The organism is Desulfobotulus pelophilus (genome assembly GCF_026155325.1).
Taxonomy (GTDB): Bacteria; Desulfobacterota; Desulfobacteria; order Desulfobacterales; family ASO4-4; genus Desulfobotulus; species Desulfobotulus pelophilus.
The window spans coordinates 171,962-287,304 of record NZ_JAPFPW010000002.1 but is presented as its reverse complement, the minus strand read 5'-3'; the positions used below and the strand labels follow the sequence as shown (position 1 = coordinate 287,304).

Here is a 115,343-nt window from a genome sequence, read left to right as displayed (position 1 = left end):
TTCGATTCAATTAAGGAAAGGGAAAGGCAGATCACAACAACCGTTGCGAACTGTGCGTATATCTGCCCGAGATGCCCGCTTATCTGAGAAATGGCGTAAAAGGCTGCAACCGTTGTCAAATAACCAAAAATTGTTGGCATGGTTACCCGAAGGGTGCCCCGGATGGTATTTTCCACCCTGTCTCCCCGAACGGAGCGCTCCGTATACACACTCTCTCCCACCACCACCGCATCATCCACAACGATACCCAAGGCCATAATAAAACCAAAGGTGGTAATTTCATTGATGGAAAGACCTGCAAAGGCATCTCCCATAAAATAGAAGGCCCCGACAAAAATAAAGGGAAGCCCTGCTGCTACCCAAAAAGCCACAGAAAGATTGAGAAAAAGTGCCAGCAGCACAAACACCATGGCAAAACCAGTAAGGGCATTCGTTCCCAAAAGCTGCAAACGGTCTTCGATCATATTGCTGCGATCATACCATGTGGTCAGATTCACTCCCCCAGGAAGCTTGCCGTTACCCGTCCAGCCTGCCACCACCTCAACTGCACCGGCCACGGAATCGGAAATATCATCTCCCCCTGTGGTAATCACCTGCAGGGCCATACTGTTACAACCGTTGTAACGCGAAAGAACGGCTGTATCATCGGTAAAGGTATCCCGAACCCGTGCCACATCTCCAAGAAGAACCTGTGCTCCTCCGCTGTCACGTACCAGAGGTATGGCGGCAAAGGCCTCCCTGGTATAGGCCTGTTCCGAGGCTTTCAACTGAAAATACATCATGCTGCTGCGCATGGTTGGACTGGGAATGTCTGTGGAGTACTCACGAACACGTCTCTCAACATCAGATAAAGACAAACCGTAAGCCTGCAGCTGACCTTCATCTATTTCTATGGACATCATGGGATCCAGCCACCCATAAATTCGTACCCGATTAACCTCGCTACGGGAAAGCAGCTCCGTTTTCAGGCTGTCTGCAAGATACTGCAGGGTTCTCCGGTCTGTATCTCCATACAGCTGGATCCAGAGCGCATGTTCTTCCCGCTCCGCTTTTTCGATGACCGGTCTTTCCGCATCCGCCGGGAAATTGGAAATGGCATCCACTTTCGTTTTCACATCCCTGAGCAGTACATCCAGATCATAACCGTCACGTTTTTCAATGGTGATGGTGGAACCACTGCGCGTGGACATACTGGTAACTCTTTTAATACCGGAAACACCTTCAAGCTGGTCCTCTATCTTAATCGCCAGACCTTCTTCGGACTGGCTGGCAGAGCCGCTGTCATAGGTCACAGAAATGGTCAGACTATTAGGTTCCAGACTGGGAAAAGCTTCTTTCCGCAGGCCGGTAAGCTCAAAAAGCCCAAGGACAATCACAAGCAGAAGAAGAAGATTCGCTGCCACAGGGTTGGTGGTGAACCAGGGGATCACACCGCGCAGATTCTTATTCATGTCCTTTTACCTCCACCGGATTCACCTTCATCCCCTGCACATAGCTGCTCAGGGGACGGACCAGAATCTGCTGTTCCTCCCCGGCCAGACTTTCCGGTGCGGCAATATAGATTCCCTTATCATCACTGAATATGATGTTTGAATCAAAAGACCGCAACAACTGGTCTTCTGTCACATACCAGATTTCACCATTCTGGCTCAGGGATGAGGGTGGCAGACACCAGAGATTACCCAGTTCAACACCCGGTATCACCATGTTGACAAAACTTCCCGCCAGAAGTGGTGGTTCCCTGTCCAGAGGTGCATCCACAGCCACAATCAGAGCCCGTTGCCGTGTATGGCTATTGGCATGCTGCTCCAGCCTGAGAATTCTCCCGTCCCAAGCCTCACCACTCTGAGCATGCCACACCTGAACCGGCCATAGACCACTGTTCACAACACGGCTTTCCGGCAGCATGGCCCACTCTTCTGAAGCCAGATGGATCCGGATATCAGCCCGATCCGTACTGTAAAGAACAGCAATCTGGCTACCCGACTGCAGATAACTTCCCGGGGCAATGGATCGCTCCACCACAATGGCATCAAAGGGAGCCCTGATTTCGGTCCGCTCCAGTTCCCTCCCGGCTTTAGCCAGTGCTGCCTCCGCACTGGCAACGGCGGCCAGAGCCGCTGCCAGCTGAGGGGCCCGCAGCACCAGCTCAGAATCCGGAGCTCCCTGCAGATCGGAAGAAGACCATTCTGCTTCTGCCTGCCTGCTTCTGCCTTCTTCCTCCAGCAATGCAATCCGGCTGTCCGCCAGCTCTTTCTGAGCCAGAGCTACAGCCGAGCGATACTCACTGTCCTCCACCGAAACAAGGAGCGTCCCTTTTGCCACCCTCTTGCCCGGCTCACAATCTTCACCAAGGCTCTCCACAAGACCACTGATCTCTGCTGTGAGATCCAAAGAAAACCGGGGAGATACAGCTCCATAAGCCCTTACCACAGCCCCATGGGTCCCTGCCTTTGCCCGCACAACACTCACATCGGGGTATTGCACAGGATGACTCTCAATGACCACCGGCACCCTGGCCCCTTCCCGCATGCTGTTCACAATCATCCAGGCAACAGCAATAAAAACCAAAATGGCTGCCACCGTAACCATCCACTGTAACGGAGCCTGCTTCATCGATCCACCCCCAGGCCAAGTGCCAGCCCAAGACCAATGCGGTTCACCAGACGTTCATAGACAAGACGATTCATTTCCATAGTCAGTTCATCCACTTCCTGCTGCATTTCCAGCAGCGTCAACCTGTCGCTCAAACCTGAAGAATACTCTTTTTCCCGATGGTGCAACCGGTTACGCAGGGCTGCCAGTGCGCTTTCCATATGCACAAGCTGCCGGGTAAGGGAACGCTCCACTCCTGCCGCTTCCCACACCTCATAAATGGCTGTGAGCAGGGTTTCGCGATAGGCCTCATAACTTCTCGCCTCTGTCAGCTCCGCAATTTCAACGGCTGCCCTCAGTCTCCCCCCCTGAAAAATGGGGGCCGTAAGCTGTGCTAGCAGAGACCATACCGGATCTCTCATCAAGGCAGAGCCGGGAGAAGAGGCCGCATCCTCCAGAACAGCCTGCAGGCGGATACCCGGGAGAAGGTCCTTATAGGCAACCCGAGTGCGAAGGGCATCGGCCTCAATGGCCAGATAGGCCGCTTTCAGATCCGGCCTGCGCCCCACACTCAGTTCAGGCACATCGGCCACCGGTACCAGAACAACTACTTCCTTTTCTGAAAAATCAAAGGGCTCGTCACGGTCACGGCCCAGAAGAATCGTGAGCGTTCGGGCATGCCCTGCCATTTTTTCCATGGATGCCTCCAGATCGGCATTGGCGGATGCAAGGGAGCTCCGTAGTCGATCCAGATCTTCAGCCGTGGCAATGCCGCTCCTGTAACGCTGTTCCGTGATCATCTTTCTTTTTTCCAGAGTGGATATACGTTTTTCTTCTATGATGATCCCATCAAAAGCCCCGGCCAAAGCCAGCCAGGTCTTCATCACCTCCGCCCCAAGGGTGTCCCGCGCGGCCTGATATAAAGCGGCCTGTTGAGCAGCATCTTTTTCCACAGCCAGACGGCTGTCCGCCAACCTTTGCCAAAGATCCGCCTCCCAGCTGATGGTCAGGGAACCCGTGTAGGATGTTCCATCATCCTTTTCCCTTTGCACACCATAGGCAGCACTCACCTCGGGCATACGCTCCCCGGAAGCCTGCCTGTATTCCGCCATAGAAATCTGCAGGGTAAACAGGGTCTGCTGCAGTCCTGGATTCGCATCCAGTGCCTCTGCCACAAGCTCTTTCAGAGAATCCGATCGGATCAGATCACCCAGAATGGAAGTCCGAATCTCGCCATCAAGAGATGACCAGTCAAAAAGTCCGGACAGGGCATTATCTGCCATGGGAATTGAACTTCCCGAACTTTTCATAAGGCTGCACCCAATGATCAACGGACAGATCAAACCAGACAAAACAACGATGGTACGAAACACTTGCATTCTTTCTCCCTCAGCCAGTCATCATAAAATGCTGTCCGGACAGCACCTGAAAAATCCGGCTGATCACAGTCGGATGATCCGGATATGAGGCAGGAGAGGTTAAGGGATGGTTAAATCTGTTTTTTCGTCAGGGGAGTACAGCGGGTACAATGGAAAGGGAACCAGCCAGAAACAAGGGGCCACGGAGACAAAACCCGGCCTGCTGGCTCCATCAGGGCAGATAAAATTCTAACACAGCTTAAAAACCATCCAACAACAACACCACACAGAGATCTTCATTACCAAAGCCTGTCCCAGATACCGATGGGGGTATGCCCTGCCTTAATGGTCTCTTCCTTGAAAACAAGGGTGACGGCTCCCCCCGTATCCGTTCGGAAAACCCGCACACCGGAAGCTTCCAGCCTACGGAGAACCTCCACCGAAGGATAACGGTAACGGTTTCTGACACCGCAGGAAATCAGGGCAAGGGAAGGATTCACCGCGTGCAGAAAAGAGGCCTGTGTGGATGTCCGGCTTCCATGATGCCCTACAAGGAGTACATCCGACGCCAGGGCATTTCCATGGGTTTTCGCATAATAGCTTTCCGCCCTTCTTTCCGCATCTCCCGTAAACAGCATGCTGCCATGGGGCGTTTGCATGCGGAAAACCAGGGAGTCATCATTAACACTGGAAAACCGCATGGAGCCGGGACCAAAAAATTCAAAAACCGCCCCTTTCAGCTCCAGAGGATCCTTTTCCATGGAAGGGTGCCGGATACGGGTGCCCCGTTCTCTGAAGGCCGACACAAGTTCCTGCCCCATGGTTTCCTGCAGGGCCGCCTCGGCTATCCAGAGTTCTTTTACCCGGTACCGCTCCGCCAGATAAAAAAAACCCCTCACATGATCCGCATGGGGATGGGATGCCACCAGCACATCAATGGTTCGAATCTTCTGAAAATCCAGCCATGGAGAAAGAATACTTCGGCCTGTATCCATGGAGTCCGGCCATGGGAACCCGCCACCATCCACCAGCATAACCCCTCCGCCGGGCAGCCGAATGCCTGCAGCCGAACCCTGCCCCACATCCAGTATGGTAACAACAGGGCTGTCCGGCCCCATACGGGCAAGGGTCCATCGCAGGGTATCACCTGCCAGAAGCAGTACCAGAAAAAGAGCCAGGGCCACCCGTGGCCTCTGCCATCCTTTTTTCTTATCAAAACCCAGCCAGAGAAGGAGAAACCCATACAGAATAGTCACTTCCAGCAGTGTAAGAGCACCGGGCCGCAGTACGGCAAAGGGCAAACTGGACGCACATTCAGCCAGTCCATTTCCCCATGAGGTCAGTACACCTGCCAGTTGCAGGAACCTCTCACCTGTGCGGAAAAAGAGGGATAAAAAAAGACCTGCCATGGCAAGGGGCAGGGTCAGCATCCCCATGAGCGGTACCATCACAAGATTGACGGCCATACCAATCAGGGAAACCTCCCGGAACACGTAAAGGCAGATGGGAGCTGTAAACAGGGCTGCAAAAAGAGAGGTTTTGAAAAGCCCTTTCAGCCACAGCAAGGCACTGGCATGAACATCCCTCACACCGGAAAAGGACTGGGGATAACGCTGAAAGCCCAGAATCAGACCGGCTACGGCAGTGATACTGAGAAGATAGCCCACATTTACAAGACGTTCAGGCTCCGTTGCCAGAAGAAGGGCCGCCGCCAGTATCAGGAGGCTCCATACATCCGTACGGCGACGCATCACCAGAACCCAGAGTCCGCAGGCTACCATGACCACAGCCCGTAAGGCCGAAGGAGCCCCACCGGATATCATGGCATAAGAAAGGGCCGTAACAAGGGCAGGAAAAGCGGCCACCCTTCGGGTCAGACCCCGTTCCGTAAAAAAACGAAACCACCGTAAAAAACGTTCGGTAAGCCAGAAGATACCACCGGCAAGAAGCCCCACATGAAGACCGGATATGGCCATGAGATGGGCAATACCGCTTTTTGTATACGCTTCCCGCAGGGCAGGGGTCACATGACTCCTGTCACCAATGAGCATGGCGGAAAGAACCGCCCCTGCATCCCTGTCCTGCACAGCCGACCGGATCTTTTCTCCAAGAAAAAAACGGAATCGATCCACCTTTGGGACAAGCCCTGCGGGCTCCGCATCCAGCACCTCCAGATCCCTGTATCGGCACCAGACCCGCCCCATGATGCCCCGACCATGCTGAAATCTCCGGTAATCGAACCCACCCGGATTCTCAAAATTATCAAAGGGTCTGACTTTACCTGTAAAACGAACAAGGCTTCCCGGCAGGGGAACCTCCCCTTCACCCACCAAAGTGAACACCAGCCTTCCCTCAACGGACATCATCTCGCCGGAATACCTACGGACTTCCACCTGCGTCAGGTGGGACTGCGTCCTTCCGTAGCGGGGCTTGGGCAGACCATGGATACGACCCGTTACCTCAACGGTGTCGTTTTGAACAAAAGAAACAAGGCGGCCTGCTTGCCTATCCGGTCCGTGTACCTGAAGACCGGTCAGGTGTCCCACGGCAAGCAGGCATAGAAGGGGGAGAAGGCAGGAAAAAAAGAGGGAGCGGGGGCTTCGAAAAGACAGAGCCAAAAGTGTAAGACCCGTCAGGGAAGCTATCTGTACACCAAAAGCTGGCAGGGGCCAAAATCTCGCCCAGAAAATGCCCGCTGCAAAGGCCAGCAGCAGAGGAATGGCCGGTCTTTTCCAGAATGATATGGATGAAAAACGCACAGGTTTCAACCCATGGTTACGGGTCTGCCGGTCCGAAAGAGCCTATGGCTCAGGCAGCTGAATATCCGGCATGATGACATCACCTGCCGGGGAAAAACTGCGCCAGCTTTCTTTTCACCCAGCCTTTATCCAGATGGGGGATGACGATGGGTGCAAAAGCCTTGTCTTCGTTTTTAATATGTGCCACTAGCCAGCGACTGAGCATGGTAAGCAGATCATGGGCAACATCTTCTCCCTCATCAAGACGCTTCTGGTAGCGCAAAACCTGTTCCTTGAAGCTTTCATGAAGAAGACAATGTTCCCGAAAGAGCTCATAACCAGCCTCCTTCATGAGCTTTTCCTCAAAACGGAAATGGGTGACCGTGTATTGGATCAGCTTTTCCAGCACCACCGAGGTCTTCGCGGTGTTCCCCTCTTCCACTGCCGTGGCAAGAATATTGATGTAGTCAACAATCTGCCGGTGCTGTGCATCTATTTCCGGGATATGAATTTCCAGACCTGGAACCCAGCTCCAGTAGGCCATGCTCTGATCTCCTGTTGTATCCTTTTACGGGTCTTTTCGGACATTCTGCTTTCCCAGTAATATTACCGGATACGGCGGATACGGGCTCCCAGCCGTGTAAACTTCTCTTCCATGGCCTCATAGCCCCTGTCCAGATGATAAACCCTGTGCACCACCGTTGTATTGGTGGCCACAAGACCTGCCAGAATAAGAGAGGCACTGGCCCGTAAATCCGAAGCCATGACCGGTGCGCCGGAAAGCTCCTTTACGCCCCGTATCTTGGCCGTATTCCCCGCATGCAGACTGATGGCGGCGCCCATACGCTGCAGTTCGCTAACATGGATAAAGCGGTTTTCAAAAATATTTTCCGAAATCACACTGGTTCCCTCTGCCATGCTGAGCAGTACCATGAACTGCGCCTGCATGTCCGTGGGAAACCCCGGATAGGGCTGGGTAGTTATATCCACACTTTTGATTGGAAACTGCCCCCTCACCCGGGCCCAGTCCGGCCCAGTTTCCACATGTGCACCGGTGGCCCGAAGCTTGTCTATGACAGCCCTCAGGTGATCCGGATTGCAACCACAGGCTGTCACATCTCCTCCGGTCAGTGCCCCTGCCACCAGAAAGGTCCCTGCTTCTATGCGATCCGGAATAATTTCTGTACTTACGGGTTGGAGGGAAGAAACCCCCTGAATGGCTATCTTCGATGTCCCCGCCCCTTCCACCGAGGCACCCATGGCATTGAGCACATCGGCCAGGGCAACAATTTCCGGCTCCCTTGCCGCATTTCTGAGAATGGTTTCGCCTTCGGCAAGGGCAGCGGCCATCATCAGATTCTCCGTGCCCCCCACCGTAGGCACATCAAAACAGATATCCGCTCCCTTCAGACGCGACGCTTCCGCTTCCACGTATCCATGTTCCAGACGGATACGGGCTCCCATGGCCTCAAGCCCTTTGAGATGCAGATCCACGGGCCGTGCACCAATGGCACAGCCACCGGGCAGAGAAACCCTGGCCTTACCCAGTCTGGCCACAAGGGGACCCAGTACCAAAATGGAAGCCCGCATCTTTCTTACCAGATCATAGGCGGCCTCCGTACGGTTGAGACCCGCCGCATCCACGCGGACCCGATCCTCATCCCTTGTCACGGTACAGCCCAGATCTTCCAGAAGAAGAAGAATAGAATCAATATCTCTCAGATTGGGAACACGGGAAAATCCACAGCTTCCTTCCACCAGAAGGGCCGAAGCCAGAATGGGAAGGGCTGCATTCTTGGCACCGCTGATGGGCACTTCCCCGTTCAGGCGCACACCACCTTTGATTTCTATGGTATCCATGGAATCCCTTATCAGAAACTGCCGTAACTGTGCAGTCCGGGAAGGAAGTTAACGCCAAAGTAGGTAAACATCACCGCAGCAAAACCCAGAATGGACACCCAAGCAATTTTTTTGCCCGTCCAGGAGCGCATAAGCCGGGCATGGAGCAAAACGGCATAAATAATCCAGGTGATCAGAGACCAGGTTTCCTTGGGGTCCCATGACCAGTAACTGCCCCAGGCGGAGTTAGCCCACACCGAACCGGTAATAATTCCCAGAGAAAGAAAAAGAAAACCAAACACCACCATACGATAGGTAAGGTCATCCAGTATGTCCGGGGCCGGAAGACGGCTTCTCCAGCCCCTGTCACTGCCCTCCCCCGGATGAATGAGGAACATGATACTGGTGGCAAAGGCCAGAGCAAACCCCGCATAGCCAAGAAAACAGGTAATGACATGGACTGTCAGCCAGTTGCTCTTCAAAGCAGGCACCAGCGGCCGGATCTGATCATTGATATGGGGAGACAGGGAAGCATAGGCGATGGCAAGAAAAATAAGTGGACCAAAAAAAGCCCCCACTTCCCTGCGGCCCGTTTTCCATTCCACAAACAGATAGAGGGCTGCCATGCTCAGGGAAAAGAAAACAAGGGATTCATACAGGTTGGACAAGGGAATACGTCCGATACCCATCTGATAACTTTCCGCCCAGCGCAGACAAAAGCCAACCGTATTGCCAAGCAGCCCTGTCCAGAGAAGAACCGTAGCGCCCTTACCCCAGGCGGGTTTTTGAAAGACCCAGGCCGAAAGGTACAAAAGGGCGGCGGCACCATATACAAAGGTAACAATGGAAAGAATAAGAGAACTGTTCATCGCTCTTCCTTATACTTTTAGTATGAAAATGAAATTTGAATTCACAGAATTCGAATGAGTCAGGCCTTTTTCAGGTTTTCTGCAATCCGCACAACCCGATGATTCAGGGCATGCTGACCACGGTTGGCAGTACCCGCCACCGTATACTGCACACCACCGTCTTCCCCCTTTTCCAGAAGGACAAAAAGTCTTCTGTGCGAGAGAAAAAAGGCAACCCAGCATCCCAGCAGCATGAGGGTGAAACCCAGATACACCAGCCCCACACCGGGATCTTTGCTTACCTGAAGGCCTGTAAAATAAAGGGGCTCATAATCATTTATCTCTATGGCGAAACCCCGTTCTCCCATGCGCATGCGGTCAAAACCCGGATGCCTCCGGGGCAGCACCAGAGTTTCTCGTTTGCCTTCGGCGGACTCATAGAAGCCCAGGAAGGTCGGCCCCAGCCTGTGCCCCCGCAACTGGAAATTGTCCATAAAATTCATGAGAACGATATGACCGTCCGTAAAGGGAACGGAAAAAGGCTCCCTCACCTCGCCCGTCAACAGGATGGGTTCTCCCTGTTCGGGGATCAGCTTCAGGGAAACGGAACGGGCCGCAGCCGTACCATAACTGGACTGATACATACGAACACCCTGATAGGTCAGGGGATGGTTCACCCGGATATCTTCCGTGAGAATTTCCTTTCCGCCCCTGTCCAGCAGGGTGAGGGTGGAACGGTATTTTCGGGGCGTTCCATCGGGGTAAAAACCCACATAAAAAGAATCACAACGGATGGAAAAACCCGGATCCATGGTTCCCCCACCACCCCTCAGCCTGATTTCATGGGCCGTTTCACCCTCAGGGATATTCACAAAACCGGAGAACCCGAACAGGGAGCCCACAAGGCCACCGGCAAGAAGAAGCAGTACACTCAGATGCACCACATATACCCCAAGACGGGTCCAGCGTCCGAACTCCGCATGCACCAGCCGACTGTCCCCTTCCCTCTCCACACCGGTACGAATGGCCCAGCCCCGCAGGGAATCAAGTGCCTTTTTTTCGGCTGTATCCAGATCTTCCTTCCGGATAAAAACAGCGGCATTATCCAGCTTCCGAACCCTTTCCGCACGGGGAGGACGGGCCGTTTTCCGTACCCAGCGCCATACGGCGGGCAGACGCTCAAGGCTGCAGACAATGAGATTGACGGCCAGCAGCAGAAGAAGCAGCTGAAACCACCATGAATTGTACATGTCATGTAAATACAGAAAGGAGGATATCTGTGCCCACAGCCCTTCTCCGGCCTCGGGCCGGGCACCGGGTCTCTGGGGAATGAGGGTTCCCACCACCGAGGTTGCCGCCAGCAGCAGCAGCACAATGATGGAGAGTTTTATGGATGCAAACATCATCCATACCTGCCGGATGACACCTTGTTCCTCTGTTGCTCTGTTCTTTTCCATCAGGCCCTTTCCTTAATCTTGCCGAAAAAACAGCGACATAAGGGGCTTAGGTTTGTTTGGGGACAAAATACCGCCCCGTTCATGAAAGATCTTTTTCCATTGTTCCCAGCTTATACACTCCACAGGCCCAAAGGACCTGATGTTCAGCCTGATATAACAGATCACGGGTACTTTATTCCGGCGGCAATAAGAGCTTCCGGTGAAAACCAGAAAGCTTCCGGAAGGACCGGATGACAGACAGTGGGCTGCAAAGGAAGTCCTTCACTGTGACAGGTAAGCCGAAAAACAGGGTTTGTTTTTCCAGCCCTGTCTTCCTAACAGAAGCCATGGCCTTGCGCAAGTCAGGCCGACCTATGGGTTACAAGCCATTTGACAAAAAAGGCTTGCGGCCTTAGTTTTTTCCGGATCATACAGAAATGCTACCATGCAAAATTTACATTTTTTTACAATTCCTCATGACCTATCCGGTTTTCCCATGACCTGTACCGAATCGCGGCACAGAACGGCCCTCACAAAAAGCCATGACAGGGCCTCCATCAAACTCCAACCGCCATTTTCAGGAGACATGTTTCATGATCGAAGTCAAAAGCCTCAGCAAGGACTTCAACGGCAAAAAAGCCGTGGATGCCATCTCCTTTACCGTTGAGAAGGGAGAGATACTGGGTTTTCTGGGCCCCAATGGGGCCGGAAAATCCACCACCATGCGCATGATCACAGGCTATCTGCCACCCAGTTCCGGTACGGCTGTCATTGATGGTTGTGACATTCTCCATCACCCCATAGAGGCCAGGGCCAGACTGGGCTACCTGTCGGAAACAGCCCCTGTATATCCGGAAATGACCGTACGGGAATTTTTACTTTTCTGTTCGGAAGTCAGGGGTTTTTCCGGAAAGAACCGAGGCAGAGCTGCCGATACGGCCATGGACAGATGTTTTCTGACAAGCGTGGCGAACCAACCCGCCCATACCCTTTCCAAGGGATACCGCCAGCGTGTCAGTTTTGCCCAGAGCATCCTCCATGATCCCGCCTACCTGATTCTGGATGAACCCACAGACGGGCTGGACCCCAATCAGAAACATGAAGTGAGGCAGATGATACAGGCCATGGGAGAGGCCAAGGCCATTCTCATTTCCACCCATATTCTCGATGAGGTGGAAGCCCTCTGCCCCAGAGCCCTCATCATTGCGGAAGGTCGTATTGTGGCTGATGACAGCCCGGAGAACCTTCGCCGTCAGGACCCGGATTACGGTGCCTGCACGCTCACTCTCAGCAGCCCTCCGACTGCCGCACTTCTCGAAAAACTTCGTGCCCTTGGTGAAGTGAAACAAGAAACACTACCCACGGATACAGCGTTTGCCCGGCTCCACATCCGGCCCCGGCAGTATCAGCCGGACTTTTCTTCACAGATCGAGGGAATATGCCGCCAGTCCGGAGCTTGCCTCACCGAAATTTTCATTTCACAGGGCAGGCTGGACACGATATTCCGAATGCTGACCACCCAGCAAAATGCAGCCTGAAATAAACGATAATGCCATACCGGTGCCTTACCCACTTCCCCTTCCCGGAGAAGACCGGTGGAAAGAAATCATTTCCGGATTCATCCCTTTCCGGAAACAACCTGACAACACTCCATACTGTCATACAGGGAGCATTCCATGACGCCCTCTTCCTTTCACTCCATACGCGCCGTGTTCAAACGGGAACTCATGAGTTATTTCATCACGCCCGTAGCCTATGTGTTTCTTGTTATTTTTCTCATACTGCAGGCCTTTTTTACCTTTCAGGTAAGCCGACTCTTTGAATCCGGCCAGGCAGATCTCAGACCCTTTTTCGACTGGCAGCCCTGGATTTTTCTTTTTCTCATTCCCGCTGTCTCCATGAGACTCTGGAGCGATGAACAAAGGCAGGGCACCCTGGAGCTGCTCCTTACCCTGCCCCTTTCCCTGACGGCCATCATTCTGGGAAAATTTCTGGCCGCATGGGCCTTCATCGCACTGGCCCTTTTTCTCACCTTTCCTGTGGTGCTCACGGTGCTCTATCTCGGCAGTCCGGATCTCTCTGCCATCTTCTGTGCCTATCTCGGCAGCTTCTTCATGGCCGGAGCCTTTCTCAGCGTGGGCATTTTCACATCCGCCCTCACCCGCAGTCAGGTGATCAGCTTTGTGCTGACCCTTATTTTCTGCCTGCTCTTCGTTCTTGCCGGCTATCCACCGGTCATGGATATGCTGGGGGCCAGTGCCCCCCAAAGCCTTGCCTCCTTCATTGCAGGTTTAAGTTTTTTGACCCATTTCAACACCTTTGCCATGGGCATTTTTGATCTCAGGGATCTTGTCTATTATCTATCCGTCATTGTTTTCATGCTTACGGCCAACGGCATTCTCCTCGTGAACCGCCGCTCCTGAGTATCCTTCATCCTGACAACTGAAACGCGACTATCCATTCCCTATGGATTTCCATGGAGTATGCAATGACAGACCACACAACGAAACATGCCGGTACAACCCTTCCCAAAAGCCTTGCCATGCTGGGCATCCTTTTTATCGCTCTTCTTCTCCTGAATATTCTTTTCTCAGGCGTCCGTATTCGCTGGGATGCCACCTCAGACAAAATTCATTCCCTTTCTCCGGGCACCAGAACCATCCTTGCCAAAATGGAAGAACCGGTCAGCATCCGCTACTACTTCAGCAATGATCCCCTTCAAATGCCTGTCCATTTCAGGGCCTTTGGTCGCAGAGCCGGTGATCTTCTCAAGGAATACGAAGAAAGCTCCGGAGGAAAAATCCAGCTGGAAATCATCCATCCGAAGCCCGATTCAGAGGAAGAAGACTGGGCCAGAACCTACGGCATCGAACCTCTGCCAACACCCGGCGGTGAGAACCTCTATCTGGGTCTGGTGGCCATATCCGGAAACCGGGAACAGACCATAGCCTTTATGGATCCTGCCAGAGAAACCAGCCTTGAATATGATATTACCCGCACCCTTACCCAGATCAGCCGGGCTGAAAAACCACAGGTGGGTATTCTTTCCGGCTTGAATATTTACGGAAACCACGGCATGCCCGGAATGGGCGGCAGCAACAGATGGTTTTTTCTCAAAGAAATGGAAAAAACCGTCCGTCTGCATACCCTGAACGGAGACGATGAACACCTGCCCGAAAAACTGGATCTTCTTATCCTTTTCCAGCCGGATCATCTTTCTCCCTCCATGCTCCATGCCATTGACAGCTATGTGAGCAGCGGCGGCAACCTCATGGTTTTCAACGATCCTGCGGCCGTAAGTGACCCCATGTACGGCTACGGCCCAACGGAATCTCCCCTTGCGCCGCTCTTTGAAGCATGGGGACTGGAAAAAGACGACCGGGTTGTGGTGGATTTTCACGCGGCAACCAGGCTCATGGGCCAGAATAATCAGGTGGAACATAACCCTTCATGGCTGAGTCTCGATGCCTCTGCCATGAACAGCACCCATCTCCTTACGGCCTCTCTGAATTCCCTGCTCCTGCCCATGGCAGGTACGGTGAGCCTTGGAGAAAACAGCCCGCTCACGGCAGAAGTTCTGGTTTCATCTTCGGAAAACGCCGCCCTCTTTGATCCTGTGGCTGTTCGCATGGGCGTAGAAAGTATCCGCCGATCCTTTGCGGCAGAAGGCAAATCCTATCCTCTGGCCATGATCTTTACGGGCCAGTTCCCCGTGACCTTTCCCGATGGTCCCCCTGAAGAAAAAGGGATTCAGGCCGAAAGCATCGGAGAGGGCACGGCAGAAAAAGCAGATGACAGGGAGAAAGAAGACGGCCTTGCCGACCGCAAGGCAGCTGCGGAGACAAGGGAGCTGAAACCCGCCACCCTTATCTACATAGCGGATGCCGATCTTCTCTTTGATGCCTACTACATGAACCGCCAGAACTTTCTGGGCTTTGAAATGGCAAGGATTTTCAACGACAACCTGAATTTTGTTCTCAACAGCGTGGAAATGCTCAGCGGCAGCCCGGACCTCATCCATGTACGCACAAGGGATATCACAGATCGCCCCTTCCACAGGGTAAAGGATCTGGAGCGTCAGGCCGAAACCCGCTGGCTGGCAAGGGAACAGGCCCTGCTGCAAAGGGCAGAAGAAGCCTCCCTGCGCATCCAGATGCTGGAAAACCAGAAACAGGGCGAAGATGCCCTTGTTCTCAGTGAAGAGCAGGAAGCGGAACTCCGCAGGTTCAATGAAGAAAAAATCCGCATCAATCAGGAGCTGAAGGAAGTCCGCCGCAACCTCCGCTCGGACATCGATGCTCTGGGAACCCGGCTGACCATCATCAATATGCTGGCCATTCCCCTTCTTGTAGCCGGGGCAGGCATTGTACTGGGCATTCAAAGACGGCGTAGAAGCAGGCAAGTGATGGAGTAGGATTCTCTGCATCCCCTGTCAGCGAGAATTCTGCCGTTTCCCTCTGACCCTGAGGGCATCCTTATTCACCAATGCTTGGAAGAGAGAGAGGGGTGGGAGTAATGGGGAGAAACAGACTCTGCTTTTCTCCCCTGTCCCACAGGCATAAGGCCTCATAAGACATGCCTGTTTTATGAACTCACCTGAAGAGATGTCTCCCGCACCACCGGCAGGCATCAAGAAATTTTTCATTCACCGCATCCCCATGCAGGGTCATACGAAGAAAACCCTGATTCTGAATACCTGTAAGACGATTCAGGTTAGCCGTCAGAAAACCCCGCTCTGCCAGAAGGCCATGGAGGGCATCCGCTCCAAGATCTCTGTGACGAAACATGAGCGTATTGGTATCAGACTCAAGAAACATGAAAGTCTCAAGTCCTGAATCCTGCTGTCTGATGCGGTTAAAAAAACATTTCTTACGCTCCTGATTACGGCGGCGGATCTCGTTGACATAGTCCCCATCCAGAACCGCAAGCTGAGCCATATAAAGAGAAAACCAGGAAAAAGGAAACATGGGGCGGTAGGTATTGGTGGCCTGCCTGAGTCTTTCGGAAGAAGCAGCCATATACCCTACCCTTGCACTGGGCAGGCAGTGAACCTTTGAAAAGGTACGGAGAACCATCAGATTCGGGTATGATTTAAGAAGACTGCTGGCACTCCGTACGGCATGGGGTCTGTCCGTATATTCTCCATAGGCTTCGTCCACCACCACAAGAGTTCTCGTTTCCGAGGCATGGGAAAGAAGCCTGTGAATATCATCCTGCGGAATGAACTGCCCTGTGGGATTAACGGGATTACTGAGCCATACAAGCCGGTATGTCTTTTCCTTCATCTTCCGGCAAAGACTTTCAAGGATATTTCCATCCCAGCACAGGCCCGGCATTTCCATGAAAGTAAGGGAAGCCCCCATTCTGAAGGAAACACTTTGAAAAACATCAAAATTGGGAACGGGTATGAGCACGTGGTCTCCCGGATCCAGCACAGCCCGGGCAATGTGATCGATAACAGACTCCAGACCGGCTCCGAAGACAAACCATTCCGGGGGAATGTCGTGGTGAAGCGAAAGCTGTCTTCTGAGGCGCTGATAACTGTTCTCAGGGTATTCGGTCAGGCTGCCCGTGATAAGTCCAAGAAGCTCTGGGGTTTCCAGCACATCCTGAATCAGCGGAGAAAAGCCATCGATATTTTTTCCAACGTCAAAACGATACACATTCTCAAGACCGTATTTATTTTTCAACTCCTCCACCATCGTAAGCTCATCTACGTCCCTGCTCAGATAGTCGCTGGATTCTCTGCCAAGGGCCATGCGTGTGAGACGGGAAAGGCGGGCCTCTTTGTTCATGGATACTTCCTTTTATAAAATGTCCGGGCAAACTTTTTTACCTTCAAAACGGGCGGAAGAAAACCTGAGTTCTTCCCGGATTCTCCGGACAGAAATGGAGTGGCCACTCACATGCTGCGGGAAAGAAGATAAAAACTTCTGCGGCCTGTATCGCTCATTTCCGAAACAAACTTTGTGGCATGGTAGGAGCGCCGGTTCAGATATTCCGTAAAAACCCGGCGGGTATCCTGCTGCCAATGCAGCAGCCTTTCCATCTCACTCCTTTTCATGGCCTTGAGATCTCCCGGTATTGCAAGAAGCACCGCATCGTCATGGGGCATATGTTCCGGACTTGCCAGAGGATAACGGGCCAGAGCCCAGGCTGCACTCATACGTTCCCTCTTCTCCGGCTGCCCCCCAAGCAGACAGCGCACCAGAAGCCTGTCCATGGGCATACCCGCATGCATGGAGCAGGGAACATGGTAGCAGTCTTCCATATAACGCACCCCCCTTCCACCGTGCAGCGTCAGATAGAGGTAGGCATTACGGCTTTCCATGGGATCATAGGTCCAGGCCATCTCCCGGATATTCCGGGAAAGAAGCTCCTGAACCAGAGCTCCATGGAGCAGCCCTCCCACGCTTCGGTCACGGAATTCCTCCCGTACCCCCAGCATATGTCCATAGGCCAGGCCCGGTTCCATGGTAGCCATGGCAATAGCCATACCCACCATGCGTTTTTTGACAAAAGCACCCATAACCAATCCCGTACGCACATCCTCCATGGTCCAGGCCTTCAGACTGATCGGAGAAGTCACTCCCTGATCTTCAAGCCCCCAGATAGTTTTCTGCAACTCAATGCATGCTTCCAGCTCCTCCGGTTCAGACAGTATGCGGATCTCTGTTTCCATGGCAACGACTCCTCGCTCTTTACAGCCCTGTATTTTTGAGAAGAATACAACATTTTTCCGGAACCAGTCTCTTCTGCAGGTAACCTTTTTTGAAAAACCGAAGTGCATCAGGGTTTCGGACAGATGGTATTCAATATCAGCAGCCCGTTTACTCTCATGTGAGATTCGCCATTCACCCCTGAGGTCTGTTTGACTTGCCCAAAAATCACTGTATATAGTTTGCACTATTTTCATCAGGAGCTTTTCTGCATTTAATTTTTCTCTATACTGAATATGATAAAAAGCAGAGAAGCAGGCAAGTCAACGTGATGGATTGCGCTTTGCCAGAAACCCTGAATGACAAAACGGCGGGTGGCCCATGGCGGGCATGGCATTCCCATAAAGAACAGCAGACCGCTTTTCTACGATTCACAAGGCCCCTGCCCTCCTGATTGCATCTTACCGCTCGTCTCCGTCTGACACACCGTTTGCACTTTTTATTAAGGATCACCATAGCCAGAAAAGCAGCCCCCAAACAGGAAGAACCCATAAAAAAACAGATGTGGAAAGCGGCGGACAAGCTGCATAAAAATATTGATGTGGCAGAATACAAGCACATTGTGCTGGGGCTGATCTTCCTCAAATACATCTCCGATGCCTTGATGCCCTGTATGAAAAGCTCCGGCAGGGTGAAGGCGACTATGCCGGGTCCGACCCGGATACGCCCTGATCTGCAAAGTGAATGCCTTGAAATAAAAGGATTTTAATAGCGAAAGTTGACAGATATGCGATAATGGATTCTGTTCTGGCCGAACGCTCCGGCAAATGGGCAACGATGTTGCCCAAATTCCATGGCGTATGCCCCGTATCTGCCATCCTCAGCCCGGGAAATGGACAGTCTGAACAGGAGCAAAAAAACTTGCCACGAGGTGGCAGGGTGTCCTGTAAAAACGGAATCGCTTTTCGGGTGTGAAGGAGCCATAATTGCTGGAAGAAGTTTTCTCACGGGAACTGGAAAGGGATGTACGGGATATCCGTTACCCAGACCTGATTCGGAGTCTCCGTTACAAAATTCTGTTCCAGAAGGTTTGCGGCAACCGGCAGCTTGTGGTTTGAGTTCGTGGTTGCCTTGAATTTTTTAATCTGTTTGCAGCGGAGCCCCAGCTTCCTGCGAATCCGTTTGATCCGGTGAACTCCAATATGAACATTGTGATCGGCACGATCTTTCTGCAGACATTCCGGGCCGCAGGTTTCTTCTGTTCTTTGATGAACCGCTATGATGTCGGGGGCGAGCCGTTTTTCCTCTTTATTTCGTGGAGAATCCGGTCGTTTCAGCCAGCCATATAGCCGCCGGCTGGAACCTCCAGAACCCGGCATAGCTGAGGAGCTGAATACTGCGGTCAAAATTGTCTGATTGCCGTGTACCGGGCAGCGACTCCCGAGCAAAGTACGCGGTGGCTTTTTGTAAGATATCGCGCTCCTGTTTGACTTGAGCAAGCCCTCTCGTAACACGGTCAAGTTCCTCTTCAACCTGTGTGAGAGGCCGCTACTGGCCACCAATATCGAAAAGTCCTCCGGCCTTGCCTGCTCTTACCCAATTCTGAAGGGTCGACCCAGGCAGGGAAAATTGCCGTGATGCTTCATATACTGACAGACCACCTTCGATGACCATTTTCACGGCTTCATTACCGAATTCTTTCGAATAACGACCGTTCGTTGCATTTCTTGCCATTCAGACACCTCCCTTTTAATTGAATAGTAACTTTGGTGTCCGATAATTTCAACTTACCTCACTTCATACCACACCATAAAAACGTTGATTCAGAACCCTCAGAAAAACAAATCCCGTCATCTGGAAGCACCCATTTGCGCCAACATACTTGCCACTGCCAACCTGGCTGGCACCTGGTCAATCCCGGGCTTTCCCTGTCACAGTATCCATGGAAATCCTGAATACGCGGGTCTTCGCGTGGCTGGTCGCGACATATATCAGACCATCTTCAAGGTAATCTGCCGCATATTTGCGAACAAGCCCCTCAAGGGCCAGCCGTTTTTCTCCTTCAAAGACTTCCGTAATCCCACCGAAAACAATGACGCTTTCGTACCGTGTGCTGAATTTTGACGGCAGCACTTCCGTACGGCCTACCACGCAGAGGGACACCTTGGGAACCAAGGTGAGATGATCGATTTTATGCCCTTCCGGAGCGCAATGAAAATAGATCCCATTCCCGATCACACAGAAGTTCAGGGGAACCCCATAGGGATCTCCTTTGGAGCCTGCCATGGACAAAACCCCGTATTCTGCCGTATGCAGGAGACAAAGGGCATCTGTCTCCTGCATCTGTCTGTCCGATCTTCGCATTCTGCGCATGATGCTTCCTTCTGTTCTTATTTTCCCACGGTTTCCACGCAGGATGTCCTGTAGGTTTCTTCCTTTGTTTCGACCCCGATCTTGAATCTGGTGTAGTATCCTATATGATACTCTGAAACCCCGAATGCTCGCCTGCAGGCCTGTACCGCCTCATCAGAGACCACGCAGAATTTTTTCCCCTGAGCCTCTTCATAGCCTGTCAGGACGGCCACATTGCCAAGATAGCGCTCAGAGCCAGTCTGGCAGTCATAGCATTTCACAACGACAGAGCCCACGGCTTTACAGTTTGACTCGTTGGCCTGCCCTGTTGTAGCCAGAGCGAATGGGGGAAGCACCAGAGTGACGATACAGATCAAAAGGGTACAGGCTGACCGGAACATGTGGAATTCTCCTTTTTAAAAAATTTTGGTATGGACTGAATCTCAGACATTATTTTGCAAAGCAAATGCCATGCCATTCATCAAACCCGGCAGGATACAGCCTTTCTGCCCCGCCTCTGTGCACTACGCATATTCCAGCACACGATCAGAACCGCACCCCACAGCCAGACATACCCCCTGCGTGCAAAAACCGTCGAAACATCAGGACAGAAAAGTGTTGCCTGTGTGACAAGGGCCCTGCCATGGGGTGTCAGGGTAGCCCCTGCAATCTCGCCCGTGGCCCGGACATGAGCGCCGCCGCCCGAGTTGCTGCTTCGAACGAGGGGTCGCCGAAACTCCACAGCCCGGAAAACCGCCATACCCAGATGCTTCATTTCCGCTCTGGAGCTGAAAAACCAGCCGTCATTGGAAAGCTCCACCACAAGATCGCCCCCCAGCCCCACGCCTTCCCGAACAAGCTCTGGGAAGCCGCTTTCAAAGCAGATCAGGGGCTGAACCAAAAAATCTCCCACATGGATCAGGCCGGGGTTACTGCCTCTGGATAACCAGAGCTTTAAGCCTGGCTTTTGGATCCTTTCCGGAAAAAAATACGAATAGAAGCTTGTTTCTGAAAAAGGAACCGGAATCCTTTTCCTGTAGACCGGAGTGCATTCCTTACCAGGATCCAATGCAAAAACAGCACTGTACCGGGCTTCCAGTTTTTCTTCCACAATGCTGCGATCCTCCGTCTCCAGCCTGTGGATCACGGGAGCCTCTGTTGCCGGGATCTCTTCTTTGCCATGCATCAGAGCCGGAACACGAAGATATTCTAGCTCAGCCCTGAGTCCGCTCTTTTCAAATTCTTCCGAACGGCAGTCCATGCGCGGGAGCTCTGGAAAAAGAAGGAGATCCGCATCCCGGACAAGATCCGGGTTTCGGATCAGAGCATCAAGGCAGATGGCCTCATCGGTTTTAAAATTCACAATAGTCTTACGATCCCAGCGAACGGGAACATTGGGCTGCACCGAAGCCACACGGATGATCCGCCCCACGGTTTCCCGCTCGTCTCCGTTCAGCATGGCTATGCGGCAAACCCCGTATCCCAGAACCAGAGCCAATAAAATGGAAAGGGAAATAAAACTCCGCGCAAAGTCTTTGACCTTGCGCTGCCTTATCCCGGAAAATACGTCGGCAACCAGCCCATTGGCCCAGATCAGACAGAAGCAGACAAAAAGCTCTCCGCCAAGATCCGCAATCTGGATAAATCCCGGCCAGAAGGCTGCGGCCACCGTCCATGAAACCGGAAAAAGAACGGGACGCAGATAAATCAAAAGAGTCAGAAGACTGGCGCAGAACAGTGGGCCTGCCGGAGTCCCCTTGCCGTTCATCCAGCCGCAGACCGCCCCGAACAGGGCAAAAGGACTTCCCTGATACAACCATATCCCTGCCAGCGAAAGCGAAGACTGCCAGAAAGCCAGATCCATCAGGCTTTCCATGGCATTCAGAAGCCAGAAGGTGCCGGAAGCCCAGCTCAGCGCTCCAAAGATCCAGCCCGCCATCAGCCCCTTGAAGATTCCCGTTTTCCCGTTATGGTTCAGCATATGGATAAGGGGCGCAAGCAGAACACAGGCCAGCCAGGGAGCCTTTTCCAGTGGAGAAAAGAGGCCAAGCACCAGAGCAGCCCCCGAAAGTAAAAGCCAAAAAAACCAAAGGGGGCTGTCCCCTTTAACTCCTTTAACTTCATCTGGCCACGATATGGCAGTACACATTGACGGCATTCACCTCAAGATCCCGCACCACATGGGTATCTTTGCTGCGGGTACAGAACAACTCAAGTCCGAAATTTGAGTTGTCGACTCAAGAAAAAATAAAAATTTAATTTATCAAAACGGGTCATTTTTATTGGCCAAAAGCGGATCAAAAATTTGGACCATTGACATAAGTCCGTGCAGCAAAACTTTTCCGATGAAAGAACAGACGCTCCCTCATCAGCACGCCCATCCATCCCACCTACCGGGCCGGTACGGCTTCATTTTTATAGCAAAAACCAATGGCAACCCAACAGTCTCCTCAATAATGGATTGAAACGGACTTGCTGCTGCTTTCAATTCTTATGGGGGGAAGCCAATTTTTTACAATAAATCTTTTTAACTTTTTGACAGTATCCTGCAGACTGACCGATGGAGATACCCGTATGGTAACAAGGATTAAAGAAGAAAACTTGTATGCTGAAACGGCATGGAGTTTTAGCAAAAGACAGATTCGGGGCGCAAAAAAACAACCCCTTTTTTCCACTACACCATCAAAATACTCAGACATCGCAATTTGCAATGCATCTTCTGCCATCAGGGGATCCAGACCGGCCGCCATAGCAAGCTTGCCAACGACAGTAACGGACATGCACTCAAGTGTCGCGACTCCTGGCAAGGGCCATAACAATGCAATCTGCTTTTTATGCCATACTTGAAAAGGTTTTGCGGACATGATAAAACAACCATTAATCAGCAGGGGTATTCTTCTTGTTCTCGTATCCGGTATTCTCTGGGGCACCGTGGGAATTGCAACCCAGTCCATATACCAGATATCTGATATTGATGCGCTCACAATCGGTTTTTTCCGACTTGCATTGGCATTCCCATTTGTCTATCTGTTTTCTGTGGTATGTGTGAAGAATACCCGCAAACAGATATGCTTCCGGGATCGCGCCAAGATCTCTTTGCTGGGCATCTTGCTTGCCGCCTATCAGGTGTTGTATTTCGCTGCCATAGCATATGTAGGAGTGTCAATCGCAACCGTGATCACTCTTTGCTCAGCTCCTGTCATTGTCGCCCTTGCTTCCGTTTTCTTCATGAAGGAACCATTGAGTACCAATCTATGCTTGGCGCTTTTTTTAGCACTGGCAGGTACTATCTTCATCGTCGGCATTCCTGATGTTAGCTTGTCTATCAACAGAAATACCCCTTTGGGCATGACGCTTGCGTTTGGCTCCGCACTCGGATATGCATCGGTAACCCTTCTAGGCAGATCACTCAGCAAGGACTATCACCCACTGCAAACCACTGTCATTGCCTTTGGTGTCGGAGCCACCGGGCTCCTTCCTTTTGCCTCATTATCATCTCTTGTGGTCTGCGCCCCCTCTGCGGAAAGCATCCGTCTCCTATTATATATCGGGCTCATTCCTTCAGCCTTGGGCTATACCCTCTTCTTTCTTGGCATGAAAACCGTTACTGCCTCCACGGCGTCCATACTGACCATGGTTGAGCCCCTGACGGCAAGTGTCCTTGCATGGCTTCTGCTGGATGAAAATATAAAATCATCCGGTTACTTTGGAGCCGCTCTGATGATTCTGGCAGTAGTCTCTTTGTGCGTACACAAAGAAAGCGCAGCAGGGAAGCAGACAGCCGCATCCCGATCATGAATCCCCGGCCCTGCTCCGATGACCGGAGACCATCCGCGTCTGCTTTTGGTAGGCCTTTGGGCTTACTCCATACCTCTTTTGGAAGTACTTATACAAGTGACTCTGATCGTTAAATCCCGACTGCAAGGCCGCATCCGCTATGGCTCGTCCCTGGGAAAGCAGCGCCCTTGCCTTTTCAAGGCGCAATTGAATGAGGTAGGCGTGTGGAGTAAGCCCCGTTGCTTTTTTAAAGAAACGGATGAAATAATAGGGGCTGCAATCCAGACAGGATGCGATTTCATCAAGAGAAAAATTGTCTCCCATTCGGTCATAAAAAAAATCAATGGCTTTTGTAAGTCTCCTTTTTTCTTCGTAGCGAGCCTGTGCGGGACCTGGAGTGAGGCCACCACAAAACCGAACAAGACTTGCCACCACGGCTAAAAAAGCTGTCTGCCGTTCCAGGCTGCCGGAACAATCCGTAAGCAAGGAAGACTCCAGAGATAAAAGAAGACGGATGGTGTTGCTGGATTTGTAAAAATTCGTTCTCAATTCCACGGATGTTTCTTTACAATCCAGATTTTCACGGCAGGTACTTTTCAGCTTAGCAGGGGACAGATAAAATGTTTTTAAGCTTCTGCTACCGGACTCACAAGGTTCGTTGGAGTGAATGTCGCCGGGATGAATGACACCCAAAAATCCAGGTTCAAGAAGTCTTGTTTCTCCTTTTTGAATGATCTTTTCACCACATGAGAGGTTGAGCCAGACACAGTAATTTTCATGCAAATGGCAAGGGAATCGGAAACTGGACTCATGGCAATTTAAAATTTCCAGTCCATCCACATCCTCATGTTTGAAGTAGCGAACTTTTAACACGCCCACCGTTGCTCCCCAGCCCTAATGGCATTTGAGCATCCACTGAATAAGATACTTTCTTCATAGAAAAAAACACGCTTGCGTCACCCGTTCACAAAACGCCGTTTTCCCTGTCTGTTTCCGAAAACATCTGACATTCAATTCCAAAAATCAACAAAAAAAACATCGCACCCATTGCCTGCCAAAGCCCATGGAAAATATCCCGCTGAAGCTCACCAATTCTGCCCCGCCCCCAGACAACCCGCCACGGATGTTTTCTGACCTGATATCAGAAAATATGAATCCATCCCCTTCCCTCTTTGCGACCCCTTTGCTTCCATAAAAACGAAACATAATGAAAACTTTCCAGACTGACTGAAACAATCCGGCCGACGGTGACATCTGTCTTGACACAAGGCCAAAGGAAAGATATTGGCCACCGAAGGGTAGCATCCTGGATGCATCAGTGAACCGAATGGAAGAATGAAAGGATTTTGACTGGGAAATTAAAAAAACAAAAACTGAACAAAAAACCATAAAAACATATGAAAAAGTTATAGAAAATGGGGCAGCACCCTTTTCCTTTTTCGGATCCATCTCCTCCCTTCCCGTCCATTGACCCGAAAGGGTGTCAACCGCCCCGATCACCGTTCACCCCTGTCCTGTCCCGCTCAAACCGGGCAATGACAGCGTACAGAAGCTATGACAGGAGTACTGATGTCCATTAAATTAAAAATGTGTGTAATCGGAGCCGTGTTTCTGCTGGCCATAGGCTGCCTCACCGGTGTCAGCCTCAATGAAGTTCTTTCCATCCGATCACTGTATACCAATGTGGTTCTTCGGGACGTAGGGGGAAAAATCAATGTTCTGGAAATCAACAGTGATTTGAACTACGTAAGCCGCCTGACGCGCAATATGATGCTCGGCAGCAACATCGACAGGGACCTCCAGAGCCTTGAGCGGGTCATCAAAAACATCTCGGCAAGCTATGCCGCCCTCAGACCACGCATCTCGGACAGGGATGAGATGACCATTCTGGAAAACGCGGAACGCAGCACCATGGCTTTTGTGAACTATGGACTGCAATTCTGCACGGAGCTCAAGGGGGTTCCGCCGGAAACGCGGGCCACGCTTCTTCCGGAATACCAGAAGGTGGCCACACCCCTAGCCTATGAGTCCAGGGATTACATGGCCGAACTGATTACCCTGAAGGATGAAAAGCTGGCCAATGCAACGGAGCAAATGGAATCAACCATCAGCCGGATGTTCCGGATCATTTCCGTAATCGCCCTGATCTCCACCGCCGTGGCTCTGCTCATGGTCTTCAGGGTCGGACGCAGCGTAACACGCTCCATTCATCAGGTGATGACTGTGGTGGAAACCATGGCTGACAACGATCTGACCTGTCAGGTGACCGACGGTGCCAGAGACGAGACCGGAAAGATGCTCAGGGCCACCCGCCGCATGCTGGATACGCTCCGAAGCACTCTGGGCAGCGTGGTCGGTGGCGTCGGAGCACTGGCCTCTTCCTCCAGCGAACTGACCGTGGTTTCACGTCGGATTTTTGAAGGGGCAGCGGACATGCGGGACAAATTCCACGCCATGGCCGCTGCTGCCGAAGAAATGGGTGCCAATATCTCTTCCGTGGCTGCCGCTGCGGAACAATCCTCGGCCAACATTGCCATGATTGCATCGGCGGCAGAGGAAATGAACACCACCATGGGTGAGATCGCAGCCAGCACTGGCAAGACCCGAGAGACCAGTGCCCAGACCGTTGTACGAACCCGGCGGGCTTCGGACAACATCACCAACCTGAGTCACGCCGCCATGGAAATCGGAAAGATCATCGAGACCATCAACGTCATTTCAGGGCAAACAAACCTCCTGGCCCTGAACGCAACCATCGAGGCGGCCAGAGCCGGCGATGCCGGCCGGGGGTTTGCGGTCGTTGCCAACGAGATCAAAGAGCTCGCCCAGCAAACGGCCCGTGCCACCGAAGAAATCAAGACCAATGTCCAGTCAATCCAGCAGATCACCGCTGAAACCGTCGGAGAGATCAAAGAAATCACCAATGAAATCACCAATGTGAATGAAATGATCGACGGAGTAGCCGCGGCGGTGGATCAGCAGACGCTTGTGACCCGGGAGATTGCCGACAACGTGGCCCAGGCAGCAGGCGGCCTGCATGAAGTCACCCGGAATGTGGGTCAGAGCTCCACAGTGGCCAACGAAATCGCCCAGGAGATAGCCATGATTACCGAACGGATCAGCGCGGTGTCGCAAGGCAGCGCTGAAGTAGACGCCAGCGCTGGATCCCTGCGGGGCTTATCGGAAAAACTGCAGGATTCCGTGGGTATTTTCAAAATCTGAGTGCCACTTCAGCAGCCCTTTCCCTTTCGGGGATCTGAGCCTCTCAGGTTCCCGGCCGGAAAGGCTGGGAAAGGGTTGCACCGGCAGGCCTCCGCAGGTTCCCTGCCACAAAGTTACCAGGCAGCGATTCCTGTAGAGGCAGGGCAGGACGGCATACACGCGAATCAGAACCGGGGCTGCCCTGCCTTTTTTTTCTTCTTCTCCCCCATCTTTTCAAGCCATTCTGCCTGACGCTTCCGGTATTCATCCTCTGTCTCCTCCCACCCTCTGTTTTCGGCCTTCTTTTCTTCGGATGAAGTGACAATACGGCGAACAGATGACATTTTTTTCACCATATCCACAAAAGCAGCCTTCCACCTCTCATTCCTGTCGGGGATCATGCCCACCTCCACCAGCCATTCAGTGCTTATCCATCTCCGGAGTTTCTTCCAGAAACCGTTTGATTTTCACCTCACTGAGCCACAGACCGGAAAGTACACGGTTCCTGATCCGTATGGCCGGAGCCATGGAGATGCCATCTTTCTTTACCTTCTGCCGGTTTTTCAGCATATCGATGGTGTGAAGCTCATACCCGCCACCTGCCAGCAGACGCCGGACATGTCTTTCCGCTGCCATACAACGGGGACAGAGGGGTAACTTGTAAAAAAAAACTTCCATAAACCTGCCTTTCATGGGAAAAAGTACTGTTTATTGTAAGGGATTCAAAAAATAATAGAATCCCCGCAGACAATTTTCACACGGTACGACGGTTTTACCATAAAGGAAAAGCAGGATTTATGAAAAAAGTTATTGTCACGGTTCTGGCCAACGACAGACCCGGTATCCTTGCCTCCGTATCCGAGGCTATCTTTCAGGAAGGCGGCAATCTGGATCAGGTCAGCCAGACCCTGCTGGAAACCCAGTTTGCAGGCCTTTTTATCGCCACCCTCACCCAGGAACTTTCCGTCGAGGAACTGCAGGCAAGACTCCGCAAAACCCTTTCTCCCCATGGAATGGATGTGCTGGTCAAACCGATAGGTGAACCGGACACAACAGGCGTCATCCCTTCGGAACCCTTTGTCATCACCTGCTTCGGTCCGGACAGAAAGGGCCTTGTAGCGGAAATCACAGCCATTCTGGCCAGGCACAAAGTAAATGTCACCAACCTTCGGGCCATCTTTGAGGGCGGCGATGACCCTGCCCGTAACCTCATGATTTACGAGGTGGATGTACCGGTATCCACCGATACAGCAACCCTTTCCGAAGACCTCAGAACAAGGGCCGCGGAACTCAGCCTTGTGATCAATATCCAGCATCGCAATATTTTTGAATCCATCACCCGAATGTAGGCTGTCCCCGGTACTGACTGTACCCGGGAACCAGTCCCTCCCTCCCCCTGGTCCCTCTCCCGGAGGAGAGGGGAAAAATAAAAACAAGCATTACCATTGCCGCTGTGCATGCCCCCCTCCCAGAGCGAAAGGGCAGAATATGCTGAACGCTTATCAGAAAAACACTTAATCGGAGCCAGCCCATGATTCACGACAGGGAAATCCTTACCATACTCGGCATGCTCAACAACGAGCATCTCGATGTCCGTACCGTCACCCTTGGGGTGAACCTTTTTGACTGTGTCAGCGATGATATTGACAGACTCTGTGCCAATATAGAAAAAAAGATCGGTAATCTTGCCGCCAATCTTGTACCACTGTGCAACCGTATCGGAGAAAAATACGGCATTCAGGTGGTCAACAAGCGCATCAGCGTCAGTCCCATTGCCACCATAGCCGCCCCTTTCGGCCCCAAAGGCATGGTAGCCGTAGCCCATACCCTGGACCGCGTTGCCCGCAGGGTAAACGTAGATTTTGTAGGCGGCTTTACGGCCCTTGTGGAAAAGGGTATTGCCAGAGGAGATGACGCCCTCATTGCCGCCCTGCCCCAGGCCCTTGCGGAAACCGAAAGGGTCTGCGCTTCCGTCAATGTGGCCAGCACACGGGAAGGTATCAACATGGATGCCGTCCTGCGTATGAGTCACGCCATCAAAGACGCCGCCGCACGCACCGCGGATAAAGACGGCCTTGCCTGTGCCAAACTCTGCGTCTTTGCCAATATCCCCCAGGACATTCCCTTTATGGCGGGTGCCTATCTGGGCATAGGAGAAGCAGACGCCGTCATCAATGTGGGTGTATCCGGTCCCGGGGTGGTCAAAAAAGCCATTGACCGTGCACTGGAAGCAGATCCCAACATGGATCTTGGCGACATAGCCGAATGCATCAAGCGCACCGCAGCCAAAGTGACCCGCATCGGAGAGCTCATCGGAAGGGAAGTGGCCAGCGAACTGGGAATCCCCTTTGGTGTGGTGGATCTTTCACTGGCACCCACCCCAACGGCTGGAGACAGTGTGGGAGAAATATTCCAGAGCCTTGGCCTCATCAGCATCGGCTCACCCGGCTCCACGGCAGCCCTTGCCATGCTCAATGATGCGGTCAAAAAGGGCGGTGCCTTTGCCAGCTCACACGTTGGCGGACTTTCCGGAGCCTTCATCCCCGTGAGCGAAGACCTCAACATTGCCGAAGCCGTCAGCAAAGGATTCCTTACCATAGAAAAACTGGAAGCCATGACCTCCGTATGCTCCGTGGGCCTTGACATGGTGGCCATACCCGGCGATACCAGCGTGGAAACCCTTGCAGGAATTATAGCGGATGAAATGGCCATCGGCATGATCAACGCCAAAACCACAGCCTGCCGGCTTATCCCCGTACCCGGTAAAAAAGCCGGAGATATGGCCCACTTCGGCGGACTTCTCGGTTTTGCCAACATTATCCATGTACACAATGCCACGGCAAAGGGCAGTTTTGTTACCAAGGGCGGACGCATACCCGCCCCTATCCACTCCCTGAAAAACTGACAGGCACCGGCTGCAGCTTCGGCCACCTCCCTTTTCCCGTTACCATGGTTTTTTGCCAGCGCTGAGTGCTGGCAAAAAACCTTTTTTTATGTTTCCGCGAACCATACCGGCATTTCCAGTATGGCAACCTGAAGCCGGAAAGCAGATAAGCGGGACGGCCCCCATACCAACCAGACAGGTACGCTTGATACCAAAGGAATGGACTCGGAACCAAAACGGCAGCGATACAGTGGCTACCTGTCATAGAATACCGTATCGTTTACCGAAACTCCCTTCGTGCTATGGCAACCAATCGGATACACCCGGTCTGGCGGGCTCTTGCCTTCTCAGAACGCCAGCTGAAACGGCCCTCCCCAAGTGACACTTTTCTATTCCCTTCCCCTGTGATAGAAAGAGAGCATACTTCTCGTCTCATCAGCAAAATCAGCGTGCCGGAAATTTCTGCCACTCTCTTCCTGTCCCCTTTTTCGGAAAGGAAACGCCATGCTTGAAGCCCTTGCCATCAAACTTGTTTCCGTATTTGCAGGTTTCTTATTTGAGCAGGCCCTGGCAACGGGAAACCGTATCCAGATTGACGGTGCTCCTTCATGGTATTATGAGGAGAAAAATCCCCAGTATCTTTATGTTTTTGCCTATAGGGACGGAGGGCTGGAAACCCTTGATCCCCTGAGAAGTGATCTCACAGGAGAAATGGAAAAACGCATTCAGGAAATTGTAGACGTAGTGATTTATCAAAACTTCAGAGATGTGAAGGACCCTGTGGAGCAGGAGCTGATCCGGCAATTCAGCAAGGATGACAACCTTTCCCTTTTTGTCCGCAACCACCTTCGCATGGATCGCATCATTCAGGAAGAGGCAAGGGATGCCGGATTCATGAGGCAGGCAAGGCCGGCACGGGCCTTTGGCTCGGCCATCCTGGCCAAAAAAGCCCTGCTGGATTACCAGACAGAAAGGGTGAACCGTCTGCAAAAACGCATTTCTCAGGAAAGGGCCAGAAAAGGCTTTGAGGCTCTGGACAAAACCTTTGAAGAGGATGAAATGGATGATGTGGCGAGGGAACTGGAGGCCCTTTTCCCTTAGACTGTCAGAACCTGCTCAGGCTCGCTTCAAAGATAATCCCATGCAAAAACCCGGTGTGCAGGGAACGGCTGGCGGCCTGAGAACAACGCTTCCGCCATGCCTGCCAAAGCGGGCACCCAGAAGCAAGGCACTGGGTTGCCGCCTCCGCGGGAACGACAGTCTTAGAGCAACGGACAAAAAGATTTTCTATTTGAGAGAAGTCCTTATTTTCATGGAACTTCACTCCATCCATCCATACATATTCTGTCGCGGCCTTCTTCCTTGGCTCTGTAAAGAGCCTGATCCGCCGCCTGCAGAATTTCTTCGGGTGAGCTGCCCAGAGAAGAACAGGCTATGCCAACGCTGCAGGTAACCCTGAACGTTTCTCCCTTTGCGTGAAACTCGATGGTCTTTAAGTTTCTGCGTATTTCTTCCATCAGTACCTGGGCCTTTTCAGGGCTGCATCCGGGAAGCACGGCCATGAATTCTTCACCGCCATAACGGCCGATGCTGTCACTGCGCCTCAGCCTGCGGGTAAGGAGGTGGGCCAAAGCCTTGATCACCCTGTCTCCCGTACTGTGGCCCCAGGTGTCATTCACTCGTTTAAAATGATCCAGATCCAGCATAACCACACACAGAGTAGATCCATCCCGGTTACAACGGCTCATTTCCACTTCCAGGGCTTCCTTGATACGGATATGCTTTAAAAGACCCGTAAGACTGTCTCTGGCCATGAGTTCCGCAAGACGGCGGGCACGGGACACATGGGCAGAAACCGATGCCACAAGAAAGGCATCGTCTACCGGCTTGGTTAAAAAATCATCTCCACCGCTGTTCAGGGCCCGAATCTGCTCCTCCATCTTGCTTTCTGCGGAAAGATAAAGGATGGGTATTCCCACCCACTCCTCCTCCATGCGAATAATCCCGGCCAGTTCCGTTCCGGAACAACCCGCCATATGCACATCCATCAAAAGAACCTCCGGCCGGAAGGTGGAAAGCATATCCAGTACCCTTGCCGGATCCTCTTCCCTCTGAACCTCCATGCCTGCCGCCCGGAGCACAAGGCAGAAATGCTCGGCCACCATGGGCTCATCATCTACAATCAGCACACGATAGGGTGCCCTTTCCCTTCTGCCGATCAGATGCTCCAGCCGGTCCACTACCTTGGGTACATCGAGGGGCCGGGTAAAAAACCCCTGCCCTCCGGCTCTGGACACGGCAAGACGGGTGGAAAAGTCCAGATTATCCGACAGCACAAGAAGGGGAGGAACCTCCGGAAAAAACTCTCTGATATCTTCGGCCAGCGACCTGCTGGAGTAAGAATTCTCGCTGGCCGAAAGGGAAAGCAGGATGGCATCCGGTGCTTTATGGGGAAAAAGGGAAGACGCGTCAGAAAGCCCATGGCAATGCCTCGGTGCATATCCGAAGTAGCGAAGGGAAAAAACAAGTTCCCGGCCCCTTTTTTCATGGGAATCAATGATAAGCAACTGGGGTTCCGATCCTGCAAGATCATCAGACCTCACCCCTGACGGCTTCTCCCACTGGGCAGAAGAGAGGGGATCTTCTTTCTCAGACAGGGTATCCGGTACGGACAGTCCGCGTATGGCTGCCATGATTTCGGAAAAGGGCAGACCTTTTCCAGAAACCGCACGATCCCGGATACCCTTCATCTGAAGCTCAAGGGTTCTGGCCTTCTTTCCGAGCTCCGGCATACCGAAAACACCGGCTCCGCCCGCAATTTTATGCAACTCATGGTGCAGGGTTTCCAGTGTTGGAAGAGGATCCAGACTTTCCTCCAGATTTTCAGCCACCCGAATCATATCATCCAGCTGCCGCCGCAGCCTTTCCCGGTATCCCTCCCGCAAGGTTTCCATCTGGCTTTCAAACCGCTTTTCATCCTCTTTACCTGTCATGGCAGATTATCCCAGATTTCTTTTAACTGCCCTGCAAGGGTCATGGGGTCAAAGGGCTTGGCAATGACATCCACAGCACCAAGGGCTTCATACCGGGCCACTTCATGGGTCTGTACCTTGGCGGTCATGAAAATGGCAGGAACATCCGTAAGGCCTTCCTGTTCCCTCAGCATGGCAAGGGTCGTTGGCCCGTCCAGACCAGGCATCATCACATCCAGAAGAATCAGCTGAGGTGCAAAGGCAGCCATCTTTTCTAAAGCCTCCTGACCCGAGGAAAAAACGGCCACGGAAAACCCGCCCACCAGCTCCAGGGCCATTTTGGCAACCTCCTGAATATCCTTTTCATCTTCCACATAGGCAATGCGATGCAATGTGCTCACAGATCCTCCCCTGATTTATTTGCCACCGGCAGGTAACAAAAAAAGGTAGCTCCCTTTCCCTCTTCAGACAAAAAACCGATTTCCCCTCCCATATGTGCCATAATTTCACGGCTAATGGCAAGGCCAAGCCCCGTTCCCCCTTTCTGCCTCTGATCCGTTCCATCGGCCTGAGAGAATTTTTCAAAAATCTTATCTTTGAAAGCTTCCGGGATACCAAGCCCCTCATCTTCCACAGAAACCCGGACCCGCTCCCCCTCCACGGAAAGCCTAACCCGTACACAGCCCTGAGGCGGTGAAAATTTGACTGCGTTGGAAAGCAGATTGCTCATTACCTGCTGAAAACGAAGGGCATCGGTCCAGACATACAGATTATCCTCTGTCTCCCTCTCCAGCACAAGGCGCACCCCATACTGATCGGCATAGGGCTGATTTTCTTCCATGGAACGGGCAACAAGGTGAAAAACAGCTTGAACCTTCCTGTCAAAATGCATTTCTCCGGCAATGAGCTTTTCCATGTCCAGCAGATCGTTGATGATCAGGGTTAATCGTTCCGTATTTTTACAGGCTATTTGTAACAGATTCTGCATTTTTTCCGGCACAGGTCCCAGAGCCCCCCCTGCGAGAAGCCCCAGCCCTCCCCGTATGGCGGTCAGGGGTGTACGCAGCTCATGGCTGACCGTAGACACAAAGGCATCTTTCATATTTTCCACACGTTTTCTCTCTGTGATATCCCGTACAATGCCGATAAAAAGGGTATGACTCTCCCTTTCCAGCCGGGTAACAGACAATTCCAGAGGAAAGACATCACCGCTTTTCCGCCTTCCGGATACTTCCCTGCCAATATCGATCACCCGTGGAATACCCGTTTCCCTGTAACGGGCAAGATAGCTGTCATGTTCACTGTGGTAGGGTTCCGGCATGAGCATGCGGATATTGCAACCCACCACTTCAGAGCTTTCATACCCGAATATCCGTCTGGCCGCCTTATTGACTGAATCCACCGTTCCGAAGGAATCTATGGTGATGATACCGTCCATGGCATTGTCTAAAATGGCCTGGAGATGACGGGACTTTTCTTTCAGACTTGCTTCCGCATCTTTTCGTTCCTGAATCTCATGGGAAAGAGCCTGCATATGACGGCGCAGGGCTTCATCCATATGCAAAAAACTCCGCAACAGTTCCTGAATCTCAACAGGTACCCTGCCAACAACAATGGGCTCAGGGGCCTGACCTTTCCCAAGACGCCGGGCTGCTGTATTAAGCTGTAATATTGGACCGGCAACTCTTTCTATGATGGTAAGGGCCAGCACAAAACCAGCCAAAAGAACCACACTGAGCAAAAGAAGGGTTTTCTGTCTGGCCTCCCGTATCTCTCCCATGAAATCCTTTTCCGGAATCACCACAAAAATCAGCCAGTCTATGCCCCATTCATCCTGAAGCGGGGTCAGGGAAACAAGATATGTATCACTTCCCACCCTTACGGCCGCTTTGTTCCGATCATAGCCCACCAGCCCCTCTTCCTTTTCTGAGAGAAAAGTTTCTGCCACACTGCGGGTGATGGCACAGGAGCTTTGAAAGGCAGAAACCCTTACCGGCTTCCTGCTTTCATCCAGCATACAATCCTTTTCATGGTGGGAACTGGCCACCATATGGCCCGTTTTTTCCATGATAAAGGCATGACCGTTTTTGGCTATTTTCATACTTTGAAGAAATTCATGGATATGAAAAAGAAAAAGATCCACCGCCACCACTCCAGCCAATTCTCCCCCTCCATCCCACAGGGGCCTGCTGGCGGAAATGGCCATTTCATCCGTACTAAAAAGAAAATAGATATCACTCCATACAGGCCTTCCCTCTTTCAGAGCCTTTGTGAACCAGGGCCGCACCCGGCTGTCGAATCCGGGAAAATACTGGAGCAACTCGCCCCGTCCGTCCTCTTCTGTAACGGCAAACTTCCTGAAAAACCCTGTCTCAAAATGATCCGTCGAGATAAAATAGGTAGCATCACCTGTATGCTCTCTGCCGGAGGTGGCAAGCCCCCCTCTGGTATTGCCGAAATAAATACTGCTGACCTCGGGATTTTCACGGATCTGCCCCAAAAAATGACGTTCCAGTTCTTCCTGATCCTTCTGGTTCAGGAGGCCGGTTGTCATCAGTCTGGCATTGGTTGCATTAATTCTCTGGGGATGGTCCAGAAGGTGTTCCAGATGGTCGGCAATTCTTGCAGCAATTTCTTCCTGCAGGCTGTCCACGGCTCCATGGATAATTCTGGATGCCGTAAGATGATAAAGGGGCCAGGCACCTGCCACGGCAAGAAAAGTAAGGCCAAGGATGGGAACCAGAAAAGTTGTACGCAGGGAAAATCCCTTACTTTTCATGGATCTCCTCCCCCGGAGCCAGAATAGACTTGAGAGCTTCAAGAATACGGTCATTCGCAACCTTTCCCTTGGTCAGGGCACCATGAACCCTGCCCATATCCGCATGGCTCAGCTCTGATGAGGAAAGTACCAGAACGGGCGGCGACGGCTCCATAGCATGGATGAGAGGCAGAAGCTCCCATCCGGAACCATCGGGAAGCTGAATATCCAGAATAATCAGATCATAGGAAAAGTTTTTGATTTTATGAAAGGCATCCTTCAGGTTCGGGGCCAGATCAAAACGGGCCACATCCTCACCAATGGCAGCCAGAATCTTCCCAAGATCCTCATCGTCCTCCACATGAAGTATGGAAGGTTTTTCTCCGGTTGATTTTTTGACCACTTTTCGGACGGTATCCAGCAGATGACGGGGCTCTATGGGTTTTTCCAGCCAGTCAATGGCGTTAAAAGCGCCCTTCACCGCAAGGCGTCCTTCCTCAACAGAAGCGGAAACCACAATGATGGGCAAATCCTTTGTCTCCGGACGGGAACGGATATTTTTGATAAGATCCACCCCGTTACCATCGGGCAGCATGAGATCCAGACAGATGGCCGCATACTTTCTGCTGCGGATCCTTTCCAGAGCCTCGGCAACACTCTCAGCCACATCGGCTCCATAGCCACCGTGGGTCAACAGGGCCTGCAGCATCAGTGCCGTATCCGGGTCATCTTCCACCACAAGAATCGGCAGGGAAAAAGAAAAACGGATCTCTCCCACCCCCCCGTCTGAAACAGCAGGAAGACCCTCAGAGGGCGAAGAATCAGGAAATGCTTCCAGCACACAATCCATGGGAGCACTTTTGCCATGGGCAAGGGGCAGATCAAAATAAAAAAAGGTTCCCCTGCCCTCCTCAGACACAAAATCAATGCAGCCACCCATTTTTTCCACAAGAGCTTTGGTAATGGCAAGGCCAAGGCCTGTGCCGTCCTTGCTGCGATTATCCGTGGCGTCGGACTGGCTGAATTTTTCAAATATACGGGATCTGAAATTATCCGGTATTCCCGGCCCCTGATCCTGCACACCTATGCGTACTCTTGTGTCATCGGGACAGTACATACGCAAATGAACCGAACCGCCTTCGGGAGAAAACTTGGCCGCATTGGATAAAAGGTTGGCCAGAATCTGTATGAAACGCTGAGCATCCACATTCACTCTGGCAAAAGGCAGGGGGTCTTCCAAGACATAGCGGACCTTGTATTTTTCCGCATACACCTGATTTTCCTGTACAACTCTCTGCACCAGAGGTGAAATATCCTGAACCTGAAAGTCAAAACGCATTTTATCCGCACTGAGTTTTTCCATATCCAGAAGATCATTGATCAGCATGGAAAGGCGTCGACAGTTGTTGCTGGCAATGGTCAGCATCCCCCTGGCCTTTTCGGGCACTTCCCCAAGGGCCCCGCCCATGATCAGGCCGAGAGCACCGCTGATGGCCGTAAGGGGAGTCCTCAGCTCGTGGCTGACAGTGGAAACAAACTCATTTTTAATCCGGATCGTCTGCTTCAGTTCCGTCGTATCCCGGACATTGGCCATGATGCAGGTGTCAGCCCCCTTGTGTACCAGTGTAGCACTGATCATGGCATGGATGGTGTAGCCTTCGGCATGGAGCAAGGCATACTCCCTGACCTCGTTATCCGGACTTTCCGTAATGGTGGTAAAACGCTTTTTCAGTTCCTCGCCGTCCGTATTCAGAAGATACAGCAGGGACTGGCCTTCAAGGTGCTGGGTACTGAAACCAAGAATTTCCGAAAGCCTCGGATTGGCTTCCATGATGGTGAGATTCTCCCTGTCCAGAAGAACAATACCATCGGAAGACTGAAGAAACTGACTTTTCAAAAAGTCCCTTTCTTCCCGAAGTACTGTTTCCTGCTCCTCCCGCATCGCATGCAGGCGGTTGAACGCAAGACAAATTTTTTCAATCTCATTGATCCGTACAGGAGAAAGGGGCTGGGCAGGAATCTTTCCCGTGGCCATGGCATTAATGGTTTCCGCCACCTCCTGCAGGGGGAAAAGCTCCCTGCGCAACAAAAACACAGTGACAAGGGAAGTAGCCACCATCAGGCCGACAATGAAAAAAGACATTTTGATGATCACAGGCTTCCCTGCGCCAGAGACCATGGCAGCGGGCAGGGTATGAATCACCTTCCAGCCCATTTTTTCCAGGGTGGCGGAGCCATATACCACTTCCTCTCCACGAAAATCCCTGGCCTTTCCCGAAGGGCTGCCAGACAGCACAGCATCCACCACCGTGGGAAAATCCTTTTCAGGCAGAATCTGCATGGCCAGACTATAATCCGAGGCTGTCACCACCATGCCGAGCAAAGGATCCAGCACAAAAACCGTACCCTGATGCCCGAGGGTTTCCTCGCTGATTTCCTTAAAAAGATTATCCTCTGCCAGCAGGGTGTTCCCGAACAAAAAACCGATGACACGACCTGAATCGGAAAGTACGGGAACGGTAATGGTGCTGAGGGGGACTCCCGTGGCCCTTCCAATATAAGGCCTTGTAAAAACAGGTTTTTTTGTCTTATGCGCTTGGATTACGTGGGGTCTGTCCGGGTAGGCGGTGCCAATACGGCCCGGTACAAAAATGGTTTCCGCGATGGCAACAGCCCTTTCATCGGCTACGAGGATACCACCGTTAAAGTATTCCAGCAGACGAACCCTTGTGGAAAGGAGCTTTTCAATATCGGCAACAGAAACAAGCTTTTCACCATCATGGATAAAACGGGAAAAACCCTGAAGGGTCTGACTCCGGGCCTCCAGCTCGTTTTCCATGCGTTTCACCAGCATATCCACAAGTTCCTGCTGGTGTCCCACAATACTTCTCTGGGACTCAACAAACAGCAGCCGTGAGATAAGAAGGGTGAGAATGACCATGGCTATAAAAAAACAACCGGCCGTGATCACCACTATCCGCTGGGTAAGACCACGGGCAACATGATTTCTGAATAAAACAAAACGCATGGAATACCCCATAAAAATAAAATGAAAACATCGTTTTTCCTGCATGGGAATCGGGACGGGTATAGGGTGCGGCATCTGTTTTGTATCGTATGATATGGAGTATAAGTGATTGCTCATCGGAAAGAAAGACTCTTTCACTGCTTTCCTGATGGATTCATACAGAAATGAAGAGGAAGAGACAAAGCCCGCCTTGCCTTCAGAGAGCAAAACATGGCAGTATGGCAGGGTTTTTTTCAAGTTTCAGCACTAGCTCCCAATCATACAAACAAAAAAGCCCGGAAGCCATGACATCCTTTATGCCAATTGCCATCATCGCCCAGAGCGGTACCTTTCCCGACTCACCGGATATTGCCACCTTCGGCCGTCATATTCTTAAAGGTCATGTGGCCATCCGAAAAATCCCCGAAGAACGCTGGCCGGATCAGGCCCGCTTTCTTTCGGAAAGCCATCTTCCGGACAGGACCATCAGCACCATGGCGGCACTGGCTCCCCTTCCCGAAACCCTGTCTCCTTTTCCTGAAAGCAGCATGAGAAAGGAATGGTTCACAGATCCCCTCCCAAGACTTCTTGTCCACAATACAGCAGGCCTTCTCCATAGCTGCCAGGCAAGGGAAAGCCTTAAGAAACGAACGGGGCTGATTACGGGTCTTCTCGGGCTTCCCACGGACAGCATCACCCGGCTTGCCCGCACATCCTTTAAGGGAAAATCATACTTTACGGACAATGGCACAAACCCCTGCTTCGGAGTCACGGGCAGTCCTGCCCTGATTACGGCCCGGGCTTTGCATCTTGGCGGGCCTGTCTTTACTTTGGATGCGGCCTGCGCCTCCTCCCTTGTGGCCCTCCGTCTGGCCTGTGATATCTTACGGGAAAAACGCGCGGACCTCATGCTGGCCGGTGGCATTTCCAGAGCCGACATTTCCTTTCTTCAGATCGGCTTCACCCAGCTCAAAGCCCTTTCTCCTTCGGGATACTGCCGCCCCTTTGATGAAAGGGCCGATGGCCTTGTGGTGGGGGAAGGCTGCGGACTCTTTGCCTTAAAACGACTGGAAGATGCCCTCAGACATCAGGACCCCATCTTAGGCGTCATCCGGGGCATCGGCCTTTCCAACGACATCGGCGGCAATGTGCTGGCCCCCAGATCCGAAGGACAGATCCGGGCCATGGCACAGGCCCTGTCCATGGCGGGTATGACGCCTCAGGATCTGGATGCCGTGGAATGCCATGGTACGGGCACACCCACGGGAGATCCCGTGGAAATTCTCAGCCTTAAAGAAATTTTCGGCAAGAGCAGAAAACAGGGACCCGTCCTGGCCTCGGTTAAATCCATGACCGGGCATCTGCTGACGGCCGCCGGAGCCGCTGGTCTCAGCCGCATGTTGATCTGCCTTGAAAAAGGCACTCTTCCCATCACCCCATCATTTGATAAGGCAGCCCATGGAAGCCCCCTTGAAAAAAGCTCCTTTTGCATCCTCAACTCGGCTGAGCCATGGGAGAAAAAAGGCGTAAAGCCCAGAGCCTTCGGAGTCAATGCCTTTGGATTTGGCGGTATCAACGCCCATATGATAGTGGAAGAAGCACCCACAGCACCGGAACCCGGACCCTTTATCCCTTCCTCACGCAGGAAAAGCTCCCTTGTCATCGTGGGTGCGGCACGCTACGACAAAAAAGAAGCTCCCATTCCCCCCGGCCTTTTTTCCATCCCCCCGAAAGAAAGCGAAGCCATGCTGGCGGACCACAGGGCGCTGCTCCTCTGCGTGAGAAATGCCCTTCAAAATCTGGACTGGGACCAAAGCACACGGGCAGCCACGGGTCTTACAGCTCTGGTTGATTTTGATCCTGCGGCAACGGACTTCAGCCTGAGATGGGCCTTTCCCAAAGATAAACAAGCCCTTGCCCTTCCCCCTCTGGATGCGGACCACGTTACAGGCTCCCTCACCAGCATGGCGGCCAGCCGGGTGGCCAAGATTTTCGGGCTGGGCGGGCCATGCATCACCCTCTCCGGCGATGGAAAAGCCACCATCGAAGCCCTGCACATGGCGGAGCAAAGCCTTGAACAAGGGAAAAGCAAGGCCTTTATCCTTGCCGCCTCGGATATGCGCAGCCATCCCCTGTCTTACCTTTGCCGGGGCCTTGAAGGCATGGCAGACGAGCCATTCTCCGGTGCCATCTGCCTGATTCTCCGCAAAAAAGAAGATGCCATTCAATGTGGTGAAACCATCCTTGGAGAGATCTCTCCGGAAAAATGGGAAAAAGAGATGGAAAAGGCTTCGGGGAAAAAGCCTTGGGAAAGTTCCGGCCAAGGCCTGCTCCGCATAGCGGAAGGAAACCTTCCTTCCCGCTTCCCCCGGCAGGAAACAAAGCAGGCATCACCCAATGCTCCGAAAAGTCCAGCCGCAGCTCCATCCCCTCCCGTACAGGTTTATCCTTTATGCGCCGATTCAAAAGAAGAGCTGATCCGGGCCTGCCGCCTTCTCCGTGAAGAAGTGAAAAACCTTTCCCTTCTCCCCGAGGCTTCAAGCCTTGCAGCCTGCCGGTCATCGGAAGGAGAGTTCAGGTCGGCCCTTCTGGCCTGTGATGTAAAACGGATTGGCTCCTGGTGTGCCATCCTTGAAGAGGCCATCGCCGAAGGCCGGACCCTCCTGCCTGCTGGCCGGGAAGGAGCCGCCTTCCTTGCGCCCTCCCTGCAAAAAGGCATCCGGGGAGAAGCGGCCTTTGTCTATCCGGGCTCGGGTAATCATTTCCATGGCATGGGAAAAAGCCTTGAACAGTTCTGGCCCCACATCCTAAAGGCCGATGAAGAAAGCTTTTCCAATAAAAAAGCCATCCCTCTCCTCTCCCCGGACCATAATGATGACCCCAGCCCTGCCATTTTCGCCCAGGTACGCTATGGCCGCATCATGACCCGCATTGCCGAAGAAGAAGGCTTTGCGGCCCAGGCGGTGATGGGCTATTCCCTCGGAGAAACAGCCGGATTTTTTGCCACAGGCCTCTGGGAAAACCCGGAAATCATGCAGCAGCGCCTGAAAGACTCCGATCTTTTCACCAAAGAACTTTCCGGTCCCTGCAGGGCTTTACGGAAACAATGGGGCATCGGAGATAAAGAACCCTTTTGCTGGGCCGCCGCCCTCATTCCCGTGGAAATGGAGACACTGGACAGCCAGCTCCCCGCCTATCCCAGACTGCGCCGCCTCATTGTGAACACCTTCAAAGAATGTGTGGTGGGAGGAGAAAAAAAGGACATTGAAAAACTGGCAGCGGATCTGGGCCTTGCTCCCATCTTCCTTGAAGGGGTCATTTCCGTACACTGCGATGCTTTACAACCCGCACGCAATGCCTATGAAACCCTGCACACCTTCCCCGTTCATCCACAACCCTACCGCTATTATTCCTGTGCCAGCGAAAAAGCCTTTACTCCGGATACAAAGAGCTGCTGTACGGCCATTTTAGACCAAAACCTCCGGGGCTTTCATTTTCCATCACTGGTTCTCAAAGCATGGGAGGACGGTGTGCGGATATTTGTGGAGATGGGACCATCGGACTCCTGCACCCGCATGATCCGCCGTATCTTAGGAGACCGTCCCCATCTGGCCTTCAGCCTTTCCAAAAAAGACGAGGCGGAAGTCATCAGCATTACCAGAGCCAGAGCCATCTGGCATGTGGCAGAGCCTTGGATCAAAAAAGGTGGCATGGCAGAAAACCCTTTGCATAAAATGGCCTTCAGCCAGTTTTCCTCCATACAGAAGGAGACCTGCCGCCTGCATCAAATCTACCTTGATGGCTGTGCCCAGCGCCTCCGTACTCTGGATACCCTGCTGGGAAACAAGGAAAGCGGCACGGACTGGGTTGCCCCCCCTTTACCTGCACCTCTGCCCCCTTTACCTACGGCTCCACCCCCTTCCCCTGCGGCTGCACCGCCCCCTGCCTTTGACCATGAAGCCTGCCTTGAATTTGCCATCGGCAAGGCAGAAAAGGTTCTGGGCAAAGACTTTGCTGCGGTGGACAGCTATCCTGTGCGGGTACGGCTTCCGGCCCCACCCCTGCTGCTGGTGGACCGAATCCTCTCCATTGATGCCGTAAAGGGCCGCACCGGACCCGGAACCATCGTCACGGAGCATGAAGTAAAAGAAGACGCCTGGTATCTGGACGGAGGCCGCACCCCCTTTTCCATTGCCATTGAATCCGGTCAGGCCGATCTCTTCCTCTGCGCCTACATGGGCATAGATCTTCAGGTAAAGGGCACAAGGGCCTACCGTCTTCTGGATGCGGTGGCATCCTTCCACAGAAGACTGCCAAGGCCCGGTGAAACGGTGCGCTATGAAATCGAAATCCAGCGTTTTGTGCAGCAGGGAGAAACCCACATCTTTTTCTTCCGCTTTACGGGATTCATCGGCAGGGAAAAACTCATCACCATGGAAAAGGGCTGTGCCGGATTCTTCACACCCGAAGAAATCCGTGATTCCGGAGGCGTAATCCCAAAGGAGAGATTCCCGGCCATCATGAAGGACAGGGGCATCGCCCCCGGTGCCATCCCCATCCACAGCTTTCCTGCCTCGGCCCTTTCCGAAGAAAAAATGGAAGCCCTGCGAAAAGGAGATGCTGAAAAGGCCTTTGGTCCCCTTTTCAAAGGAAAAACCATGGGAGAAAAGATCCGTCTGCCCGGCGGCATGCTGGCGCTGGTTCACCGCATGAGGGAAATGGACCCCAAGGGCGGTCATTATGGCTGCGGCCTTGCCATCGGCGAGGCGGATATCCACCCGGACGACTGGTTTCTCACCTGCCACTTTTCCGATGATCCTGTCATGCCCGGCACCCTGATGTATGAATGCTGCATGCAGACCTTACGGGTGTACGTCATGGCCACAGGATGGATACCTGAAGACAGAACCTGCTCCTGGGAGCCCCTGCCCGGTGCCGAAAGCCGCCTCAAATGCCGGGGGCCGGTAACGCCGGAAACATCGCAGGTACGCTATGAAATCCATATCCGCCAAATGGATTTTGCTCCCCAGCCCTTTGTGCTGGCCGATGCCCTCATGTACGCCGATGGCAAATGCATTGTCCGCTTTGAGGGCATGAGCCTCATGCTGGAGGGAACGGACAGGGAAGGTCTTGCCGCCATCTGGTCAGAAACAGAAGAAGAAAAACCCCTGTGGGACAAAAAAAGACTCCTTGCCTTCTGCGATGGCCGTGCGGAAGAAGCCCTAGGAAAAACCTACGCCCCCTTTGATCAGGGACGTTTTCTCGCCCGACTTCCACGGCCTCCCTATCTCACGGTGGACGCCGTAAGCCATGCCCATCTCACGCCGGGCCACATTGCGGAAAAAAGCCAGATCACCGCCATCTGGCATCCGGAAGCTGCAAACCCGGACTTCGGGCATGAAAAAAGCCATCTCCCCTATGCCCTGCTTCTGGAGGCCGCCCTGCAGCCCTGCGGTCTCATGGCAGCCTGGATGGGATGTTCCCTGAAAAGCGAAAGGGATCTTTTCTTCAGAAACCTCGGAGGAGATGCAACCATCCTTGCCCCTGTTTTCCATGGAGAAGAAATTGAAACCAAAGCCACCCTGACCCGCTACGTGAAAAACGGCGATCTGCAGATTCTCTTTTTCGAGATTGCATGCTTTCAGGGGAAAAAGCCCGTTTTACAATGCACAACCCACTTTGGTTTTTTCACCAAAGAATCCCTGTCAGATCAAAAGGGAATGGCCGCACCTCTGGGCCTTGATCTTCCGGAAAATCTGAAAGGGATGGAAGTCATCCACGATTTTGGGATAAACAGCCCCCTGCCCCATCCGGACAACAATCCGGAACAGGCCTTCCGCATGGTCCACCGCATCCTTTCCTTTGAAGAAAAGGGCGGAGCCAAAGGCCTTGGTGAAACCCTTGCTGTCATGGATATTTCCGATCAGGACTGGTATTTCCACGCCCATTTCAAGGACGACCCCGTATGCCCCGGCTCCCTCGGGCTTCAGGCGGTCTTCACCACCCTTTGCTGGACAGCCTCCCGGATACTGAAAAGGCCCATGGAGGATTTTCTTGTCACCCCCCAGAGCCACAGCTGGACCTACAGAGGCCAGATCCGGCCCGGCAGTGCGGCCATGCACTGTGTTATCAATGTGAAGGAAATTTTTAAGGATGAAAGGGAAGGGCTGAGCTGTCAGGCGGCCGTATTCTGCGACGGTCTCTGCATCTATACGGCAGAAAACTTTCAGGTACGCAGACTGGCCTTGAATGATTTTTCAAAAACTGCTGTCTGTGATAGAAAAAAGAAAGACATGCAGGCGTCTTTCAGCAACTCCCCTACCACAGAACGACAGCAGAGGACCCCATGATGATCATCACAACGGCAGACAAAATTCCCGGCATTACCAGCTATACGGTACTGGGCCTTGCGGAAGGCTCCGTGGTTTTTACCAAACATCTTGGCAGGGATATCCTGGCCATGCTGAAATCCCTCATCGGCGGTGAACTCAGAGGATACACCCAGCTTCTGGAAGAATCCCGCCGAACGGCCATGAATCGTATGATGGCTCAGGCCCAGACCATGAACGCGGACGCAGTAATCTGCGTCCGCTACGGCACATCGGCCATCATGTCTACCTCTTCGGAAGTTCTCTGTTACGGTACGGCCATCGCCTTCCGCTGACGGATCCAGATCCTGCATTGCGCAACTTCCGGCTCTGCAATAAACAATACCCTGTGGGCATAGACGCAGCTATAACCGCTTATACCTTCGTTTTTTTACATTTTTCAGAACAGGGCTGATTTTTGCCGGTGTGTTGGGACTGAAAATGGCATCATGCTCATCCGGTTCCGGTTCAGTGTGCAGCAGACCCCGAAAAAGAGAGACTCTCCATGACCCTTTATACGGATATCCCAGCTGCCGTGGGCAGGACGCCCATGGTGGACATCACCCCTCCGCAGCTGAAAGCAAAGGGAACACGCATTCTCGCCAAGCTGGAATTTTTCAACCCTTTGGGCAGTGTCAAAGACCGCATTGCAGAAGCCATGCTCACCATAGCAGCGCAGGAAGGAAAAATCGGGCCGGGGAGTCATATCATTGAACCCACCAGTGGCAATACGGGTATTGCCCTCGCGGCCATCTGTGCGGCAAGAAACTACCGGCTCACCCTTACCATGCCGGAAAGCATGAGCCTTGAACGGAAAAAGCTGCTTCGCTTTCTCGGAGCAAACCTTGTGCTTACACCCGCATCCGCCGGAATGACAGGAGCCATGGATGCTGCCAAAGAAATCCTTATAAAAAACAATCACATGTTCATGCCGGATCAGTTTGCCAACCCCGCCAACCCGGCAGCCCATGAAAAGACAACAGCCGTTGAGATGGACAGGGATCTTCATGGAAAGCTGGATGTTTTTGTGGCAGGTGTGGGGACAGGCGGCACCCTGACCGGTGTGGCCCGTTATTTCAAAAGAAAAAATCCTGATTTCCGCGCTGTCGCTGTGGAGCCTGAAGAATCTCCCGTTCTTTCCGGCGGTCAGGCAGGCTCCCACCCCATACAGGGTATTGGAGCCGGATTGATTCCCCCCATTCTGGATACCCGCCTCATGGATGACGTTATAGGCATTTCCGGTGCAGAAGCCATGGAAAAGGCCCGGTGGCTGGCCCGCACCTTCGGCATTCTCTGTGGCATATCATCCGGGGCTGCGGTAGCCGCCACCCTCCGGTTGGCCGACAGACCGGAGGGAGCCGGACGTACCTTTGCCACAGTACTTCCCAGCACAGGCGAGCGTTATCTCAGCACACCGCTCTTTGAGGGAACGGCGTAAACACAAACGCTGCACTTCCAACAAAAAGCATGCAACCCTTCTCCGGAGCAGACACCAAAGCATAAGGACCCCAAAGCTGTGACAGACCCCGGCACACTCACCCTGCCTTCTGCGGAGTTACAGGCACCCATGGATTTCTGTGAAGTATGCCCCGTATGGGAACCAAACCGTCTTCTTGTCTCGCCCCTTTACAAAGACAGTTATTTTTCCAAAGCCGGAGCCATTGCTGAAAGCTGCCATATTTTTCTGCAACAGAACCGTCTTCCCCACCGATGGCTGGAAAAGCCCGTCTTTCATATATGTGAAACGGGTTTTGGCACCGGACTGAACTTTCTTCTGACCATGGATTTCTGGCGACGATTTGCCCCATCGGGTGCCTTTCTTCACTATACGTCCATTGAAAAACACCCCATTCCCAAAGGACATCTGGCAGAAATCCATAAAGCATGGCCCTCACTCCATGGGCTTTCCCGTCTTCTTCTTGATCATTACCCGGCATGCAGTCCCGGGAAAAAACATCTTCTTTTTCCGGAACAGAGAATGGGCATGGACCTGATTCTGGCCGATGCGGCTGAGCTGGATGGATGGATGGAGGAAGAAGTTGACGCCTGGTTTCTGGATGGTTTTTCACCAGGCGTCAACCCTCAGATGTGGTCCAGGAATCTTTTCCAGACCATGGGCAAATGGACAGCCCGGGGTGGTACCTTTGCCACCTTCACGGCAGCTGGTTTTGTACGCAGAGCCTTGTCAGAGCAGGGCTTCTCCGTGGAAAAAATTCCTGGTTTCCGTTTCAAGAAAGATATGCTTCGCGGGGTTCTGAAAAGAAAAATACCGTAGAGCCTCGTTCCGTTTTTTCACAGATTTCCAACAGCATCCTGATCAGACCGTTCTCAGTCTTTTGGTTGATCCCAGAGAGCGCACCAACTCATCATACTCTCTGCTTTTCATCTTCAGCTGCTCTGCAAGCCTGTCCCGTTCCCTGATCAGGACGGACAGCCTGTTGCCTTCCGTTGCTTGCGGAGCGGGTTCACCATATCTCTGGGGGAAAATACCCGGTGAATCCGTAAAATGTGCACTACCCAGCAGCATCAGAATATTGTTCACTTCGTCGCTTCTCATCATTGGCTCCTTTTGAAAATTTGTAAAAAAACGAGGTTAAAAATTATAATAGTAAACCGTAGAACAAACATCCCGCACACCAACCATAGCAATCCATACAAAGTAACAGAAACCATGGGGGGCTTAAACCAAAACACCCGCACCAGCCCTAACAAAGGGGCAGAATGCGGACGAGGGGGGGAGGACGACGGTTCCGGGCCGGAAATAAACAATTTCCATACCAAACCAGCTCGCCCTTCAAAAAACTTTTAACCATAATATATTAAAAACAAAAAACCTGTCAAGTAAAATCTTTTAAAATTCAAGAACCCTTTTCCTCCATTCCATCCTCCCAACAGCACCCCGAACAAAGACTTTGGCTGCAGGTGATGGTCCCCTAGCCGGTACAGCTTGACCTGCGGGTCCATCCGGGTTATTTTTCTTTTCATACTTCTAACTCTGCCCCACCCCATTTCTTTCCTCTGCAGGGTATACCCGAAATCAACCAAACGATTTCTTTCCCATGTCGCTCTTTCCGCTGCAGACTGATCGCTGCCCTCCCAGCCATCTCAACCACAGGCGGTGTACCATGCACATCAGGCATTACCGCATTGAATCCACAGTCCACCAGTCAGAACGCTCCCTTATCTACAGGGCCACGGATGACAAGAAGGGGAAATCCCTTATCCTCAAACTCCTCCGTTCCCATTCTCCGGCAGATATTGCGGGCTACATGCAGGCCTACAATGTGGGACTCCATCTGGCACGGCACGGAGTATATGGCCGCTGCCGTATGGAAAAACATGGCAATCTGCTCATGCTGATTTTTGACGATACAGGTGCCATTTCTCTGGAACAGCACCTGCTTCAGCCGTTCCCCCCTGACAGCGCCCTGTCCCTTTCCATTGCCATCACAGAAGCCGTACAAAAGGTCCATCAGGCCGGGATTATCCATCGGAATATCAATCCGTCCAATCTTATCATCCATACCCATACCGGACAGGTGGCTGTTATTGATTTCAGCACAGCCAGCATACTGCCCAATGTAGAACCCTTTCCTCACCATTCCCATTCATCTGGCACAGCCGTGGCCTACATTTCTCCGGAACAGACCGGCCGCATGAACCGCAGCGTTGACTACCGTACGGACTACTATGCACTGGGCGTTACCCTCTACCAGCTGTTCAGCAACGGGCTGCCTTTTGCAAGCAAGGATCCGCTGGAACTCATCCACTGCCATATTGCCCGTAAGCCCGAAGATCTTCATATCCGATGTCCGCATATTCCCGCCGACCTTTCCCTGGTGGTCATGAAGCTGATGTCCAAAAACCCCGAAGACCGCTACCAAAGCCTGAAGGGAATTCTCTCCGACCTCCGGACATGCCGGGATCGCTGGAGGCAGAATACCGTCAGTCCGTTTACCCCGGGCCAGCGGGATATACCTGAAAAATTTCAGATATGCCAGAAACTCTATGGCCGCAGCAGGGAGGTGAGCCTGCTGGTTGCCGCTTTTGAAGAAGCCTCCTGCGGAAACAACCGCAGCGTGTTTATCGGAGGATACCCGGGATGTGGCAAAACAGCACTCGTTCGGGAAATATACAAACCCATTACGCGGTCCTGGGGCTATTTCATTCAGGGGAAATTCGATCAGCTGCAGGGCAGCACACCCTACAGTGCTCTTGCACAGGCCTTCTCCGGACTGATACGGCACTATCTGGGACTGGGTGAGGAAGCTCTTGCCATCCGTCGTCAGCATCTGGCTTCGGCCCTCGGTGCCTTCGGACAGATTATCATCGACCGGCTACCGGATCTTGCACTCATTCTCGGATCTCAGCCCCCCGTTCCTGAAGTGGGAATGAGCGAAGCCCGCAACCGTTTTCAATTTGTTTTTAAACAATTTCTCATGGCCTGCTGCGAACCAGGACGCCCCCTCACCCTGTTTCTGGATGACCTTCAGTGGGCGGACCCCTCTTCCATTGACCTGATCACGCAGATTGCATCGGATAAGGACATTCGCTATTTTTTCCTGATAGGCTCTTTCAGGGATAATGAAGTGACCCTCCCGCACCCCCTGCTTGCGGCCATGGATGAAATCCGGTCAAAAAACCCATCCTCCTTCTGCATCATGCTGGAAGCGCTGAAAAAAGAAGATCTGGGGCAAATGATCGGAGACAGCCTGCTCCGTCCGGCGGACACCGTTGGGGAGCTGACGGAACTGATTCAGGAAAAGACCGCTGGCAACCCATTTTTTGTCAATCAGTTTCTCGGCACCCTGCACGAGGAAAAAGCCTTGCGCTTCAACCCCCTGCATCAGACATGGGATTATGATCTTTCTCATATCCGCAGGATGGGAATCACATGCAATGTGGCCGATCTCATGATCGGAAAACTCAGCAGGCTCCCACGGTCCACCCGCCACCTCCTTTCCCGGGCAGCCTGCATAGGGAACAGTTTTACCATCGGAACCCTTGCCATTATCGAGCAGAGCCGACCGGAAACCATCTTCAACGGACTGATGCCGGCAACCGCTGCGGGCCTGATACAGGCACTCTCAGAACCAGAACCAGCTGAAAACAAAATGAATTCACCCATGATTATCAACCAGTACCGTTTTCTCCATGATCGGGTGCAGGAAGCAGCCTATGCCATGATACCCACGGAAGAAAAAGCAGGCATCCACCTGCAGGCAGGACGACTGATGAAAGCCAGTGATCCGGATTGCAGCAAAGATACTCTCTTTGATGTAATCCGGCATCTCAATGCGGGAGCAGGCCTGATGATGGACAACAGGGAACGGCTGAACCTCGCGGATCTCAATCTGACGGCAGCCCGGACAGCCAAAACCATCAACGCCTTTGATACGGCGCTTGCCTATGCCAAAACCGGACTTTCCCTGCTTCCGGAACAGGCATGGCTGCACCACCACAGTCTTTGGCTGGAACTCATGTTTATTCAGGCGGATTGTGAGGTCTTCCAGGGTCACTTCAGCAAAGGAGAGGCCCTCCTCTCCACCATGCTTCAGGGGGTAGACAACGAGATGGATCGCAGCCGTATTCATGAGCGTCAGCTTCAGATCCATATCACCGGCAACAGAATGGAAGAAGCACTGCTGCTCTGCTCCCGGGTTCTCAGCCAGTGGAACATAATACTCAAAACAGACCCCTCCGAAAAAGACTGGCTGAACCTTGACAGACAATTCAGACAGCTGATGGCAGACCGGGCCATACAGGATCTGACCGATCTGCCCCCCATTCAGAATGCAAGGATGGAGGCAGTGCTCAGACTTCTCATCACGACCCTGCCAGCAAGCGTCCAAACACGAAGCAGACGGCCATGGTGCATGATCTGCCTCATAACCACCGTGATGAATATTGGTCTGCAATACGGACATTCGGAACTTTCTGCCCATGCCTATGCCGCCTATTCCTGCTGCATTACAGAACAGCACCGCTATGATGAGGCCTGGCAGTTTGGCCGAATGGCCCTTGCCCTCAACCAAAAACAGGGAAACTCCGGTTTGCGGGGCAGGCTTTTCGTCTATTTCTCCATGTATACCCAGTTCTGGAAGGAGCCCTTTACCCAATGCGACCCGCTGTGGCAGGAATGCTACCAGGCCACCATTGAAGCCGGAGACCTTCTTCATGTAGCATTCCTCCTTCTGAACACATCATCCCTGCGATTTGCCCGGTCCGCCCTCCTTCCGGAGCTGTACGAGGAAGCTTCCCAGGCGATTGCCATGGCCCGGAAGACCACTTCTCAACCCATCCTTCCCATCATTCAGATGCACTTCAATCTCATCTGCAGCCTCATGGGCAAAACACGTGACCAAGACAGCCTGGATACGGAAATTCTCACGGAACAGGACTTCCTTGCCTTTATGAAAGGAGAAGACAACGCCATGGGGCTTGCCTTCTACCATACCATAAAGCTGATCCAGACATGTTACTTCAGCCGGTGGGAGCAGGCCCTTTACCATGGCAGAGCCTTTGAGGAATTCATGCTTTCCGTTCCCGGCATGGTGATCCTTGCAGAACATGGATTCTATTTTGCCCTGGCCATCGGTGCCGTTTTCCACCAGCTGGACCGGGATGAGAAAAACTATTATGAGGAACGGCTTTCCCACTACCGGGAACATAACCGCATATGGGCAGAAAACTGTCCGGAGAATTTTCTCTGCCGCCATCTCCTTCTGGAAGCAGAAAACGCCCGTCTCCAGAAACATACGGCAGAAGCACTTCGCCTGTATGCGGAAGCGGCTGCCGATGCCAGAAAAAACAAGTTCCTCAACATAGAGGCACTCAGCAATGAAAGTGCCGCCAGATTCTGGTCAGAAACAGGCTATGCCAGCTATGGAGATCTCCACTCCGGCGATGCCCTTCTCGGCTACCGGCTATGGGGAGCCGACGCCAAAGCAGCAGCACTGCAGCAACACACCCCCGGCCTCTGCGAAAACAGATTGCCCGGTAACATCTGCGACAACGACACCCGCCTCAGCAGCATTCCACTACCGGACAGCCGCATGGTGGATCTGGATGCCATACTTCGGGTTACCCGCGCCATTTCCGGTGAAATCGTGCTGGAGCGTCTGCTGCAGACCCTCATGACAGCAGTATTGGAAAGTACAGGCGCAGAATACGCCATCCTTCTGGCTCCCAGACCCGGTGGAGGTTTTGCCATAGAAGCCCGCGCCCATACCCGATGGCAGAACGAAGACAAAGTGAAGACAGGCCCGGAAATCCAGGACATCACCTCCTACCCCCTGCGCCTGGCCCAGTACGTGGCTCAGTCCGGTAACCACCTCGTTATGGATGACGCCCGCCTGGATCATGATTTTGCAGCAGACGGCTATATCCTCAGCCACCAGCCCCTTTCCGTACTTTGCCTGCCCATCCGCCGCCACTCAAAGCTTCTGGGGCTTCTCTATCTGGAAAACAACCTCACCACAGGCGCATTCCGGACCAGCCATATTTCCCTCCTGAAAACCCTGTGCTCCCAGGCTGCCATCTCCCTTGAAAATGCCAGACTGTACGAACAGGTGCAGGAATATTCCCGCACACTGGAAGAACGGGTAGCGGAACGCACGGCGCAGCTGGAGCAACTCAATCTGCGACTTCAGGAACTGGCCCATCAGGATGGACTTACGGGAGTTGCCAATCGCCGTCACTGTGACAGCTATTTGGAACGCATCTGGAACTCCCTGAAACGAAGGAAATTTCCATTAAGCGTAATCATGTGTGATGTGGATTTTTTTAAAAAATACAATGACACCTATGGCCATCAGAAAGGGGATGACTGCCTCATTGCCGTAGCCCATACCCTGCGCTCGGGAATCCACAGGCCGGAAGATTTCCTTGCCCGCTATGGAGGGGAGGAATTCATCCTGATTCTTCCGGAAACAGATGAAAAAGGTGCTGAAAAAGTGGCAGACACCATCCGCATGGCCGTGAAGAATCTGGCCATGGAGCATGCAGGCTCCCCCATCGCTGGCGTGGTTACCGTCAGTGCCGGTACGGCCACCATTATCCCATCGGACAGTTTCACGGCGGAGGATCTTGTCCGTGAGGCGGATGCAGCCCTGTACAGGGCCAAAGAAAAGGGCAGAAACTGCGTGGTCTCCGCCCCCATCCTTATTTTTTCACCCTGAATCCCGTACTCTTCCGGCTACGGCCGCTTATCCAGAAATACCACCACTTTCTGCTCCACCGCATCCGCCATGAGGGTAATCCGGGTATCCTTTGGCACAAGGGAGGAGGTTTCCAGCACGCGGATCATGTCCTGCCACTTTTCCGCACCGGGCAGAAAAGAGAGCAGGCTGTTGGGCGCATCCAGAAAAAGGGTTTCTTTGAGGTCATTGCCCTCCCCCTCCGGGAAAAGGGCCAGATAAAGCATATTCATCTCCACCAGTTCGTTCAGAAAATGTGTTCCCAGAGACACATCAGGAATAAGATTTTCCCGCATGGTCACCACTTCACAGAGTACACGCACCCGGTCAATTTCCGAAAAATGGGTTGGAATACCTAAGTCCGGGCTGCTTGTTCCCCATCGTCCCGGCCCCATGACCATGAGGTTACAATTCTCTCTGTCCGTCATTCGGTTCAGCTGTCCGATGATCCGGGCCACTTCATAGCGTTCCTTAACGGGAAGCCCGGCATACAAACTGGGAACCACGTAGATGAAACGGTCAACGGGAAGAATCCGGCTGCGGCCCACCACGGCACCTCTGGCTTCAAGAATGCGGTTTTCACGAGCTATCTCCACTTCAGGAAGGGCCACCTCATCCACACCCTCTACCTGCAGGGGACGGCACTGCAAAAGATTGATCCGGTAGGAAGCATCTTCCATGAAATTTACGGCAAATTCAATATCCACGGGATGCTCGTAGGCACGTTCCAGTTCCTGCAGCATTTCCTTCATGTCTTCCACAAAAGAAGTGGTTGTCAGCAGTTTATCAAAGGTGACAATCCAGTGTCTGGGCCCCTTACTGAGCAGACCTCCTCCCGCCAGAGAAGCCACCAGCTCCAGAGGCAGATCCCGGTTTTGGGGACCGAGTTCCGAAAAATAGCCCGACACCAGCTTGTTGGCCGCAAGATCGAGATAATCCATTCGTTTCTGGGAGTATTCACAAACCTCATCAAAGTTGGCCTCCGGCCGTCGGGACGGCACATTCAGAGCCACCACCCGGGTATAATCATCATCAGCCCTGTCCACAGCCCGTGTGCCAAGACCGAAAACCAGACGAATGACTCCGGCTTTTGGATCAATTTCCCGGTTCCATACATAGGGATTATAGGAAAATCCTACACCCGCCGCATGGGGATAAAAGGTCTTTCCCGAAGGCTGGCCCGATACCCTCATAATCAGCAGGGCCATCTGTTCATCCTTATCCAGAAGCCCCCTCTGGTTACGGTAGCAAAGAGCATTCTCGCTCATGGTGCTGGCATAGACATGGCGTATGGCATGCAAAAGCGTCTCCAGCCGGGCTTCCCGTGAGCCCTGATTCACACAGAAAACACTGTCGTATTTTCCTGCAAAGGCATTGCCGTAATTATCTTCCAGAAGGGAGCTTGACCGTACGATATAGGGCGACTCACCGAAATAATCGATGATTTTCATGAACTGTTCCATATGGTAGGGTATGAAGCCACCCTGCTTGATGCGGGTTCGGGCTTCCGCAATGTCGGCAAGGAAGGTTTCCGGCCTGCGCTGCTTCTGCCGTATCCACCAGATACCGTTTCTCACAAGAAAGGTATGAAAAACATCGGAACCCACATAAAAGGAATCGTGGGTTTCCATAAGATCCTGAAACCGACTGCCCTTCTGTCGGAGAATGGCCCGTGCCACCAGCATTCCAACAGCCTTTCCGCCAATGAAGCCGATGCCTACCATGCGGTCCCGGATGGCCAGCACATCCTCAAGGGTCATGTATTTCCGAATCAGCTCCAGCATGCGCTCGTCTCTGGAAAGCATGAGGCGGGCAAGACGAATAAACAGCTTTTCCTCCTTTTCCTTCGGGATAAGGCCGGCTCTGGATTCCGTCAGCACCCTGGGTACATCTGTAAAAATTCTGCGCCAGAAACCAATTTTCCTTTCCGCATGGAGCCCCGGCCAGCGGGCGGATGCCAGAATTTCCGCAATCAGGGCACTGCGCGTAACCGGAGGAAAGGTATTGTCATCCTCCCAGAAATGAATGGTATTCATGGCTGAAGTGGACCGGTACTGAACCTTTATGGGGCGAATGTACATGCGGTTGTTATACCGGAAGATATCCAGCAGATACTGGGTGGTAGCCGTAATGGGATCCGTTGCAAAGGCGGAATGGGCATTGCGCTGCAGGGCAAAGTAGGTCACCGTTTCCAGTTCGTACAGCCTCGGACAGGTCAGAACAAAAAAATTTCCCAGCATCTGGTCGGACTTCCATGCTCCTGCCAGTCCGGAAAGACAGTCAAACACATAGGCGGCACCGTAACCGGCTTCCTCGATAACACCATGAATCTTTGTGACAAACCGTTCAAACCCCATATGAGGGTCAAAATGATGCACTTCCGCCGGACTGTCCTCCGGAAGCAATACGGGATGGGTGGCGAAACGGAAATAGATAAGACGACGCCTCTGCTTTGCCGCCGCTTCCGTGAAAGGGATGACCAGCGCCTTATATTCATCAATACTGTCAATCTGCCAGACAATATTATCCCCGGCCATAACGCCTTTAAAAACCTGATCCAGCCCCGGAAGACCGGATGTGAAGGGAAGGGGCATGCTCAAAGCCTCCTGTTCTGGTTAAAAAGATTCACATGGATAGTGTCCCAAGAAGGATAACGGCCCATGACAGGCTGTACAGAATACTGAAAAAGTGAGAAAAGAACCACAGAAAAGCCTTTTTCCACCCGTGAATATCCCCTATCATACCGGAGCCAGCCCATGAAAAGATTTCCCGCCCTTTCATTTGCCTTCCTGCTCATTTTCTCCATCCTCCTGCTGCCTGCTCAGGCTGCTCCTGTAGATATGCAGCGGGCCTGGAAGGTTGCGGAAAACTGGCTGGACCATCAGGTGGAAAACTCGGATGACTGGTCGGACTCCGCCCATTATCCCCGCATTCATGACATGGAAACCCTTTATTACAATGAAAAGCCCGTGGCCTATAATTTTATCATCTCCCCCAGAGGCCATATCCTTGTCAGCGCCCATGACACCCTGCCACCCATCAAACTGTTCTCCCATTCCAGCACCCTGAGGCTGAACCGGACCGCGGGCATTCCTCCTTTTTTCACGGCCATGCTTCAGGAGCTTTCCCATCTGGCCGAGATGCTCGGACAGCCCCCTTCTGCCAGAGATGGTGCCGGTGCAGGTTCCTTTGCGGATCACTCTGCCAATACCCGGCTCTGGTACCAGCTGGAAAAAAGAAGAGAGCAGAATACCGCAGACGGACGGGACGGAGACCCCGGCCCATCTGCCCCTGTTTTCATCGGTCCTCTGGTAACAAGCCTCTGGGGACAAAGCTATCCATTCAATCTGGAAACTCCCCTGTGGCACGATGGCAGCCCTACCCTTGTGGGTTGTGTCGCCACCGCCACAACTCAGATCATGCACTACCACCGCTGGCCACCCATGGGACGTGACAGCATTGACTACGAGTGGAACAACGGCAACGAAACCATCACCCTCCAACAAAATTTCAGTACCCGGACCTACGACTGGCATCAAATGCCGGATGCAGCCGCCGATGTTACAACCACCCTGCAACAAAAAGCCCTGTCCATGCTGGCAGCGGACGTGGCCATGGCCTTTCAAATGGAGTTCGGCCCCACCGCTTCCATGGCCTTCACCGACGATATTCTCACCGTACTTCCCCGCTATTTCCGGTACAAAGACACCATTGAGTGGGCATACCGAGCGGAATATATGTCAGACAGCGCATGGATGAATCTCTTCCGGCAAGAAACGGAAAATGGCAGGCCCGCTATTCTAAGCATAGCCGAAGAGGTCGATGGCAAGCGCCGCTATGGCCATGCCGTGGTGGTCAGCGGCTACCGGTCCGATCCCGATCAGATCCATATTCATATGGGCTGGAATGGTCAGTACGATGGATGGTATGCCTCCAACAACATCCAATACACGGAGTCAGGCAACCCCTTATTCAACTTCAACTGGTTCAATCAGGGTATGGCCCGCAACATAGAGCCATACCGGAGCAGCATGACCAGCCCCATTCTCACCGTTCAGGCATCGGGAACGGAGAGCGTCATTATAAACTCCACACCAACGGGCTACGGCGGCACTACCCCCTATGTCATCACCCACGCACAGGAAGGCAGCACCTTCACCCTTACGGCTCCCCTCCAGTCCGGCGAATCCATTTTTCAAGGCTGGTCCGGCTGCCCTGCCCCAAACGGAAGAAACTGCACCATCACCATGGACAGCAACAGGGTGGTCACGGCCCTCTATCTCCTTCCCCTTGCTCAGGCCCTGAACAATGGTCATCTCATATGGGAAAGCCTTGGAGAGGCAGAATGGTTTGGCGATACGAGCAGCTCCGCTCAGGGAGGCAGTGCCGCTCGCAGCGGCATGCTCCGCGATAACCAGCAATCCATTCTCAGAACCGGGGTGAACGGTCCGGGGACCCTGCGCTTCAACTGGATGGTTTCATCTGAAAAAGACTATGATTTTCTGGAATTTTCCATCAATGGAGAACCAGCAGAAAGGATTTCCGGCCATAGGGACTGGGAAACCCGTTCCTTCGCCCTGCCCGGGGGTGACCATGTACTCGAGTGGACGTACAGAAAAGATGAGATCGTCAGCAGCGGTAAGGATGCCGGGTGGGTGGACCATGTACGGTACGAACCCCTCATTCCGTCGGGTTCCGGAGGAGGCTGTTTTATCCGGAGTCTGACCTCTGTTTTATTCTGAACATTTTCAGTCACAGCCAAGCTGTGCAAAACTGATACGGGCCATGTTTCTTGTCATTCTACCATGACAGAAATCCGAGCTGCTGATTATCCAGCACGATTGAGCCATGGTGTGCTTCCGGGCCGAGTCCGCAAAATCATACACATCCATATCATGCAAAACTCCATGGCAGAATACGGTAGCACCGGCATCCTTTCTTTCTGACAAGAGAATTCAGGCAGAACTTCTGCAGGATCAAAAAAACGCTTGGTTTATCCACCGGATATGGCAGCCTGTCGCCGATATCGCACATTAATAATAATTTTACAGAAAACCATTTTTAGACAAAAAATAATTAACAAAATCAATATTTTTTCACCTTTTGTCTTTTTTCAAACACTGGAGCAAACAGCAATAAACACTTAATATACAAGAAAAAAAATCATATATCGATTATAAGACCCAATAATGGGAGAAAAAATTGCTTCCGCCAGTCCCATTCCTGCAACAGGCCTGTGCAAACTCCATGATCGCACCAAAAATCGGCGCATAAACGCAACAGCCAAACAGACAGCCCACACAGCACACCGGCAACAAAACATTGAGATTCAAAGTCATTGCCAAAAAAACAAGCACAAGAAGCCATGCCGCCCACCCACCGGCTTCCGATGCATATCTGCACCATAAAGATGACCTATCCCCACTGATCATCCATAATTATCAACTTTCCCTCCCATCTTCTCCCCTTTTTCCTTCCAGGCAGTCCTGTCAACATGGAACAGCAATTGCAACAGGCAAAACCAGATCAAAAACCCATACAAGAATGGGTGTAAATAGAAAGTCACAACTCTGTGAAACCAGCGTGTAATGTGATCTGATAACAGCTTTTTACCCTGAGGAGGAAACCATGAAAAAAAAAGTCGTCTGGATTATGGCCACCATCTTCCTGCTGTCCTGCCTTCCCGGAATAGCACTGGCCCAAAGACCCGTCACCCTGAGACTGGCCCACCCCATGGCTCCGGGAAATAACGTGACCGTTGGCTATGAAAAATTCAAAGAGCTTGTAGAAGAAAAAAGTAACCGCCGGATCAGAATCCAGATCTTCGGCAACTGCCAGCTGGGCAGTGACAGGGTTACAACGGAAGCTGCACAGGCAGGAACTCTGGATATGTCTTCCAGCTCCTCACCGAACATGGCAAGCTTCTCTCCGGCTTATATGGCCATTGACCTCCCCTACATCACCGATGCGGCCTACCAGGAAAATCTTTATAAGGCCCTGGACGAAGGAGAACTGGGCCGGGCGCTGGATCGTGTTGCCGAAAGCGTGGGGTTAAAAACCATTATGTTCAGTGAATATGGATACAGAAATTTTGTATCCACCAATAAACCCCTTCGTGAAGTGGGGGATTTAAGGAATCTGAAAGTTCGCACAACGGCCTCCCCTGTAGAGGTCGCCGTTGCTCTGGAGCTTGGCATGAACCCTTCTCCCATTGCCTGGGGTGAAACCTACACAGCCCTGCAACAGGGTACTGTGGACGCCCAGGGAAATACCTTCTCCCTGCTCAACGATGCCAAACACACCGAAGTAATTCGCTATGCCATGGATTCCAGGCATAATTATTCCATGCATATTCTGCTGATGAACAAAAACCGGTGGGATCGCCTTAGCCCGGAGCAGCAGAACATTATAACGGAAGCCGCACGGGAAGCCACAGCATGGCAGAGGGCTGAAACCCTGCGACTTGAAGAGCTTGCCTGGCAGGCCTTCCGGGACAGAGGCATAGAAATTACCGAACTCAGCCCGGAGCAGCGCGCTGAACTCAAAACCAGAACCGAACCCGTCCGCCAGAAGTTTGCAAAGGAAATCCCAGCAGAACTTCTCCGGCTGATTGCTGAAACCCAGAAATAAATACCCGACATCATGATCAGGGTGTTCTCTTATGGGAGAACACCCTTTCTGCTGCCAACTTTTTACCCAAACGAGGGCGATTGCATGGAAGCTGCAAGAACAAAACAAAGCCCCCTGCACTGGATTAACGAAAACTTTGAATCCATCTTCATGGTCACCGGCCTTCTGGCCATCATTTTTTTCATTACCTGGCAGGTCTTCTACCGGTACATCCTTGTCAGTTTCATTGAGAGGGCCGGCGGTTCCGTATGGGCCGAAGAGTTATCCAGATATATCTTTATCTGGATATCCTACCTTGCCCTGAGCTTTTCCATCCGAAAACGCTCATCCATACGGGTGGATATAATTTATGACAAATTGTCCCCCAGATTTCAGGGGATCAGCTGGATAATTGTGGAGGTTCTCTTTCTCTGCCTCACTCTCACCATTGCCTGGTTCGGGTACGGCAAAATCCAGAACCTGCTGCAATTTCCGCAAAGCACTCCGGCCATGCGCATCCCCTTTCTTGTTCCCTATCTGATCCTGCCCATCGGCTTCGGCCTGATGTCCCTGCGGCTTCTCCAGTCCCTTAGCCGTCAGTTCAGAACCTGTGGAGTACAGGACAGTGTTACAGGGTTGGCCCTTACCATGGCCATCATTTCACCCTGTTTCATTTTTGGCTACATTGAGCCGATTCCCGTACTATTCGGCTATTTTATCCTGCTCTGCATTCTGGGTGTGCCCATTGCCATCAGCCTTGGGCTTTCCACCCTGGCCACCATTATCTGCGCAGACACCCTCCCCGTGGGTTACATGGCACAGATTACCTTTACTTCCATAGACAGTTTTCCCATTATGGCCATTCCGTTTTTTATTGCAGCGGGTGTTTTCATGGGAGCAGGCGGTCTTTCCGAACGCCTGCTGGCCCTTGCCGATGAAATCGTGGGTGGACTGTACGGCGGAATGGGCCTGACCTGCATTGTGACCTGCATGTTCTTCGGAGCCATCAGCGGTTCCGGTCCGGCTACGGTAGCAGCCATTGGCGCCCTCATCATTCCAGCCATGAAAGAGAGGGGTTATGACATCCACTTTTCTGCGGCACTGATTGCTGCCGCCGGATGCGTGGGCGTGATGATCCCCCCCAGCAATCCCTTTGTGGTATACGGGGTTTCCGCCCAGGTTTCCATTGGCGATCTTTTCATCAGCGGCATTGTTCCCGGCTTACTCACAGGTCTTGTATTAATGGTATACTGCTACCTTTATTCCCGTAAAAAAGGCTGGCGCGGCAGTACCAAACAACGTACACCCGCCACCTTTGCACGGGCCGCATGGGATGCCAAATGGGCACTGATGGTTCCGGTTATTGTTCTGGGAGGCATTTACGGTGGCATCATGACCCCCACGGAAGCCGCTGCCGTGGCAGCCTTTTACGGGCTTTTTATAGGGGTATGCGTGTACAGGGAAATGAGCGCAAAAGGAGTTGTCGTTGCGTGCAGGGAGGCCTGTGAAACATCGGCCATGATCATCGTACTGATTGCCATGGCTACCCTCTTTGGCAACATCATGACCATTGAGGATGTTCCCGGAAGTATTGCCAGATGGCTACTGGATCTGACAAGCAATAAACACATAATTTTATTACTTGTTATTATTCTCCTTCTCATTGTCGGCACCTTCATGGAAGCCCTTGCGGCCATAGTAATTCTCACTCCCATCCTGCTACCCATTGTAACCAGTGTCGGGGTTTCTCCCCTTCATTTCGGTGTCATCATGGTTCTTAACCTTGCCATCGGATTCATCACTCCGCCTGTGGGCGTCAATCTTTTTGTGGCCAGTGGCATTGCCAAGGTGAAGCTGGAGAAGGTGTCCGTAGCCGTACTCCCCATGCTTGTATGCATGCTCTTCATCCTTTTGCTCTGCACCTTTATCCCTGAAATACCGCTCTTTCTTGTGGGGAGCAGATAAACCATCAACATTTTAAGGGGGTTGTGCACACAATTGTGAATGTCTGACCGCAGCAGACCGGCCCCCCGTCTGGTTTCTGCACCATTCAGAGATATTCATCGTGACGGCATAACTCCCATTTTTCAAAAAGGACAGCAAGATGAAAGTGATCGATTTTCGTTTTCGCCCCAACACCCCTGAAATTATAAATGGCATTCAAAACAGCGCCATGTTCAAAGCTGCCTGCAAGGCCATCGGCTTTGATGCCAGAAAACCCCAGCCACTTGAGGAAATCATTGCGGATCTGGATGCCAGAAACGTGGAGTTGGCTGTGATCACGGGCAGGGATTGCGAAACGACCTATGGAAGCCCGGCAAACAACCCGAGTGTCCTCTCCTTTTGCAAAGCCTTTCCGGAAAAATTTGCAGGATTCTGGGGAATTGACCCACACAAAAAAATGGCTGCCGTCCGGGAAATCGACTACGCCATTCAGGAGCTGGGGATGAAGGGCATTGCCATAGACCCCTACCTTGCCCACATTCCGGCCAGCGAAGCCCGTTTTTATCCCGTTTACACCAAGTGTGCCGAACTGGATGTACCCGTCTTTGTAACCATGGCTCCTCCCCCACAGGTACCCGGAGCCATCATGGACTATGCCGATCCCAGAGACATCGACCGTGTGGCAAGGGACTTTCCCGACCTGACCCTGATCATGAGTCACGGCGGCTACCCTTTCGTGAATGAAAGCATTTTTGCCTGCATGCGCAATGCCCATGTCTACATGGATTTTTCCGAATATGAAGAGGCCCCCATGGCAAATGTTTTCATTGAAGCCATGGCTACCACCATTTCAGACAAGGTCCTTTTTGCCAGTGCCCACCCCTTTATTGAACTAAGCCATGCCCTGGCAGTCTATGAATCCTTCCCGCTGACAGACGAGGTAAGGGCCAAGGTCATGTATGAAAATGCCAGAAAGGTTCTGAAACTGGGTACAGAAACACACACCGACCATTGCGTATGCAGATAATGCACAACAGGAAATCATGCTATGAGCACAAACAACCTGACTGTTCCACTCCAGAAAAGTATTTTTATACGCATCATCTGCACGGTTCTTCTTCTGACAACCCTGATTATGACCCTCATGGGTATCTGGCAGTACCTGGATGCAGGCAGGACACTGAGAAGCGGATTGAATGTGGATGCAGACCTTGCCATCCAGCGCATGGCCCTGACCCTTCAGGATCCATTATACAGCTTTGACCTGGACCAGGCCAAAGCCATCCTCACTTCAGAAATGCAGGATCATCGCCTGCTTGCCCTGGCCCTTTCTGATTCATCCGGCAAAAAAAACCTTCTCCTCCTGGGACGTGGAACCGGGGAAGGGGTGCAAACCATAGAGGCCCTGCCGGAAGAACAGGAGTTCCTGCGTAATCTGGCAGTACGCAGGAACGATGAATCCGTTGGTCATCTGACAGTTCTCATGAATCCGGATTTTTTCCACAACAATCTCCGCAGAATTCAGATCAACACAATCACAGCCATATTATTTGTTAATACTCTGCTGTTTGCGCTCATGGCCTTGAGTCTGAAGTTGCTTATTTTCAGCCCTTTGCAAAAAATGATTCAGGCCATAAGGGATCTTGCGGAAGGTGAAGGTGATCTTACCCGCCGCATGTCGGAAGCAAAAAATGACGAACTCAGCCTGGCCGCCCGCTGGATCAACCGCTTCATCTCCCAGATTCACAGCATCATGACTCGCATACGCAGCAATGGTGACAGCCTTACATCTTCGGCTTCCGGCCTTCTGCATATTTCAGAAAAACTGGCAGAAGATGCCAAGACCTCCGAAGAACGCTCAGCAGCCGTCGCCACGGCAGCCGAACAAATGGGGCAGAATATCTACAGCGTTGCTTCTGCCATGGAAGAAACAGCCACCAACACATCCATGGTCGCGGCAGCAGCCGAACAGATGACGGCCACCATTGATGAAATATCCAACAATACGGAAACAGCCCGCCGTACAACCAGTGAAGCCGTCAGTCGTTCCGAAGCGGCATCGGAAAAAATGGAAAATCTTGGAAGTATAGCTCAGGAAATTGGAACGGTAACGGAATCCATTTCAGAAATTTCCGATCAGACCAATCTGTTAGCCCTCAACGCCACCATTGAGGCCGCCCGCGCCGGTGATGCAGGCAAAGGGTTTGCCGTTGTTGCCGCTGAAATTAAAACTCTCGCCGCCCAGACGACCGCTGCTACGAAAAACATCCGTAGCATCATCAGCTCGGCACAGAGCATCATTCACCAGGCCACGGATGAAGTAATGGCGGTAACCCGCTCCATCCAGAGCACCAGTGAAATTGTGACAATGATCGCCACGGCAGTGGAAGAACAATCTTCGGCTACGCGGGAAATATCCGCCAGCGTGCTGCAGGCTGCGGAGGGAATTCAGGAAGTCAACACAACCATGGCTTCCATGGGAGGTTTTGTAGACAACATACGGAATGAAATGAAAGGCTTAGACAAAATAAACCGGGAAATGACCGCTACCAGCAATGACGTAAATGAAAAAGCCCGATCCGTATCCGGAATGGCCGACGGGCTTCAAAAACTCATTCAACGCTTTATTCTCTGATTGTGGTTCGTATCGTTTGCAAGGAGGAATGATGAAAAAATTTTGGCTTATGGCTGTCTTCTTTTGTATGGCAGGTTTTACCATGGCGGAAGAGTATCACTTCGTTAGTATCGAGCAGCTCATCGAACAGGAAGTAGGCCGTGTTGTTCTCCCTGAAATATATAAAAAACTGGGTATGGAAGTCAGCATTACACCCATGCCGGGAAGACGGGCACAGGAGGAAGCCGTTTCCGGTGTAAAGGACGGGGAAATCATGCGGATCTATGCCTATGGAGAAGCCAATCCTTCCATGATCCGTGTTCCCACACCATACTATTACCTCGAAACCATGGCTTTCATCCGAAAAAACAGCGGAGTTGAAATCAAAAGCAGAGAAGATCTTGAGAAATATAAAAATGTCAAAGTCCGGGGCATCATCCATACCAATCAGATAACGGAAGGGCTTTCCAAAGAACATATCCATGAAGTCAACACCACTGAGCAGATGATGCAGTTTCTCCAGCACGGCCGCGCGGATGTGGCCCTTGCCAACACCGTGGACGGAATGCTGATTCTCAAAAAACTGGGCTTTGAAGACATCCTTACCGTGGACAAGCCCCTCGCCGTGCTGGATCTCTTTCATTATATCCATGAAAAAAACAAACATCTGGTCCCCCGTGTGGATGCTGTCATCAGCGAAATGAAGCAAAGTGGAGAACTGGATATTCTCATTAAAAAAGCAGAAAGCAGAATCATTCAGCAGGTACGATAAAGGCACAGCCATCCTTTTTTCTACGAAAGCCATCGCCACCCGGCGGTGGCTTTTTGTTTATGAACCACAAGGAGAAGTTGCATTTATGCACCACGCCGTTCCAGACAGAGACAAATAAGGATCCGAAAATAAACACCTGTTCTCGACAGATGACCGTATCATCCATCCTGCGCAGCCCAGCCCCGGTAATGACACGAGAACCGATGCAATTACGCAACAGGCCCTCCCGTTTTTTCCCCCCGTACAAACAGCCTGTCGCAAATACGCATCCAAACTTCCCAGCCCATTCAACCCCGCAGCAATCCAAAGCGCAATCATAGATTATAGTATTATAAATCAGATACTTATATAAAATGGCACAAAAATTGAATTAAAGAAGGCCAGTTGGAGGCAGTTATCACAAGACCAAGCCAGCCGTTTATTCATTATATAGTAATACAGAGGAGGTAGATCTATGTACGATTATGCAGGGTGTGACTGCGTATCCCCCCAGGAACAGCGTCTTCTGGAAAGCATTGAAGGCAAAGAGAATATGTTCCGCCAGACCCATCCACGTGTTTTTAAAATGCTGGAACGGTTTGATGGACAGAAACCACGTATTGATGTGGAACGTGCCCTGTATTTCACCCAGTCCATGCAGGAAACCGAGGGGCAACCCCTGCCCCTGCGCTGGGCAAAGGCACTCATGCATATTGCACGGAACATGACCGTTTATGTACAGGAAGATCAGCTGCTTCTGGGACGTGCGGGTTGTGATGGCCGCTATGGCATTTTGTATCCGGAACTGGACGGGGATTTTCTTGACATTGCCGTACGAGACCTGCCCACCCGGAGCCAGTCTCCTGCGACGATCACCGAAGAAGATGCCAAACTGGTCATTGAGAAAATTTCTCCTTACTGGAAAGGCAAAACCTACCATGAAGCATTAAGCAAGGCCTTTCCCCCCGAGGTTCACAAGCTGACCTATGACGATCCGGAAGGGCTGATTTCCCGCTTCATTGTTAATGAAACATCTTCTTTCCGCTCCTCCCTTCAGTGGGTACACGACTATGAAAAAATCCTCAAACGAGGCTTCAATGGCATCCGCAGGGAGGCGGAAGAAAAACTGGCAGCCCTTGATCCCATGAGTCCTCTGGACAATTGCGAAAAAAAACCTTTCCTTGAAGCCATTGTTATTGTCTGTGAGGCCATTGTTCTCTGGGCCAAACGCCATGGGGAACTGGCCCGTCAGATGGCGGAAAAAGAAAAGGATCCCGTCCGCCGGGCCGAACTGCGGCGCATGGCTGAGATTGCAGAACAAGTACCCGGCGAACCAGCCCGAAACTTCTACGAAGCCGTGCAAAGCCAGTGGTTCACTCAGATGTTCTCCCGTCTGGAACAAAAAACAGGTACCACCATTTCCAACGGACGCATGGATCAGTATTTCTACCCCTACTATATAAAGGATATGAACGAAGGCCGGATTACGGAAGAACAGGCCATGGAGCTGCTGGAGTGCATGTGGGTGGGAATGGCAGAGTTTATCGATATGTACATATCGCCCACGGGCGGTGCCTTCAATGAAGGATATGCCCACTGGGAGGCCGTAACCGTTGGCGGACAGACCCCGGAAGGCTATGATGCCACCAACGAACTGACCCATCTCATTCTGAAATCCAAGCGGGAATTTCCCCTTCACTACCCGGACCTTGCCGCCCGCATCCACTCCCGTTCACCGGAAAGCTACCTCTGGGATGTGGCAGAAACCATCAAAGACGGCTCCGGCTTTCCCAAAATCATCAATGACGAAGAAATTGTCCCCATTTATGTATCCAAGGGTGCCACCTTTGAAGAGGCTCTGGACTATGCCGTTTCCGGATGCACGGAAGCCCGTATGCCCAACCGCGACACCTATACCTCAGGCGGAGCCTATATCAACTTTGCCGCTGCCGTCGAAATGGTACTCCGCAATGGCCGCATGAAAAAATACGGGGATCAGGTTCTGGGTGTGGAAACCGGCGATCCCAACACCTTTGCATCCTGGGAAGAATTCTGGGAAGCTTATAAGTCCCAGCATATTCTTTTTATGAAAACTGCCTTTATTCAGCAGTATATCATCATCCATCTGCGGGCCCGTCATTTTGCCCAGCCGCTGGGATCAGCCATGCATGATCTGTGCATGAAACATTGTGTGGATTTGCATCAGGCTGAGATCCCAGAAGGAATCAACCTTGGCTACTTTGAATACATGGGGCTCGGCACGGTGGTAGATTCGCTGGCTGCTATCAAAAAGCTTGTATTTGAAGAAAAACGCCTCACCATGGGTCAGGTTCTGGATGCCATTGATGCCAATTTTGAAGGCCATGAAAACGTGCAGGCCCTGCTCCGCAGTGCCCCATGCTATGGCAACAATGACCCCTATGCCGATGCCATTGGCCGGGACATTGACCGCATCTCCGTGGAGTTTGGTAAGGCATACAGCAAAGAACTGGGTATCCACAACGATGTCCGTTATGTACCCTTCACCTCCCACGTCCCCTTCGGAAAGGTGGTTTCCGCCACGCCCAACGGACGTACGGAGTGGTTCTCCCTTTCCGACGGCTCCTCCGCCTCCCATGGTGCGGATGTCAATGGTCCCACCGCCGTGCTGCTCTCCAATTACAATACCAAGAATATGGGAATGCGCGAGCGGGCTGCCCGGATGCTGAACATCAAGTTCACACCCAAATGCGTGGAAGGTGATCAAGGTACGGAAAAGCTGGTTTCTTTCATGCGAACCCTCTGTGACCTGAAACTCTGGCACGTTCAGTTCAATGTCATCCGGAAAGAGACACTGATCGCCGCCCAGAAAGATCCGGCCAAATACAGAAACCTCATTGTACGCATCGCAGGATACAGCGCTTATTTTGTGGATCTCTCCCCAGATCTGCAAAACGACCTCATAGCGCGTACGGAACACGACAATATGTAAGGTTTTCCGTTCTGCCCTGCATCGGGCTCCGGACAGTCTGACTGTCCGGAGCCTTATTTGTTATTCAAACAAAGACACCCGGAAGGAGATATCATGAGCAGCTTTGAAGACAGAAAAGTGCAAGGCATGATTTTCAATATCCAGAAATATTCCGTACACGATGGACCGGGCATCCGCACCATTGTCTTCACCAAAGGGTGCCCGCTTCGCTGCAACTGGTGCAGTAACCCGGAATCCCAGCAATATGGCCCGGAGCTGGCCTGCAACAAAGGACGATGCCTTGGCTTTGACAAATGCCGTTACTGTCTGGATGTCTGCCCCAATGGTGCCATCACGGCGGATGAAAACAACCTCGTTCATGTGAACAGACATCTGTGTGGCGATTGTCCCCATCTTTGCGCACAGGCCTGCCCTGCCAGAAGCCTTATTGTTTACGGTGCAATGCGCCGTGTGGAAGATGTACTTTCCGTAGTGGAGCAGGATGCTGTTTTTTATACCCGCTCCGGCGGCGGCCTCACCTTATCAGGAGGGGAGCCCCTGCTGCAGCATGATTTTGCCATTGCCCTGCTGCGAGAGGCAAAAAAAAGAAGGGTTCGTACGGCCATCGAAACCTGCGGCATGATTCCATGGGAAACTCTGCATGAAGTCTCCCATCTTGTCCATGACGTGCTGTTTGATATCAAGCACATGAACAGTGAGGAACATGAACGACAGACCGGAGTGGGGAATGCCCGCATTCTGGACAACTTCAGCCGCCTTGCAGGCCTGCAGAAAGATCACCCCATTCTGGTCCGGACTCCTGTGGTACCGGACTTCAACGACAATGAAGACGCCATCAGGGCCATTGCCCAATTTCTGCTCCCCTTTAAAAACCGTGTCAGTTATGAACTTCTTCCCTACCACCGTCTGGGTACACAAAAGTACCATTTTCTTGACCGCATGCCGTCCATGGGCGAAGTGCAGCTGGACAAATCGCTCTTTTCCCGCCTGCAGGACACAGCACAAAACATACTGGGCAACCGATTCATACCTGCGGGGCAGTGACGATGATTACGCTTATTTTTTAATGCTTTATTTTCAAAGGCTGCTTTGATACTCTCTGCCCTGCTGCCCCTTGATGGTATGGGAATCATGCCGATCCCTGCCTCCGGTGGAACAGGCATCTTCTGCATGGAATTCATGCTTTCAAGCGTTACCCAACCGCATGGTAAGATAGAGATATGCAGCCCAACGCCAAAGACCTGCTGGCCAGCCACAGCCTTGATATTCTGGACGCCATTCCTGAGGGAGTCTTTATCACCAATCTCGAAGGAATTACCTTATACGTAAACCGGATGTATGAGCAGCTCACCGGCCTTTCCCGCCATCAGGTACTGGGTCGTCAGGTACGCAGTCTGGTGGAAGAAGGCGTTTTTGACCTTGCACTGAATCCGGAAGTCGTGCGCAAGGCAAAAACCGTTACCCACACCCAACGCCTCAGAAACGGTAAAATGCTTGTTCTCACGGGAACACCTGTTTTTGACGAAACGGGTGCTCTCCGTCTTGTCATCACCTTTGCCCGGGATATCACAAGGATCACCCAGCTCAACGAGCAGGTCTCCCTGCAGAAACAGCTCATTGAACAGACCAATGAACAAATGGCCTACATGGCAAGGGAACAGTCCCAGACAACCACACCCATATTTGCCAGTGAGGTCATGCATGAAACCCTGAATTTCCTGCAGACCATGGCAAAAACCGATGCCACCCTGCTGATTCTTGGTGAAACCGGCGTTGGCAAAGATGTCTTTGCCCGTTATGTTCACGGCCAGAGTCAGCGCAGTGATAAGGTAATGATGAAGGTTGACTGCGGGAGTATCTCCGAATCTCTTGTGGAATCGGAAATGTTTGGTTACATGCCAGGGGCCTTTACAGGAGCCTCCACCAAAGGAAAGGCAGGATACTTTGAACTGGCCAAGGAAAGTACGATTTTTCTTGATGAAATAGGTGAAATGCCTCTGGCCATGCAAACCCGTCTTCTTCGTGTTCTTCAGGATGGAGAAATCATGCGTATAGGCGGGAGCAGACCCGTGAAGGTGGATGCAAGAATCATAGCCGCAACCAACCGGGACCTTGCCAGCCGTATTGAAGAGGGAAAATTCAGGCAGGACCTCTTCTATCGTCTCAATGTGGCTACGGTTACCATCCCTCCCCTACGGGAACGCCAGGCAGACATCCAGCCCCTGGCCGAAGCTTTCATCAGAAAGTACAGCGCAAAGTACAATAAACGCATCGCCTTCATGGATGTAACCCTGAAAGCCATGAGTCATTATAGCTGGCCCGGGAATGTCCGTGAGCTGGAAAATTTTATCCACTCCCTTATTATCACCCATCAGGGTCCCATCATAGCTCCGGCCGATCTTCCCGTATCCATCCTTGGAAAAGAAGCCCCCAAAACGGAACCCTATTCCGATCTTCTTCAGGGAGGACGGTCTCTTAAAGAAATAATGGCGGATATTGAGTCCGACTTTCTGGATCGTGCCATCCGTTGGCACGGCTCCGTCCAGCAGGTAGCACGGATCTTCAAAGTCAACCGCAGCACCATCTTTCGAAAAATTCAAAAAAAAAATACGGATAGCGCAAAGGACAGGGCTTCGCCATGATGTAAAGGATGGACAGCTTTTTCTGCCAGACCTTACCGCTACGGCATAAAGCAACAAAGCCCGTCCCCAAAAGTCCCCTCCGAATCTGGAGGGGACCGGTCATGCATTATCGGGCTGTCGCTTTAGCCACACGACTCTTCATACGACCAGGGGATCCGGCAGCCTGTCTGACTGCCGCCGTATCCAGACTGCCGCCGGAAACCAGCGCATGGATGACGACGCTGCGCAACAGCTTTTCCTTGAATCCGACGGGCTCGTGGAGTTCCATGCGCCGGAGATAAGGCAGGACGGCTTCGGGAACGGGCTTCACCATACCCGAAAGAATACCGGCAATGGCAGGCCATTTCTTCTTTGCCAGACTCTGCTTCAGCCCCCGAAGGGATTTACCGAGAATCTGCTCCTCCGGGGTAAATTCCGAACCAAAGGGGAAAGGAGCAAAAACTCCCTGTTTCTTATATTTCGCAGCAAGGGCATTCAGACGCTCGGGCGTATTGTCCCGGAAGGCATCAGGGATCATGTAATGCGGATGGATTTTTCCCGCATCCTTTGCCTTTTTCAGGAGCCCTTCCTGAAATCTGGAATCCGTTACGGCCAGAATCCGGGCAATCACCTCCCTGTCCGATCGCCCCCTGATATCCGCAATACCGTATTCCGTAACCACCATATCCCTGAGATGCCGGGGAATGGTGGTATGTCCGTAGGAAAAGACCACATTGGAAACGGTCTTACCTCCCCTGAAGCCCGTGGATCGGAGCATCATGATCAACCGGGCGTCTTTCAGGGCATGGGCCATGGCTACAAAATTATACTGACCGCCAACGCCGGAAACAACACGACCATCTTCCAGGGCATCGGAACAGACATTTCCCAGAATGGACAGCTTCATACCCGTATTGATAAAACGGGCGTCCTTGCGCTGCAGTGCCCGGAGCTTCTCATCTCCATACAGCTGGTTCACCACATCCACACCGGTCATGGAAAACAGTTTTCGCTCATCCTTGTCCATGGTGCGCAGACTCTCATAGAAATCGTTGGAGCCAATAAAAAAACCGGCATGAAGAAGAACGCCGTTTTTCAGTGAGTCTCCACAGAGTGCAGCAGCCACTTCCTTTCTGTACGCACCATCCCGCATATCGGCCGACCACCTGTGGCCGGAAGATTCGCATATGGAAAAATCATCATACACCAGCTCTTCCCGGAACAATCCGTAATGCTGCAACAGACTGAAATCTTCCAGCGTCAGCATGGGATAAAATGGTTTTTCTCCCAGCAACAGAGCCAGTGCCTCCGGATGAACCCTTTCCGCAAGCTTTCCTTCATTAACCAGCCTCTGGACCGGTTCACTGCCATAAACCTTTCGCTTCAGGATGCCAGCATGATAGAGATACAGAAAGGCTTCCACCAGCATTTCCGTTGCGCCGTACAGCCCTTTTTCAAAAGGTGCACGGCCTCCAAGGCTATCCACCAGATCTCCGTACTGTTCATCAATTCCCGCATCAGCCAGAAGGTTCCTGTATACATCATTGTGCTCATGGCGCAGAATCAGGCTATCGGCTATGGCATCTCCCAGAGCACCGATACCGATCTGCAGGGTGCCTCCGTCACGGATCAGGCTGCTCACATGGAGGCCGATGGCATGATCCGCCGGAGCTACGGAAGCCTTGGGAACGGAAAACAGGGGCGTGTGCATAGCTTCCCCCTCCAGCACCATGTCAAAAACTTCCGGCCCGTTCACCGCATCACCGTACATGAATGGAAGATGGCGGTTCACATGGGCCACATGAACGACTTTGCGGCCTGCGGCCTTTGCCCTCTCCATATAGGCAATAACGTCACGCCCGAGGTCGGAGTTACAGGAATCACTGAACATCAACCGTCCGTTTTCCTCGCCTTTGGCTACAATATGGCAGTAGACATTGATGGCGTTGACCTCCAGATCCCGGACCACATGGGTATAATTGCTGCTGATATACTCCTGCTGGGCTTCGGGCATGTTCATGTAACTGCCCGCCTTGTAAAAAAACTCCCGGATTTTCACATTATCCGGGAGACGGCCCTGCCTGTAATCCTTCATATAATCAAAATCCGGTACACCCTTCCAGATGCGGTCCACCATGGGTTCCAGCATACGTCTCTCCAGCTCACTGGAGGGAGAGGGCTTTTCCAAAGCCAGAGCCGTGAGAATGGTAAGACTCATGTCCGGATCAGCCTTGGCGCGGGCATACAGGGCATTGGTCACATGGTGAGACTTTCCCAGAGCAAGGGGCATGCCCAGCACCACATCCCTGCCTACGGTTTCAATGATGGCATCCACACAGGCTTCCACATCGGCCATAAAGCGCGTTTCTGCTGCCATGGGCTTTCCTCCTTGAAAAAAGGTCTGGTTACAGCGCATACTCCTATTCTGACAATATAGCCCCCACTGTCAGTAAAAAGAATCCGGCATCCACCGATATCCCTACGGTTCAAAAACCCTTTTCCCCCTAGGCAAAAGACCCTGATCCAACCCCGCACAATACGCAGGAATAAGCTCCCACCTTCATTTATATGGACTTCAAAGCACAGGAAGGGCTATCTTGTTTCCATTCTATTTTTTTATACGGGAGATCCATATCATGACACCTCTCTGCTCTCCGTTCAGACAACACCGCCTCCTTCGCCTGCAGAGACAGAAACTGGAGCGCCGTATCCGCAGGCTGGAAGGCGATGCCGCCGGTCTGCGCAGGGCACAGAAAGATCTTGCCAAATCCGAGGAAACCTACCGTACCGTGTTTGCCAATACGGGGACTGCCACCATCCTCATCGAAGAAGACGCCACCATTGCCATGGTGAATGCGGAATTTGAAAGACTGTCGGGTTTCAGCCGTCATGAGGTGGAAGGCCGACAGGTCTGGACGGTTTTTGTGGAAAATGTGGAAGACCGTGAACGCATGAAACGCTATCACCACCTGCGCCGAATCAATCCTTCCGCCGCTCCCAGAACCTATGAGTGCCGACTGAAAAATAAAAACGGCGAACGGCTCATCGCCACCATGACTGTGGCCATGATTCCCGGTACCCAGCAAAGCATCGCCTCCGTTCTGGACATCACCCAACGCAGAAAAACCGAAGAAGCCCTTCGCAAATCCGAAGAAAAATTTGCCAAAGCCTTTCAGTCCACTCCCGTTGCCATGATGATTGCCACCATGTCCGAAGGCCGAATTCTGGACGTCAATGATACCTTTATTAAAATAGCCGGGTATCCAAGGCAGGCCATTATTGGCTCCCGCATACGGGATATGGATTTCTGGCCGGACACAGGGCTTTTTAAAAATCTGGCAAGGGAGCTTCTTGCCAGGGGTCAGTTTCATCAACGGGAAATTGTCTACCGAACCCATAGCGGTGACATCCGCAATGCCAATCTTTCTGCGGATATAGTTGACCTTGGTGGTGTACCCTGCATGCTCAACGCCATTCTGGATATTACGGAGCAACGCAGACTGGAAAAGGAAATTCTGCGCACAGGAGAAGAAGAACGGCGAAAAATCGGTTATGATCTCCACGACGATCTGGGCCAGCACCTTGTGGGTGTGGAGGCCATGGCGCGCCTTCTCCATAAACGGCTGACCATAGCCCAAAACCCCGCCGCTGCCCTTGCCGGAGAGATCACGGATCTCATCCGTTCCGCCACCACCAAAACCCGCGACATGGCCAAGGGCCTCTGTCCGGTAAATATGGATGCCGGAGGACTGGGGACGGCCCTTTCCCAGCTGGCAGAACAGATTGACAATGTGTTTCATGTCCGCTGCCACATGGAAGCACTGACCCGTGACATGAAAATGGATCACAATACGGCCATCAACCTCTACCGCATTGCCCAGGAAGCCATCAGTAATGCCCTGCGTCACGGCAGGGCCGAACGCATTCATATGGAGCTTTCCTGCCACGGACAGCATATCTGCCTTCGCATTCAGGACAATGGCAAGGGACTGCCCGATCCTCTGCCGGATCAGGGCATGGGACTGGGTATTATGGCCCACAGAGCCCGTCGCATCGGAGCGGAATTTGAGATCCGCAACCTTCATCCAGGAGTAGAAATCCTATGCCTCATACCGCACGCATCCTGATTGTGGATGATCATCCCGTTTTCCGTAAAGGTCTGGCCCAGCTCATCAACGAAGAAAAAGATATGGAAGTATGCGGAGAAGCAGAGGATGTGGACACCGCCCAGCAGAAGCTGGTACGTCTTGATCCGGATATGGTCATCATTGACATCACCCTCAAAGACAAAAGCGGCCTGGAACTTCTTGCCGAAGTCCAGACCGCAAGACCCGGCCTGCCAACCCTCATCATATCCATGCACGATGAATCCCTCTATGCGGAGAGAGCCTTCCGGCTGGGGGCCATGGGTTATATTATGAAAGGCGAAATGAGCGATACGGTGATACAGGCCATACGTCAGGTGCTTTCCGGCCGTATCTATGCCAGTGACACCATGGTCAGTCGCATGGTGGGCCGGTTAACCCGGAAAACCGACCCCGCAAGCCACCCCGTGGAAAGCCTTTCGGACAGGGAGCTGGAAGTGTTCCAGCTCATGGGAAAGGGGTTTCAGAGAAAAGAAATTGCCGATCTTCTGGGTATCAGTGTCAAAACCGTAGGCAGCTACAGGGAAACCATCAAAAAGAAACTGAATGTCTGCACATCCGGGGCACTGATGCGGGAAGCACTGGACTGGAGGCGGCGATTCCCGTAGAAAGGCATCGGTTAAAAAGGAAGGGATATACGGATACTGCCTCCACCAAGGGAAAAAACCTCCTCCTTCCGGTTACCAGCCAGCACCGCTTCTTCATGGGCGGCATCCATATTCCGATTCATCATGCGGGCTTCCTCCATGCCCCCCTTCATGCTGCCACCGTAAAAACCCAGGGTAACAAGGGCCAGAAAGGTACCGAGAACCGGAAGGTCCTGATCAAAAGCTTCCCATGCGGCGGCTCCCATACCAATGGTAAGGCCAAAAGCCATGGTCCCGGCCTGCTTTCTGCCGGTATAAAAATAACCGCCACCGGGAACTACCCCCAGTATACCTGCTAAAACAGGATTTTTTTTTCCATCTTCCGGCTTATCCTGCCAGGCGACCCAGAGATTTTCCGCCTGTCTGCGCTCTTCTTCCGGCAGCAGATCCCACCTTGCCGCCGCACCATGGGGATCTCCCGCCTTCAGATACTGCCCCCCCGCTATCCAGAGCCCCGTAATCCGCTCACCACTGTCTGCCGTGGTTCTCACTACATTTTCCGCCCATAACACGGCTTGGCCGGCTTCTCCCGTTTCCGCATAAAGAGAAGCCAGCAGAAGCCCGGCAAGGGATGCTTCTGCCCCCCCTTCCCGGTGAACCCTGCGCAGAAGATCCGCAGACTCCCCATGGTGGCCTTGCTGTGACAGGCAACGGGCAATGAAGATTGCGGCTGCATCCCTTTTTTCATCTTCCGGGCAGAAAAAAAGAAACCGATCCAGCCCCGAAGCCGCCAGATCCCAGAGGCCTGCCCCGTACCGGCTGATGCCATAGTCAAAAAGGGCCCTTTCTCTGCAGCCGCTTTGTTCCTCGGCATGAACATTGGATAAAACCAGAAAACAGACTCCCCAGAAAAACCAAAAGAATCTCTTCATACAAACCTGTTCTCCCACCCATAAATGCGGGGCAGACTTCGTATCATGATGTAACAGACCACAGGGCCCAGACCTTCTGCCCTACTCAATGAAAATTACCCCCGGACTTCAGACAGTGACAACCAACAATCACAAGCGTTAGAGACAGGTGCCGCTTCATGAAACCCGTAACACTTCTGCTATGGTGGTAAGCCCCTCTCCTATTTTACGAATACCATCCTTACGCAAGGTCACCATCCCTGCCCGTACGGCCGCATTCTGAATGGGGTTGGCATCGGATGTCTTTAAAACAAGCTTTTTCAGGGTGCTGTCCATCTCCATAATTTCATAAATACTCATGCGTCCCCTGTATCCTGTCTGCAGGCAGGCAGTACAGCCCACCGGCTGAAAGACCTCCCTGCTCCTCAGGCACTCGCCTTCTGGCCCGAGAGTATCGATTTCCTCCGGTAAAGGCTGATAGGGAATTTTGCATTCCGGGCAGAGAATCCGTACAAGACGCTGGGCCATGACAGCCTTTACAGCCGAAGCAATCAGGAAGGGCTCTATGCCAATATCCACAAGGCGGGTAATGGCACTGGCCGAATCATTGGTATGGAGGGTGGAAAAAACCAAATGACCGGTCAGGGCAGATTGCACGGCTATTTCTGCTGTTTCCTGATCCCTGATTTCTCCCACAAGAATGACGTCCGGATCCTGGCGGACAATGGAGCGCAGCCCTTTGGCAAAAGTCAGGCCGATTTTAGGACTCACCTGAATCTGACCGATACCGGGGATACGATATTCCACGGGATCCTCAATCGTGACAATATTCAGATCTTCCCGGTTAATCTCCGAAAGTGCCGCATAAAGGGTGGTCGTTTTACCGCTGCCCGTGGGACCGGTTACAAGAATAATCCCATTGGGCTGATGAATCAGCCGTTGAATGGTCTGGTAGGTATCCGCTGCCATACCGAAATCCGACAGGGTCAGCAGGTTGCCCGCTTTGTTGAGAAGACGCAGCACCACCCTTTCACCAAAAGCTGTGGGTACGGTGGAGATACGGACATCCACGGACTGCCCCCCGATTTTCACCTCAAGACGCCCGTCCTGAGGCAGCCGTTTTTCCGCAATATTGAGCTTGGCCATAATTTTAATACGGGAAACAAGTGGTGCCTGCATCCACTTGGCAGGACGCATAAGCTCATAGAGCATGCCATCCATACGATAACGGATCACAAAGCGGTCCTGGTAGGGCTCAATGTGAATATCCGAGGCCTTGGCTTTGACAGCTTGGGCAATAATGTGATTGACAAGCTTGATAATGGGAGCATCGTTGCTGTCATCCAGAAGATCAGCCGCTTCCTCGATCTCGCTGAGAATGGAATCTCCGGACTCCTCTTCCAGGTTCTGGGCCAGCTCTTCCGCAGAGCCTCTGGCCTCGTCATAAGCCTGATTGATGGCCGCAAGAATGCGGGCTCTGGGAGCCAGCACCGGAGACAGAGGCTCCGTTCCCAGCAGAGGACAGAGGTCTCCCGCAGCCTCAAGGGACAAGGGATCATGCATGATAACCCGGCCCTCACCCTCCATGGGAAGAAGCAGATGACGTTTTAAAAAATGAATGGGTACCTTCCGGGCAAAATCCATGGAACCCGGCTCTATTTCCAGCATCAGAGGAATATGAAAGGCCTCGGATACGGCAGCCAGAACACTTCGTTCATCCCCTGCCCGGGCCTTGATAAGCCCCTCCACAAGTCCCTCTTCACCCTCCTTCATGATAGAAAGCACAAGCTCCCGCCGACAACCAAGGGAAAGACCCAGTTTTTCCGCAACTATCTCATGCATCAAAGTCGCTCTCCCCATCCGGCGCAGAAACAGAAGGGTCGGAAGCAGGACGCTCCGACAAAGGAACCCGCTCTGATTCAGGAGTATCGGCAGAAACTTCACCGGACTCATTCTTTTCTTCTGCAGCCGCTTCTCCGCCCGGAGAGTCGGAAGGCATCACCATGGGTCGGGGCAGCTCCTTAGCTTTACGGTTTTCTTCGTACAGGGGAATAGTGGTGGGAGACAGCTCACTGATGGATTCGAGCCTGTCCTGAGTCACCCTGTTGCCATCCTCCACCGTACGGATGATATGGGGCGTAATAAAGACAAAAAGATTGGTTTTCTCCCGTTCCCGCCCCATGCTGCTGAACAGAAGCCGGAGACCCGGAATATCCCCCAGACAGGGTACCTTGTACTCGGACTCGGAAAAGCTGTCATCAATCAGCCCGCCAATGACCACCGTATTACGATCCCGGACCAGCACCGTTGTATCAATGCTCCGCTTTAAGGTTGTGGGCAGCTCATTCAGGGTTCCTGCGGTGGACAGCAGGCGCGTTACCTCCTGAAAAATATCCAGGCGTATCAGACCTTCCTTGCTGATCTGAGGCGTAATTTTCAACTGCACCCCCACATCCTTGTACTCATAATTATTATAGGCATTATCGCCCGTGGCCGATTTGATGAGGTAGGGGATATTCCGGCCCACAGTGATGCTGGCCTCCCGGTTGTCCAGGGTGGTAATCTGAGGAGTAGCGAGAATATGGGAGTTTCTGTCCGACTCATAGGCCTGTATCAGGGCCCCCAGATTGGGAAAGGTAATTTCCTGCCCACCGGATTTCAGCACAAGGGGGGCTGCGGCCACACCTATGGAAAAACCGCTGGGTAACATACCACCCTTTGCCAGCCCTATGCTGTTGCTCCAGGCGGAGTTACCGGCCGTACCGGAAAAGCCCCCTCCAAAGGCAGCGTCGGCCCCCCCTTTGGAAAAGGTATCCCCTACAGCCCACTCCGCACCCAGACCAAAGGTGCTGCTCACGCTGACCTCAACGATCAGGGCTTCAATCAGCACCATGGATCTGGGAATATCGAGTTTCTGAATCACATCTCCCAGCACAGCATGATCGCCCTGATTCGCCATGATCACGAGGCTGTTAGTGGCAGAATCCGCCGTCACGGTCACATCGGCAGATACCACAGGCTGATTGGTTCCCGTGCCACCACCGGCGGTATTCCTGCCCACCATGGCCTGCAGCACAGACGCCAGATCTTCTGCCACGGCATTTTCAAGATAGTACACATGCACACGGCCCCGTCCCTTGGGCAGGGCACTGTCCAGCTGTCTCACAAGGGGTTCCACCCGCTCCACATCCACCTTGCTGGCAAGAATTATCAGGGTATTGGTTCTTTTATCCGCCACAAATTTGACCGCATCTTCGGTTACACTGCTGCCCTCTTCCCTGCGGGTCTGCCGAAAAACGGCCTCAAGGGTACCTACAAGCTCTGCGGCATCAGCATGGGTCAGGGAAATCATCCGGATTTCACGGCCCTTGTCCCGCACGTCAATATAACGGACAATCTCAAGGATTCGGCGTATATTGGATTCTGAATCCGTAACAATCAGCATACGGCTGGAGGCATAGGATAAAAGAACACTGGTCTTGGACACAAGGGGGGCAAACAGACGTCGCAGCTCCTCCGGATCCGCATACTGCAGGGGAATGATCTGGGTAATCATGCGGTCACTCTCCCCTAGCCCTCCCTCGCCAAAGCTTGTCTGCATAGCCTTGGTCCTTGCATCCGGCTGGGTTACAACCTTGTAGACCTCACCGGAAGGAATGGCGGCAAAACCATGGACTTCCAGTACGGATTCAAAAATATCCCAGGCTTCATAAACCGTAACCGCACCCGGTGAAACAATGGTGACTTTCCCCCGGATACGGTTATCAATCACAAAGTTTTTCCCCGTGACCTCACTGATGTACTTGATGAAAACTGAAATCTCCACATCATTGAAGTCGATGTTCACATTTCGGTTCGCCCCCATCGCAGGAAGGGCTGCCAGTGCCAGCAGCAACCCCAGAATACAGGCGGTCAGAAAAGATCGGACTTCGGGAGTTCGTGTCGGGGTCAGCATCATCCGCAGGGTTCTCCATTGACGGCCATGCCGCCTCTAATTTCTAATAGTATAAGAAAGGGTCTGAGGTGTGCCTCCCCGCTCCACCTGAAGGGAAACGGTGGAAGCATTTCTCAGCTGGTCATAAAACGTCAGGGCATCATCCACGGACTGGATCTCCCGGCCATTGACGCCCTTGATCACATCTCCGTTTTCAAGACCCAGCTGCCGGAAAATGGAATCGGAACGCAGACGGTCCACCCTCAGGCCGGCGGGCTGACCATCCTCGAAATTCGGACGGATGCGTATCTGACGCATCAGCGAGTTGATATCCTGAAGGGATTCATCGATCATATCCCGTGAAACCTCATGGGAATCCTGCACTCCCGGGGAGAATCGAATGGACGGATCCACAGAGCGCTGGCCCTCCTCCGCATCCATTTCCAGTACCTCATCCTGCCCCCGCCGGGTCAGCACCACCTTCTGCCTCAGAATCAGTTTGACGGTGGCATCCTGAATGGCGTCTCCCACGCCATAGAGCTCCTGGACCTTTTTACCTGTATCCTCAATCACGGCAAAAGCCTGACCCGCGTCTTCCGAAGCAATGGTTCCCCATAGCCTGAGTCTCAGACTCGTTCGCTGCAAGGCATCCACATCAATGGCAGGCGGCTGTTCTTTTTCCGCCTGCTCCTTAATCAGGGTACCAAAAAGATTCCGTTCATAGATAAGGGCATAGGAAGCTCCATCTACCGGTGCCGCCGCCCGGCCTCTTTTCTCCGCTCCGGTAGCTTCCGGAGACAGAACCGCTGCTGTTTCTGCCGGTTCCAGAAGCTTTTCCGTGATCAGCCCGTATCCCAGAGAGACGGCAGCAAAGGCTCCGATGGGAACCATAATGATATTCCATAATACAAACAGATACCGGGCCATAGTGCCTCTAAAAACGCATACCCGCAAGGCTTACCTGCGGGCGTTCTAGGGTTCCTGCCATACGCAGAGGTATTTCCCGCTGCCCTGCAAAACGGCTGATAACAGGGCCCATACCCCCCATGGCAGTCAACTCCTGAAGAAAAACCGGATCAGGCCGAATTCCGCCTGCCAGACTCATGCGGGCGGAACCCGCGGGAAATCCGGTTATGCTTCCCTTCAGATGAAGATTTCCGAAATTTCCTGTGGCAAGAATACTGGCTACCTCAAGCTGACCATGCTCCACACGACTTTCCAGCTCCAGTGAGGTAAGGCGAAGGGCAGGAGGCTGAAATGCAGGAAATAAAAATGCCATGTTTCCTCCATCAAGGTCCACCCTGCCCCGGATATCCAGCCCGCCACCGTCCGGTTTCCAGACCATGCGGGCCGAACCCTTTCCATGGATGTCAAAGGGAAGAAGCCGGGGCACAAGACTCACAAGTGCAGCCAGGTCCAGGCCCTTCAGGAGAAGCACCCCCTCCGATGTCAGCCAAGAATCACGCGGCATACGCAGGGAAACATCCACCGTTCCCTCCAGCATCTTCCCATGGAAAGAACCTCCCATGTCTCCCAGAAGAAAAGAGGTCAGAAAGGGTCGGAAGCGGATTTTTTCCATGACAAACTCCGGCCCTTCTTTCCTCTGGATGGTACAGGGCCCGGCAACCAGAGTCATGGGAAACCGCAGGGAAACATCATCCAGGTGGACCTCCATTCCCGTTTGCCGCTGTATTTCTCCCTCGGCAAAAAGGCGCAGAGCATCTGCCGGAAACAGCAGATACATGAAAAACAACAGGCAAACCAAAGAATACAAAAACCAGGCGGTGGCCACCATAAGGGGTTTCATCATGTTTTCCTCATCCGGCAAGGGTCTGCGCATGCAGAATAACGGAAAGGGTGGCCGGTTCCCTTGCGCCCTTCCGGCCAATGGACAGGCTGCGCACCTGCACATTCTCAGGAGCTGTCTCCAGCTGCAGAAGAAAACGGGTGACATCCACCATACCCACATCTTCCAACCGTATTTCCACCACAGAAAAGCGCATGCCCGTTATTCGGTCTTCGCTTGTACCCGGTTTCATGGAAGCAATGTTCCTTTTGACCCCGGTCTCTCCGGCAACCCGTTCCAAAAAGCCGAACAAAGTGAAATCCTCCCTCCGGGCGGCCAGAGCTGTAACAGCCGCCTGATCACTGCCCTGCAGATTCCGGTAACGCTCCGCAAGCCCTCTCAGCTCTTCAAGATTTTGGCTTTTCACACTGATGCTGCGGTCCAGTCTCTGCTGCCATGCCCTGACGGGTGAAAAAATAAGCTGATCCACCATAAGGGCGGCAAGGATCAGACCGGCAGCCAGAATAATCATTTTTTCTCTTCGGGAAAGAAAAAGCATGGAGTCCTTTCAGGCCATATACGGCCAGTTGCCTCTCTGGTTCACAAAAGGACCTGGGGGTATGCCGGCTGACTGTGACAGGGCACGGATGTCAACGTATATCAGCCCGCAGATTGAATTGGATACGCCCTTCTTCCTGCTCCGCACTGGCCCGGGTGATGGTAACTCCGGAAAACATGGGCCTGGCATCCAGTCGGTTTTTCAGGCCATCCACATTATTGTAGGTATCCGTTTCACCAGTCAGGGTCAGCTGGTCTCCCGTAATGGCAAGACGCGTAAAACTCATGGGAGCCCCCTCCGGAGCACTGTCCACAATCTCTTTCAAAAGATCCACCATTTTGCGGTCTGTCGTACCGCTTGCGGCAAAGGCGGAAGCTTTCTCCAGTTCCGACAGATGGGTACGCATCTGATGAAGAGGATCCACAATACGGCTTACATCCGGAAGTGTGCGGCTAAAAACCCTGCGGATTTCCATGTCCAGAGCCCTGTCCCGCTGTCGGAGGCGCTGCATGTCCATAAAAAAGTGAGTACCACCAATGACTGCCACCACAAGGGTCAGCAGGACGGACAGGCCGAGACGTTTTCCATGAACAGACAGAAACTGATCCAGACGCCAGCCCCTCTCCCGGAACGGAAGGCCTGTTTTGCCCTGTGCCCCGGCTAAGGCTGCCAGAAAAATGGAGGCTCCGGCAGGATCTTCCCGCAGGCAGCTCCCCCATAGCGGCTCTTCCAGACCAGAGCGGGTGGAGATACCCGCTCCCTCCGCCAGCAGAGACACGGCAGAATCCGAACCCGGCCCCACAACCCAAACAACCTCAGGGATGTGATCCCGGAATCGGAGACAGCCAAGTTCTGTGAAAGCTGCCATGAATGTCTGCAGAAAAACATCACGGCCACGGCTCATTCCACTGATCATGCGCATGGCAAGGGGATGGCCCCCTGCCATAAGGACAAGGCATCCTCGGGTATCCACAAAAAACCACGGTGTTTTTATTCCTTCCTGTGCAGCGACAGCCCTTGCCGCTGCCAGATGGGAAACATCCACCGATTCCACAAAAAAACCCGCATCTCCGAGAAACTGGGCCACGCCTTCCGCACGGCTGTGCTCCAGCGCCAGAGCCAGCACCTCTGTACTGCCTGCGGTTTTACGGGTCTCAACAAAACAGACCTCGCAGCTATCCGGGACCAGCCCCAGACCAGCCCCCATTTCCATGGGAAGAACCTGACGGATTCTGGCCGTACCCCGAAAAGGAGTTACCATATTCCGGGCCATAAAGTCCCAGCCAGGAAGATAAAGATGTACCTTGCCCCTTTCCTCTGCCACGGCTTCCACGGCGGAAAGTACCGCTGCAGCGAGGGGTTCATCGGTCCCGACAGATCGAAACGCTGTTTTACCAATACGGACGTGACGCCCTTTTTCGCGTAAAAAAGAAAGGGACCTTATACCATCTGAGCTAATTTCCACAGCAAGAAAGGCTTGGGACATAAAAAAGGAAACCCCTTCTTATTCACACGACAATTTAATAATCATACATACAATAGCAGACATTCCTGGCCCCGTTTAAACCTGTATACTCCTTCAGATACATCACGGCAACACAGTCTGAAAAAAACAACTGTTCAGCGGCAGCCTGTAAACAACATACCATCACAGCAGACCCGGAAATCTGCCACCTTATAGGCTATTCTTCATGCCACCGCAAGATTCTGCAGAAAAAACGACCGGTTTCATTATCTTTCTCCCGCCTGACAATGACAGTAATCTCCACCGCACTGCCATTCTGAGCGGCACGGGAAATGATGCGGAAAATATCGCTTCGGCGGGTAATAAGATTTTCTGCCAGTGGCACATCCTCACAGCCGGTACAGCGCCGGTACCAGTTGCCTTCCAGTTCGTTTATATAGATCCCCTCACTCTTTTCATCGCGAAAACCCTGAATTTCCGCCGCCATATGCAGGCTGGACATCTCCGTGATCAGGGCCGCAATCACTTCCTGTGGGGCCGTGTTGATGTTGATCCGGCCATCCACCTGTATACGCCGTCCGGAACGGGTTTCTCCGTTCCATACGGTCATAACCCTGCCAAGCCCTTCCGCTCCTCCCACACGATCCCAGAGTTCCGGTGTAATGCCCCGTACCCGCTGCAGTTCGGAAAGATCCGTAAAAGGCCCGTTGCGGGGGGCATAGGGAGGATCCAGTGTGGCATAATAATCGGCTTCCGCACCATCCAGGCCCGTTACCCTGTCGTCATCTTCGGAATCCAGCCAGTCAATCAGGGGATTGATGATGGCCGAAGGCCGGGTGGTTCCCATCAGCGTTTCATCATGAAGAATCAATACCTTCAGAAAACGGTCCCACAGCTGAGCCTGATCTGCGTTCACCTCATTGGGTCGATGGACCAGAGCATTGACCTGAATCTTTCCCAGCTCATCCTCAATGAGCACTTCTGGCAGGGGGTCCAGACCTGCCGAACTCACCGCCGCATAAAGGATTTCCGGATCATTCCAGATATCCTGAAGGGTATCGGTTTCCGTAAGTTCCCTGTCCCGGGCAAGAAGGGCTCTTGCCACCTCCACCCCTCCCATGGCTGCCGCACGGGCCTGCATCCGGTCCCCGGTTTTCTGCGCTGTAACAGCCAGACTGCCCATCTGCCGGTGCAGGGTGGTCACCAGAGCCACCAGCACCAGCATCATGCTCAGTACGGCTATCAGGGCCATCCCCGAATCCTTCTGCATCACAGATCTTCCTGCGCTTTTCGCCAAACGGGAATCAGGACTTCCGTCTCCATGCGCCGTTTATCCGCTCCTGATCCTGATTCCAGCCGGATACGCACGGATCTGGGCGTTCCATAACCATAATCACGGCTTTGGGAATCCCAGCCCCTGTGCCACCTTCCGTCGGAATCCAGAAATTCCAGTTCAAAAACAGTCACATCCTCACAAACAAGAAAACGGAGTTCCGCATCCTCATCCGGATAGGGATGCAGGTGGTCACTCCGGAAAAGGGCAAGGCTTCCGTCGGACCTTTCCCGTATGCTGTAAGCAATCCGGGCAATGCCCCTTAGAGAGGAACCATAAAACGGAAGATGGCTATCAGCCGCCAAACGTACGTAGGGCATCATGATGCTGCCCACCCTCTCTTCTCCCGCTTCAAAATAAAAGGGATCTCCCGTATCATCAAAAAGCTCCGGTATACGGTAGGAAGGGGGGAGGGAAACCCATACAGCCCTGAAATCCTTCGACAGTCTTTCCATGGCCATGCGTCCCTGTTCCAGATTTTTCAGCATGGGCCCCAGGGCCTGATCCGTTCCCGCAATGGCCCTGAAAGAAGCGTAAGAGGCTCCCATGATAATGGAAAGAATCACCATGGCCACAAGAATTTCCATCAGTGTAAACCCCGCCTTTCCGGCCACCGCATCAGACAGGGATCTCCGGAAACCATACGGCTTCATGGCAGATCCCCCCGGAGGGTCCCGATGGAATACACCACTTCTCCGTGCCTTCTCACCTCAACACCCACCCAAAAAAGATGCTGGCTTTCCTCTTCGGCTATCATTCCCGTAACATCACCGGATGCGGGAGTAACAGAAGCTTTCCAGCTGAAATCGGGAAAACCATCAAAATTACCCTGCCGTAAAGGAGGATCCGGAAGAGCTGTTGCCAATCGGCTGACAACCCCGGCTGCCAGCCATGGCGCCACCACCGCTGTTCTGGAACGCTCCAGCAGACGGATGCTCTGACCATGAAGACGCAGGACGGCTGTCAGCACAATGGCCAGAATGCTTAAGGCAATCATAACCTCAAGAAGCGTAAATCCCCACTCCCTCTCTTTTTTCCGGAGTTCAGCCATTATCCCATCCCGCAGGAATCAAAAAACCTTCCCGTATTTCCACCCGACTCTGCAGAGGGTGCAGAATCAGGGTTCTACGCCCCCTGACCCCATCTATCCAGAAAAAAACCGGGTCTGCGTACGCCGCGGGATAAAAAGTAAACTCCATACTTTCGGGCACATTCTTTCCTGCACGGCGCATGGCAGACAGGTGCATATGGGCTGGGAACAACCACTCTCTGTCTGATCCCTCGTCCTCCGTAACCCGGTAAAAGCCCCGCTTATCCGGATGCCGTTGCAGTGTAATGGACCTATTCATCTCCACAGCCTCCACAGCCGTGGCATGGAGCATGGAAATCAAAGCATCCACCGCCCGTCGCTCCCCATCCCCATCCATGGCTGTGCGTATTTTCGGAAAACTGAGCCCCATGATAAGAACAATGAGGACCATCACCACCATAAGTTCCATCAGCGTGAAACCTGCAGCAGAGTCCTGCAACAAGTTCTCAGTCCTCATCCCACGAAGTGATATCCGCATTGGGTCCCTCACCACCGGCTACACCATCCGCACCATAGGAAAAGATATCGTACTCTCCATGAATTCCGGGAGAAAGATAAATATAGGCATTCCCCCATGGATCAAGGGGGATTCTCCGGCTTTCCAGGTATCCTCCCTCCCTCCAGCGAGCCCCCCCACTGTCCGGAGCCCGGACCAGAGATTCGAGCCCCTCCTCCGTTGTAGGATAACGGCCCATATCCAGACGGTAAAGACGCAGGGCCGTCTCAAAGGAGGCAATATCCATTTCCGCCTTTACCCTCCTTGCATCATCGGTTCTGCCCAGAAGTTTAGGCGCAATCCACCCGGCAAGAATACCGAGAATGACTATCACCACCATAACCTCAATCAGGGTAAAGCCTTTTTTTGACAAAATCCCCTTCATCAGACCTCCATACAAAAGTTCGCCTGCTCTAAAAAAGCTTATTCAACACGCACATGTGTACGAAAAAAAAGAACAAAAGGCAACGCTGGCTTGACCCGTCATCCACCCTTTGCTAGAAAAAGAATCAGAAGCTACCGGTTCGGGAATTCCCCGGACCGGTTTTTTCATCCGCTGCCCCGCCGGTCCGGACATTGCCTGACACAATTGATTCATCGCGGAAACAAGCCCTCCTTCCTCAGGATGGCCATTCCGGAAGAAAGGTTCAACTATGGAACAGACCCTTGCTCTCATCAAGCCGGATGCCGTTGCGTCCAATGCTGTGGGTGCCATTATTCAGCGCATGGAACGGGAAGAATTCCGTATCTGCGCCATGCGAATGCTGCACCTTTCCACCCATGAAGCTGCCACCTTCTATCATGCTCATAAAGGAAAAAGCTTTTTTGACAGCCTTGTCAGCTTCATGACTTCCGGGCCTCTGGTAGCCCTTGTGCTGGAACGGGAGAATGCGATTTCTCACTGGAGAAAAATCATGGGAGCCACGGATTACCGAAAAGCCGAAGAAGGTTCCCTGAGAAAAGAATTCGCCACAGCTCTGGAACGCAATGCCGTCCACGGTTCCGATGCAGAAGAAACGGCAAGGGAAGAAATTGCCTTCTTTTTCAGCACAAGGGAGCGAGCCTGACCATGGAAGCCCTGTTACGGGATAAGGTTTCAATTGTACTCTGTCGCCCGAAGTTTCCGGAAAACATCGGATCCGCAGCAAGAGCCATGAAAAATATGGGGTTTTCCCGTCTGGTGGTGGTCACGGAAGAAAAGCCGGATATGGAAAGAATCTATCGCATGGCCACCCATGCGGCAAGGGATGTGGTGGACAGCATTGCCTGGTACGGCAATGTGGCAGAGGCTGTTGCCCAGGCAGGCTATGTAGCCGGTACAACCGCAAGGCTGGGAAGAAACCGTAAACGCAGCCTCCTTTCCCCCCATGAGCTCGCGGATCAGGTCTGCCGCATGGCCGTTCATAATGAAACAGCCATCCTTTTTGGACCAGAAGACAGAGGCCTTGAAAATGATGATCTCCGACTCTGCCATACATTTGTGCATATTCCCACAGCCGATTTCTCATCTCTTAACCTCGCCCAGGCCGTAATGATCATAACCCACACCCTTTTTTCCCATGATGCCGTACCGGCACTGGAAACCACACCAAAACTCGCTTCCCGCAAAGAACTGGAAGCCCTTTATGCCCACATGCAGGAAGTTCTGATACGCATTGATTTTATGCGGGAAGATAACCCGGAATACTGGCTGGACAATTTCCGGCACCTGATTTCACGTCTGCCCATGAGGGCAAGGGAAGTCAGGATGCTACGGGGCATCTGCCGCCAGATCCTCTGGTATGGTCAGCACTGCTACGAAAATGGCCAGAAGAATAAGAACCCGTCAATCTGACAGCACCGCCGGGCCATCACGGAAGACCTTGCCGAACACCTTTCAACCAGACCCCACGCAGTCTTCGTATCTGCTGCGAAGACTGCCGCTCCAGAAGGCAGGCCAGCCATATCTCAAGATTCTCAACCACCCTGTCTTCAGGAGATGGCAAGGGTGGCAGACCCTGCATACAACGCAGCCTGTCGAGAGAACTTATTTTTTTTTCACCCATCCCTATTTCCCTTTACAATAAAAATTTGCATACTGATTCTGCCCCTGCAAGGGCGCATTGATTCATCCGCAACCTTCCTATCGCCTCCATTTAAGGGAAAAAGCTGCTGTCATCTTCCCATCCACGGGTTTCCCTGAACATATACACCTTCGCATGCTCCGGAACCATACCCAGCTGCCTACGGGCCACGGCTTCTATATATACCCAGTCCTCCTGCAACCGCCAAACCCGGCGATTCAGCTCAGCATTGCGTACCGCAAGGCTTTTTTTTTCATCCAGCAGCATCTGATGCTGCTGCCTCAGGGCATTGTAATCAACAAAACCGTCCGTTCCCAGGAGGGTTCGGGCACCAAAAGCAGCCACAGCAACCCAGAGGGCATACAGCAATAGGGTTTTCACTTTTTCCGCCTCCGGATCCAGCGCAGAGCCATAGCCAGCTCTGGACTTTTCATCATTACAGACAAAGCGGTATAGATGCCCATTCCCACAGCCATCCCCACCAGCACCCGCACCCCCATTGCCGCACTCCCTTCCCCCATATTCGCTGCCACCACCCGGTCTGCAAGATATACCATAACGCCCATTATTCCTGAATTCAAAAGGGAGAGGCCGGCACTGGCAAGGGTTTTCAGGGAAAAAAGGCCCGGTACCTTTCGGGAAAGTACCCATGACAGAAGTCCGAAATTCACCATAGACCCCAGGCTGGTGGCAAGGGCCAGCCCTCCATAAGACATGGGATGCATGAGCAGCAGGGAAAAAAGAACCGCAGCACCCAAAGAAAGGGCACCCATGATCACCGGAGTACGGGTATCCTGCATGGCATAAAATACGGAAATCACAATACGTACACAGGCAAAAGCCCACAGCCCCACACTATAATAAACCAGAGCCGTTGCCGTTCCTGCAACGCTTGCGGCATCAAAGGCCCCCCTCTGAAACAAAAGAGCCACGAGAGGATGGGCAAGCACCACAAGCCCCACCATGGCAGGCAGATTGATAAAAAGCATCCACCGCAATGCTTCACCAAAGGTATCTTCCAGATCCTCCATCCGACCCGAAGCCGCCTGCCTTGAAAGGGTCGGCAGCACGGCTGTAGCAGCTGAAATGCCAAAGATAGCCAGAGGGAACTGCACCAGCCGGTCAGCATAGTACAGATAGGAGACACTGCCGGACTCCAGAAATGACGCAAGGAGTGTTCCAATTACAATACTTACCTGATATACCGCTGCACCAAAAACCGTGGGCAGCATGAGCTTCCCCACCCGCCGGACACCGGGATGCATCCAGGGGGCCGGGGCCCGGAACCGGAACCCTCGGCGCCAGAGAACGGGCAACTGCATGGCAAGCTGCAACACCCCTCCGCCCAGAACACCAATGGCCAGTGCCGTTACAGCAGGATCCAAACGGCTGGCCAGAATCCATACACTGGCAATCATGGCAACATTGAGTACCACCGGTGAAAGGGCCGGAACAGCAAAATGCCCAAGGCTGTTCAACATGCCCATGGTCAGAGCCACCAGACAGATAAAAAACACATAGGGAAAGGTGATACGGGTCAACAAAACCGTGAGCCCCATTTTTTCCGGCGTATCCGCAAAGCCCGGAGCAATCACCTGAACAAGGAAGGGAGCCGCCAGTACTCCCATCACCGTAATAAACAAAAGAATCAGGGCAAGAATCCTGAAAGCGGATCTTGCAAACTTATAGGCCTCTGCCCGCCCTTCCTTTTCCATAATGGCATTGAATACGGGCACAAAGGCCATGGAAAGAGAGCCTTCTGCCAGAAGACGCCGCATGAGATTGGGAATCCGGAAAGCTACAAAAAAAGCATCCGCTGCCATGGAAGCCCCAAAAAAAGCAGCGATCACCGCATCCCTTACAAAACCGAGAACACGGCTGAGCAGAGTTGCCGCTCCCACAATTCCCACGGCACGGGCCACCTGCCGCTTTTCCGATTCTGCCATCAGTTTTCTTATCCCGCAATCAATGGGTTACTGTTTTCCGCTATCAGACAAAGTGCGCGGCAATGCGTCTTTCCACAGCTTTTATGGCATCAATGGCAGAACTGGTAATGCCGCCCGTATAACCGGCCCCTTCGCCTATGGGAAACAAGCCTTTCACGTTCAGGGACTCATACTCTTCGTTGCGAAGAATCCGAACCGGTGAGGATGTCCGCGTTTCCGCAGCCATAAGCAAGGCTTCCTCAGACACAAAAAGGGGTACCTCCCTGCGCCACTTCTGAAAAGCGGCATGCAGGCAGTCTAGGATAAAATCCGGAAAAATATCATGCATATCTGCGGCTTGAATGCCCATTTTATAGGATGTTTCCGGAAAAAAACAGCCCCTTTTTTCCCCTAAAAAAGTCATAAGGTTCTGGGCCGGAGCCCGCCATGCCCCACCGCCTGCTTTCAATGCCTTTGCTTCAATACCTTCCTGAAACCGGAATCCTGCAAGACAATCCTTTCCGGGATAATCTTCCACATGGCAGGTGACCACCAAGGCCGCGTTGGAAAAAACAGAAGACCTTGCAGCATAACTCATGCCGTTCAGCACCAGGCCACCGGGATGGGAAGAGGCATTCACCACTTCACCTCCCGGGCACATACAGAAGGTATACACCCCCCTTTTGATGGCGCGGTCGGTATGGTTTAGAGAATAGGTGGCAGCACCCAGATTTTTATGCCGGTAATACTTGCTGCCGTAGCGCATCAGATTCACTGTATCCGCAGGGTGTTCAATCCTCACACCAACGCGTACAGGCCGTGGTTCCATGGCAACACCTTTTTCATGCAGGAGGAAAAAGGTGTCCCTTGCCGAATGTCCCATGGCCAGATAAACCATATCGGCTTCCAGGGTTTCGCCCTTGCTGGTGCAGACCCCCTGCACTCTGCCTCCGGAGATAACCATATCCGTCATTTTTGAACTGTAATGGATTTCCCCCCCCTTTTGCAGAATATGATTTCTGATATTCCTTACAATACGACACAAAACATCCGTACCCAGATGAGGCTTACCCATATAGGCAATCTCAGGAGGTGCACCAAAACGAATAAACGTATCCAGCACCCTTCCCGCATACCCGGAATTACGGTTCCTGCGGGAAAAGAGTTTCCCGTCGGAATAGGAACCCGCACCGCCTTCCCCAAACTGGATATTGGACTCCGGGTTCAATCGGCGCTCACGGATAAATCGCTCCACATCCAGCGTGCGCTCTTCTATGGTTTTACCGCGCTCAACAATAACTGGTTTCAGTCCATGCTCCAGAAGCTCCAGAGCAGCAAACATTCCAGCCGGTCCAAAGCCAACCACAATGGGTTTCCGGTCTGCATCCACCTTTTTTCTATCCGGGACAGGCGGCTCCACATAAACGGGAAAGCACCCTTTGCATACCGCATCATCGCTTGTTTCTGCCACCATGGTCAGGGTGTAATAAAACTGCTCAGGGTCCCGCATATCAAGAATCCTGCTGAGCATCCTGACAATCCGGACATTATCACAGCACCCGAGCCGATGACGTACTGCCTCAAGGCAGGCCTCAGGACCATATTCTTCTACCGGAATTTTCACATTACTGATCACAAGCTGCAAAGGTCCGTCCTTCTCCGGCACTATCGTCCTTCCTAGGCCTGTCCATCATAAAAAGCAGATTTTTACCCGATAAAACCCTGTCGCTTCAAAGAATACCCGGCCATGCCCTGTTTTACCCAGCACACAAAACACGCAGCGGTCCTCCTTTTCCATTCGGACACCGGCAAATCAGGCCCTACTCCACCCGGAATCCTGCCGCACTGACAAGACTACCCGTACCATCACGGATCTCAACCTGCCAGCTACCATTAAAACCACGGATAGTCTTTTCCGCCCGCGTTCTCCACCGGGGCCCGGCAGAAAGGGGCAGTTCGGTCAGATGAACCTCTTCACCCTCATGGATCCAGATAACGGTCAGAGTTGTATCCTTTACAATATCAAGCGCTTCAATAAAACAATAAACCTTAGGGGTTCCCGCAGCAAACACAACCGCCGCTCCTACGGGTTCCCTGTTTTCTATACCCTTGGCAAACACAACACGGTGAATTGCAAAATCAGGTTCCCGTCCCTGTGCAGGAACGGACAAAACAGAGAGAAAAAATACCAAAATGGCTACAGTACCGATGCAGATACACTTTTTCACAAAAAACTCCTTTCGTATGAAAAAACTCCCCCACCAGGCCTTGTCCCGAACGGGTACACGGTGGGTGCAGAGTCCTTATAATCCATATGGAATCAAAATACACCTTTTCGCTTCACCGCCCCGGAAAACCACAGCTTCGTTTTGATCAGACGCGGTCAGGGCAAAAAACGTAGCTGAAAAAAGATTGACATAGGGGCTTAAAAGGTCTAGTTTTTATTTTTTAGGAAATATAAACCTGCTGGTTTTGATCACCTTGAAAATTATTTACAATGCAAGAAGGAGTATCACTTTGGCAAACCATAAATCCGCCAAAAAACGGGCCAGACAGAATGAAGTCCGCAGAGTGCGTAATCGTGGCATTAAAAGTCAGGTAAAGACCGCTATCACTCATCTTCGCGGTCTCATTGAAAAAGATCCGGCAGCTGCAGGCGAAGCTCTGCAGAAAACTACCGCTGCCATTGACAAGGCCGCCAAAAAAGGCGTGATCCACCGGAATACCGCCAGCCGCAAGGTTTCCCGTCTCGCCCAGCTGATCAACAAGGCAAGCGCCTGACAAACAGCTTTTTTTCCCATCCGTAATCATAAGGATACCTATCTTAAGACAGGTATCCTTTTTTTATGTATATTCCTTCATGCATAATGGAAACCTAGAAGTCATCCCCCATGCGGGCCACTACCTGCTCCGCCATGCGAAGAGATGCCGTTTCCAGGGCATTCCTCCTGTTGCTTTCCGTTGCCGCCTTATTCCCTCCCACAGAATAAACCTCATCCTCCCGCATTTCCCGCTGCCAGAGCACGCGACCATCCTTTGCCCTCAGCACAAAAAAGCCCGTAAGGGTCACACGCCTTTCAATATCCGTATCTCCGGCCGTACGGGATAAAGCAGTCTGGGATACGGAACGGATCTCTCCCTCCAGAAAGGCATCCGCCCCATCCGCATTGTCGGCAGCAGCCCCCTGAGGACTACGGACCATCACATAAACCAGATCATCGGTCATGCGTGTGGCCAGACCAGCCTCACCTACACGGTCGGTTACAAGGGCCACATAAATATGCTGGACCCCCCCCGGCAAAACTCCCGAACCGGAAAACCCGTAACCACACCCCCCCAGCAAACAAAAAAGGAACAAAAAAGCAGGTAGATATTGCCGGAAAATTATCTTGTTCATTGTTGACCACCTGTCAAAGAAACCCATAAAAAGCTGTCCGGTCTTGCTCACCGGACAGCCGAACCCGAAAAAAAATCCCAGGCTAACGATCAGGCCACAACAATATTGACAAGTTTTCCCCTTACCACAATGACTTTTTTCACCTCTTTGCCTTCCATAAAGCGAAGGGCACCTTCGCATGCCAGAGCCGCCGACTGGATAGCTGCCTCATCCGCATCCGCAGCAAGGGTCACACGGTCCCTCAGCTTGCCGTTCACCTGTACCACAACCAGCATCCTGTCTTCCTGAAGAGCATCTTCCCGCCATAAAGGCCATGCTTTTTCTGCAAGATACCCTTCGCCCCCCAAGGCAGACCAGATTTCTTCGCTAAGGTGGGGAACTACAGGCGCCAGCATCATACATACGGATTCCAGAAGATGGCGAACCACCCCCGGATGTCCCATCTCTTCACCCTTCTCACCGCAGGCAAACACGGCATTCACCAGCTCCATAACAGCACTGATGGCCGTATTAAAATGAAAGCGGTCCACATCCTCCGCCACTTTTTTTATGGTCTGGTGGGTTTTCCGAAAAAGATCCCGGTCTCCCTCACTCAAAGCCGCCAGATCTCCATCATAGGCAATCGCGTCCCGGGCCACCGACTGATACCGCAACACCAGACGCCATACCCTGTTCACAAAACGGAAAGCACCTTCCACACCGGTGTCACTCCACTCCAGATCTCTTTCCGGAGGCGCGGCAAAAAGACAAAACAGCCTTGTGGTGTCAGCCCCGTATCGATTCAGCAGCACAGTGGGATCCACCACGTTCCGTTTGGACTTGCTCATTTTTTCCACACGGCCAATGGTAACAGGGTTGCCGCACCGGGTACACACCGGTGTACTTCCTGAAAAATCAACCTCTTCCGGGTAGAGAAAGCCATGTTCTTCGCAGGTTGTCGTTTCTTTACACACCATTCCCTGGGTCAGCAGCCTGGTGAAGGGCTCCTTGAAATCCACAAGCCCATCTGCTTCCAGAACGCGGGTAAAATAGCGGGAGTATAGTAGATGCATCACAGCATGTTCCACACCACCTATATACTGATCCACGGGCATCCAGTATGCCACCGCATCTTTGTTAAAAATGGCCCTTTCTTCCCCCGGACTGCAGTAACGCAGAAAATACCAGCTGGACTCCACAAAAGTATCCATGGTGTCCGTATCCCGCCGGGCTTTACGGCCACACTTCGGACAGGCCACTTCGTAGAAAGAGGCAAGCCTGGCCAGAGGAGAACCGCCATTTTCAAGAAGCCTGGCCTCCTCCGGAAGGCGGACAGGCAAGTCCTTTTCAGGCACTGGCACGATGCCGCAGTCATCACAGTGAATCATGGGAATGGGAGTACCCCAGTACCGCTGCCTTGAAATACCCCAGTCCCGCAGACGAAAGCGTTCTGCCTTTTCCCCAAGCCCCCTGGCTTCCAGCCATTCGGCAATGGCAGACTGGGCCACTTCATTTCCCATACCCGTAAATTCCCCGGAATTCACCAGAAGACCCGGGCCTGTCCAGGCCTCTGAAAAACCATCCTCCGCTGGCACACGGCCTTCCGGCTGCACCACCACAGGGCGGGGCAGGTCATACCGGATGGCAAAATCAAAATCCCTCTGATCATGGGCTGGAACACCCATCACAGCACCGGTACCATACTCCATGAGAACAAAGTTTCCCGCATAGATGGGAACCCGGGCTCCATTGACGGGATTCAGGGCATAGCCCCCCGTAAAGACACCCTCCTTTTCCGCCGTTTCTATGGCCTTGGCCGTACGCTCCTGACGAGCCATTTTTACCAGAAAAGCGGCCACATCAGCTTCCTGATCCGTACCAGCTGCCAGCTCAGTTACCAGTGGATGCTCCGGAGCCAGACAGACAAAACTGGCACCATAAAGGGTATCCGGCCTTGTGGTAAAGACATCAATGGCCCCATCCCTGCCCTCTATGCCAAAGCAGATACGGGCTCCTGTCGATTTCCCGATCCAGTTTTTCTGCATGGTAGTAACTTTTTCCGGCCAGCCCGGAAGCCTGTCGCAATGATCCAGGAGATCCTGAGCAAAATCCGTAATACGAAAATACCACTGCCACAGCTTTTTCTGGCGAACTTCCTTACCGCAACGCCAGCAGGCCCCATCCTCCACCTGCTCATTGGCAAGAACCGTCTGGCAGGGATCACAGAAATTGACAAAAGATTCTTTACGATACACCATACCTTTTTCAAACATACGGATAAAAAGCCACTGTTCCCACCGGTAATATTCCGGGGTACAGGTGGCTATCTCCCTGTCCCAGTCATAACTGAACCCCAGACGCTTCAACTGCTTCCGCATGGAAGCTATATTTTCATAGGTCCAGGCAGCCGGATGGGTCCGGTTCTGAATGGCAGCGTTTTCCGCAGGCATACCAAAGGCATCCCAGCCCATGGGATGCAGCACATTGAATCCCCGCATGCGCTTATACCGGGCCACCACATCTCCGATGGTATAATTACGCACATGACCCATATGGATTTTGCCAGAAGGATAAGGAAACATTTCAAGAAGATAGTATTTGGGTTTCTGAAGGTCCTCATGGACTCTGAACACCCCGTCAGCATCCCACTTCTGCTGCCACTTATTTTCAATATCCATGGGATTGTAACTTTCTGACAACATCGGCTGCTTCCTCCCCTTCTCTATGGTGGGCGGCTTTGCCGCCGGGAAAATCAGACTTCCTGCCCTTTTCCGGTTATTATACCAAAAATCCCCATATCAAACCGGGGATGGCCCTTTCATAGCAGAAATCAACGCCACACAACAGCTGCCTTGAATGCCACAAAGAAACAAAAATGGCAAGAAATCCACCGAAAAACCTATGCCGGGCAAACGCTGTGACACAAAAAAACATTGACGCAAACATGACAATTGCATACAAGCAGACAAAAGTGTTCCGATCCAGCCCGTAAATCCATTTGGCTTTAAGGATGTACCCGCCGCTTTTCCCATTCTCTGACAAGATTGTACCTGATGCATGGAATGCGCAGGAATTCCAAAGAAGTTTACCGGATACAGGCAGGCTTCCCTCTCCGCCCCTGATCTTTCCGCCTTCCCTGCCACCATACCGAATCCGGTGAATCTCGCCAGGACATTCAGAGGAACCGGCACACTTTTCAACATCAACCTCACTCGAAAGGTCCGTTTCGCCCGTTGCCCCATCCGCGGGACGAATTATTACCACTATGAGCACAAAAATTCTGATCAATGCCGTTGATGCCGAAGAATGCAGGATAGCCACTGTCATCGACAACCGACTCGAAGACTTTGTCCTCGAAACTGCTGCCCGTGAAATCACTCAGGGCAACATCTACAAAGCCATTGTCAGCCATGTGGAACCCAGTCTTCAGGCCGCCTTCGTGGATTACGGGGCCGAACGTAACGGCTTTCTCCAGTTTCAGGAAATCCACACAGACTACTTTCAGGAATGCCCGTCCGGCAAACCCCACATCAAAAACCTCATCAAAAAAGGGCAGGAAATCATTGTTCAGGTAACCAAAGATCCTGTGATGAAGAAAGGTGCCATGCTCACCACCTTTCTTTCCCTGCCCGGACGCCACCTTGTTCTGATGCCCGGATCGACCAACAAGGGTATTTCCCGTAAAATAGAGGAAGAAGAAGAACGCTCTCGGCTCAAAGACCTTCTGGACAAGCTCACCCTGCCCGATGGTTTTGGGGCCATCATCCGTACAGCCGGAAAAAGCTGCACCAAAACCGTTCTGAGTAAAGACCTCAACTACCTCCTCCGGCTCTGGAAAAATATTAATCAGAAAGCCATGGAAGTGGAAGGCCCCGCGCCCCTCTACAGAGAACAGAATCTGGCCATGCGGGCCATCAGGGATTCCCTGACTCCGGAAGTTTCGGAAGTGCTCATCGACAATGTGGATGCCTACAAAGAAATCAAAAAATTTGTGGAACTGATTGCTCCCAAACAGGGCAGCTGCATCAAGCATTACCGGGGCGAAAAACCTATCTTTACCAAATACCAGCTGGAAGAACAGATCCGGACCATCTTTGAATCCAGAGTCCCTCTGAAATCTGGCGGGTCCATCGTGATTGATCAAACCGAAGCCCTTGTCTCCATCGATGTAAACTCCGGCAAAGCCACTCAAAAAGGTTCCATTGAAGAAACAGCTTTTCAAAGCAACCTGGAGGCCGCAGAGGAAATTGCCCGCCAGCTGCGTATCCGTGATATGGGCGGCCTTCTCGTCATTGACTTTATCGATATGCGGGACGCCAAACATCGGGCTGCCGTAGAAAAAAAGATCAAAGAGGAGCTCAAAAAAGATAAAGCGCGCACGAAAGTAGGCAAAATTTCTCAGTTCGGTCTTCTGGAATTGAGCCGCCAGCGCCTGCGTCCGTCCATCAGTTTCGGCAGTCTTGTACCCTGCCCTCACTGTTCAGGCCGGGGCCTGACTTTTTCCACAGACAGTCTGGCCCTGACTTTTTTACGGAAACTGCGGCTGGAAACCCTTAAACCCGACATTAAAAACGTACGGGGCCTGCTTCCACCGGATGTGGCCCTCTACGTACTCAACCGGAAACGATCCGAACTTCTTGAAATAGAGCAGCGCAGGGGACTCAGCATTCTCATTGAAGCAGATGCCAGCATGATCCCCGGGCACTCTGAAATCCTCTGCTCTCCCTGATCCTGTTTCAGAGACCAGCTGGACTGTGGCCCACGGCCCCCTTATATGTTAGCCTGCTTTGTCAGAACCCCGTCAGCACGGCGGTGCCATATTTCTCATTTTATATAAGGAGATGCAGATGCTTCGAAACCGTCTGGCCCGTATTTCCCGGCGAATGCGTCTTTCCCTGCTCATGCTTTTCATGACACTGGCCCTTGTGGTCGTTTACCTTGCCACCCGGAGCCTTCCGCCAGCCGAAGAACGACAGGAGCAGACCATCACCACAAGGCAAAGCATTGACCCTGAACAGATCATCGATTTCGGTGCTCTGGGAGCTGAAGAGACAGCAGCCATGAGCCAGCGGAAACAGCACTATGGCATCAGCGACAGCATGGACATGATGGTCACCTCCGAAGAAAGTATCCGTGTTGGAGACACAACCCTGTCCATGAGAGATTTTGAAGAAAAAGACGCCTTGAGCAAAGGGAAGATTGTCGCCCGGCCCCTGGATGGGGGATTGGACCAGAGTCCTGTGCAGGATTACGGTATCCACGTGGTTCGTCCCGGAGACAACATCTGGAATATCCACTTCCGGCTGCTGAAAGAATACCTGGGTTCACGGGGAATCGAACTGCCTCCCGGTGCGGACAGGCCGACCCCTTCAGGATACAGCTCCGGTGTTGGCAGGGTGCTGAAATTCTCTGAACGCATGGTTCGCATCTACAACATGAAAGAAAAAAATTTTGCAGAAGATATTCACATTATCCAGCCCTTTGAAAAAATTATTATCTATAACATGAAAGAAATCAGCGGCCTGCTGGACTCTCTCAATGGTGAAAACGTAAACAGCATCCGCTTTGACGGGGAAAACCTATGGATTGCAGCCCCATGATTCACCCCTGCTTCCCCGCAAGCCTTGCAACGGTTCTTCTGCCGGGAGCGGGTGTGGAAGGAAAGACCCGGAATGAATTGACGCAGGCCCTGATTTCTTTTATATGCTTTGTGCTGATCCGCTGCTGGGATGTTTACAGGTGCCTGCATCAGAAAGCCCCATGAAGGCATGAGAAATCTGTATCCATGCCGGTCACGTATTCTAAAATATAATAAAGAACGTATTACGTTAAGGAGGAACCCTTGATCGGAGTTGCTTACGCAATGGGAGAAGCCGGATCCCAGGGAGGACAGGGCGGCGGCTTCATACAGCTTGTGCCCCTGATTTTAATGTTTGTGATTTTCTATTTTCTTCTTATCCGCCCCCAGCAGAAAAAAGCCAAAGAGCACCGGGAAATGGTGAACAGCCTGAAAAAAGGTGACCGAATCATCACATCCGGAGGAATTTACGGCACGGTTACCGGTATTGACGACAATACCCTTACCGTTGAAATTGCCGAAAAAGTCCGGGTTAAAATGGTTCGCGCCAATGTTGCAGGAGTTCCGGGAAAAGCCGGCGGGGAAAAAGAGTAACAAAGCCCCAAGCCCCCTACCCACAACCTGACGGTGGCACCGCAGCAGAGCGTGGTGCCGCCCACTTTTTTCTGCCACTGGAAAGGATTTGGGCCTTGAAAGTACGTTCCTGGAGATTCTATGCCGTTTGCGTGGCACTGATCCTGGCCATTATCTATATTTTACCGTCATTCCAACCCGGTCTGTGGCCATACAAAACCATCAACCTGGGACTGGACCTTCAGGGCGGCATGCACCTTGTGCTGGATGTTGAGGTCGAAAAAGCTCTGGAAAGCACCATGGAGCGCCGAACCTATGAACTCCGGGATCAGCTCAGGAAGGAGCGTATCCGCTACACCTCTGTCCGCCAGCTGCCGGATGGAAGTATTGCCGTCCGGCTGGCCGATACCGCCGATGCCAACGCATTCTCCGAATTTCACCGGAAAGAATTTCCGGATATGACCATGCGCAGACATACCGTGGATCAGGATATTGAGTTCCGCTTTTCCATTTCCGCGGAAGAAAAAGCGCATATAGAAAAAATGGCCACGGAACAGGCACTGGAAACCATCCGGAACCGCATTGATGAGTTCGGAGTCAATGAACCGGATATCCGCATACAGGGAGAGCGCAGAATAACCATCCAGCTTCCCGGTATCGAAGACCCGGAACGGGCAAAGGATCTGATCGGTAAAACCGCCCTTCTGGAATTCAAAATTGTGGACGACAGCTATGATGTTCAGGATGCCCTGGATGGCCGGATACCACCGGGGACCGAACTTCTCTATGAAATACGTCGGGATGCCTTTGGTCAGGAAACGGGAAGAATCCCCTATCTTGTGAAGAGAAGAGCCGTTCTCACCGGAGCGTCCCTAACCGATGCAAGAGTACAGGTGGACTCCCAGTTTAATGAAGCCTACGTATCCATCAGCTTTGACAGGCAGGGTGCCCGCCAGTTTGAACGCATTACCGGAGAAAACATTCATAAACGTATGGCCATTGTGCTGGATAACAATGTCTATTCCGCGCCCGTAATCCAGGACCGCATATCCGGCGGCAGTGCCCGCATCACCGGCAGCTTCAACATGGAAAGCGCCAGAGACCTTGCCATTGTTCTCCGGGCAGGCGCCCTCCCTGCACCCGTCCGGATCATCGAAGAGCGGACCGTTGGGCCTACCCTTGGAGCAGAATCCATCCAGAAAGGGCTGCTCTCCATGATGGTCGGCGGCGGTCTGGTTCTTCTGTTCATGGCCATTTATTACAAAGGGGCTGGTCTCATGGCCAACCTTGCCCTTGTGCTGAACATTCTTTTTATCGCATCTGCCCTTGCCGCCTTCGGTGCCACCCTGACCCTGCCGGGTATCGCAGGCATGGTACTCACTCTGGGCATGGCCGTAGACGCCAATGTACTGATCTTTGAACGCATACGGGAAGAGCTGCGGCTGGGCCGGTCGCCCATAGCTGCCATCCATGCGGGCTTTGACCGGGCCACCCTCACCATTCTGGATGCCAATGTCACCACCCTGATCGCCGCACTGGTTCTGTTCCAGTTTGGTACAGGGCCGGTCAAAGGCTTTGCCGTTACTCTCTGCCTCGGCGTGCTGTCCAGTATGTTTACGGCACTTGTCATGGTGCGCCTGATCTTTGACTTCCTTTATGATGGCAAACACAAACCGGTGACCCAAATCAGCATCTAGCGCCTGAGCGGAAAAATTCTTTTGTTACCCAGACGGAGCGGAAAAGAACGCCCGCCCCAGCCAAAAGTTTTTTCCCGTTCCACCACAAGACAGGAGACGGCATTTTCATGCAGATCATCAAACCCGGAACCAATATAGATTTTATTGGCAGGCGGAAAGCCGCTTTCATCCTTTCTGCCGCCATGATCCTTTTCAGCCTCTTCTCCCTTATTCTGCACAAAGGGCCAAGATATGGCGTTGACTTTGCCGGTGGCACACAGATTCTGGTTGCCTTTCAGAATGAAGCCGATGCGGGACAGATACGGGCAGCCCTGGATCAGACCGGGATTGACAATGCCACCGTTCAGGAATCCAGGGAAGGCCAGTCCTATCTCGTTCAGATCCGTACCATTCAAACCTTTGACAGCGAATCCGGTATTCTGACGAGCCTGCCCAGGCTTCTCTACGAAACCACGGGGTTTCCTGCGGAAATTCTCAGCATAGACATGGTTGGCCCCCAGGTCAGTCAGGATTTACGCTCTCAAGCACTCTACGCTCTCTTCTATGCCCTTCTTTTCATTATGGTCTATATATCCGGACGTTTTGAAATGAAATGGATGCTGAGTGCCGCCGTAGCAGGTGTCTTTATTTCCGTTGTTTACCTTTTTCCCCAGATCATGCAGAATGTTTTCCATATATCCATGCCCATACCCATGCTGATCCTTGTGGCGCTGGTTCTCACCCTGGCTGCCTTTTGGAAACTGGGGCTGGCTTATGCTCTGGGTGCCAGCATCGCCCTTCTGCATGACATTTTTATCACGGTAGGCCTTTTTTCCGTACTGGATATTGAGTTTAATCTGCCCATTATTGCAGCCATTCTGACCATTATCGGTTACTCTCTGAATGATACCATCATTATATTTGACAGGGTGCGCGAAAACCTGGCATCCAGGGGTAAAAAAACCTTTGCGGCCATTCTCAACCAAAGCATCAATGAAACCCTGAGCCGTACCCTGCTAACCTCAGGGACAACAATTCTTGTTCTCATCACCCTCTTTGTTCTGGGGGGAGGAATTATACACGATTTTTCCAGAGCTCTGCTTGTGGGCGTTGTCGTGGGAACCTACTCTTCCATCTTTGTGGCCTGTCCTCTTCTGCTGCTGTGGCACAAAAAGCAGGGGCTCTGAAAAATAACCTATGCATGAAAAAACCGCCGGGAGCATATCCGGCGGTTCCATTTCCACCAGGAGGTCTTCCATGTGCGCCCAGCCTGGATCCATAAGCATCCGAAGCCTGTCTGCCCTTCTTCTCACGGCAGGCCTTCTCTGTGCATGTGCCACCCATCAGACCGACAGTGAAATGGTGCGCATCGCCACCATGGAAAAACAGATAGCCCGTAACGAAGAGATGCTCTCCGATCTCTCACAGAGACTATCGGTAATGCAATTTATGGTGGACGGACATGAAAGAATGCTGCGGAGTACCCCCTCCCTCAGTCCCGTATTTCCGGCAGACGCGGGGAAAAAGGACAGGGAGGCAGCTTCATCACAGCCAACTCCTGTCCCATCTCCAGGCCAAACGCAATTGGAACCCAATGCTCTTTATGAAAAAGCCTTTTCTACAATGCAGCAGCGGGAATTTGAAAAGGCAGCTCACCTGTTCCGGCAACTGGCGGATTCCTTTCCGGATCACAGCCTTGCAGATAATGCTCTCTACTGGCTGGGAGAATGTCATTATGCACGCAGGGACTACAGGCAGGCCATTGACGTGTTTGAAGAAGTGCCGAAACAATACCCCAAGGGGGGCAAGGTACCCGATGCCCTCCTCAAAAATGCCTACTCCCGGATTCATATTGGCGATAAGGAAAATGCGCGCGATATTCTCCGCCAGCTGATCCGTGACTATCCGTTTACCGATGCCGCGTCCAAGGCAGAAGCCCGGTTGAAGACCCTTTTCTGATGACCTCGGCACTGCCTTCAGACCCTTTCCGGATTCTTCCATGGCTGAAACTGCAGGCAGTTCCAGGCATCGGCCCCCTGCGTTTTGCCCGCCTCATGGCAACCTTTGGCGATGCGGACAGGGTGATCCTCGCATCCAGAGAAGAACTGGCCCGTACTCCGGGCATATCGCCCCGGATAGCAGGAGCCATCCAACACCTCAGGAATCAGGCTGATACACCCTTCATTCAGGAAATTACCACAGCACAGAGTGAAGGGGTTACGATGGTGGGGCTGGGCATGGATACCTATCCGAAGCTGCTGACCGAAATACCCGACCCTCCCCCCGTCCTCTATTTCCGCGGCATGTTGCCCTGGGATGGGGCGGCGGTTGCCATTGTGGGTTCGCGGAACGCGACCCGCTATGGTCAGGATCATGCCTTCCGCATGGCTTCCGACCTTGCCGCCTCAGGAATTGTTGTGGTGAGTGGTCTGGCCCGGGGTGTTGATGCCGCGGCCCACGAAGGGGCTCTTTCCGCAGGAGGCATAACACTCGCTGTCATGGGTTGCGGCCTGAGGCACCTCTATCCGCCGGAACACCGTCATCTGGCCCTCCGTATCGAAAAATCGGGTGCCCTTGTATCCCCTTTTTCCATGGATACCCTGCCGGATGCCCCCAACTTTCCTGCGCGCAACCGGATTATTTCAGGGCTTTGTCTGGGAACAGCCGTCATTGAGGCGGCCGAACGCAGCGGCTCCCTCATCACGGCCCGATTGTCCGCTGAGCAGGGACGGGAGGTGTTTGCCCTGCCCGGCAATGTCAGGTCCGTCAAAAGTGCAGGTACCCACAGACTGCTTCGTGAAGGAGCCTGCCTTATAGAAAATGCAGACGATATTATCAATGAACTTGGGCTATTACCTGTCATACCGCCAGACAGACGGAAGCCGGAAGAAGAAAATTTTCTTGCTTTGGATGAAATAAGCGTGTTTAAAGCTCTGGATACCTGCCCCGTTCATATCGATGAACTGGTACGGAGAACCGGGATGGCAGCCGGGGCACTTTCCGCCCTTCTTTTTACACTTGAACTCCAGGGAAAAGTCCTGCAGTATCCTGGTAAATATTTCGCAAAATCATGAAGGATGCATCGTGAGTAAACCTCTTGTCATTGTCGAATCGCCCACAAAAGTCAGAACCCTGCAAAAATATATCGGAGATGCCTACAATGTTACTGCTACCTCCGGTCATATCCGGGATCTTCCTCCACGGGAGATAGGCATTGATATTGAGAATGGCTTCACGCCCCAGTACCAGACTATCAAAGGCAAACAGAACATCATCAAGTCCCTCAAGGCAGCCGCAGAAAATGCCACAGACATTTATCTCGCTCCCGACCCGGACCGTGAGGGGGAAGCCATTGCTTTTCATACGGCGGAAGTTCTGAAGAAAAAAGGAAGACGCTTCCACAGGGTTCTTTTCCATGAACTCACCCGTAATGGCATAGAAGAAGCCCTGCAGAATCCCCGAGAACTCAACAGCCACCGCTATGACGCCCAGCAGGCCCGTCGTATTCTGGACCGGCTGGTCGGATACCAGATTTCTCCCCTGCTCTGGAAAAAAGTTCAGGGGGGACTGTCAGCCGGCAGGGTTCAGTCTGTGGCCGTGCGCATCATCTGTGATCGTGAACGCCAGATTCAGGCCTTTGAACCGACAGAATACTGGAGTATTACGGCAGAACTGGCCAAAACACCGGAAGCCATCAGCTTTGAGGCCAAACTCAGCAGGAAAAACGATGATAAGCTTACCATTTCCAACGAAGGGCAGGCCTCCTCTCTCCTGAAAGGCCTGGAAGGAACCTCTTATGTTGTGGACAAGGTGGTTAAAAAGACAACAAAGCGCAACCCACAGCCGCCTTTCACAACATCCAAGTTACAGCAGGAAGCCATCCGCAAACTACGTTTTTCTGCTCAAAAAACCATGATTGTTGCCCAGCAGCTCTATGAGGGCCTGGATCTCGGCCCGGGTGAGCCCGTGGGCCTGATCACCTACATGCGTACTGACTCCACACGCATTGCCGCTGAAGCAGCCAACGAAGCCATCAGCCACATCCAGCATACCCTGGGACCGGATTTTGCCGCCAAGACTCCCAGATCTTTTCAGAACCGGAACAAGGCACAGGATGCCCATGAGGCTATCCGTCCCACTTCCGTAGCCCATACACCCGAAATGGTCCGCCGTTTTCTGGATAAAGATCAGTTTGCCCTCTATGAACTGGTCTGGAAACGCTTTGTTGCTTCTCAGATGACCGAAGCTCGCATTCATCAGGTTAATGTCAGCATCCGTGCCGGAGACTGCTCCTTTACCGTTTCCGGATCAACCGTTGCCTTCCCCGGTTTCATGCAGCTGTACACGGCGGCCGAGGATAAAAGCGACAAGGATGAAAAAAAACAAACTCTTCCCGACCTGACGGAAGGCGATCTCCTGGAGTGCCGTTCCCTTATTCCCAGACAGCACTTCACCCAGCCCCCCCCCCGCTTTTCGGAGGCATCTCTGGTCAAAGAACTCGAAGAAAACGGAATCGGACGACCCAGCACCTATGCCACCATACTTTCCACCATCCGTAACAAAGGGTATGTGGAGATGGTAAACCGCTATTTTCGTCCCAGTGAACTGGGATTCATTGTGAACGATCTTCTGGTGGCAAGTTTCCCCGAAGTGCTGGATGTGGAATTTACGGCAAAACTGGAAAATGATCTGGACCGTATTGAAAGCTCCGAAGTAGCCTCCCAGAAACTGTTACAGGATTTTTATGCTCCCTTCAGCATAAAGCTGGAAACGGCTAAAACAGAGATGCAGAGCATCAAGGGTGTTGGCATACCCACGGATATCACCTGTCCTGAATGCCAAAAGGGAAAGCTCCATGTCAAAGTAGGCAAAAATGGTCCTTTCATTGCGTGCAGTGCCTACCCTGACTGTCATTTTTCCAGAAATTATGAGCGGGATGAAAAAGGGCACATCCACCTGGTGGAAATTGAGAGCGATGTGGCGGAAGGTCAGGTCTGCGAAAAATGTCAAAGACCTATGGTTGTCAAACAGGGAAAATTTGGAACTTTCCTGGCCTGCAGCGGCTATCCTGAATGCAAAAACACCACAAGTATCCATGCTGCCGCAGCACCATCCGGCCAGGGTACGGGGGTTGCCTGTCCGGAAAAAAACTGTAACGGCGAACTCGTGGAAAGGAAATCCCGCAGAGGCAAAGTGTTCTATGGATGCAAGCGGTATCCGGACTGCACATTTGCCCTCTGGGATAAACCGATTCCGGAAAAATGTCCGGACTGCGGGCACCCATTCCTTGTTGAAAAAACGACAAAAAAGCTGGGTCTGCACCTCAAATGTCCTTCGGGAGAATGCGGCTATACACGGGCAGCGGAGGAAGAAAAGGAATAAAGCACAAAAAAGCCTGCTCCTGCCGGGACCATGGCTGTACCATTCTGAACTGCTTGCTTCTGCCTTTGTTAAAAAATGGAAACGCTTATCTGGTCAGGCCCCACGGACAGACCGAATAAGCGTTGACCATCGCATAACCTGTTGCCGGGAAAAAAACCTGTCCTCCGGGTTGTGCGACCCCATCTTTACATGCTTCTTTCATGCACCCAGACAGAAGGAAGCCCCCTATCCATACCCAGCCTTGCCAGTACGGCCATAAAATCAGAAGCCAGGGGTGCCGCCACCGTTAAACGCCCACCGGATACGGGATGCCGCAAAGACAGGCGGACCGCTGCCAGCATCAGCCGTGTACAGCCAAACTGTTCTCGGAAAAACCGGGTGTGCCGCCCATCGCCAAAAGCCGTATCACCGATAATAGGATGGGAGATGGATCGAAGATGACGGCGTATCTGACGGGAACGCCCCGTTTCCGGGTGCAGCTCCACCAGACTGTAACAACGGGTCGGCGTCTTTCCCATGGGAACGGGAATTTCCAGGCAGTCCACCCGATGAAACTTTGTGATACTGAACCGGGCCCTGCCATGCCTGTTCTCCTCCGGCCTCAGCAGGCGCGTAATAACTCCACCCGGCGGAACCCGCCCCCTTACCAGTGCCAGATAATCCTTTTGCACCTCATGGCACCGGAACTGAACACTCATCCTGGAAGCAGCTTCAGGATGAAGCCCTAAAACCAGCACACCGGATGTGGGTCTGTCCAAACGGTGGACGGGATAAACATGCTGGCCCAGCCTGTCCCTCAGGGACTGCACCACAGCGGTACAGAAAGTGTTTTCCCTTCCTCCCCGGTGGACCGGCATGCCCGATGGTTTATGTACGACCACGATATGGGCATCCCGATAAAGCACGGTCAGGGCCATCTCCACCTCTTCATCCATACCGGGACAGACGGAATGCAGTATTTCCAAAAACACCCTCCAAAATAAAAAAACTCCGTGCGGACAAACCGCACCGGAGTTCTATCAACATGAAGATGATTGTTTATTCGCCATAAAGTCCCATCATGGAAACTGGCGTAAAATCACCGGGAACCTCAAAAAGACCGGAGGCTAACGGTTTTTTTTCAATGCTGACAAACAATTCGGTTGTCACCCGCTCACCCTCTTCAAAAATAACCGTTCGGACAGGAAACCCCCGTGCTTCCATTTCCTTCCAATCCCGGCTTCCAAGTTTCTGGTCCTCTTCCATGGCCATTTTATGAAGAACATCAAAATCATTTTCCGCAAGCCCGAGACTCTTCAGAGGGACGGTACAGATCTCCTCGACCTTCTCCCCCTTACGCATGCCCTCATACAGGGTGCATGTCCACTTACCCGCACGATCCTGTCCTTTTTTCACATAGGTCAGAGGAATATCATCATCGTCCATGCCAAGGTAGCTGCGATACTGCTGCTGTTCCTCTTCACTCATACCCTGCATATGACCTTCCAGTATGGCCCGACCGGCAGCTTCATGGGCCTTGGCATCTTCATGCATCCGACGCATATCCTGCATGGAAAGTTCCGCATACGCCTTTTTATCCGGCCGCAGCATCCATATCACATCCCTGTCCATGCGTCCGATACTGATAAATTTCATGCCATCCATGGTGTTTTCCGACCTCATTCTATCTTTCGACAGGTACAGAGCCATATTTTCTTTTTCACCGCTCTCATGATCTTCAAGAACAAGGGTCATGGCAAGGTCTGCCGAAGCAATCCCTGCAACACCCATAAACATCAGCACCACCAGCAGCTTTCTCATAGGTTCTCCTTATAGTAAGTGAGCAACAGAAAGTTTCTTATACAGGCAGCCCCGGGCAGATATAAAAAAAATTTCCGCCGGCACAAAAAACGTGGCGAAAGTTTACGCCTTTTCAGATAAATACTCAAAAGATTTTATGTGGATTCAGGATACCCGCAGGATCAAAGGCATGTTTCAACCGCAGCATCAGTGCTTTCTCCGCAGGTCCGATTTCCATATTAAAATAAGCCTGTTTGGAAAGACCCACACCATGCTCGCCCGAAAGGGTTCCACCAATGGACAGAGTGTAACGAAAAAGTTCTTCCACTGCCCAGTTCGCCCGTTTTAAAGCCTTGGCATCTTTTTTGTCCAGCATGATGTTAAAGTGTATATTTCCGTCTCCGGCATGGCCGAAACTGACCATTGTCAAACGAGTTTTTTCTTTAAGCTCCTGTATTTTCTGAACCACTTCGGGAATTTTTGACCGCGGAACCACGATATCCTCATTGATTTTATCCGGCCCGTACCGGAACAGAGCCGGAGATATGGCCTTCCGCGCCGCCCAAATTCCAGCAGCCTCTTCGGCTGACAGGGCCACCCGGACCTGCCTTGCTCCCATGCTCCGGCAGAGCCCTGCCACATCTTCTGCCATGGCAAGGGTCTCTGTTTCCCGGCCATCCACTTCAATGATCAACATGGCACCGGCATCCACTGGCAATCCTTCCAGGCGGGTGGCAGCGCAGACTATGGCCGCCTGATCCATGTACTCAATTGTCCGTGGAATCAACCCTTTGCGGATAATCTCTGAGACAGTTTTTGCCGCTTGATCCATCCGGTCAAAAACCACCGTCAGGGTACGAACAGACTCTGGAAGGGGAAGAAGTCTCAGGGTCATGGATGTAATCACCGCCAGAGTACCTTCCGAGCCCACAATCAGTCGGGTCAGATCATAGCCGACAACGCCCTTCGCTGTCTCAACGCCGGTACGGATTTTTTCACCCGTGGGCAGTACAGCTTCCAGACCCAGAACATAGTCGCGGGTAACGCCATATTTAACGGCCCTAGGCCCCCCTGCACACTCAGCAAGATTCCCTCCCAGAGTACAGAAAGCTGAGCTGGCAGGATCCGGAGGATAAAACAATCCTCTGGATTCCACTTCCTTATGAAAATCTCCTGTTATAACACCTGGCTCTGCGCAGGCAATCAGGTTATCCATGTCAAGAGATACAATACGGTTCATATCCGACATCACGAGAACAATACCGCCATCCACCGGAACGGAACCTCCCGTAGCACCGGAACCTCCTCCCCGCGGTGTTACGGGAATCCCATGGCGGGTGGCCAGCCGCAGAAGAGAAGCAATCTGATCCGCATCCTTTGCCCGCACCACAGCGTCCGGCATCGCTTTCCTGGCTGTGGAGTCATAGCTGTACAAAAGACACTCCGCTTCACCATCAAAAAAGCAGTCTCTGCCAACAGCCCTCTGCACTGTTTCACGCAAACGCCAATCCATCCTGTTCCTGCCCACGCCACGCCCCCTGCTTCTTATTGGGATCAACACCCACTTCTGTTGTCACCGAATCCGTAACAAAACGAACCTTCCTATTATGATGGATTTCCGTGAAAAGGAAAATCACGAACTGTATTTTTCTGCCCCATGCAGATTCTTCCCGTATAAGACGAGGGAGGCAAGGACCATACAAAAAAAACAGCCTACGACAGATTGATACGGACAGGGGGAGACAGAGACGGGCTGAACGCCACCAGCAAGACAGCATAAAAAAGGAAGGTAGGGACAATTAATGTGAAAACCGTCACAGATTAACAGGCAGATGGCGGAGAGTGTGCCATCAAAATGACAGATAAAAAGATATGTTTACACCGTATCCCTGCCAGCTGCAGCCCTTCCGCATACCTAACCGGACAGGGGATAATACTACCGGAACGTTATGGGGGGTAAGAAAAAAAGGAAGGCAGGAGAGCTCTCTGATATGCTGGTGGCAAAGCCCATGAAACACGGTTTACAAATCTCCGGCTTCTATTCTCTTACACAAAACTTCAAACTGTCTGGCCACGGCCGTTTTTTCCCGAAGGGCCTTTTCCACCATATTAATGGAATGTATGGCTGTAGCATGATAACGGTTAAAGCTCCTGCCGATGGCCTGAATGGACTGATCCGTATATTTTCTTGAAAGATACATTCCCATCTGCCGGCTGCGCACAATATTCTGCTTACGGGATTTGGACATAATCTCTTCCGGTGAAACGCCAAACTCCCTGCACACAAGCCCCTTGATTCCCTCCACCGTAATTTGTCTTTTGTGACAAACGATATTTTTTACAACACTCTCTGCCAATGAAAGATCGATGCTGCTCCCCAGCAGGGAATGTTTTGCTGCCACACCGATAAGACCGGATTCCAGCTGACGGACGTTGTCTTCCAGTTCTCCGGCCAGATACTCCATAACCCGCATGGGCATGTCCATGGAATGTTCACGGCATTTTGTTTTTAGTATACGGACTCTTGTCTGAAAATCCGGTTTCTCTATGGGAGAGACCAGACCGGACGAAAGGCGGGAACGCAACTGATCATTCAGTTTCGGGATATCCGCTGGTAGTGCGGATCCGGAAAAAATAATTTTTTTATCCGCCTCAAAAAGATAATCCAGCGTCATGGCCAGTTCCTGCTGCGTCCTGTCTTTTCCCGTCAGAAAATGAACATCCTCCATAAGCAGTACATCGCACTGGGTCCGGTATTTTTCCTTGAACAGGTCCATACTGCCGGAACGGAGAGCTCCCACCATTTCATTGGTAAAATCTTCTGCCGTCACATAGTAAATACGCTCCGTAGGGGATGTATTCAGAATGTGATGGCCAACAGCCTGGGACAGATGACTTTTACCCATGCCCGTGTGAGAAGAAAGAAACAGTGTCTTCAGGTGGCCTCCACGCCTGGCCGCCAGAGAAAGGGCCGCTGAATAGGCAAGGTCACAATTCTGACCAACCACAAAACGATCAAAGGTAAAATCTCTGCGCAGCATGCGGCCACTGTGCAAACGGGAAGAAATCTGGGGTAATTCCATCTGTTTTTCAGCAGCGGCGGCCTTCACCGTTTTGGCAGATCTTGTCCGGGTCACGGATGAAAAGGCTTCTGCCTTCTCTGCAACGGCAAAGGAGAGCTCAAGGGGTTTTCCCAGATGCTGTTCCACTTCATTCCGGATCAGGCTTCCATAGTGATCCCGGATACGTTTCTGGGAGAAAGAATTAGCACAGGTCAATTCCACCGTATCATCTTTACAGAAACCAAGGCCTATGGGCTCTATCCACATGCGGTAACTGTGCGCCGGCACATGTTCTTTAATGCGAGCTTTAATACTGTCCCAGATAATCGCGTCCATATTCCTCTGTTTCCTGCTTTCCCGTTTCTCTGTAAAGATTGTTCCGTGTAAAGGTAAAAAAAACAAAAAAAGTTCTTGTCTTCCCCTGACCGATGACAAGGAAAGGATTATTCCTCACGAAGAGCTGCTGATATGAATATAAGAAAAATAGGCTGCCGACAGATCATACTCCATGGAGTCTGTCTGTGGTCCGTGAAAAGTCACACTGTACATAGTGCACCCCTCTTTTTCCGTCAAACCCGAATCCGGACTGCCAGCGGCTTCTTTCTCCGCAAAAACCTAATCTCACAAGCAATTGAAATAACTGCTATATTTTTTAATAAAAGACCAATGCCTTCAATATTACTGCATTTTTTAAACCTGCACCCTTTTTATAAGAATTTTAACATGATCCCGCGGTCACACCCTTCCGACTAAATTTAAAATCTCCTTTTTTCTGTCATTTGCTTTGTTTTTTGACGTTTTTTACCTGATGGCACAGACAAGCTCCTGTTTATTCCGCCCTTTCTGACCAGGAAATAAAATCCATTCACTCCCGTATCCACAGGTAGAATCGGAGTGTTTTCTATTGTAAGCACCCGCAGGCCAAACAAAAAATAATAGTACAAATATTTGATATTAAATATAAAAATGCAAACAAAGCAGAATCAAAAAAGTCTCGGTGTTTCTACGCATTGCAATCAGAAGGTCCTTACATCAACTGGCAATCCAGTACACCATTAAGAATGAAACCAGGCCTTAAGATGTGTTTTTAGTTAGTTAGGGCTGGAATTCATGCGTTTTCATAAAAGACTCTTTGCCTGCAAGGAAGCTGACGAGAAAAAGGTCCCTGCCAATATATTTTTTCTGTCGTCCTTGCCATGGAATCCTAAAGTCATATATTACTGATCTGTCTGATCCCTTAAGGGTCAGCCATGACTACCAAGGAGCCGCGTACAATGATACAACCCCTTATTGCTGTCACCATGGGAGATCCCGTGGGAATAGGTCCGGAGATTACCGTCAAGGCACTCTCCGATCCGGCCGTACATGCCCTATGCCGCCCCCTTGTTCTTGGCGATTCTTCCGTTCTTCATTCAGCTATGGCCCTTACGGGGCAACATCTTCACATCCGTGAGGTTTCCTGTGCCAGCGAAGCACACTTTCAGCCAGGCACACTCAATCTGATTCCCCTCAGCTCTCTGCCCAGCTCTCCGGCATGGGGGCGGCCGGATAGAGAAACGGGACAAGCCATGGTTCATTACATTCTGCGAGCCATAGACATGGCCCTGGCAGGAGAAGTCGCTGCCATTGTGACAGGCCCCATTAACAAATACGCCATGAATCTGTCCGGCTATGCCTACAGCGGACACACGGAGCTTCTGGCGGAGCGAACGGGGACCAGAGACTATGTAATGATGCTGGCCGGAGACCGCATCCGTGTCAGTCTTGTCACCATCCATACGGCGCTTCGTAATGTCCCTGATCTGATTACTCCGGAAAAAATCCGTACCACCCTGCGCGTCACCCACAGGGCTCTGGTAGAACGCTTTGCCATCCCGGCACCCTCCATTGCCGTGGCAGGACTTAACCCCCATGCGGGTGAATCAGGCATGTTCGGAGATGAGGAAGAACGTATTCTGCAGCCTGCCCTCGAACAGGCTCGCAGTGAGGGAATTGACGCCCAGGGACCCTTTCCCCCGGATACCCTTTTTTATCACGTAGATCAGGGACGTTTTGATGCCGTGGTGGCCATGTATCATGATCAGGGCCTGATTCCCTTTAAGATGCGCCATTTCGAAGACGGCGTAAACACTACCCTTGGCCTGCCCATTATCCGGACATCCGTGGATCACGGCACAGCCTATGATCTTGCGGGAAGGGGCCGGGCAGACCACAGAAGCCTTCTTGCAGCCATACACATGGCTGCCATTCATGCCAGAAATACAATGGCTGTGCCCTTGTAGTTTCACCTTCCTGCAGGTCTCTTCCCTAAAGAAACGCTGCTACCCGGACTGCCATATCGGATGACGTCCGCCGACAGGCACGACGGCAACGCAAACCGGTTTTGCCAGAAAGATATCTTTTCCAATGAAAATGGATCAAATCCGTATACGGGGTGCCCGCCAGCATAACCTGAAAAATATTGACGTGGATCTTCCAAGAAACAGGCTTGTTGTTATTACAGGTCTTTCCGGATCCGGGAAATCCACCCTTGCCTTTGACACCCTGTATGCAGAGGGCCAGCGCCGTTATGTGGAGTCTTTATCCACCTACGCAAGGCAATTTCTCGGGCGCATGGACAAGCCCGATGTTGACACCATAGAGGGCCTCTCACCTGCCATTGCCATTGAGCAGAAAACCGCCAGCCACAACCCCAGATCCACAGTTGGAACGGTAACGGAAATCTACGATTATCTCCGCCTGCTGTATGCGAGAACAGGCATCCCCCACTGCCCTCAGTGCCATAAGCCCATTTCCGCCCAGAGTCTTGATCAGATCATGATGCAGCTGGGGGAACTGAAGGATGGCAGCCGGATTCTCATTCTGGCCCCGCTGGTAAACGGCCAGAAAGGAAGCCATGAAAAACTGTTTGCCCGTTTACAAAAAGACGGCTTCGCACGGGTCCGCATCAATGGGCAGATTCATGAAATTGAAGAAGTTCCGCCCCTTGCCAAAACCAAAAAGCACACCATCTCTGTGGTGATTGACCGGCTCGTTATCAAAGAAGGCATTGAAACCCGCATGGCGGACGCCATTGAGCTGGGCATGAAGGAAGGCAACGGCGTGGTCTCCGTTTACCTCACG

At 52.3% G+C, this 115,343-nt stretch carries 87 protein-coding genes (2 of these 87 running past the window's edge); 39 read left to right on the top strand and 48 right to left on the bottom strand.

The features are described from left to right. The 8 genes from OOT00_RS03325 to resB form a co-directional block, all read right to left on the bottom strand. A protein-coding gene (locus OOT00_RS03325; protein ID WP_265423870.1) for an efflux RND transporter permease subunit crosses the window boundary here: on the bottom strand, nt 1-1,451 show its 5' portion. It extends 1,696 nt beyond the left edge of the window; 1,451 of the gene's 3,147 nt are visible here — the first part of the coding sequence; the start codon lies at nt 1,449-1,451; its stop codon lies off the left edge, out of view. Beyond that, complete coding sequence (locus OOT00_RS03320) at nt 1,444-2,616, bottom strand: efflux RND transporter periplasmic adaptor subunit (RefSeq protein WP_265423869.1); 1,173 nt, start codon at nt 2,614-2,616, stop codon at nt 1,444-1,446. Before OOT00_RS03320 ends, OOT00_RS03325 begins: the two co-directional genes overlap by 8 nt. Beyond that, the gene (locus OOT00_RS03315) at nt 2,613-3,974 is read right to left on the bottom strand and encodes a TolC family protein (protein WP_265423868.1); all 1,362 of its coding nucleotides are present in this window, start codon (nt 3,972-3,974) and stop codon (nt 2,613-2,615) included. The genes OOT00_RS03320 and OOT00_RS03315 overlap by 4 nt, the downstream gene beginning before the upstream one ends. A gap of 278 nt (nt 3,975-4,252) precedes the next feature. Then, the gene (locus tag OOT00_RS03310) at nt 4,253-6,712 is read right to left on the bottom strand and encodes a DNA internalization-related competence protein ComEC/Rec2 (RefSeq protein WP_265423867.1); all 2,460 of its coding nucleotides are present in this window, start codon (nt 6,710-6,712) and stop codon (nt 4,253-4,255) included. Nucleotides 6,713-6,791: 79 nt separating this feature from the next. Then, nucleotides 6,792-7,235 (bottom strand): bacteriohemerythrin, encoded by a 444-nt coding sequence (locus tag OOT00_RS03305; RefSeq protein ID WP_265423866.1) that lies wholly within the window; start codon nt 7,233-7,235, stop codon nt 6,792-6,794. Nucleotides 7,236-7,297: 62 nt separating this feature from the next. Then, nucleotides 7,298-8,551, bottom strand: a complete 1,254-nt coding sequence (gene murA / locus OOT00_RS03300; RefSeq protein WP_265423865.1) for a UDP-N-acetylglucosamine 1-carboxyvinyltransferase — start codon at nt 8,549-8,551, stop codon at nt 7,298-7,300. An 11-nt stretch (nt 8,552-8,562) separates the two neighbouring features. Then, nucleotides 8,563-9,399: a c-type cytochrome biogenesis protein CcsB gene (ccsB, locus tag OOT00_RS03295; protein WP_265423864.1), complete on the bottom strand. Its 837-nt coding sequence runs from the start codon at nt 9,397-9,399 to the stop codon at nt 8,563-8,565. 59 nt (nt 9,400-9,458) lie between these two features. After that, entirely contained in the window at nt 9,459-10,835 is a 1,377-nt protein-coding gene (resB, locus tag OOT00_RS03290; RefSeq protein WP_265423863.1) for a cytochrome c biogenesis protein ResB, read from the bottom strand. Nucleotides 10,836-11,407: 572 nt separating this feature from the next. Between resB and OOT00_RS03285 the strand changes: the two genes are divergently transcribed. The 3 genes from OOT00_RS03285 (at nt 11,408) to OOT00_RS03275 (ending at nt 15,228) form a co-directional block, all read left to right on the top strand. Then, complete coding sequence (locus OOT00_RS03285) at nt 11,408-12,352, top strand: ABC transporter ATP-binding protein (RefSeq protein WP_265423862.1); 945 nt, start codon at nt 11,408-11,410, stop codon at nt 12,350-12,352. A 138-nt stretch (nt 12,353-12,490) separates the two neighbouring features. After that, entirely contained in the window at nt 12,491-13,237 is a 747-nt protein-coding gene (locus OOT00_RS03280) for an ABC transporter permease subunit (protein ID WP_265423861.1), read from the top strand. 65 nt (nt 13,238-13,302) lie between these two features. Further along, complete coding sequence (locus tag OOT00_RS03275) at nt 13,303-15,228, top strand: GldG family protein (protein ID WP_265423860.1); 1,926 nt, start codon at nt 13,303-13,305, stop codon at nt 15,226-15,228. A 178-nt stretch (nt 15,229-15,406) separates the two neighbouring features. Here the strand turns inward: OOT00_RS03275 and OOT00_RS03270 are convergent, their stop codons facing one another. Together OOT00_RS03270 and OOT00_RS03265 are read right to left on the bottom strand one after the other, a co-directional pair. Then, nucleotides 15,407-16,609, bottom strand: a complete 1,203-nt coding sequence (locus OOT00_RS03270) for a pyridoxal phosphate-dependent aminotransferase (protein ID WP_265423859.1) — start codon at nt 16,607-16,609, stop codon at nt 15,407-15,409. Between the two features lie 107 nt (nt 16,610-16,716). Next, nucleotides 16,717-17,496 carry a GNAT family N-acetyltransferase gene (locus tag OOT00_RS03265; RefSeq protein WP_265423858.1) on the bottom strand — a complete coding sequence of 260 codons (780 nt, stop codon included), beginning with the start codon at nt 17,494-17,496 and terminating at the stop codon, nt 16,717-16,719. A gap of 539 nt (nt 17,497-18,035) precedes the next feature. Between OOT00_RS03265 and OOT00_RS16345 the strand changes: the two genes are divergently transcribed. Beyond that, nucleotides 18,036-18,242, top strand: a complete 207-nt coding sequence (locus OOT00_RS16345) for a type I restriction-modification system subunit M N-terminal domain-containing protein (RefSeq protein WP_368407570.1) — start codon at nt 18,036-18,038, stop codon at nt 18,240-18,242. A gap of 217 nt (nt 18,243-18,459) precedes the next feature. After that, the gene (locus tag OOT00_RS03260) at nt 18,460-18,591 is read left to right on the top strand and encodes a hypothetical protein (RefSeq protein WP_265423857.1); all 132 of its coding nucleotides are present in this window, start codon (nt 18,460-18,462) and stop codon (nt 18,589-18,591) included. A 430-nt stretch (nt 18,592-19,021) separates the two neighbouring features. Here OOT00_RS03260 and OOT00_RS03255 read toward each other — a convergent pair whose 3' ends face one another. The 5 genes from OOT00_RS03255 to OOT00_RS03235 form a co-directional block, all read right to left on the bottom strand. After that, nucleotides 19,022-19,207, bottom strand: a complete 186-nt coding sequence (locus OOT00_RS03255; RefSeq protein WP_265423856.1) for a transposase — start codon at nt 19,205-19,207, stop codon at nt 19,022-19,024. Between the two features lie 177 nt (nt 19,208-19,384). Beyond that, nucleotides 19,385-19,846 carry a pyridoxamine 5'-phosphate oxidase family protein gene (locus OOT00_RS03250; RefSeq protein ID WP_265423855.1) on the bottom strand — a complete coding sequence of 154 codons (462 nt, stop codon included), beginning with the start codon at nt 19,844-19,846 and terminating at the stop codon, nt 19,385-19,387. A gap of 17 nt (nt 19,847-19,863) precedes the next feature. Further along, the gene (locus OOT00_RS03245) at nt 19,864-20,226 is read right to left on the bottom strand and encodes a hypothetical protein (protein WP_265423854.1); all 363 of its coding nucleotides are present in this window, start codon (nt 20,224-20,226) and stop codon (nt 19,864-19,866) included. An 80-nt stretch (nt 20,227-20,306) separates the two neighbouring features. Then, complete coding sequence (lnt, locus tag OOT00_RS03240; RefSeq protein WP_265423853.1) at nt 20,307-21,878, bottom strand: apolipoprotein N-acyltransferase; 1,572 nt, start codon at nt 21,876-21,878, stop codon at nt 20,307-20,309. Between the two features lie 397 nt (nt 21,879-22,275). Next, nucleotides 22,276-22,689, bottom strand: a complete 414-nt coding sequence (locus tag OOT00_RS03235; RefSeq protein ID WP_265423852.1) for a hypothetical protein — start codon at nt 22,687-22,689, stop codon at nt 22,276-22,278. On the opposite strand from OOT00_RS03235, the gene OOT00_RS03230 reads away from it, so the two are divergent. Then, the gene (locus OOT00_RS03230; RefSeq protein WP_265423851.1) at nt 22,688-23,623 is read left to right on the top strand and encodes a DMT family transporter; all 936 of its coding nucleotides are present in this window, start codon (nt 22,688-22,690) and stop codon (nt 23,621-23,623) included. The two genes, OOT00_RS03235 and OOT00_RS03230, sit on opposite strands and share 2 nt — an antisense overlap. On the opposite strand, the gene OOT00_RS03225 is transcribed toward OOT00_RS03230, so the two are convergent. After that, a complete protein-coding gene (locus tag OOT00_RS03225; RefSeq protein WP_368407569.1) occupies nt 23,618-24,157 on the bottom strand; it encodes a helix-turn-helix transcriptional regulator in 540 nt (179 codons plus the stop codon). The two genes, OOT00_RS03230 and OOT00_RS03225, sit on opposite strands and share 6 nt — an antisense overlap. A 1,014-nt stretch (nt 24,158-25,171) precedes the next feature. Here OOT00_RS03225 and OOT00_RS03220 point away from each other — a divergent pair. Next, nucleotides 25,172-26,824: a methyl-accepting chemotaxis protein gene (locus OOT00_RS03220; protein ID WP_265423850.1), complete on the top strand. Its 1,653-nt coding sequence runs from the start codon at nt 25,172-25,174 to the stop codon at nt 26,822-26,824. Nucleotides 26,825-26,988: 164 nt separating this feature from the next. On the opposite strand, the gene OOT00_RS03215 is transcribed toward OOT00_RS03220, so the two are convergent. Further along, entirely contained in the window at nt 26,989-27,204 is a 216-nt protein-coding gene (locus OOT00_RS03215; RefSeq protein ID WP_265423849.1) for a hypothetical protein, read from the bottom strand. Between the two features lie 19 nt (nt 27,205-27,223). After that, nucleotides 27,224-27,481 (bottom strand): thioredoxin domain-containing protein, encoded by a 258-nt coding sequence (locus tag OOT00_RS03210; RefSeq protein ID WP_265423848.1) that lies wholly within the window; start codon nt 27,479-27,481, stop codon nt 27,224-27,226. Nucleotides 27,482-27,600: 119 nt separating this feature from the next. Here OOT00_RS03210 and OOT00_RS03205 point away from each other — a divergent pair, with 119 nt between their 5' ends. The 3 genes from OOT00_RS03205 (at nt 27,601) to OOT00_RS03195 (ending at nt 30,788) form a co-directional block, all read left to right on the top strand. Next, nucleotides 27,601-28,152: a glycine cleavage system transcriptional repressor gene (locus OOT00_RS03205; protein WP_265423847.1), complete on the top strand. Its 552-nt coding sequence runs from the start codon at nt 27,601-27,603 to the stop codon at nt 28,150-28,152. Nucleotides 28,153-28,334: 182 nt separating this feature from the next. Further along, the gene (locus OOT00_RS03200; protein WP_265423846.1) at nt 28,335-29,708 is read left to right on the top strand and encodes a PFL family protein; all 1,374 of its coding nucleotides are present in this window, start codon (nt 28,335-28,337) and stop codon (nt 29,706-29,708) included. A gap of 483 nt (nt 29,709-30,191) precedes the next feature. Continuing rightward, on the top strand, nt 30,192-30,788 hold the full coding sequence (locus OOT00_RS03195; protein ID WP_265423845.1) for a hypothetical protein: 597 nt from the start codon (nt 30,192-30,194) through the stop codon (nt 30,786-30,788). A gap of 209 nt (nt 30,789-30,997) precedes the next feature. On the opposite strand, the gene OOT00_RS03190 is transcribed toward OOT00_RS03195, so the two are convergent. From OOT00_RS03190 to OOT00_RS03175, 4 genes are read right to left on the bottom strand one after another with little or no spacing between them, the layout of a single operon-like run. Further along, the gene (locus OOT00_RS03190) at nt 30,998-32,680 is read right to left on the bottom strand and encodes a diguanylate cyclase (RefSeq protein ID WP_265423844.1); all 1,683 of its coding nucleotides are present in this window, start codon (nt 32,678-32,680) and stop codon (nt 30,998-31,000) included. Then, nucleotides 32,677-33,060: a response regulator gene (locus OOT00_RS03185; RefSeq protein ID WP_265423843.1), complete on the bottom strand. Its 384-nt coding sequence runs from the start codon at nt 33,058-33,060 to the stop codon at nt 32,677-32,679. Before OOT00_RS03185 ends, OOT00_RS03190 begins: the two co-directional genes overlap by 4 nt. Then, nucleotides 33,057-35,438 carry a PAS domain S-box protein gene (locus OOT00_RS03180; protein WP_265423842.1) on the bottom strand — a complete coding sequence of 794 codons (2,382 nt, stop codon included), beginning with the start codon at nt 35,436-35,438 and terminating at the stop codon, nt 33,057-33,059. The genes OOT00_RS03185 and OOT00_RS03180 overlap by 4 nt, the downstream gene beginning before the upstream one ends. Then, complete coding sequence (locus OOT00_RS03175) at nt 35,428-38,445, bottom strand: response regulator (RefSeq protein WP_265423841.1); 3,018 nt, start codon at nt 38,443-38,445, stop codon at nt 35,428-35,430. The genes OOT00_RS03180 and OOT00_RS03175 overlap by 11 nt, the downstream gene beginning before the upstream one ends. A 284-nt stretch (nt 38,446-38,729) precedes the next feature. Between OOT00_RS03175 and OOT00_RS03170 the strand changes: the two genes are divergently transcribed. The 4 genes from OOT00_RS03170 (at nt 38,730) to mnmC2 (ending at nt 47,067) form a co-directional block, all read left to right on the top strand. Further along, on the top strand, nt 38,730-44,774 hold the full coding sequence (locus OOT00_RS03170; RefSeq protein ID WP_265423840.1) for a beta-ketoacyl synthase N-terminal-like domain-containing protein: 6,045 nt from the start codon (nt 38,730-38,732) through the stop codon (nt 44,772-44,774). Next, on the top strand, nt 44,771-45,088 hold the full coding sequence (locus tag OOT00_RS03165) for a YbjQ family protein (RefSeq protein ID WP_265423839.1): 318 nt from the start codon (nt 44,771-44,773) through the stop codon (nt 45,086-45,088). The genes OOT00_RS03170 and OOT00_RS03165 overlap by 4 nt, the downstream gene beginning before the upstream one ends. Before the next feature lie 209 nt (nt 45,089-45,297). Further along, entirely contained in the window at nt 45,298-46,230 is a 933-nt protein-coding gene (gene cysK, locus OOT00_RS03160; protein ID WP_265423838.1) for a cysteine synthase A, read from the top strand. A 78-nt stretch (nt 46,231-46,308) separates the two neighbouring features. After that, nucleotides 46,309-47,067 (top strand): tRNA (5-methylaminomethyl-2-thiouridine)(34)-methyltransferase MnmC2, encoded by a 759-nt coding sequence (gene mnmC2, locus OOT00_RS03155; protein WP_265423837.1) that lies wholly within the window; start codon nt 46,309-46,311, stop codon nt 47,065-47,067. A 42-nt stretch (nt 47,068-47,109) separates the two neighbouring features. Here the strand turns inward: mnmC2 and OOT00_RS03150 are convergent, their stop codons facing one another. Beyond that, nucleotides 47,110-47,352, bottom strand: a complete 243-nt coding sequence (locus tag OOT00_RS03150; protein WP_265423836.1) for a hypothetical protein — start codon at nt 47,350-47,352, stop codon at nt 47,110-47,112. A gap of 565 nt (nt 47,353-47,917) precedes the next feature. Between OOT00_RS03150 and OOT00_RS03145 the strand changes: the two genes are divergently transcribed. Next, on the top strand, nt 47,918-52,972 hold the full coding sequence (locus tag OOT00_RS03145) for a diguanylate cyclase domain-containing protein (protein ID WP_265423835.1): 5,055 nt from the start codon (nt 47,918-47,920) through the stop codon (nt 52,970-52,972). A 17-nt stretch (nt 52,973-52,989) separates the two neighbouring features. Here the strand turns inward: OOT00_RS03145 and OOT00_RS03140 are convergent, their stop codons facing one another. Next, nucleotides 52,990-55,584, bottom strand: a complete 2,595-nt coding sequence (locus tag OOT00_RS03140) for a PEP/pyruvate-binding domain-containing protein (protein WP_265423834.1) — start codon at nt 55,582-55,584, stop codon at nt 52,990-52,992. A 162-nt stretch (nt 55,585-55,746) separates the two neighbouring features. Between OOT00_RS03140 and OOT00_RS03135 the strand changes: the two genes are divergently transcribed. The 9 genes from OOT00_RS03135 (at nt 55,747) to OOT00_RS03095 (ending at nt 70,521) form a co-directional block, all read left to right on the top strand. Next, nucleotides 55,747-57,732: a C10 family peptidase gene (locus OOT00_RS03135; RefSeq protein ID WP_265423833.1), complete on the top strand. Its 1,986-nt coding sequence runs from the start codon at nt 55,747-55,749 to the stop codon at nt 57,730-57,732. An 886-nt stretch (nt 57,733-58,618) separates the two neighbouring features. Beyond that, the gene (locus OOT00_RS03130) at nt 58,619-59,620 is read left to right on the top strand and encodes a TRAP transporter substrate-binding protein (protein ID WP_265423832.1); all 1,002 of its coding nucleotides are present in this window, start codon (nt 58,619-58,621) and stop codon (nt 59,618-59,620) included. Between the two features lie 84 nt (nt 59,621-59,704). Further along, nucleotides 59,705-61,564 (top strand): TRAP transporter large permease, encoded by a 1,860-nt coding sequence (locus tag OOT00_RS03125; RefSeq protein WP_265423831.1) that lies wholly within the window; start codon nt 59,705-59,707, stop codon nt 61,562-61,564. 139 nt (nt 61,565-61,703) lie between these two features. Then, nucleotides 61,704-62,570: an amidohydrolase family protein gene (locus tag OOT00_RS03120; RefSeq protein ID WP_265423830.1), complete on the top strand. Its 867-nt coding sequence runs from the start codon at nt 61,704-61,706 to the stop codon at nt 62,568-62,570. A 21-nt stretch (nt 62,571-62,591) separates the two neighbouring features. Beyond that, the gene (locus OOT00_RS03115) at nt 62,592-64,178 is read left to right on the top strand and encodes a methyl-accepting chemotaxis protein (RefSeq protein ID WP_265423829.1); all 1,587 of its coding nucleotides are present in this window, start codon (nt 62,592-62,594) and stop codon (nt 64,176-64,178) included. Between the two features lie 28 nt (nt 64,179-64,206). Then, nucleotides 64,207-64,929 (top strand): substrate-binding periplasmic protein, encoded by a 723-nt coding sequence (locus OOT00_RS03110; protein ID WP_265423828.1) that lies wholly within the window; start codon nt 64,207-64,209, stop codon nt 64,927-64,929. Nucleotides 64,930-65,383: 454 nt separating this feature from the next. Continuing rightward, entirely contained in the window at nt 65,384-67,879 is a 2,496-nt protein-coding gene (hpsG, locus tag OOT00_RS03105) for a (2S)-3-sulfopropanediol dehydratase (protein ID WP_265423827.1), read from the top strand. A 93-nt stretch (nt 67,880-67,972) separates the two neighbouring features. Continuing rightward, entirely contained in the window at nt 67,973-68,923 is a 951-nt protein-coding gene (gene hpsH, locus OOT00_RS03100) for a (2S)-3-sulfopropanediol dehydratase activating enzyme (protein ID WP_265423826.1), read from the top strand. Between the two features lie 176 nt (nt 68,924-69,099). Then, nucleotides 69,100-70,521: a sigma-54 interaction domain-containing protein gene (locus tag OOT00_RS03095; RefSeq protein ID WP_265423825.1), complete on the top strand. Its 1,422-nt coding sequence runs from the start codon at nt 69,100-69,102 to the stop codon at nt 70,519-70,521. 106 nt (nt 70,522-70,627) lie between these two features. On the opposite strand, the gene OOT00_RS03090 is transcribed toward OOT00_RS03095, so the two are convergent. Beyond that, on the bottom strand, nt 70,628-72,877 hold the full coding sequence (locus tag OOT00_RS03090; protein ID WP_265423824.1) for an acetyl-CoA hydrolase/transferase C-terminal domain-containing protein: 2,250 nt from the start codon (nt 72,875-72,877) through the stop codon (nt 70,628-70,630). 259 nt (nt 72,878-73,136) lie between these two features. Between OOT00_RS03090 and OOT00_RS03085 the strand changes: the two genes are divergently transcribed. Further along, entirely contained in the window at nt 73,137-74,627 is a 1,491-nt protein-coding gene (locus OOT00_RS03085) for a sensor histidine kinase (protein WP_265423823.1), read from the top strand. Beyond that, the gene (locus OOT00_RS03080; RefSeq protein ID WP_265423822.1) at nt 74,603-75,253 is read left to right on the top strand and encodes a response regulator transcription factor; all 651 of its coding nucleotides are present in this window, start codon (nt 74,603-74,605) and stop codon (nt 75,251-75,253) included. Before OOT00_RS03085 ends, OOT00_RS03080 begins: the two co-directional genes overlap by 25 nt. 11 nt (nt 75,254-75,264) lie before the next feature. Here the strand turns inward: OOT00_RS03080 and OOT00_RS03075 are convergent, their stop codons facing one another. The 12 genes from OOT00_RS03075 to gspG all read right to left on the bottom strand — a co-directional run bounded on the left by OOT00_RS03075 (nt 75,265) and on the right by gspG (nt 87,191). Further along, on the bottom strand, nt 75,265-76,164 hold the full coding sequence (locus OOT00_RS03075) for a hypothetical protein (protein ID WP_265423821.1): 900 nt from the start codon (nt 76,162-76,164) through the stop codon (nt 75,265-75,267). Between the two features lie 156 nt (nt 76,165-76,320). Continuing rightward, nucleotides 76,321-77,985 carry a type II secretion system ATPase GspE gene (gene gspE / locus OOT00_RS03070; RefSeq protein ID WP_265423820.1) on the bottom strand — a complete coding sequence of 555 codons (1,665 nt, stop codon included), beginning with the start codon at nt 77,983-77,985 and terminating at the stop codon, nt 76,321-76,323. Next, nucleotides 77,978-80,101, bottom strand: coding sequence for a type II secretion system secretin GspD (gene gspD / locus OOT00_RS03065; protein ID WP_265423819.1), 2,124 nt, complete (start codon nt 80,099-80,101; stop codon nt 77,978-77,980). Before gspD ends, gspE begins: the two co-directional genes overlap by 8 nt. Nucleotides 80,102-80,134: 33 nt before the next feature. Continuing rightward, on the bottom strand, nt 80,135-80,968 hold the full coding sequence (gene gspC / locus OOT00_RS03060) for a type II secretion system protein GspC (protein WP_265423818.1): 834 nt from the start codon (nt 80,966-80,968) through the stop codon (nt 80,135-80,137). A gap of 43 nt (nt 80,969-81,011) precedes the next feature. Next, nucleotides 81,012-81,887, bottom strand: a complete 876-nt coding sequence (gene gspN / locus OOT00_RS03055; protein ID WP_265423817.1) for a type II secretion system protein GspN — start codon at nt 81,885-81,887, stop codon at nt 81,012-81,014. Between the two features lie 7 nt (nt 81,888-81,894). Continuing rightward, nucleotides 81,895-82,422: a type II secretion system protein GspM gene (locus tag OOT00_RS03050; RefSeq protein WP_265423816.1), complete on the bottom strand. Its 528-nt coding sequence runs from the start codon at nt 82,420-82,422 to the stop codon at nt 81,895-81,897. 91 nt (nt 82,423-82,513) lie between these two features. Further along, nucleotides 82,514-83,908, bottom strand: a complete 1,395-nt coding sequence (locus OOT00_RS03045) for a PilN domain-containing protein (protein WP_265423815.1) — start codon at nt 83,906-83,908, stop codon at nt 82,514-82,516. 196 nt (nt 83,909-84,104) lie between these two features. Beyond that, the gene (locus OOT00_RS03040; protein WP_265423814.1) at nt 84,105-85,157 is read right to left on the bottom strand and encodes a type II secretion system minor pseudopilin; all 1,053 of its coding nucleotides are present in this window, start codon (nt 85,155-85,157) and stop codon (nt 84,105-84,107) included. Continuing rightward, the gene (locus OOT00_RS03035) at nt 85,157-85,873 is read right to left on the bottom strand and encodes a type II secretion system protein GspJ (protein WP_265423813.1); all 717 of its coding nucleotides are present in this window, start codon (nt 85,871-85,873) and stop codon (nt 85,157-85,159) included. The genes OOT00_RS03040 and OOT00_RS03035 overlap by 1 nt, the downstream gene beginning before the upstream one ends. After that, a complete protein-coding gene (locus OOT00_RS03030) occupies nt 85,870-86,271 on the bottom strand; it encodes a type IV pilus modification PilV family protein (protein ID WP_265423812.1) in 402 nt (133 codons plus the stop codon). The genes OOT00_RS03035 and OOT00_RS03030 overlap by 4 nt, the downstream gene beginning before the upstream one ends. Then, nucleotides 86,264-86,767 carry a pilus assembly FimT family protein gene (locus OOT00_RS03025; protein ID WP_265423811.1) on the bottom strand — a complete coding sequence of 168 codons (504 nt, stop codon included), beginning with the start codon at nt 86,765-86,767 and terminating at the stop codon, nt 86,264-86,266. Before OOT00_RS03025 ends, OOT00_RS03030 begins: the two co-directional genes overlap by 8 nt. Further along, nucleotides 86,757-87,191, bottom strand: a complete 435-nt coding sequence (gene gspG / locus OOT00_RS03020) for a type II secretion system major pseudopilin GspG (protein ID WP_265423810.1) — start codon at nt 87,189-87,191, stop codon at nt 86,757-86,759. Before gspG ends, OOT00_RS03025 begins: the two co-directional genes overlap by 11 nt. A gap of 268 nt (nt 87,192-87,459) precedes the next feature. On the opposite strand from gspG, the gene ndk reads away from it, so the two are divergent. Further along, complete coding sequence (gene ndk / locus OOT00_RS03015) at nt 87,460-87,873, top strand: nucleoside-diphosphate kinase (RefSeq protein ID WP_265423809.1); 414 nt, start codon at nt 87,460-87,462, stop codon at nt 87,871-87,873. Between the two features lie 2 nt (nt 87,874-87,875). Beyond that, nucleotides 87,876-88,640, top strand: coding sequence for an RNA methyltransferase (locus OOT00_RS03010; protein ID WP_265423808.1), 765 nt, complete (start codon nt 87,876-87,878; stop codon nt 88,638-88,640). A gap of 16 nt (nt 88,641-88,656) precedes the next feature. Here OOT00_RS03010 and OOT00_RS03005 read toward each other — a convergent pair whose 3' ends face one another. The 5 genes from OOT00_RS03005 to OOT00_RS02985 form a co-directional block, all read right to left on the bottom strand. Next, entirely contained in the window at nt 88,657-88,851 is a 195-nt protein-coding gene (locus OOT00_RS03005; protein WP_265423807.1) for a hypothetical protein, read from the bottom strand. A 90-nt stretch (nt 88,852-88,941) separates the two neighbouring features. After that, nucleotides 88,942-89,250, bottom strand: coding sequence for an FtsB family cell division protein (locus tag OOT00_RS03000; RefSeq protein ID WP_265423806.1), 309 nt, complete (start codon nt 89,248-89,250; stop codon nt 88,942-88,944). Further along, nucleotides 89,247-90,815 (bottom strand): murein biosynthesis integral membrane protein MurJ, encoded by a 1,569-nt coding sequence (gene murJ, locus OOT00_RS02995; RefSeq protein ID WP_265423805.1) that lies wholly within the window; start codon nt 90,813-90,815, stop codon nt 89,247-89,249. Before murJ ends, OOT00_RS03000 begins: the two co-directional genes overlap by 4 nt. A gap of 43 nt (nt 90,816-90,858) precedes the next feature. Beyond that, nucleotides 90,859-92,430 carry an NAD(P)/FAD-dependent oxidoreductase gene (locus OOT00_RS02990; protein WP_265423947.1) on the bottom strand — a complete coding sequence of 524 codons (1,572 nt, stop codon included), beginning with the start codon at nt 92,428-92,430 and terminating at the stop codon, nt 90,859-90,861. Nucleotides 92,431-92,614: 184 nt separating this feature from the next. Beyond that, entirely contained in the window at nt 92,615-93,022 is a 408-nt protein-coding gene (locus OOT00_RS02985; RefSeq protein WP_265423804.1) for a DUF2914 domain-containing protein, read from the bottom strand. A gap of 289 nt (nt 93,023-93,311) precedes the next feature. Here OOT00_RS02985 and rpsT point away from each other — a divergent pair, with 289 nt between their 5' ends. Further along, the gene (gene rpsT / locus OOT00_RS02980; RefSeq protein ID WP_265423803.1) at nt 93,312-93,575 is read left to right on the top strand and encodes a 30S ribosomal protein S20; all 264 of its coding nucleotides are present in this window, start codon (nt 93,312-93,314) and stop codon (nt 93,573-93,575) included. A 94-nt stretch (nt 93,576-93,669) separates the two neighbouring features. On the opposite strand, the gene lptE is transcribed toward rpsT, so the two are convergent. Together lptE and leuS are read right to left on the bottom strand one after the other, a co-directional pair. Further along, entirely contained in the window at nt 93,670-94,068 is a 399-nt protein-coding gene (gene lptE / locus OOT00_RS02975; RefSeq protein ID WP_265423802.1) for an LPS assembly lipoprotein LptE, read from the bottom strand. A gap of 212 nt (nt 94,069-94,280) precedes the next feature. Further along, nucleotides 94,281-96,869, bottom strand: coding sequence for a leucine--tRNA ligase (gene leuS, locus OOT00_RS02970; protein ID WP_438266393.1), 2,589 nt, complete (start codon nt 96,867-96,869; stop codon nt 94,281-94,283). 566 nt (nt 96,870-97,435) lie between these two features. Between leuS and OOT00_RS02965 the strand changes: the two genes are divergently transcribed. The 8 genes from OOT00_RS02965 to topA all read left to right on the top strand — a co-directional run bounded on the left by OOT00_RS02965 (nt 97,436) and on the right by topA (nt 107,379). After that, entirely contained in the window at nt 97,436-98,899 is a 1,464-nt protein-coding gene (locus tag OOT00_RS02965) for an Rne/Rng family ribonuclease (protein WP_265423800.1), read from the top strand. A 118-nt stretch (nt 98,900-99,017) separates the two neighbouring features. Beyond that, nucleotides 99,018-99,770, top strand: a complete 753-nt coding sequence (locus tag OOT00_RS02960) for a hypothetical protein (protein WP_265423799.1) — start codon at nt 99,018-99,020, stop codon at nt 99,768-99,770. A gap of 242 nt (nt 99,771-100,012) precedes the next feature. After that, a complete protein-coding gene (yajC, locus tag OOT00_RS02955) occupies nt 100,013-100,342 on the top strand; it encodes a preprotein translocase subunit YajC (protein WP_265423798.1) in 330 nt (109 codons plus the stop codon). Nucleotides 100,343-100,437: 95 nt separating this feature from the next. After that, a complete protein-coding gene (gene secD / locus OOT00_RS02950; RefSeq protein ID WP_265423797.1) occupies nt 100,438-102,018 on the top strand; it encodes a protein translocase subunit SecD in 1,581 nt (526 codons plus the stop codon). A 107-nt stretch (nt 102,019-102,125) separates the two neighbouring features. After that, nucleotides 102,126-103,184, top strand: coding sequence for a protein translocase subunit SecF (secF, locus tag OOT00_RS02945; protein ID WP_265423796.1), 1,059 nt, complete (start codon nt 102,126-102,128; stop codon nt 103,182-103,184). Nucleotides 103,185-103,254: 70 nt separating this feature from the next. Further along, nucleotides 103,255-103,956, top strand: coding sequence for a tol-pal system protein YbgF (gene ybgF / locus OOT00_RS02940; RefSeq protein ID WP_265423795.1), 702 nt, complete (start codon nt 103,255-103,257; stop codon nt 103,954-103,956). Then, nucleotides 103,956-105,071 carry a DNA-processing protein DprA gene (gene dprA, locus OOT00_RS02935; protein WP_265423794.1) on the top strand — a complete coding sequence of 372 codons (1,116 nt, stop codon included), beginning with the start codon at nt 103,956-103,958 and terminating at the stop codon, nt 105,069-105,071. The genes ybgF and dprA overlap by 1 nt, the downstream gene beginning before the upstream one ends. A gap of 10 nt (nt 105,072-105,081) precedes the next feature. After that, on the top strand, nt 105,082-107,379 hold the full coding sequence (gene topA, locus OOT00_RS02930) for a type I DNA topoisomerase (protein WP_265423793.1): 2,298 nt from the start codon (nt 105,082-105,084) through the stop codon (nt 107,377-107,379). Nucleotides 107,380-107,564: 185 nt separating this feature from the next. Here topA and OOT00_RS02925 read toward each other — a convergent pair whose 3' ends face one another. The 4 genes from OOT00_RS02925 to dnaA all read right to left on the bottom strand — a co-directional run bounded on the left by OOT00_RS02925 (nt 107,565) and on the right by dnaA (nt 112,556). Next, nucleotides 107,565-108,344 carry a pseudouridine synthase gene (locus tag OOT00_RS02925; RefSeq protein WP_265423792.1) on the bottom strand — a complete coding sequence of 260 codons (780 nt, stop codon included), beginning with the start codon at nt 108,342-108,344 and terminating at the stop codon, nt 107,565-107,567. Between the two features lie 73 nt (nt 108,345-108,417). Next, nucleotides 108,418-109,179, bottom strand: coding sequence for a DUF4412 domain-containing protein (locus OOT00_RS02920; RefSeq protein WP_265423791.1), 762 nt, complete (start codon nt 109,177-109,179; stop codon nt 108,418-108,420). 124 nt (nt 109,180-109,303) lie between these two features. Beyond that, nucleotides 109,304-110,671 (bottom strand): FAD-binding oxidoreductase, encoded by a 1,368-nt coding sequence (locus OOT00_RS02915; RefSeq protein ID WP_265423790.1) that lies wholly within the window; start codon nt 110,669-110,671, stop codon nt 109,304-109,306. A 508-nt stretch (nt 110,672-111,179) separates the two neighbouring features. Continuing rightward, nucleotides 111,180-112,556: a chromosomal replication initiator protein DnaA gene (gene dnaA / locus OOT00_RS02910; protein ID WP_265423789.1), complete on the bottom strand. Its 1,377-nt coding sequence runs from the start codon at nt 112,554-112,556 to the stop codon at nt 111,180-111,182. A 938-nt stretch (nt 112,557-113,494) separates the two neighbouring features. Here dnaA and pdxA point away from each other — a divergent pair. Further along, nucleotides 113,495-114,502: a 4-hydroxythreonine-4-phosphate dehydrogenase PdxA gene (pdxA, locus tag OOT00_RS02905; protein WP_265423788.1), complete on the top strand. Its 1,008-nt coding sequence runs from the start codon at nt 113,495-113,497 to the stop codon at nt 114,500-114,502. A 124-nt stretch (nt 114,503-114,626) separates the two neighbouring features. Beyond that, nucleotides 114,627-115,343: the 5' portion of an excinuclease ABC subunit UvrA gene (gene uvrA / locus OOT00_RS02900; RefSeq protein WP_265423787.1), read on the top strand. Its footprint extends 2,109 nt past the window's final position; only the first 717 of its 2,826 coding nucleotides appear in the window; it begins with the start codon at nt 114,627-114,629; the stop codon falls past the right edge of the window.

Excerpts from the sequence above, each read along its gene's own strand:
- OOT00_RS03320 (WP_265423869.1), bottom strand. The coding sequence starts at position 2,616 with ATGAAGCAGGCTCCGTTACAGTGGATGGTTACGGTGGCAGCCATTTTG.
- OOT00_RS03315 (WP_265423868.1), bottom strand. The coding sequence starts at position 3,974 with ATGCAAGTGTTTCGTACCATCGTTGTTTTGTCTGGTTTGATCTGTCCG.
- OOT00_RS03305 (WP_265423866.1), bottom strand. The coding sequence starts at position 7,235 with ATGGCCTACTGGAGCTGGGTTCCAGGTCTGGAAATTCATATCCCGGAA.
- murA (WP_265423865.1), bottom strand. The coding sequence starts at position 8,551 with ATGGATACCATAGAAATCAAAGGTGGTGTGCGCCTGAACGGGGAAGTG.
- ccsB (WP_265423864.1), bottom strand. The coding sequence starts at position 9,399 with ATGAACAGTTCTCTTATTCTTTCCATTGTTACCTTTGTATATGGTGCC.
- resB (WP_265423863.1), bottom strand. The coding sequence starts at position 10,835 with ATGGAAAAGAACAGAGCAACAGAGGAACAAGGTGTCATCCGGCAGGTA.
- OOT00_RS03285 (WP_265423862.1), top strand. The coding sequence starts at position 11,408 with ATGATCGAAGTCAAAAGCCTCAGCAAGGACTTCAACGGCAAAAAAGCC.
- OOT00_RS03280 (WP_265423861.1), top strand. The coding sequence starts at position 12,491 with ATGACGCCCTCTTCCTTTCACTCCATACGCGCCGTGTTCAAACGGGAA.
- OOT00_RS03275 (WP_265423860.1), top strand. The coding sequence starts at position 13,303 with ATGACAGACCACACAACGAAACATGCCGGTACAACCCTTCCCAAAAGC.
- OOT00_RS03270 (WP_265423859.1), bottom strand. The coding sequence starts at position 16,609 with ATGAACAAAGAGGCCCGCCTTTCCCGTCTCACACGCATGGCCCTTGGC.
- OOT00_RS03265 (WP_265423858.1), bottom strand. The coding sequence starts at position 17,496 with ATGGAAACAGAGATCCGCATACTGTCTGAACCGGAGGAGCTGGAAGCA.
- OOT00_RS16345 (WP_368407570.1), top strand. The coding sequence starts at position 18,036 with ATGTGGAAAGCGGCGGACAAGCTGCATAAAAATATTGATGTGGCAGAA.
- OOT00_RS03255 (WP_265423856.1), bottom strand. The coding sequence starts at position 19,207 with ATGGCAAGAAATGCAACGAACGGTCGTTATTCGAAAGAATTCGGTAAT.
- OOT00_RS03250 (WP_265423855.1), bottom strand. The coding sequence starts at position 19,846 with ATGCGCAGAATGCGAAGATCGGACAGACAGATGCAGGAGACAGATGCC.
- OOT00_RS03245 (WP_265423854.1), bottom strand. The coding sequence starts at position 20,226 with ATGTTCCGGTCAGCCTGTACCCTTTTGATCTGTATCGTCACTCTGGTG.
- OOT00_RS03230 (WP_265423851.1), top strand. The coding sequence starts at position 22,688 with ATGATAAAACAACCATTAATCAGCAGGGGTATTCTTCTTGTTCTCGTA.
- OOT00_RS03235 (WP_265423852.1), bottom strand. The coding sequence starts at position 22,689 with ATGTCCGCAAAACCTTTTCAAGTATGGCATAAAAAGCAGATTGCATTG.
- OOT00_RS03220 (WP_265423850.1), top strand. The coding sequence starts at position 25,172 with ATGTCCATTAAATTAAAAATGTGTGTAATCGGAGCCGTGTTTCTGCTG.
- OOT00_RS03215 (WP_265423849.1), bottom strand. The coding sequence starts at position 27,204 with ATGATCCCCGACAGGAATGAGAGGTGGAAGGCTGCTTTTGTGGATATG.
- OOT00_RS03210 (WP_265423848.1), bottom strand. The coding sequence starts at position 27,481 with ATGGAAGTTTTTTTTTACAAGTTACCCCTCTGTCCCCGTTGTATGGCA.
- OOT00_RS03205 (WP_265423847.1), top strand. The coding sequence starts at position 27,601 with ATGAAAAAAGTTATTGTCACGGTTCTGGCCAACGACAGACCCGGTATC.
- OOT00_RS03200 (WP_265423846.1), top strand. The coding sequence starts at position 28,335 with ATGATTCACGACAGGGAAATCCTTACCATACTCGGCATGCTCAACAAC.
- OOT00_RS03195 (WP_265423845.1), top strand. The coding sequence starts at position 30,192 with ATGCTTGAAGCCCTTGCCATCAAACTTGTTTCCGTATTTGCAGGTTTC.
- OOT00_RS03190 (WP_265423844.1), bottom strand. The coding sequence starts at position 32,680 with ATGACAGGTAAAGAGGATGAAAAGCGGTTTGAAAGCCAGATGGAAACC.
- OOT00_RS03180 (WP_265423842.1), bottom strand. The coding sequence starts at position 35,438 with ATGAAAAGTAAGGGATTTTCCCTGCGTACAACTTTTCTGGTTCCCATC.
- OOT00_RS03175 (WP_265423841.1), bottom strand. The coding sequence starts at position 38,445 with ATGCGTTTTGTTTTATTCAGAAATCATGTTGCCCGTGGTCTTACCCAG.
- OOT00_RS03170 (WP_265423840.1), top strand. The coding sequence starts at position 38,730 with ATGACATCCTTTATGCCAATTGCCATCATCGCCCAGAGCGGTACCTTT.
- OOT00_RS03165 (WP_265423839.1), top strand. The coding sequence starts at position 44,771 with ATGATGATCATCACAACGGCAGACAAAATTCCCGGCATTACCAGCTAT.
- cysK (WP_265423838.1), top strand. The coding sequence starts at position 45,298 with ATGACCCTTTATACGGATATCCCAGCTGCCGTGGGCAGGACGCCCATG.
- OOT00_RS03150 (WP_265423836.1), bottom strand. The coding sequence starts at position 47,352 with ATGATGAGAAGCGACGAAGTGAACAATATTCTGATGCTGCTGGGTAGT.
- OOT00_RS03145 (WP_265423835.1), top strand. The coding sequence starts at position 47,918 with ATGCACATCAGGCATTACCGCATTGAATCCACAGTCCACCAGTCAGAA.
- OOT00_RS03140 (WP_265423834.1), bottom strand. The coding sequence starts at position 55,584 with ATGCCCCTTCCCTTCACATCCGGTCTTCCGGGGCTGGATCAGGTTTTT.
- OOT00_RS03135 (WP_265423833.1), top strand. The coding sequence starts at position 55,747 with ATGAAAAGATTTCCCGCCCTTTCATTTGCCTTCCTGCTCATTTTCTCC.
- OOT00_RS03130 (WP_265423832.1), top strand. The coding sequence starts at position 58,619 with ATGAAAAAAAAAGTCGTCTGGATTATGGCCACCATCTTCCTGCTGTCC.
- OOT00_RS03125 (WP_265423831.1), top strand. The coding sequence starts at position 59,705 with ATGGAAGCTGCAAGAACAAAACAAAGCCCCCTGCACTGGATTAACGAA.
- OOT00_RS03120 (WP_265423830.1), top strand. The coding sequence starts at position 61,704 with ATGAAAGTGATCGATTTTCGTTTTCGCCCCAACACCCCTGAAATTATA.
- OOT00_RS03115 (WP_265423829.1), top strand. The coding sequence starts at position 62,592 with ATGAGCACAAACAACCTGACTGTTCCACTCCAGAAAAGTATTTTTATA.
- OOT00_RS03110 (WP_265423828.1), top strand. The coding sequence starts at position 64,207 with ATGATGAAAAAATTTTGGCTTATGGCTGTCTTCTTTTGTATGGCAGGT.
- hpsG (WP_265423827.1), top strand. The coding sequence starts at position 65,384 with ATGTACGATTATGCAGGGTGTGACTGCGTATCCCCCCAGGAACAGCGT.
- hpsH (WP_265423826.1), top strand. The coding sequence starts at position 67,973 with ATGAGCAGCTTTGAAGACAGAAAAGTGCAAGGCATGATTTTCAATATC.
- OOT00_RS03095 (WP_265423825.1), top strand. The coding sequence starts at position 69,100 with ATGCAGCCCAACGCCAAAGACCTGCTGGCCAGCCACAGCCTTGATATT.
- OOT00_RS03090 (WP_265423824.1), bottom strand. The coding sequence starts at position 72,877 with ATGGCAGCAGAAACGCGCTTTATGGCCGATGTGGAAGCCTGTGTGGAT.
- OOT00_RS03085 (WP_265423823.1), top strand. The coding sequence starts at position 73,137 with ATGACACCTCTCTGCTCTCCGTTCAGACAACACCGCCTCCTTCGCCTG.
- OOT00_RS03080 (WP_265423822.1), top strand. The coding sequence starts at position 74,603 with ATGCCTCATACCGCACGCATCCTGATTGTGGATGATCATCCCGTTTTC.
- OOT00_RS03075 (WP_265423821.1), bottom strand. The coding sequence starts at position 76,164 with ATGAAGAGATTCTTTTGGTTTTTCTGGGGAGTCTGTTTTCTGGTTTTA.
- gspE (WP_265423820.1), bottom strand. The coding sequence starts at position 77,985 with ATGCATGAGATAGTTGCGGAAAAACTGGGTCTTTCCCTTGGTTGTCGG.
- gspD (WP_265423819.1), bottom strand. The coding sequence starts at position 80,101 with ATGATGCTGACCCCGACACGAACTCCCGAAGTCCGATCTTTTCTGACC.
- gspC (WP_265423818.1), bottom strand. The coding sequence starts at position 80,968 with ATGGTTCCCATCGGAGCCTTTGCTGCCGTCTCTCTGGGATACGGGCTG.
- gspN (WP_265423817.1), bottom strand. The coding sequence starts at position 81,887 with ATGATGAAACCCCTTATGGTGGCCACCGCCTGGTTTTTGTATTCTTTG.
- OOT00_RS03050 (WP_265423816.1), bottom strand. The coding sequence starts at position 82,422 with ATGCTTTTTCTTTCCCGAAGAGAAAAAATGATTATTCTGGCTGCCGGT.
- OOT00_RS03045 (WP_265423815.1), bottom strand. The coding sequence starts at position 83,908 with ATGTCCCAAGCCTTTCTTGCTGTGGAAATTAGCTCAGATGGTATAAGG.
- OOT00_RS03040 (WP_265423814.1), bottom strand. The coding sequence starts at position 85,157 with ATGCAGAAGGATTCGGGGATGGCCCTGATAGCCGTACTGAGCATGATG.
- OOT00_RS03035 (WP_265423813.1), bottom strand. The coding sequence starts at position 85,873 with ATGAAGCCGTATGGTTTCCGGAGATCCCTGTCTGATGCGGTGGCCGGA.
- OOT00_RS03030 (WP_265423812.1), bottom strand. The coding sequence starts at position 86,271 with ATGGCTGAACTCCGGAAAAAAGAGAGGGAGTGGGGATTTACGCTTCTT.
- OOT00_RS03025 (WP_265423811.1), bottom strand. The coding sequence starts at position 86,767 with ATGAGGACTGAGAACTTGTTGCAGGACTCTGCTGCAGGTTTCACGCTG.
- gspG (WP_265423810.1), bottom strand. The coding sequence starts at position 87,191 with ATGAAGGGGATTTTGTCAAAAAAAGGCTTTACCCTGATTGAGGTTATG.
- ndk (WP_265423809.1), top strand. The coding sequence starts at position 87,460 with ATGGAACAGACCCTTGCTCTCATCAAGCCGGATGCCGTTGCGTCCAAT.
- OOT00_RS03010 (WP_265423808.1), top strand. The coding sequence starts at position 87,876 with ATGGAAGCCCTGTTACGGGATAAGGTTTCAATTGTACTCTGTCGCCCG.
- OOT00_RS03005 (WP_265423807.1), bottom strand. The coding sequence starts at position 88,851 with ATGGGTGAAAAAAAAATAAGTTCTCTCGACAGGCTGCGTTGTATGCAG.
- murJ (WP_265423805.1), bottom strand. The coding sequence starts at position 90,815 with ATGGCAGAATCGGAAAAGCGGCAGGTGGCCCGTGCCGTGGGAATTGTG.
- OOT00_RS02965 (WP_265423800.1), top strand. The coding sequence starts at position 97,436 with ATGAGCACAAAAATTCTGATCAATGCCGTTGATGCCGAAGAATGCAGG.
- OOT00_RS02960 (WP_265423799.1), top strand. The coding sequence starts at position 99,018 with ATGCTTCGAAACCGTCTGGCCCGTATTTCCCGGCGAATGCGTCTTTCC.
- secF (WP_265423796.1), top strand. The coding sequence starts at position 102,126 with ATGCAGATCATCAAACCCGGAACCAATATAGATTTTATTGGCAGGCGG.
- ybgF (WP_265423795.1), top strand. The coding sequence starts at position 103,255 with ATGTGCGCCCAGCCTGGATCCATAAGCATCCGAAGCCTGTCTGCCCTT.
- dprA (WP_265423794.1), top strand. The coding sequence starts at position 103,956 with ATGACCTCGGCACTGCCTTCAGACCCTTTCCGGATTCTTCCATGGCTG.
- OOT00_RS02920 (WP_265423791.1), bottom strand. The coding sequence starts at position 109,179 with ATGAGAAAGCTGCTGGTGGTGCTGATGTTTATGGGTGTTGCAGGGATT.
- OOT00_RS02915 (WP_265423790.1), bottom strand. The coding sequence starts at position 110,671 with ATGGATTGGCGTTTGCGTGAAACAGTGCAGAGGGCTGTTGGCAGAGAC.
- dnaA (WP_265423789.1), bottom strand. The coding sequence starts at position 112,556 with ATGGACGCGATTATCTGGGACAGTATTAAAGCTCGCATTAAAGAACAT.
- pdxA (WP_265423788.1), top strand. The coding sequence starts at position 113,495 with ATGATACAACCCCTTATTGCTGTCACCATGGGAGATCCCGTGGGAATA.